Below are 113,860 nucleotides of genomic sequence, written 5' to 3'. Positions count from 1 at the left end.
CGGCCTCGATCGACCCGGTACGGAGCAGATCGAGGTCGGGCAGCACCCAGGTGGCCGCGTCCGGCAGCACCGGCGAGGTGGACGCACCCGGGTCCGGGGTCACGGCTGCGATCCGCGCGACTTCCGTTCCGCGGCCGCCCTCCTCCCCGGCGTCCACGTACAGGAGAAGCCGCCGCCGACCGCCCAGCCGCACGCTCACCGTTCCGCCCGGCCCCAGCCCCTCGGCACGGAGCAGGGTCGCCGCCTCCGCCGCCCACCGTTCGACGGCGCAACGGCGATCCGGCGGCACGACGCCCCATAGATTCGGGTCGACACCCCGGGCAGCAGGGCTGCTTGACGAGGCGTCAGCACCACAACGGGTCCGTAGCTCATCGACCCTGCGCGCATCCCACAGATGCCGGTGCAGGTCGAGACGGTAGCGGCGGTTCGGATGCGGATGGGGGTGACGGCGGGCGCCCGGTTCGGTGTGCGACCCGTCCCACAGCGCAAGACTGATCCGCTGCCCGGCGTCCGCCCAGGCGGGCGGGGTCCGGACGACCAGACGCAAGGGGCTCGGCCCGTCGCGCTCGGGTGGGTCGTAGCGGGCCAGCGCGATCGTCAGCCCCGGGCGCAGCAGCCCGTGCGGGGCGATCCTCGGCAGGTGCCAGCGCAGCAGGTCGGGGGCCAGATGGCGAAGGTCCGCCCGGATCCGGGCGGCGAGTTCCCGACCGTGGCTGCGCACCACGGAACGGAGGCGGAAGTCGATGTCGACGCCTGCTGCGGCGCACGCTCCTGCCCAGTCCCCGGCCTCACGGCGGGCGGTCGCAGTCTCGATCATCGTGGCCGGCACGGCGTACTCGCGTACGCGCGGCCAGAAGGACGGGAAGGATGGAAAGGATGGGTGGAAATCCCGATTCGCGGTCGAAGTGAGCATCAGCACTCACCTTGCGCGGACGGGTCCCCCAATCTGTTCATGGAGTGAGTCATCGCGGGAAGCGTAGCTCGCCCCGATGGGATGTGCCAGGAATTTTCCCGCGGCCCGAATTCCCCCACCCTGCCGCGCACTTCGCTTCGCACGGGTCGGGTCACCCCTCGGCGGGCGTGACCCATTCGACGAACTGGACGATCACGCCGTGGGGGTCGGTGACCTGGAAGAGCCGCTCGCCCCACGGCTCTTCGCGCAGCGGCGTGGTGATCTCGACGCCCTAGGCGCAGCAGGACGATGTCGACGGCGGCGTCCTCGCGGGCGAGCGAGGCGAAGTCCTCGGTGGCGGCCGCCTCCTGGTAGCCGAGGTGCTCGGTGAAGAACGTCTTGGAGGCGGCTACGTCGTCGACGTCGAGGGAGACGGTGGAGGTGGCGATGTGCACGGAGCTCCTTGCACATCTGACGCTCGCCGGGCGGACCGACGCGGAGATGGCCGCGGTCGTGGCGGCGGAGGCGGAGCGCTCCCTCGATCTGCTCGTGCCCTCGCTCGGCGACTACGCCGTGGCCGACTGAGCGGGGACGGGACGGCTGTGGAGCGGGGCCGGGAAGGGACGGCGGAGGGAGGAGGGCGGGCCACGTACCGCGTAGGGGGCGGCCCGCCCTCGTACCGGCGTCGGGTCAGTCGCTCAGAAGAAGACGCCGCACCGCAGCAGCACGTTCGCGTACGGCCGGGCCTCCCCTGTCCGTACGACCAGGCGGGCGGCCGGTGTCAGCGCCTTGAGGTCGTCGTGCGGGACCAGTTCCAGCCAGGGGAAGTGGCCGTCCAGGAGCGCTGCGGCCTCCGGGTTGGCCTCGCGGATCTCCTCGGCGGCCGTCGCTCCTTCCACGACCAGTTCGTCGAGCAGGCCGTCCAGTACCTCGGCGAACGACGGGGTCCCGGCGCGGAAGGCCAGGTCGACGACGCGGGGGCCCGGTGGGATCGGCATACCGGCGTCGCAGACCAGGACGGTGTCGCCGTGGCCGAGTTCTGCGATCGCGCCGGCCAGGTGGCGGTTGAGGATGCCCGACTTCTTCACAGCGCGTCGACCTCCTCCAGCGTCGGGAACGACTCCTGCGCCCCCCGTGCCGTGACCGCCGCCGCGCCCACCCGCACCGCGAAGGCCGCCGCCTCCCGCAGGTCGTCGCCACGGCCCAGCCGCCAGGCGAGGGCCGCCGTGAACGCGTCCCCGGCGCCGGTCGTGTCGACGGCCTCGACCTTCGGGCTGACCAGATGGTCCAGGGAGTCCGTACGGCTGTCGGCCACCAGGGCGCCGGCCGCGCCCAGGGTGACCACGACCGAGCGCGGGCCCAGCGCGAGGAGCGCCGGAACCCAGTCGTGCGGCGTCTCCCCCGCGTCCTCGCCCAGGATGTACCGCGCCTCGTGCTCGTTGACCACCAGCGGATCGCAGGCGGCGAGCACCTCCTCGGGGAGCGGGGCGGGCGGGGACGGGTTGAGGACGAGGCGGGTGTCCGGCCCCCGGCCGCGTACCGTCTCGGCCACCGTGTCCAACGGGATCTCCAGCTGTACGGAGATGACCCGGGCGGCAGCCAGCAGCGGGGCCGCCGCCCGGACGTCCTCGGGCGTGAGGCGTCCGTTGGCGCCGGGCGAGACCACGATGCTGTTGTCGCCCGAGGGGTCGACGGTGATCAGCGCGACGCCCGTGGGGGCCCCGCCCACCAGGACGCCGTCCGTGTCCACGCCGGCCGCGCGCTGGGTCTCCAGCAGCAGCCGTCCGTGGTCGTCGTCGCCGACCCGGGCGAGCAGGGCCGTCCTGGCGCCGAGGCGGGCGGCGGCCAGCGACTGGTTGGCGCCCTTGCCGCCGGGGTGGACGGCCAGGTCGGAGCCGAGGACCGTCTCGCCGGGCGCGGGGCGGCGCTCGACGCCGATCACCAGGTCGGCGTTGGCCGACCCGACGACCAGCAGGTCGTACCGGTCGTCGGGGTCGTTGTCGTGCATGTGCGTGCTTCCTGCTTTCGTCGGTCCGGGATCGCCGGAATCAACAGGCCGGTTCGCGGGGCGGGTTCAGGAGAACCGGTACGCGGCCCGGTTCAGGAGAAGTCGGCGACATTCTCGCGGGTGACGACCTTGACCGGCACCTTCACCGTGCTCTCGACCTTCTCGTCCTTCGCGGCCTTCACGGCGTTCTGCACCGCGATCTTGCCCAGTTCGGCGGGCTGTTGGGCCACCGACGCGTAGAGCGTGCCGGCCTCGACCGCCTTCAGGCCGTCCGGGGTGCCGTCGAAGCCGACGACCGAGACGGACTTTCCGGCCTTGCCGCCGAGCGCCTTGACCGCGCCGAGCGCCATCTCGTCGTTCTCGGCGAAGACGCCGGTGATGCCCGGGTGGGACTGGACCAGGTTGGTCATGACGTCCAGGCCCTTGGTGCGGTCGAAGTCCGCGGGCTGCTTGGCGACCACCTTGATGTCCGGGTACGCCTTGAGCCCCTCGGCGAAGCCCGCTCCGCGCTCGCGGCTGGCCGAAGTGCCCGCCGTGCCCTGGAGGATGACGATGCTGCCCTTACCCCCGAGCTTGTCGGCCAGCGCGTCGGCGGCGAGCTTGCCGCCCGCCACGTTGTCGGAGGCGACGAGCGTGGCGGTGTCCGCCTTGTTGACGCCCCGGTCGGCGGCGATCACGGGGATGCCGGCCTTGTTGGCGCTGCGGACACCCGGGCCCACGGCGTCGGAGTCCACCGGGTTGACGATGATGGACGAGACTCCCGAACTGGTGAAATTCTGGAGCTGGTTGGCCTGCTGGGAGGCGTCGTTCTGAGCGTCGGTGACGGTGAGGTCGACGCCCGCCTTCTTCGCCTCGGCCTGTGCGCCGTCCTTCATCTGCACGAAGAAGGGGTTGTTGAGTGTGGAGAGGGACATGCCGACCTTCGTCGTGCCGCCGGAGGAACCGGAGTTGAAGAAGGAGACCGCGCCGACGACGACGGCCACACAGAGCGCCGCCCCGCCCAGTTTGAGCGCGTTCCTGCGACCGGACCCGGGTGCGCCGGGCGCGGCGCCCGCCGAGGAGGCCGCTCCCGAACCGGCCTTGCGGCGCAGCGTGTCCAGCAGTACGGCGAGTGCGATGACGACGCCGATGACGACCTGCTGCCAGAACGCCGACACGGACAGCAGGTTGAGGCCGTTACGGAGGACGGCGAGGATGAGCGCGCCGATCAGGGTGCCGGACGCCTTGCCGACGCCACCGGCCAGGCTGGCGCCGCCGATGACGACGGCGGCGATGGCGTCGAGTTCGTACCCCTGGGCGGCCTGCGGCTGCGCGGAGACGAGGCGCGAGGCCAGGACGATGCCCGCGACGGCGGCGAAGAGGCCGGACAGGGCGTAGATGACGATCTTCTGGCGCTTGACGCGGAGTCCGGAGAGCCGGGCCGCCTCCTCGTTGCCGCCGATCGCGTACATCGAGCGGCCGATGAACGTACGGCCCAGGATGAGCGCGGTGATCAGGCCCATCGCGATCATCACGAGGACCGGTACGGGGAGCCAGCCGCCGAGCGTGTCGCCGAGCCGCGAGACGGACTCGGGGAAGGCGATCGGGCTGCCCTGCGAGATCACGAGGGAAAGGCCCCGGGCGATGGAGAGCATCGCCAACGTCGCGATGAACGGCGGGAGTTTGCCGTACGAGACGAGGGCTCCGTTCACGAAGCCGCAGGCGATGCCGGTGACGATCGCGAGCACGACCGCGAGGACGACGGGCACACCCGCAGACGTCGCCGACCAGGCGAGGACCGTCGCGGACAGGGCCGCCACCGAACCGACGGACAGGTCGATGCCCGCCGAGACGATGACGAAGGTGACGCCGAACGCGAGGATGGCGGTGACAGCGGCCTGGACGCCGACGTTCAGCAGGTTCTGGGTGGTCAGGAAGTCGCCGGAGAGCAGCGACATCGCCACCACCAGGACGACCAGGGCGCTCAGCGCGCCGTTGTCGAGCAGGACGCGGCGTATCACGGAGGTGCCCCCTGCGCCCGTGTCACTCTTGAGTGTCTCAGTGGCCACGGGGGCCCTCCTCTTCGTTCTTCGGTGCGGGGTGTTCGTGGGGCGCCGCGATGGAGACCGCGAGGGCCATCACCGCGTCCTGGGTGGCTTCTTCGGCGGAGAGTTCCCCGGCGATCCGGCCCTGGGCCATGACCAGCACCCGGTCGCTCATGCCGAGGACCTCCGGCAGATCGCTGGAGATCATCAGGACGGCGTGCCCGGAGGCGGTCAGCTCGTTGATGAGCTGGTAGATCTCGACCTTGGCGCCGACGTCGATGCCCCGGGTGGGTTCGTCGAGGATGAGCACCCGGGTGTCGGCCAGCAGCCACTTGCCGATGACGACCTTCTGCTGGTTGCCGCCGGAGAGGGTGCGGACGTGCTGGCCGAGGCCGGACATGCGGACGCCGAGCTGCTTCGCGATGCGGGCGGCGGCCGTGCGCTGCCCCTTGAGGTCCACGAGCCCGGAGCGGGTCGCGGAACGCAGGGTGACCAGGCCCAGGTTCTCCTGCACGGAGGCGTCGAGGACCAGGCCCTGGCCCTTGCGGTCCTCCGGCACGAGGCCTATCCCGGCGCCCATGGCCGCCGGGACGTCGTGCCGGGCGAGGCGCTCTCCGCGTACGTCGACGGTGCCGGCGTCGTACGGGTCGGCGCCGAAGACCGCGCGCGCCACCTCCGTACGCCCGGCGCCGACGAGTCCGGCGAGGCCGACGACCTCACCGGCGTGCACGTCGAAGCTGATGTCGTGGAAGACGCCGTCGCGGGTGAGTCCGCGCACGGACAGCAACGCCGCACCCGCGTCGGGGCGTTCGCGCGGGTACTGCTGCTCGATGCTGCGGCCGACCATGAGCTGGACGAGTTCGTCCTCGGGGGTCGACGCCGGGACCTGGTCGATGCTGCGGCCGTCGCGGAGGACGGTGACGCGGTCGCCGAGTGCGGCGATCTCTTCGAGATGGTGGGTGATGAAGACGATCCCGACGCCGTCCTCGCGGAGTTGGCGCACGATCGCGAAGAGCTTGTCGACCTCCTCGGAGGTGAGCACGGCGGTCGGCTCGTCCATGATCAGGACGCGGGCCTCAAGGCTGAGCGCCTTGGCGATCTCCACCATCTGGAGCCGGGCGATGCCCAGTTCACGGACCTTGGCGTCCGGGCGTACGTCGACGCCCACCCGGCGCAGCAGCGTCTCCGTGTCCTGGCGCATCCGTCGGTGGTCGACGAGCCCGAAGCGGCGCGGCTGGCGGCCCAGGAAGATGTTCTCGGCGACCGTGAGGTCGGGTACGAGGTTGAACTCCTGGTAGATGGTGGCGATCCCGAGCCGTTCGGCGTCCTGCGCGCCCTCGATGCGGACCTCGCGGCCCTCGGCCAGGATGCGACCGCGGTCGGGACGGTAGGCGCCGGAGAGCATCTTGATGAGGGTGCTCTTGCCCGCGCCGTTCTCGCCGAGCAGGACATGGACCTCGCCTCTGCGGAGGTCGAAGTCGACGTTGTCGAGCGCCACCACGCCGGGGAAGGTCTTGCGCAGACCTTCGATGCGCAGCAACTCGTCCGGTGCGGTCACCCGTTGCTTTTCCGGTGCGGTCACCGGTCGCTCCTCTGGTTCGTTGCGGACCCGCCGCACGAGCGGCGTGCGACGAGGCGGGCGGGCAGGGTGACGGACTGCGGGGTCCGTCCTTCGATCAGGTCGGCCAGCGCGCGCACGGCGGCCCGTGCCAGGTCCGCGGTCGGCTGGGCGATGGCGGTGATCGGCGGATCGGTGTGGACGAACCACGGGATGTCGTCGAAGGCGGCGAGCGCGATGTCGTCGGGGACGCGCAGGCCCCCGGCCCTGATGGCGTCCAGCGCGCCGAGCGCCATCAGGTTGTCGGCCGCGAACACGACCTCGGGCGGTTCGGCCAGCGCCAGAAACCTCTCGGTGGCCCGGCGGCCGCTGGCGGCCTGGAAGTCGCCCTGCCCGATATAGGCGTCGGGCAGGGCGAGCCCGAGCTCCCGCATCGCGTCCCGGAAGGCCTCGACGCGCTCGTTGCCGGTGGTGGTGGCAGCGGGCCCGGCGATAATGGCGAGCCTGCGGTGACCGAGTCCGTGCAGATGCGCGACGAGGTCCTTGACCGCGCCCGTACCGTCGGCCCGGACGACGGGAACGTCGACGCCGGGGATCCAACGGTCCACGAAGACCATCGGCGTACCGCTCAGCGAGACCTCCCGCAGCACCGGGGAACCACCGTCGGCGGGCGACACGAGAAGCCCGTCGATCCTGCGGTCGATGAGCGTGCGGATGTGGTGGTCCTGGAGCTCGGGCCGCTCGTCGGCGTTGCCGATGATGACGCTGTAGCCGAGCGCGCGGGCCTCCTCCTCGACGAAGCGGGCCAGCTCGGTGAAGTACGGGTTGAGCACATCGCTGATGACCAGGCCGAGGGTGCGGGTCTGGGCCGTGCGCAGCGAGCGGGCCACCGCGTTGGGCCGGTAGCCGAGCGCCTCGACGGCGGCGAGGACGCGGGTACGCGCCTCTTCGCTGACGGACGGATGGCTGTTCAGCACGCGCGAGACCGTCGCGACGGACACACCCGCCTCGGCCGCGACATCCTTGATGCCCGCCATGTCCGGACCACCTCCTTGTGGTTTCCGTACACCTCGAAACCTCAGGACGATCGGTGATGAACCGGTGAAACCGGCGGCACGACACCCTTGGAATCGATTACACGGATGATTGGAATCGATTACATGACTGAAAGCAAGACCCTGCTCCGCGTCCGAGACCTGATCGTGATGGGAGGGGGTGGGGGCGCGGGCCAGGCGGATCGCGCCGCCCCGCGCGTGCCGTCGCGCGAGTGGCGTCCTCGCCTGAGTGAGTACGGAGTCGCGCCCGGTTGAGTCATACGCCTCAGGCCCGGAAGGCGGGCGCCCGGCGAGGATCGGGGCATGAACCCCCGCGCGTACGACGCCCTCTACCGACCGACCCGGATCGCCCCTCCGCCTCGGCGCCCCGGCGTGGTGCTGCTGTCCGCGGTGCTGTGGCTGCTCACCTCGATCTCGGCCTCCTGGCTGTGCTTCCTGATCGGGATGACAGCGCTGTGGAGCGCGGCGGCGGGCGCGCCGGTCGGCGGCTTCCTGCTGTGCTGCGCCGCGGTCCTGTGCGCCGGCGCGGGCATGCTCGTCGCGGTCTGCCGGGCACCGGCGGTGCGGCGCATGTCCGGTGACGGACGCAGCCTCCTGCTGGGAGCTCTGGCCTGCCCGGTCCCCTTGGTCCTGGCGGTGACCGCGTGGTTCTCCGTCGGGTGACCGATTCCGCCGCGCGCCCTGCCCCGGCCCACGCCGCCGGCCCGCCCGGCAAAGCAAAAGACCCCACGTGAAGTGGGGTCTTGTTGGTGTCCGAGGGGGGACTTGAACCCCCACGCCCGATAAAGGGCACTAGCACCTCAAGCTAGCGCGTCTGCCATTCCGCCACCCGGACAAGGTGTCTGTCGTTCGCGGTGTGTTCCCCGCGGCGACATGGAAAACAATACCAGGGGTTCGGAGCACGTTTCACCTGCGTATCCGGTGCATATCTGGTGGTCAGTGCGGTGCGGCGTGCCGATGCGACCTCGGCCTCCCCGGTCCGTGGAGCTCCCGGGGCTACCTTCGCGTCCATGAGTGATCGCGGCTACCGCCGGCCCCGTCCGCTGTCCCCGCTGCGCGAGCATCTGCGTGACACGTTCTGGTTCGCCCCGACCATGGGGTTCGTCTGCGTGTTCGTCCTGTGGTTGATCGCCACCGAGCTGGACGACGCGATCGTCACGCTGTTCCGGCGGGAGGAGGCGTACGACGAGCTCGGTCAGCTCATCGCGTTCTCCCAGGACGCGAAGACGATCGTCACCACGATCAGCTCCGCGATGATGACCTTCATCGGCGTCGTGTTCAGCATCTCGCTGGTCGCGGTGCAGATGGCCAGCGGCCAGCTGACGCCCCGGGTGGTGCGGATCTTCGTCCGGAGCCGGATCAGCAAGCTCACGCTGACGGTGTTCCTGGCGACGTTCCTCTTCTCGCTGCTCGTCCTCTCCTCCTACGAGAGCGAGACCGACCCGCGCCTGGTGGTCTCGGTCCCGTTGGTGCAGAGCCTGCTCATCCTGGTGCTGCTCGGGCTGAGCCTCCTGCTCTTCGTCGTCTACGTGAGCGCGACGCTGCGGCTGATGCAGGTGGGGCCGGTCGTCGACAAGATCGCGCGCGACTCGTTCCGGGTGCTGGGCAGGATGCCGAGGGGGCCGCGCGGCGAGGACGATCCTGGGCCGGAGACCGCGCGGGTGACGCACGAGGGCCGGGCCGGGGTGCTGCGGGACGTGAACACCGCGCGGCTGGTCCGGGCCGCGCGACGGCAGGACGTCGTGCTGCGGCTCATCCCGCGGATCGGCGACTTCGTGGTGCCGGGGACTCCGGTGCTCGCCGTCCACGGCGGGACTGTGCCGCCCCGGCGCCGGCTCCGGTACTCGGTGTCTGTCTCGGTGGAGCGCACCCTGCACCAGGATCTGGCGTTCGGGCTGCGTCAGCTCACGGACATCGCGCTGCGGGCCCTGTCGACGTCCGTGAACGATCCGACCACCGCCGTGCAGTGCCTGGACCGGATCGTGCAGTTCCTCGCGGCCGTGGCGCATCTGCCGCTCGGCACCGTCCACCACCGGGACCGGGCCGGGCGGGTGCGTCTCGTGCAGGACGGTCCGGGGTGGGACGACCTGGTCGACCTCGCCTTCGAGGAGATCCGCTGGTGCGTCGCCGGGAGCCCCCAGGTGACGCGCCGGCTCATGGCCGGCCTCGACGACCTGCTGCTGCTCGCCCCTGAGGACCGGAAGAAGTCACTGGTCAGACATCGTGAGCTGCTGGTGCAGACGGTGGAGCGGAACGTTCCGGTGGCCGCCGACCGGGAGTTCGCGCTGCTTCCGGACCGGCAGGGCATCGGGTAGGGGCGGTGGCGCGGTGAGCAGGGCGGCGGCCGGGCCCGCCGGAGTGATTCCGGCGGGCCCGGCCGCGTACCTCGGTCGCCGCAGCGGCCCACGCGTCAGTCGCCGCAGCGGCCCTCGCGCAGGGAGTGCAGGTGCTCGCTCGACTTGCGGGCGAAGGCGAGCGACTCGACCGGGTTGTCGTGCTCGGTCTGCCAGTGGTGGTAGGTCCGGCCCTGATGGGTCCGGTGCGTGACCTTGGACAGGAACGTCTTGTAGTCGATGTCCCCGTCGCCGACGTCCGACATGCGGTAGCCGTCACGCGTCGTCTCGTCGCGGACGCCGTCCTTGACGTGGAACAGCGGATAGCGGTTCGGGTGCTTCAGGACGTACTTCAGCGGATCGAGCGGGGCCGGGCTGCCGTCCGCGCGCTTGCTGAAGCGGAACTGGGCGCAGAACGCCCAGTAGATGTCCATCTCCAGGTAGACGAGGTCCGGGTCGGTCTCTTCGAGCAGCACGTCGTAGAGGCGGACGCGCGGCTTGTCGGTCGCGAAGGAGAATTCCTCGGCGTGGTTGTGCTGGTAGAACTTCATGCCGCGCTTACGGGCGGCCGCCCCGTAGGTGTTGAAGTCCTCGGCCGCCCGCTTCCAGCCGTCCACCGTGTCGCCGTAGCGGAACGGGCCCGAGGCCGTGCCGATGTGCTTGAGGCCGAGCGCCTGGGCATCGTCCAGGACCTTCTCCAGGTTCTGGGCGAAGGTGTAGGCGCCGGGGTTGTTGTCGTCGTAGTAGCCGACGTGGCTGCCGATCGGGTTGAGGCCGTGGTCGCGGGCCAGCCGCTTGAGCTGGGCGAGCGTGATGGCGCCGGCCGAGCCCTGGGTGTAGCCGGCGAACTCGATCTCGTCGTAGCCGTACTTCTCCAGTTCGGCGAAGACGGGGGCGAAGCCCAGGGTGGAGACCTGGTCGCGGAGGCTGTAGAGCTGGATGCCGAGGCGGCCGGGCGGCAGGACGGGCTTGCCCTTGCCGTGGCCGTGCCCGTGGCCGTGGTCATGTCCGTGGCCGTGGCCCTTGCCGTGTCCCTGGCCGCGGTCGCGGCTGTCGGCCTGGGCGCTCGCCGTGCCGATGATCGTGGCGGCGGTGGCTCCGGCGGCGACACCGAGGATGTTGCGGCGGCTCAGTCTGCGGGCGAGTTCGGTGTCCTTGGAGGTGCGGCTCATGTTCGCGTGACTCCCTTGGTGACCTGACGGGGTGGGTTGCGGGGTGAGTGGTGCGGTGCCGGGTGCGTGACGGGGATTGTCAGTGCAGTCCGGCAAGCTGGAGGAGCAGGGACTTCACTTCGGTGGCCCTGACCCGTTCGGTGAACGCGTGGGGGGTGGAGCAGAGGATGAGCGGACCTTCGTCGTCGCTCTCGGGGAGGCGGCCGTGGCTGCCTCGAATAGGTGAGGGGTCCAGGGGGACGACCGCCATGCGGTAGCGCAGGCCGAGCTTCTTGCGGGCGACCGCCGAGACGGCCTTGACCCGGACGTAGGGGTCCTGGGGGTCCATGAAGAGCTCGACGGGGTCGTAGCCGGGCTTGCGGTGGATCTCGACGAGCTGGGCGAAGTCGGGGGCGTGTGCGTCGTCGAGCCAGTAGTAGTAGGTGAACCAGGCGTCCTTCTCCGCGACGGCGACCAGTTCGCCGGAGCGGGGGTGGTCCAGGTGGTGCGCCTTCTTGCCCTCGTCGTCGAGGAGCTGCTCGATGCCGGGCAGGTCCGCGAGGGCCGCCCGGGTCGCCTCCAGGTCCTCGGGACGGCGTACGTAGATGTGGGCGAGCTGGTGGTCGGCGACGGCGAAGGCGCGTGAGGCCATCGGGTCCAGGTATTCCATGCCGTCCTGGGTGTGGACCTCCAGCAGGCCCGCCCGGCGCAGGGCGCGGTTGATGTCGATCGGCCGGTCGACGCGGGTGATGCCGTATTCGGAGAGCGCGACGACGGTACGTCCCTCGGCGCGGGCGTCGGCCAGCAGCGGGGCCATGGCCCGGTCGAGGTCGGTGGCGGCCTGGTGGGAGCGGGGGTCGTCGGGGCCGTAGCGCTGGAGGTCGTAGTCCAGGTGGGGCAGGTAGCAGAGGGCGAGGTCGGGGGTGCGGGTGGCGATGATGTGCCGGGTGGCGTCGATGATCCACTGGGAGGAGACCAGGTCGGCGCCGGGGCCCCAGAAGTGGAAGAGGGGGAAGGTGCCGAGTTTGTCGGTCAGTTCGTCGTGCAGGGCGGGGGGCCTGGTGTAGCAGTCGGGTTCCTTGCGGCCGTCGGCGTAGTAGACGGGGCGTGGGGTGACCGTCCAGTCGGTGTCGGCGCCCATCGCGTACCACCAGCAGATGTTGGCGACGGTGTAGCCGGGGTGGGCGCGGCGGGCCGCGTCCCAGAGTTTGTCGCCCTCGACGAGCCCGTTGTGCTGGCGCCAGAGCAGGACGTCGCCGAGCTCGCGGAAGTACCAGCCGTTGGCGACGATGCCGTGTTCGGCGGGCATGGTGCCGGTGAGGAAGGTCGACTGGGCGGCGCAGGTGACGGCGGGCAGCACGGTGGAGAGCGGTGCCTGGGCGCCCTGCTCCCCCAGGGCCCGGAGGTTCGGCATATGGGCCAGCAGCTGGGGGGTGAGGCCGACGACGTCGAGGACGAGGAGCGGGGTGGGGCCGCCGGTCTCCTGTGCGGTTTCCGTGCCGGGTTCGGGCGTGCTCATGGCAGTTCCTTGAGGCCGAGGTCGACCAGGAGGTCGCGGGCGAGGGTGAGTTCGGCGGCGATGCCGTCGGCGAGCTGGGTGCGGGTGCGGGGCCGCAGTTCGGCGGGCAGCGCCTGCCAGGTGTACGTCTCGACCTCCAGGTGCCGGGTCAGGGGCGCGGGTCCGCCGACGAGCCGGGCGAGCGTGTCGCGCAGGACGGGCAGGGTCGAGGTCAGCGGGGGCGCCGGGGGTGCGTGCAGGGGTACGTGGAAGTGGGCGCGCCAGGGGGTGGAGTCGGGGAGCGCCCGACCGGTGACGGCCTCGTCGAGGTCATCGGTGCCACGCAGCCCGGCGGCGGTGCTGGTGCGGGTCTGGTGCAGGAAGCGTGGTTCGGCGAATTCCGCGAGCGCGGTGCGGACCTCGGGCAGGTGCGGGTGCTCGGCGTGCAGGGCGGCGGAGAGCTGGGACTTGACGACGCGGACGCCGGCGGCGGTCAGGGCGTCGAGTGCGGTGCCGGGGTCCTCGAAGGAGGTGGCGAGGTGGCAGGTGTCGACGCAGATGCCGATGCGGTCGTGGCCGACGTCGGTGAGCGGGGCGATGGCGTCGGCGGTGGTCTCCACCGTGCAGCCCGGTTCCGGTTCGAGGCCGATGCGGATGGACTTGCCGGTCAGTTCGGCCAGGGCGTCGAGGCGCTGGGCGAGCGTGGTGAGGGCGGCGCGTGCGGTGCGGGCGGCCTCGGGGTCGCCGTCGTAGGGGGTGCGCCAGGCGAGCGGCAGGGTGGAGATGGTGCCCTCGGTGACGTCGTCCGGGAGCAGGGCGGCCAGGAGGCGGGCGAGGTCGGTGGTGTGGGCGAGGCGGTCGGGTTCGGTCCAGTCCGGCCGGTAGACCCGGTATTTGACCTCGTCGGCGCCGAACCCCTCGTACGGGAAGCCGTTGAGGGTGACCACTTCGAGGCCGCGGCTGTCGAGTTCGGCGCGCAGGGCGCGGAGTTCGGCGGGGTCGTTGATCAGGGTGCGGGCGGCGTCGCGGGCGAGCCAGAGGCCGATGCCGAGCCGGTCCCGGCCGAGCCGGCGGCGGACGGGTTCGCAGTGGTCGCGGAGCTGGGCGCGGACGCCGTCCAGGGTTTCGGCGGGGTGGACGTTGGTGCAGTAGGCGAGGTGGACGGTGGAGCCGTCCGGGTGGCGGAAGCGCATGGCCGCCTCACTCCCCGCCGCGCAGGATGGAGTTGCCCTCGTGGAGTGGATCGGGGGCCGGGACGTCCAGCTGGAGGCGGCCGCTCTGGCCGTAGAAGGCGACGGGGTTGCGCCACAGGACCTGGTCGACGTCGTCCTCGGTGAAGCCGGCCTTCAGCATGGCGTCGGCGACCTTGCGGGTCTTGAGGGGGTCGCTCTTTCCCCAGTCGGCGGCCGAGTTGACGAGGATCTTCTCGGTGCCGTGGTTCTGGAGGATGGTGACCATCCGGTCCTCGTCCATCTTGGTGTCCGGGTAGATGGAGAACCCGGCCCAGCAGCCGCTGTCAGTGGCGGCCTTTACGGTTGTCTCATTGAGGTGGTCGAGCAGGACGAACTCCGGGGGGAGGTTCGATTCGCGGATGACGTCGATGGTGCGGTGCAGACCGGCGAGCTTGTCGCGGTGCGGGGTGTGGACGAGGGCGGGCAGCCCGTGGTCGGCGGCGAGCTGGAGTTGGGCGGCCAGCGCGTGGTCCTCGGCCGGGGTCATCGAGTCGTAGCCGATCTCGCCGACGGCGACGACGGAGTCCTTGACGAGATAGCGGGGCAGCGCGTCCAGGACGGGGGTGCAGCGGGGGTCGTTCGCCTCCTTGGGGTTGAGGGCGAGCGTGCAGTGGTGCGCGATGCCGTACTGCGAGGCGCGGAAGGGCTCCCAGCCGAGGAGTGCGTCGAAGTAGTCGAAGAAGCTGGCGGGCGAGGTGCGGGGCTGGCCGAGCCAGAAGGAGGGCTCGACGAGCGCGCGGACGCCCGCGTCGTACATCGCCTGATAGTCGTCGGTGGTGCGGGAGGTCATGTGGATGTGGGGGTCGAAGATGCGCATCAGGACTCCTCCGTGGGGGCGGGGGCTGCGGGAGCGGCTGCCGGTGGGGCGGGCTGGTTCCGCTCGTCGGCCGGGGCGGTGAGCGCGAGGACCGTGCGCAGGTCTTCGGGGACGGCGCGGCCGGCCGCGGTGCGTTCGGCGGCGAAGTCGCCGAGCATGCGGGCGAGTTCGGCGTCGCCCTCGGCCCGGTCGGCGAGCCGGGCGACGGCCGCGACCGGCACCTCGGTGAACAGGCACTTCAGTACGGCGTGCCGCCAGGCGTGGGCGTCGAGGTGGTCGGCGGCGTAGGGGCCGACGGCGGCGGCGACCAGCCGGGTGTCGTTGGCGCGCAGGGCGTCCTCGACGAGCGGGAGGGCGGTGTCGCCGAGGTCCAGCCGGTGCAGGGTGAGGAGGACGGCGCGGCGTTCGGCGGCGGTGCCCTGTTCGTAGAGCCGGGTGACGGAGGGCAGTGGGGCGCGGGCCTCGACGAGCAGGAGGGAGCGTACGGAGTCGGCGTGTTCCGGTCCGCAGTGCCGGCCTGCGGCGGCGTAGCGCAGCTCCCACGGTGGAGAGGCGTAGGGGCTTGCCTCCGGGCGGGGGGCGTCGGGGGTGGCTGCCGCACGGGCCGCGTCGTGGGCTGCCTCGGCGAGGGCCTCGTCCAGCCAGGCACGGGCGGCCCCGCCGAGTTCGGCGTCCAGTTCTTTGCGGGACTTCAGCACGGGGCGCCTCCCTTGGTCGCGGTACCGCGAGTCATGGCGTCGTGCAGGAAGTCGATGGACGCGCGGGCCAGTTCGGGGCCCGCGTGGGAGTGGCGGGGCAGTTCGACGACGGTGAGGCCGCGGTAGTCCGAGGCGGCCAGGGCGGCGAGCACGGGCGGGAAGTCGATCTCCCCGTCGCCGAACGGGAGGTGCTCGTGGACTCCGCGCCGCATGTCCTCGATCTGGACGTGCCGGAGCCAGGGGGCGGAGTCCTTGATGCACTCCACCGGCGAGGCGTCCTCCAGGCACTGGCAGTGGCCGATGTCGAGGGTGAGGCCGAGCGGTCCCGGGTCGCCGAGGAGGCCGCGCAGGTGGTGGAAGTCGGCGAGGGTGGCGAGGAGGTGACCGGGTTCGGGCTCGATGGCGAGAGGGATGCCGGACCGGTCGGCGGCTTCCAGGACCGGGGCGATCGCTTCGGTGAGCCGTTTCCACGCGGTGTCCGTCGAGGTGCCGGGCGGGGTGATGCCGCTGAAGCAGTGGACGGCGTGCGCGCCGAGTTCGGCGGCCACGTCGACGGCGCGGACGAGCAGCGCGGTACGGGCGGCGCGGGCGTCGGGGTCCGGGTCGAGGAGGGAGGGGCCGTGCTTGCGGCGCGGGTCGAGGACATAGCGGGCGCCGGTCTCCACGGTGACCCGGAGCCCGAGGGAGGTGAGCCTGCGCCGGACCTGGCGGGTGCGTTCGGCGAGGTCCGGGGCCATGGGGTCCAGGTGCATGTGGTCGAGGGTCAGGCCGACGCCCTCGTAGCCGAGGTCGGCGAGCAGGCCGAGGGCGTCGTCGAGGCGGAGGTCGGTGAGCCCGTTGGTGCCGTATCCGAGGTGGAGGGTCATGTGAGGCTCACCTTCCGGGAGAGGCTGCGGGCGAGGGGGACGAGCCCCATGACGGCGAGTCCGGTGACGGGCGCCCCGGCGCGGGCGGCGAGCGCGGCCTGGAGCGGGATCATGGCCCGGATGCCCCCGCCGACCGCCCGCTGGGTGAGCGGCGGTGACGGGTTCAGCGCTGCGTGCAGGAGGGGTGGTCCGGCGGTACGGAGGTAGGCGCCGGTGAGCGCGATCACCAGGAGCCGGAGGGGGTCGGTGGCCCAACCGGGGAGGGCTTGCCCGAGGGAGCCCACGGGTTGCGGGCTCGCGCCGAGGACGGCGGACCACCCGGGGAGGCCCGCGCCCTGAGGCCTCGGGCCGACGGCGGCCCGCCCGGTGCGGCTCGCGTCCCGCAGCCCTGCCCCGCCGTGGTCCGTGGTCGCACCGGGGCTGTCCGGGGCCCGTCCACGGGGCGCTCTCAGCACCGCTGCCGCGAGTGCCGTCGTCGTGGCCAGCACCGCGAGCGGTGTTCCGGTGGAGCCGCCCTGTGCCTCGTGGCGCGATACGGCGGTGACGCCGTAGGTGTGCGCCCCGAGCACCAGGGCTGCGGGCAGCGCGGGCAGGGATGCCGTCAGCGCGCCTGGCGTCGGCGCGGCCGCCGACGTCCCGGCAACGTTGTCGCGTGAACGGCTCCGGCCAGGTGCGCGGCGCACGCCCGTCGCCGTGGCCGTCGCCGTCGCGCCCAGCAGCAGGTCCAGCGAGCGGGCCGCGGCCATCGCCGCCGGGCCCGCCTTCGTGTGCTTCAGGTGGAGGTCGTAGGCCCAGACCGTGGCGGCCAGGCCCGTGGCCACGGTCAGCGCGGGGCGGCCGGCCCGGGCCGCCAGGGCGAGGCCCGTCGCGGTCAGTACCCCGGCCGCGCCCAGGGCCGCCGCCGGGCTGATGTGGCCCGAGGGGATCGGGCGGTGCGGGCGGTCCACGGCGTCCTCGTCGCGGTCGGCCCAGTCGTTGAGGGCCATCCCGGCCTCGTACAGGCACAGCGACGCACCGATCGCCAGTGCGGTGCCCCGGCCGGGCCGGCGGCCCACCGCCGCCGCGCCCGCCAGCGCGTCCCCGGGCACGGAGAACAGGGCGGAGACGCGGAGCAGTTCCGCCCAGGCCCGCAGACGTGCCCGGGGCGTGCCCCGGTCGGCGCCCGGGCCGGTAGCCCGGTCCGAGGCCCGGTCGGCGCTCTGCTCGGTGTCCCGTCCGGAAGCCGCGTGCGACCGGCTAGCGTCCGGGGCGTCAGCGCCCTGTTCTCCGTTCCGGCCCGTGGGGGGCGGTCCGGGCCTGTCCGGTGCGGGCGCAGTCCCACCCGCACCGGACAGGCTGTCATCGGTCACGGCGGACGGGCCGCCGTGTGCAAAACCGTTCCGCCGCCCGGTCGGGAGCACCGACAGGGCCGCCACCAGCGCGGTCTGGACGGCTCGCCTTCGCCGCCTCACGCCTGGGCCCGCAGCCGCTCGGCGAAGGAGAGCAAAGTGGCGTACTGCTCGGCGAGCGCCGCCGAGGTGCCGCCGTCCGGGTCCTTGAAGTAGAAGCCCAGCTCCGGCAGCGGGCCGCTGATCCCGGCCTCGTGGGCGCGGGCGAGCAGCCGTGCCAGGTCCAGGACCAGCGGGGCCGCGAGGGCCGAGTCGCAGCCCTGCCAGATGGTCTGGAGGATCATGCGGGAGCCGAGGAAGCCGTCGAAGGCGATGTGGTCCCAGGCGGTCTTCCAGTCGCCCATCGCGGGCACGTCGTCGATGTGCACCTCGCCCTCGGGGGCGGTGCCGAAGGTGTCGGCCAGGACGCGTTCCTTGCCGGCGTTCTTCGCGGCGGCGGCCGCCGGATCGGCCAGCGCCGCCCCGTCCCCGCCGCCCAGCAGGTTCGATCCGGACCACGCCCGTACGGCGAGGGCGCGCTGGAGGAACATCGGGGCGAGCACGGAACGGAGCAGCGTCTGGCCGGTCTTGCCGTCGCGTCCGGCGTGGGGAAGTCCGCTGGAGGCGACGGTGTCGGTGAGCGCGGGGGTGCGCAGTCCGGTGGAGGGGGTGAAGTTGGCGTAGGCACAGCCCGCGCGCAGGGCGGCGGCCGCGTAGAGCGAGCTGGCGGGCAGCCGGGTGTCGTCGGGGCCGGGCGCTGGTTCGGTGGAGGCGACGTTGACGACGACGGTGCGGGCCAGGTCGTGGCGGTGGGCGAAGTCGGTGAGGTCGGCGGCGAACGCGGCGATGAGTTCCTGGTCGCTGCGGGTGTCGCCGGGGAGCGGTCCGCCGGGGCGGATCTCGGCGTCGGCGGCGTCGAGTTCGGCGCGTACGGCGGAGGGAAGTCCGTGCGGCAGCACTCCGCCGTCGGCCAGCGCCTCGGCCCGCTTGGACAGCGGGCAGTCGAGGGTGTCGTGGCCGCCGAAGACCAGGTCGGTCAGGGCGGGCAGACCGCTGTCGGCGAAGGGAGGCGTCTCGGTGACCATGCCGGTCGGCGGGTGCAGGCCCGCGGCGATGGCGGCGCAGCCCGCGGTGGCGGTGGTCGCCACGGAGCCGCGCGCTCCGATGAACCAGACGCCGGTACGGCCCGCGACCTCCGAACGGTCCGCGGCGCCGGCCAGGCCCGCGATCTCCGTACGGCCCGTGGCACCCGTGGCGCCGGGGGCCTCCGAGTGGCTCGGGGCGTCGATGCGGCCTGGGGCGTCGGTTCGGCCTTCACGATCGGCGTGTGCGGTCACGGGCTGCCTCCCTGGGGGGATGTCGGGGGTGGTGGACGACGGGCGGGGGAAGGTGTGAGTGCTTCCCCCGCCCGTCGTCGGCAGAGGCGGCCGCCCTACTTCGAGGGCAGCTCCTTCAGTTGGATGTTGCGGAAGGACACCTGGTCGTCGGCTCCGTGGTTCTGGAGGCCGATGTAGCCGTCCTTCAGGCTGCGGGCCGGGTCGGTGTTGGTGAAGTCGTTGATCTTCGCTCCGTTGAGGAAGATCTGCAGACGTTCGCCCTGGACCTTGATCTCGTAGCTGTTCCACTGTCCCGGGGGCCGCAGGACGCGGTCACGGGCCTTGATGTTGGCGGACTTGAAGGTGTAGACGGCGCCGGTGGTGCGGTCGGCGGCGTCCGTGGCGTCGATCTGGATCTCGTACCCGTTGTTGACCGCCGACCAGGGGTCGTCGGACTCCGGGAAGCCCACGAAGACACCGGAGTTGTCGTCGCCGGCCATCTTCCAGTCGAGCTTGAGCGAGTACGACTTCAGTTCCTTGGCCTGGTAGGTGAGCAGACCCATGCCGCCCTCGGAGTGCAGGGCGCCGTCACTGACGGAGAACTTCCCCGGGCCGGCCTGCTTCCATCCCTCCAGCGTCTTGCCGTTGAAGATGGGCCGGTAGTCCTTGTCCGGCTTGCAGTCGGCCTTGACCTGACCGGTGGCGTAGCGCAGGCCGCCCAGTACGTGGCTGCGGAACTCCGGTTCGGCGTAGGACTCCTTGGTGTGGCCGAGGCCGGTGTAGAAGGAGCGGCCGCCCTCGTAGGTCTGGCACCAGGAGATCGGGTGATCGCCCTTCATGTTGCCGCCGGTGTAGGTGGTCTCGTCGAGGGTGGCCAACACCTTGGCCTTGTCCCGGGGGTTGGTGCGGTAGTTGTACCACTCGTCGGTGCGCTCCCACTCCTCGTCCAGGTGGGCGGTGGCCGGATGGTCGTGGTCCTCGACGCGGACGGTGGCGGGCTGGATCTGCGGGTGCGAGTCGAAGTAGGCGCCGACGAGGCCGCCGTAGAACTCCCAGTCGTACTCGGTGTCGGCGGCAGCGTGGATGCCGACGTAACCGCCGCCGGTGGCCACGTAGTTCTCGAACGCCTTCTGCTGCTCGGCGTTGAGGACATCACCGGTGGTGGAGAGGAACGCGACGGCGTCGTAGCGGGCCAGGTTGCTGGTGGTGAACTGGGCGGCGGACTCGGTGGAGTCGACCGTGATGTTGGTGTCCTTGCCAATCTCCTTCAGGGCGGCGATGCCGTCCGGGATGGAGTCGTGGCGGAAGCCGGCGGTCTTGGAGAAGACCAGGACGCGCTTGGCGGTCTTGTCGACCGGGGTGTTGGACAGTTCGAAGTCGTCGATGTCGTAGAGGGCTCCGTCGCCGCCCTTGAAGACGAGGAAGAGTTCGGTCTGCTTCTTGGGCGCTCCGCGCAGCGGGATGTCGATGTCCTGGAAGGTGTCCCAGCTGCCGGTCACCGGCACCGGGCCCGAGCCGAGGATCTTGCCGGTGGGCGATCCGGTGCGCACTTCGAGGAAGCCGCCGGAGCCGGCCGAGGAGATGCGGGCGGTGAGCTTGGTGGTGTTGCCGAGGACGTAGGTGTCGAAGGAGATCCAGTCGTCGTTGTGGATGTCCCCGACGGTCTTTCCGCCGTGTGCGCTGGACTTGCTCGGCGTGGTGACGCCGGAGGAGTCGTCGAAGTGCTCGGCCTGGCGGTGCCTGGGCTGGAGCCGGGAGGTGTCCTTGCCGGTCAGCTTGGCCTGGCCGCCACCGCCGTTGTCGGTGTACGAGGCCGAAATGCCGCCGTAGATGTTGGCGTTGGGGTCGTGGCCGCCTTCCATGGCGGTCTTGATGGTGCCCTCGCAGCCGTGCTCGGTGGTGATGTCGTGGCCGTGGCTGTCATGGCCCAGGGTGAACTTGACCTCGACCTTGGTGCAGTCGATGGTGCCGTCCTCCGGGTCGCTGACGTTCACCTTGAACGGCACGGAGTCACCGAACTCGAAGAGCTGCCCGTCCTCGGGGAGCACCAGCTCCACGGTCGGGGCGGTGTTGCCGACGGTGACGTGGACGCTGGCGGAGCCGGTGCGGCCGGTCGGGTCCTCGGCGGTGAGGGTGGCGGTGTAGGTTCCGTTCTTCTTGTACGTGTACGTGGGGTTGGCGGCGGTGGAGGTGCCGCCGTCACCGAAGTCCCAGGAGTAGGTCAGCGGGTCGTCGTCGCCGTCCGCCGTGCCGGCCGAGGAGAACTTCACCTTCAGCGGTGCGGTGCCCGAGGTCTTGTTCGCCGAGGCCTCGGCGATGGGCGAGCGGCCTCCGGTGGCGTTCTCGATGCGGTAGAGCGCGGAGTTCTCGTCGCCGCCGAACCAGGCGAGGCCGTAGTCCAGGACGTACAGCGCCCCGTCCGGGCCGAAGGCCATGTCCATGACCTGCGTACCGGACCACGGCACGTCGTTGATGGACTGGACGCCGCCGTCGGCGTCCTGCTCGATACGCTTGATCCACTGGCGGCCGAACTCACCGGCGAAGAAGTCGCCGTCGTAGGCCTCGGGGAACTTCACCGGGGAGTCCAGGTCCGCGTCGTAGCGGTAGACGGGTCCGCCCATCGGGGACTCGGAGCCGGTGCCGAACTCGGGCAGCGAACCGCCGTCGTACGGAATCCACGCGGCCTCGGCCGGCGGCAGGTCGACGAGTCCGGTGTTGTGCGGCGACTCGTTCTTCGGGGCGGCGCAGTCGAAGGCCGCGCCCGAGGTCTTGGTGGCGAAGTCGTAGTCGATGTAGGGCTCGTTGTCGCCGACGCAGAAGGGCCAGCCGAAGTTGGCGGCCTTCGTCACCCGGGCGAACTCGACCTTGCCGGCCGGTCCGCGCTTGGGGTCGGCCGCGCCCGCGTCGGGGCCGTAGTCGCCTACGTACACGGTGCCGGTGGCCTGGTCGACGGAGAAGCGGAAGGGGTTGCGGAAGCCCATCGCGTAGATCTCGGGGCGGGTCTTGTCCGTCCCGGGCTCGAAGAGGTTGCCCTCGGGGACGGTGTACGAGCCGTCCTCGGCGACCTTGATGCGCAGGATCTTGCCGCGCAGGTCGTTGGTGTTGCCCGAGGTGCGCCGGGCGTCGAACGCCGGGTTTCGGTCGGGGCGTTCGTCGATCGGCGTGAAGCCGTCGGAGGCGAAGGGGTTGGTGTCGTCGCCGGTGGAGAGGTAGAGGTTGCCCTCGGCGTCGAAGTCGATGTCACCGCCGACGTGGCAGCAGGTGCCGCGCGAGGTGGCGACGTCCAGGACCTTCTTCTCGCTGGCGTTGTCGAGCGTGCCGTCCTCGTTGAGGACGAAGCGGGAGAGCCGGTTGACACCTTCGAACTTCGCGAAGTCGGCGGCGGTGCCGGTCTCCGGGGCGTCGCCCGCGGGGGTGTCCAGCGGGGGTGCGTAGAAGAGGTAGATCGCCCGGTTCTCGGCGAAGTCCGGGTCGACGCCGACGCCTTGGAGGCCTTCCTCGTCGTGCGTGTACACGGGGAGGGTGCCGGAGATCCTGGTGTTGCCGGCGCTGTCGGTGATCCGCAGCTCGCCGCTGCGCGAGGTGTGCAGCACGCTGCGGTCGGGGAGGACGGCGAGCGACATGGGCTCGCCGGTCTCCTCCGCGCCCTTGGCCAGGGTGACTTGCTGGAAGTCCTCCGCCACGGGCTCGTCGTGGCCCGGGTGACCCGGGTGGGCGGTGGCGCCGGGAGCGGAGCCGAGGGTCAGGGTCGCGGCGGCGAGAAGCCCGCCGGTGAACAGCGCGAGCGTTTTACGGACGCGGGTCCGGGCCAGGAGCCGCTTTCTGGTTCTGTGCACGTTGGTCCTCCGGAGAGTGCCGGTTGTACGGGCGGGTGTAGCCGTGCCGTGCCGCGCGGGGACTGCCGCGCGTGCGTCACCGGGGTCGGGAGCGACCCCGGTGACGCGAGTCATGTCGTGTACACGTGGTGGACGGTAGACCTGTTCGTCCTCGACGGAAAGCCCTTGTGCAACAGGTAAGTCGAACTTCTGCTTCCGCCAGGACAAAGCGATTTCCGGGCAGGGCGAGGCAGCCCCGGGGGCTGGGGCCCGATGTACGGATCATGCCCCCGGGGCCCGGCAGAGCGTGCTACTCGCCGCCGCCGAAGGCCGCGTCGAAGGAGGCCGACGGCGGGTCGAAGTCGAACCGCTTGAGGCTGGCAAGCGCTTCCGGAGCGCCGTGCAGCCGGTCCATGCCGGCGTCCTCCCACTCCACGGAGACCGGGCCCTCGTAGCCGATGGACCGGAGCATCCGGAAGACGTCCTCCCAGGGCACGTCGCCGTGGCCGGCGGAGACGAAGTCCCAGCCGCGCCGGGGGTCGCCCCAGGGCAGATGCGAGCCGAGGCGGCCGTTGCGGCCGTCGAGGCGCTTGCGGGCCTCCTTGCAGTCCACGTGGTAGATCCGGTCGCGGAAGTCGTACAGGAAGCCGACCGGGTCGAGGTCCTGCCAGACGAAGTGGCTCGGGTCGAAGTTCAGCCCGAACGCGGGCCGGTGGTCCACCGCTTCGAGGGCGCGCTTGGTGGTCCAGTAGTCGTAGGCGATCTCGCTCGGGTGCACCTCGTGGGCGAAGCGCACCCCCTCGGCGTCGAAGACGTCCAGGATCGGGTTCCAGCGCTCGGCGAAGTCCTCGTAGCCCCGCTCGATCATGTGCGGCGGAACGGGCGGGAACATCGCGACGAGGTGCCAGATCGAGGAGCCGGTGAAGCCGATGACCGTGTCGACGCCGAAGGCGGCGGCGGCCCGGGCGGTGTCCGCGATCTCCGCGGCGGCCCGCTGCCGTACGCCTTCGGGCTCGCCGTCGCCCCAGATGCGGGCGGGCACGATGCCCTGGTGGCGTTCGTCGATCGGGTTGTCGCAGACCGCCTGGCCGACCAGGTGGTTGGAGATCGCGAAGCACTTCAGCCCGTACTTGTCGAGCAGTTGGTGCCTGCTGTCCAGGTAGCCGGGGTCGGCGAGCGCCTTGTCGACCTCGAAGTGGTCGCCCCAGCAGGCGAGTTCCAGTCCGTCGTAGCCGAAGTCGCGGGCGTGGCGGCAGACCTCCTCCAGCGGGAGGTCGGCCCACTGGCCGGTGAAGAGGGTGAAGGGGCGGGGCATGGGCGGCGACCTCCTAGGCGGGGACCGGAGTGTGGACGGAGTTCTTCGCGGCGCTCTCCTCGACGGCGGCGAGCACCCGCTGCACCTGGAGCCCGTCCGCGAACGAGGGCCGGGGCGCGATGCCTTCGGCGATCGTGTGGACCACGTCGCGGGCCTGGTGGACGAAGGTGTGCTCGTAGCCGAGGGCGTGGCCCGGCGGCCACCAGGCCTCCAGGTAGGGGTGCTCGGGTTCGGTGACGAGGATGCGCCGGAAGCCCGCGGTGGCGGCGAGTTCGGTGTGGTCGTGGAAGGACAGTTCGTTGAGCCGCTCCAGGTCGAAGGCGAGCGAGCCCAACTCCCCGTTGATCTCCAGGCGCAGAGCGTTCTTGCGCCCCGCCGCCATCCGGGTGGCCTCGAAGGAGGCCAGTGCGCCGGAGGCGAGGCGGCCGGTGAAGATCGCCGCGTCGTCCACGGTCACCTCGCCCCGCTCCACCGTGTCGGCGCTGCCGGAAAGCCCGGCCGAAGCCCCGGAGAACAGGGGCCTCTCCCGTACGAAGGTCTCCGAGACGGCGGACACCCCGGTGATCAGCTCGCCCGACAGGAACTGGGCGAGGTCGACGATGTGCGCGCCGAGGTCGCCGAGCGCGCCGGAGCCGGCGTGTTCGCGCTTGAGCCGCCAGGTGAGCGGGGACGCGGGGTCCACCAGCCAGTCCTGGAGATAGGTGGTCCGCACATGGCGCAGCGGGCCGAGCCGGCCGTCCGCGATGAGCCGACGGGCGTAGGAGATCGCGGGCACCTTGCGGTAGTTGAAGCCCACGATGGCCGTCTGCCCGCGGGCGGCGGCCGCTTCGGCGGCGCGGACCATCGCCTCGGCCTCGGCGACGTTGTTGGCGAGCGGCTTCTCGCACAGCACGTGCTTGCCCGCCTCCAGGGCGGCGATGGCGATCTCCGCGTGGCTGTCGCCCGGGGTGCAGATGTCGATCAGCTGGACGTCGTCCCGGGCGATCAGGGCCCGCCAGTCGGTCTCCGCCGCGGCCCAGCCGTGCCGGGCGGCGGCGGCGTCGACCGCCGCACGGTCGCGTCCGCAGATCGCGGCGAGAGCGGGCCGCAGGGGCAGGTCGAAGACGTGTCCGGCGGTGCGCCACCCCTGGGAGTGGGCGGCGCCCATGAACGCGTATCCGACCATGCCGACCCCGAGCGTTCCCGGTGACGCCTGCTGCGGCGACGGTGCTGGGGCTTGCGTTTCCGTCTCTTGACTACGGGCCATGCGGACTTCCTCCTCATCGGTGTGCGGTAACGGGCCGGGGGATGCGCTCTCCGCATCCCCCGGAGTCCCGGTCAGTTGAAGCCCGTCGGCAGGTACTGGTCGATGTTGTCCTTCGTCACGACCGCGGAGTACAGGGTCAGGGAGGTCGGGATCTCCATCTCGGAGAGGCCGCTGACGCCCTTGCTCTGGCCGAGCGCCCGCGCCAGGTCGATCGCGGACGCGGCCATGGTCGGCGGGTAGAGGACGGTCGCCTTGATGACCGAGTTGTCGGCCTTGATGGCGTCCATCGCGGACTTGGCGCCGGCGCCGCCGACCATGATGAACTCGTCGCGGCCCGCCTGCTGGATGGCGCGGAGCGCTCCGACGCCCTGGTCGTCGTCGTGGTTCCACAGGGCGTCGAACTGCTTCTGCGCCTGGAGGAGTTGGGCCATCTTGGCCTGGCCCGACTCGACGGTGAAGTCGGCCGCCTGACGGGCCACCAGCTTGATGTTGGAGTAGTTCTTGAGGGCGTCGGCGAAGCCCTGGCTGCGCTGCTTGGTCAGCTCCAGGTTGTCGATCCCGGCGAGCTCGACGACCTTGGCGTTCGGCTTGTCCTTGAGCTGCTCGCCGATGTAGTGCCCGGCGTTGAGGCCCATGCCGTAGTTGTCGCCGCCGACCCAGCAGCGGTAGGCCTGCGGGGAGGCGAAGATGCGGTCCAGGTTGACGACCGGGATGCCCGCCTTCATCGCTTCCAGGCCGACCTGGGTGAGCGCCTTGCCGTCGGCGGGGAGGACGACGAGGACGTCGACCTTCTTGTTGATGAGGGTCTTGACCTGGCCGATCTGGGCGGCGGTGTCGTTGGAGCCCTCGGTGATCTCCAGGGTGACGTCGGAGTACGTCTCCGCCCGGGACTTGGCGTTCACGTTGATCGCGTTGAGCCAGCCGTGGTCGGCCTGCGGTCCGGCGAAGCCGATGGTGACCGCCTTGCCCGGCTTGTCGTCGGCGGGGGCGCTGTTGCCGGCGGGCTCCGTCTTCTTGGGCTCGTTGCTGGTACAGGCGGTGAGGAGCGCGCCCGCGGAGACGGCGGCGGTTCCGAACAGCAGCCCTCTGCGGCTGGTTTCTGGCATGACGGTCTGACCCTTCATCCGGTGGGTGCTACGAGGTGCGGGTGCGGGGGGTTCGCTCAGGTGCCGGTGGTGTCCGGGGTGCTCAGGGCACTCGGGGTGCTCAGGTCTCCCCGCCGCGCAGGGTGCGGCGCTGGACCAGGACGGCGGCGACGATGATGGCGCCCTTGGCGATCTGCTGGACGTCGCTCTGGAGGTTGTTGAGCGCGAAGATGTTGGTGATCGTGGTGAAGATCAGGACGCCGAGGACGGAGCCGACGATGGTGCCCCGGCCGCCGCTGAGCAGGGTCCCGCCGATGATCGCGGCGGCGATGGCGTCGAGCTCGTACAGGTTGCCGTTGGTGTTCTGGCCGGAGCCGGCGAGCACGATCAGCATGAAGGCGGCGATGCCGCAGCACAGCCCCGACAGCAGGTAGAGGTACAGGCGCTGACGGCGGACGTCGATGCCGGCGAGCCGGGCGGCCTCCGCGTTGCCGCCGACGGCGACGGTGCGGCGGCCGAAGGTGGTCCGGTTGAGGATCAGCCAGCCGACGACGGTGACCACCGCGAACATGATGACCAGCGGCGGGATCCCGAGGATGTAGGAGTCGGGCAGACCGAGGTCCAGGACCGAGTCGACGGTGACGATCTGGGTCTTGCCGTCGGTGATCTGGAGGGCGAGTCCGCGGGCCGAGGCGAGCATGGCCAGCGTCGCGATGAACGGGACCATCCCCCCGTACGCGATGAGGACGCCGTTCACGAGTCCGGCGGCGAGGCCGACGATCACCGCGGTGAACGCGATGCCCGCGAAGCCGTACTCCTGGGTGGCCAGGGTCGTCGCCCATACCGAGGCGAGGGCGACCATCGCGCCGACGGAGAGGTCGATGCCGCCGCTGATGATGACGAAGGTCATGCCGACGGTGACGACACCGATGACGGAGGCCTGGGTCAGGATCAGCTGGAGGTTGCCGGTGTCCAGGAAGGCGTCCGGTTCGGTGATGCCGCCGACCAGGATCAGGGCGGCGAGGACGCCGAGCAGGGACAGGATCCGGACGTCGAGCCGCAGCCCGAGGGCCGGCCTGCCGCCGCCCGGCTTCGAGGGCGGTGCGTCGGAGGGGCCGGTGGGAGCCCCCTTGTCCGGCCCGTTGTGCTGCGCCGACGGGGCGGGCTGTGTCATGGCGTCGGGCTCCCTTCCATCACGAGGTCGAGTACGCGGTGCTCGTCGAGCTCCTGGGCGGGGGCCCGGTGGACCACTTCGCCCTCGCGGAGGACCAGCACCCGGTCGGCGAGGCCCAGGACTTCGGGCACTTCGCTGGAGACGAGCAGAACGGCGAGGCCTTCGTCGGCCAGCCGGCGGATCACGGCGTAGAGCTCGGCGCGTGCGCCGACGTCGACGCCACGGGTGGGTTCGTCCAGCAGCAGCACCCGGCAGCCGCGCAGCAGCCAGCGGGCGAGGACGGCTTTCTGCTGGTTGCCGCCGGAGAGCGTGCGGACGGCGGCGTCCGGGTTGTCGGGCCGCATCTGCAGTTCGCGGGTGGCGCTCCGCGCGGCCTTCCGCTCGCCGCCCCGGTCGATCCAGCCGATCCGGGCGAAGCGGGAGAGGGAGGAGACGGAGACGTTACGGGTGACCGACTCGGTCATCAGCAGGGCCTGCGCCTTGCGTTCCTCGGGGGCGAGGCCGATGCCCGCGGCGACGGCGGCGCGGACGCTGCCGGGGCGGAGCTGCTTGCCGGCGACGGTGACGGTCCCGGTGCTCGCCTTGCGGGCGCCGTAGATCGTCTCCAGGATCTCCGAGCGGCCCGAGCCGACGAGCCCGGCCAGGCCGACGATCTCGCCGGGCCGCAGTTCGAGGTCGACGGGGGCGAACTCGCCCTTGCGCGACAGGCCTTGGACCCGGAGCACGGGTTCCGCTGTGGCGGCGGCCGGCTCCTCGGGGCGCGGCGGGAAGACATAGGCGACGTCCCGGCCGGTCATCATGGCAACGATGTCGCGGGTGGGGGTGTCGGCGGCGGGCAGTCCGACGGCGACGGTCCGCCCGTCCTTGATGACGGTGACCCGGTCGCCGATGCGGCGGATCTCCTCCAGCCGGTGCGAGATGTAGACGACCGCCACCCCGTCGGCGGTGAGGCCGTCGACGATCCGGAAGAGGTTGTCGACCTCGTCGGGGTCCAGGGCGGCGGAGGGCTCGTCCATCACGATGAGCCGGACGTCGTGGGAGAGCGCCCGCGCCATGGAGACGATCTGCTGCTGGGCGGCGGAGAGGTCGCCGACCTGCCGGGCGGGGTCGATCTCCGGGTGACCGAGGCGGGCCAGGAGCGCCTTCGCCGCCGAACGCCCTTCTCCCGTACGGACGATGAAGCCCGCGCTGGTCGGCTCATGGCCGAGGAAGACGTTCTCGGCGACCGACAGGCCCTCGACCAGGTCGAGTTCCTGGTAGATGGTGGCGATGCCCAGGCGCATGGCGGCGATCGGCGACTTGAGCTGGACGGTTTCGCCGCGCCAGGTGATCTCGCCGTCGTTGGGCTGGTGGGCTCCGGCGAGCACCTTGATGAGGGTGGACTTGCCCGCACCGTTCTGGCCGAGGAGGCAGTGGACCTCGCCGGCCTGGACTTCCAGGTCGACGCCGTCCAGGGCGCGCACGCCCGGGAAGAGCTTGGTGATGCCTGACATGGTGAGCAGGGGTGGTTCTGGTGCCATGACGAATCCCCTCGGCGAATGGGGTCTCCCCTGCTCGGGCGGTGCCGAGGGGCCGGGGAGGGCCGGTGAGCGGACAGGGCGCAGGGCTGGAGGTGCCGTGGAGCCGGCGGCACCGCGAACGGCTGCTGACTAGTACCTGACGAGCTGATACCTGACGGGATCAGGGACCTGACGAGTACCTGACTGACGCTGTGGTGACGGTTGCGGTGGTGCGTACCGGCCCGTGGTCAGGCCGGTGAGAAGAGGTGGTCGCTGATGAGCCGGGCCGCGCCGATCACTCCGGCGGTGGGCCCCAACTCGCCCAGCACGATGGGGAGATTGCCGGTGGCCAGGGGCAGGGACTGCTTGTAGACCTGGGTACGGACACTGGCGAGGAGGTTGTGACCGAGGCCGGTGACCCCGCCGCCGATCACCACCAGACCGGGATTGAAGAAGCTGACCAGACTCGCGATGACCTGGCCGAGCCGGTTGCCGCCCTCACGGATCAGATCGAGCGCGGCGGAGTCGCCGGCAGCGGCGGCGGCCGCCACGTCGGCGGCGGTGAGGCGGCCCGCCGCCTCCAGCCGGACGGCGAGCTCGGGCGAGCGGCCCTCCCGGGCGGCGTCCTCCGCGTCCCGGGCGAGGGCGGCGCCGCTGAAGTGGGCCTCCAGGCAGCCCTTGTTGCCGCAGGCGCAGGACCGGCCGTCCGGGTCCACCTGGATGTGCCCGATGTCTCCGGCGCTGCCGGTCGTACCGCGGTAGACCTCGCCGCCGACGACGATGCCGCAGCCGATACCCGTACCGATCTTGACGCAGAGGAAGTCGCCCACGGAGCGGGCCACGCCCGCGTGCTGCTCTCCCATGGCCATGAGGTTCACGTCGTTGTCGACCATGACGGGGCAGCCCAGCTCCTGGCTGAGCGCCTCGCGGACCGGGAAACCGTCCCAGCCGGGCATGATCGGCGGCGCGACCGGCACGCCCTCGGGGAAGCGGACGGGGCCGGGGACCCCGATGCCCGCGCCGTCGAAGCCCTCGGCGAGCCCGGAGGCCCGCAGTTTGGCGGCCATCGACAGGACCTGCTCGAAGACGGCGACGGGCCCCTCCCGCACGTCCATCGGGTGGTTGAGGTGTCCCAGTACCTCCAACTCCGCGTTGGTGACGGCCACATCTATCGAGGTAGCACCGATGTCGACCCCGAGGAAACGCAGTTCGGGAGCGAGCCGGATGTTGTGCGAGCGGCGCCCGCCGCGCGATGCGGCGAGTCCGTCGGCCACCACCAGGCCGGTCTCCAGCAGCCGGTCCACCTCGACGGCGAGCTTCGAGCGCGAGAGCTCGACCTGATCACCCAGTTGCGCACGGGAGTTGGGGCCCCCGTCGCGCAGCAGTCGGAGCAGCCGCGCCTGATGCGCGTTCGCGGGTCGTGCCGTCATACGTCTCACGCGTCCCTCCCCGCCACATCGGCCAGTCCGTCGGGCTTTCGAGGGGAACGTAGCAGCGCTTTCCCGGAGTGGGAAGAAGTTGCGCAGGAATCGGCCCCAACTTTCTCCACACCCAGGACAAAGATGCGCGGGGAGCGGTCAGGGGCAGCGGATGACCTGGCCCGCGTAGGAGAGGTTTCCGCCGAATCCGAAGAGCAGGACGGGCGCCCCGGAGGCGACCTCGCCGCGCTCGACCAGCTTGGACAGGGCCATCGGGATGGAGGCGGCCGAGGTGTTGCCGGAGTCCACCACGTCCCGGGCGATGACGGCGTTGACCGCGCCGATCTTGCGGGCCACCGGCTCGATGATCCGCAGATTCGCCTGGTGCAGGACGACCGCGCCCAGGTCCTCCGGGGCGATGCCCGCCTTCTCACAGACCCGGCGGGCGATCGGCGGGAGCTGGGTGGTGGCCCAGCGGTAGACGGACTGGCCCTCCTGCGCGAAGCGCGGCGGCGTCCCCTCGATCCGGACCGCGTTGCCCATCTCCGGCACCGAGCCCCACAGCACCGGTCCGATGCCGGGCCCGTCCGGGGTGTCGGGTGCGGCCGGGTCGGCGGTGACGACCGCGGCGCCCGCGCCGTCGCCGAGCAGCACACAGGTGGAGCGGTCGGTCCAGTCCGCGATGTCGGCCATCTTGTCGGCGCCGATGACCAGCGCGCGGGTGGCCGCACCGGCCCGGATCGCGTGGTCGGCGGTGGCCAGCGCGTGCGTGAACCCGGAGCACACCACGTTGATGTCCATCACGGCGGGCGACCCCATGCCGAGCCGTGCCGCGACCCGCGCCGACATGCTCGGTGACCGGTCGATCGCGGTGGAGGTGGCGACGAGGACCAGGTCGATGTCCGAGGCCTGCAGACCCGCCGTGGCCAGCGCCTTGGCTCCCGCGTGCGCGGCCATCTCGTCCACCGGCTCGTCGGGGCCACCCACATGGCGGGTCTTGATGCCGACCCGGCTGGTGATCCACTCGTCGCTCGTGTCGACCATGGCGGCCAGGTCGTCGTTGGTGAGCACCTTGGCGGGCTGGTAGTGGCCGAGCGCCACGACACGTGAGCCGGTCATACGGGTTCCCATCGTCAGGTAGGGCAGGAAACATCCAGTCTTGGTCGCTACCGTCGGGTACGAGGGCACGTGATCCCACAGATATCCGGCCCACACGTTGGAGCATTGACAACAGCCTGGTCAGCGTGCTGAGCCGGCGGCTGCGACACGCCGGTGCGGGTGCCGGACAATGACGGGGTCAGGTTTCGGCTTCCGCCCACGGACGCGGAAGCCGCCGCACACGGACAGAATCGGGTTCACATCCATGGGACGGGTCACCGAACGCCGCCGCACCCTCCGCATCCGGGACGGTGCCGTCTCCTCCCGCGCAGACACCCTGGTGGCGGAGGAACCGCTGGAGATCCGTCTGAACGGCCGGCCGCTGGCCATCACCATGCGTACGCCGGGCGACGATTTCGCGCTGGCCGCGGGCTTCCTGGTCAGCGAGGGGGTGATCGCCGAGGGGGACGAGGTGCAGTCGATCGTCTACTGCGCCGGGGCGACGGCGGACGGCGTGAACAGCTACAACGTGGTGGACGTGAAGCTCGCGCCCGGGGTCGAGGTCCCCGACATCACGCTGGAGCGGAACGTCTACACCACCTCCTCGTGCGGGCTGTGCGGCAAGGCCAGCCTGGACGCGGTACGCACCACGACCCGGCACCCGGTGTCCGACGCTCCCCCGGTGCGGGTCACCCCGGAGCTGCTGTCCGCCCTCCCGGACCGGCTGCGGGCCAGGCAGCAGGTCTTCGACCGGACGGGCGGCCTGCATGCCGCCGCGCTGTTCTCCGAGGAGGGCGAGCTGCTGGACGTCCGCGAGGACGTGGGCCGGCACAACGCGGTCGACAAGCTGGTGGGCCGGGCGCTGACGGACCACCGGCTGCCCCTGTCACGGGCCGTTCTGCTGGTGTCGGGGCGGGCCTCGTTCGAGCTGGCGCAGAAGGCCGTGATGGCGGGGATCCCGGTGCTCGCGGCGGTCTCGGCGCCGTCCTCGCTGGCGGTGGACCTGGCGGCGGAGAGCGGGCTGACGCTGGTCGGCTTCCTGCGGGGCCCGTCGATGAACGTGTACGCCGGTGAGCACCGGATCGCGCTGGAGACGGCGGCGCCGCAGGTCCGACCCGCCTGAGGGACCGGGGCGGCCGCTCTCCGGTCACCGCCCCGGGTATCCGCCGTGCACCAGGCCGCCGCTCACTCCCCCGCGAAGGCCAGGCCTTCGGCGGCCAGCGCCTCGCGGAGGACCCCGATCGCCTTCGGGCCGACCCCGTGCAGCGCGAGCACCTCCGCGGCGGTCACGGTCGTGAGCTGGGCGAGGCGGGTGTAGCCCGCCGCCCGCAGAGCGCCGCGGGCCGGATTGCCCGCCCCGTGCGGGAAGTCGTCGGCGGGCGTACCGGGCTCGTCACTCATGGCATTCCCTCGCTGTCGGCTACCGGCTCACCGTAACCGGTGGGTCCGACAACGTCCCGGAGGCGGCGGCCGGGCCTCCGGGCGGTTCCGGGTCGCGGGAGCGGCGCTTGGCGATCACCGCGCAGACCATCAGCTGCGTCTGGTGGAAGAGCATCAGCGGCAGCACCGCCAGGCTCGCGTGCGCCCCGAAGATGACGCTCGCCATCGGCAGCCCGGCCGCCAGACTCTTCTTGGAACCGGCGAACTGGATGGCGATCCGGTCCTCCCGGTCGAACCCCAGCCGCCGTGCCCCGTACCAGCTCAGGGCGAGCATCAGCGCCAGCAGGACCACCTCGGCGGCGAGCAGACCGCCGAGCCGGGCCGGGGTGACCTGGTGCCAGACGCCGGCGACCATTCCCTGGCTGAACGCGGTGTAGACGACGAGCAGGATCGACCCCCGGTCGACCAGGCCGAGCACCTTCTTGTGCCGGGTGAGGAAGCCGCCGACCCAGCGGCGCAGCAGCTGTCCGGCCAGGAACGGGACCAGCAGCTGGAGCACGATCCGCAGCAGCGAGTCCGCCGAGAACCCGCCCCCGGTCGAGCCGAGGAGCAGGGCCGCGAGCAGCGGGGTCACGAAGATCCCGGCGAGGCTGGAGAAGGACCCGGCGCAGATCGCCGCGGGCACGTTGCCCCGGGCGATCGAGGTGAAGGCGATGGACGACTGGATCGTCGAGGGGACCAGGCACAGGAAGAGGAAGCCCGCCTGGAGCTCGGGCGTCAGCACGTACGGCACCAGGCCGCCGCTCGCCAGCCCCAGCAGCGGGAAGACGACGAAGGTGCAGGCCAGGACGGTGAGGTGGAGGCGCCAGTGCCTGAGTCCGTCGAGCGCCTCGGCCGTGGAGAGCCGCGCCCCGTAGAGGAAGAACAGCAGGGCGACCGCGCCGGTGGAGGCCCCGCCCGCCACATCGGCCGCGGTCCCCCGGGCGGGCAGCAGCGCCGCGAGGGCCACGGTCGCGGCCAGCGCCAGGATGTAGGCGTCGACCGGCAGCCAGGACGGCGGTCGCGGGATTCGGCGGGTCATGTGCGGGAGGCTCCGGCGGTAGGCGTTCCGTTTCGGCATCCATCCTGCTCCCGTACCGCGCCATCGGGAATCCTGTATTCCACTCTGACTGTCATCACGGAACCCGATAACGTGGCTCCATGGACGCCACGTACGACCCCGCCCAGCTGCGTACCTTCCTCGCCGTGGCCCAGACGCTCAGCTTCACCCAGGCCGCGCGCAGGCTCGGGGTCCGCCAGTCCACGGTCAGCCAGCATGTGCGGCGGCTGGAGGAGGCGACCGGGCGGCAGCTGTTCGCCCGGGACACCCATCGCGTCGACCTCACCGAGGACGGCGAGGCGATGCTCGGCTTCGCGGGGACGATCCTGTCGGCGCACGAGCGGGCCGCGGCGTTCTTCGCGGGCACCCGGCTGCGCGGCCGGCTGCGGTTCGGCGCCTCGGAGGACTTCGTGCTGACCCGGCTCCCCGAGATCCTGGAGTCCTTCCGCCGCGACCATCCGGAGGTCGAGCTCCAGCTCACCGTGGAGCTGTCCGGGACGCTGCACCGGCAGCTCGAGGCGGGCCGGCTGGATCTGGTGCTGGCCAAGCGGCGCACCGGTGACACGCACGGCGAACTGATGTGGCAGGACGCACTGGACTGGATCGGCGCACCGCAGCTCCGCCTCGATCCGGAGCGCCCCGTGCCGCTGGTCGTCTTCCCGCCACCTGCCATCACCCGGGCGCGCGCCCTGGAGGTGCTGGAGGAGCACGGGCGGGCCTGGCGGATCGCCTGCACGAGTACGAGCCTGAGCGGTCTGGTGGCGGCGGCGCGGGCGGGGCTGGGGGTGATGGCGCACTCGCGGGGGATGGTCCCGCCGGGCCTGGTGCCGGTTCCGGCCAGGACGGGGCTGCCGGAGCTCGGCAACGTCGACTTCGTCCTGCTGCACGGGAACCGGCGGGGCGCGGCCCAGGAGGCGGCCGACGCGCTGGCCTCGGCGATCCTGGCGGGCGGCGACCGGCTGCACCGCGGGACCGGCGGCTAGAGAAGCGACCCACGCTCTCCGCCCCCGGCGCGGGCCTCTCCGCCTCCGGCGCGGGCCGGCCGTGGTAGCAGCGGGCGGATTCGGTGGAGATTCCGGCGCGAGCCGCTTACCCCTCCGTCAGAACTGGACCGGGCGGACGCCCGAGCCTTGCCCATCTGGCCGGATTTCGACGGTTGACCTGTGCGGACGACTCGGTGTGCGGAGGCTCCGGGCCCCTCCCGCCGGGCCCCCGCTTGGGGTAGCGTCGCGGCGCTGTGCGGAGCGCCATTAGGAGCATGTCATTGCGCGATTTCACTGTCCCACCCCTGGCGGCGGCGCCTCAAGTAGGCGGTCTGGCCGATGTGGTGTTCGACTACGCGGAGGACGATCCGCACCGCGTCGCGCTCGGCCGCAAGGACGCCGAGGGCCAGTGGCGTGATGTGACCTCCGGGGAGTTCCGCGATTCCGTGCTGGCGCTGGCCAAAGGGCTGATCGCGCACGGGGTGCGGTTCGGCGACCGGGTCGCGCTGATGTCCCGTACGCGCTTCGAGTGGACGCTCTTCGACTTCGCGCTCTGGACGGTCGGGGCCCAGTCGGTGCCGATCTACCCGACGTCCTCCGCCGAGCAGGTCCTGTGGATGCTGCACGACGCCGAGGCGGTGGCGGTGATGGTCGAGCACGAGGACCACGCGATGACCGTCGGTTCGGTGATCGACCAGCTGCCGCATCTGAAGCGGCTGTGGCAGCTCGACGCCGGAGCGGTGGACGAGCTGCTCGTGGCGGGCGCGGGCATCGACGACGAGGTGGTGCAGCGGCACCGGCGCGCGGTGACGCCCGATTCCGTGGCGACCGTCATCTACACCTCGGGGACGACGGGCCGCCCCAAAGGGTGCGTGATCACTCACGCGAGCTTCATGTTCGAGAGCGACACGATGGTCACGCGCTGGGAGCCGGTGTTCCATTCCAGGCCCGGCGACGAGGCGGCCACGCTTCTCTTCCTGCCGCTGGCCCATGTCTTCGGGCGGATGGTCGAGATCGCGGCGGTCCGCGGCCGGGTCAAGCTCGGCCACCAGCCGGAGCTGTCGGCGAACGCGTTGATGCCGGACCTGATGACGTTCCGGCCGACGTTCATCCTGGCGGTGCCGTACATCTTCGAGAAGGTGTTCAACGGGGCCCGGCGCAAGGCCGAGGCGGAGGGCCGCGCCGGACCGTTCGACAAGGCCGTCGACATCGCGGTGAAGTACGCGGAAGCGCTGGAGCAGAAGGCGTTCGGCGACGGGCCCGGTCCTTCGGCCGGGCTGCGCGTGCAGCACCAGTTCTTCGACAAGGTCGTCTACAAGAAGGTCCGCGACGCGATGGGTGGCCGGGTGCGGCACGCGATGTCGGGCGGCTCGGGCATGGACCGCCGGCTCGGGCTGTTCTTCGCGGGCGCCGGGGTGACGGTCTTCGAGGGGTACGGGCTCACCGAGTCGACCGCGGCGGCGACGGCGAACCCCCCGGAGCGGACCCGGTACGGCACGGTCGGCCAGCCCATCCCCGGCACCTCGGTGCACATCGCGGACGACGGCGAGGTGTGGGTGCACGGACCGAACGTGTTCTCCGGCTATCTGGGCAACCCGGGGGCCACCCGGGCCGTGCTGCAGGACGGCTGGCTGGCGACCGGGGACATCGGTGCGCTGGACGAGGACGGCTATCTGACGATCACCGGGCGGAAGAAGGAGATCCTGGTGACGTCCGGCGGCAAGAGCGTCTCCCCGGCCGGTCTGGAGGAACGCGTACGGGCGCATCCGCTGGTGGCGCAGTGCATCGTCGTCGGCAACGACCGCCCGTACATCGCGGCGCTGGTCACCGTCGACCAGGAGGCCGTGGACCACTGGCTGTCGATGCAGGGCCGCACCCCGCTCGGCCCGGCCGACCTGGTGCGCGACCCGGACCTGGAGATGGAGGTCCGCCGGGCGGTGGTGGCCGCCAACACGGCCGTGTCGCAGGCCGAGTCGATCCGTACGTTCCGGATCCTGGCCCATCCGTTCACCGAGGAGCTGGGGCTGCTGACGCCCTCGCTGAAGCTGAAGCGCAAGGCGATCGAGACGGCGTACGCGGTCGAGGTCGACGCGCTCTACCACTGACCCGGCGGCGACGGGGCGGCGCGATCGAGGCCGCCGGAAGGGGGCGGGAATGCTGGGACCTGCCCGGTCGTTGTCGTGGGGAGTTACCAACCGACGACGTTAGGATCGATCGCTCGTGAGCCAGGTCCCCTCCATCACCCTCAACAACGGCCTCGACATGCCGCAGCTCGGTTTCGGTGTCTGGCAGGTGCCGGACGACGAGGCGGAGAAGGCGGTCGCCACGGCCATCGAGACCGGGTACCGGAGTATCGACACCGCCGCGATCTACGAGAACGAGACGGGCACCGGCAAGGCCATCGCGGCCTCCGGCGTCGCCCGTGACGAGCTCTTCGTCACCACGAAGCTGTGGAACAGCGAGCAGGGCCACGACAGCACGCTGCGCGCCTTCGACGCCTCGCTGGACAAGCTCGGCCTGGACTACGTCGACCTGTACCTGATCCACTGGCCGGTCCCGGCGAAGGACGCCTACACCGATACGTACAAGGCGTTCGAGAAGATCCTCGCCGACGGCCGCGCGAAGGCCATCGGCGTGTCGAACTTCCACCCCGAGCACCTCAAGCGGCTGCTCGCCGAGACCTCCGTGGTCCCGGCCGTCAACCAGATCGAGCTGCACCCGCAGCTCCAGCAGGCCGAGTCCCGCGCCTTCCACGCCGACCACGGCATCGCCACCGAGGCGTGGTCGCCGCTGGGCCAGGGCAAGGGCCTGCTGGAGGTGCCGACAGTCGTCGCCATCGCCCAGAAGCACGGCCGCACCCCCGCCCAGGCGGTGCTGCGCTGGCACCTCCAGACGGGCAACATCGTGATCCCGAAGTCCGTGACCCCGTCGCGGATCAAGGAGAACCTCGATGTGTTCGGCTTCGAGCTGGACGCCGACGACCTCGCCGCCTTCGCGGCCCTGGACGAGGGCAAGCGGCTCGGCCCCGACCCGGCGGAGTTCAACGTCGGCGCCTGAGCCGACGGCAGTCCGGCGCCCCCACCGCGATCGCGGTGGGGGCGCCGCCGTCGCCAGCCGCCTCGCAGCGGCAGCACACACGTCAACCGGGGAGACAGGAAACATGAGCGGCGAACTCGCGCCCGTCGTCGAGGCGGGCCCGTACCGTCTGCGCAACGTCGGCAGCCGGCTGCTGCTGGAGGTGTACGGCGCGGCCAAGGGCAGCGGGGCCCGGGTCCAGCAGGGCGAGGACGACGGGACGGCCGCGCAGGTGTGGCGGCTGTCCCCGGTGCACGAGGGCGCGGCCCTCTTCCACCTGGTCAACGAGCACAGCGGGAAGCGCCTGGACGTGGCCGACGCCGATACGTCGAACGGCACCCGCATCCAGCAGTGGAAGGCCAACAACTTCGGCGCCCAGGAGTGGCTGATCGAGCAGCATCCGGAGGCCCCCGGAACGGTGACGCTGGTGAGCTTCATCAGCGGGCTCGTCATGGAGGTCGCGGACCGTTCCACCGAGGACGGCGGCACGATTCAGCAGTGGGAGGACACCGACTCCCCCTTCCAGTGGTGGCAGTTGGAGCCGGTGACGTAGGACCGCGGAGGAGCCCGGGAGGGCGTCGCCGGTTCAGTCGTGGCGGCGGCGGCCCAGGTGCACCGTGCGGGCGGCCAGCAGATGGACGTCGGGGCGGTGGTGCAGGCCTTCGGGGTCCTCGGGGTCCAGCAGCCGCTCCAGTACGGCGCTGTCCTCGGCCGTCAGCAGATCGCCGAGCACCTCCCGTTCACGGGTGATGCTCGCGACGACATGGGCGCGGGCGGTCCTGGAGAGCGGGGCGGGCAGGTCGAGGAGGAAGCTGCGGGTGCCCTGCGGTTCGAGGCCGACCGCGGTGAAGAGGGCACTCCAGTCCTCGATCTCCCGCTTGGCGCCCGGGAGTTCGGATCGCATGCGCTCGAAGCGCGTGGCGGCGGCCGCGCCCATACGGGCCTCCAGGCCGGGCTGCCCGATGCCGATGTCGCGGGGCAGCCGCCGGGCGGGCAGTCCGCCCTCGACGAGCGCGACCGTGCCGCCGGGCCGCAGGAGCCCGGCGAATCCGGCCAGAGCGGCGCGCTGATCGCCCAGGTGATGCAGGGAGTTGCCCGCCCAGATCAGATCCGCCTCGCCCAACCGGCCCAGATCGTCGGGGAGTTCGGCCTCCAGGGTCCGGAAGCGGTCGATCACGCCGAGGCGTCGGGCACGGTTCTCCGCGCGTTCCAGCAGAGCGGGCGCGGCGTCCACGGCCACCACCTCGGCCTCCGGGAAGACCTCGGCCAGCAGACAGGAGACGACACCGGGACCGCTGCCGATGTCCAGGACCCGGCGGACCTTGGGCACGGTGGGCAGAGCGGCGATCCAGCGGGCCGCCTCCTCGTACTGCGCGCCGTTGAGTTCGGCCTCCTGCTCCAGCAGCGGACCCAGGACGTCCCAGTCGATGTCCGTCGCCGGATCGCCCCCTGATCCATGCGCATGGGCCTGGGCATGTGCATGTGCATGTGCATGGACGTGGGCCTGCGCGTGAGCATGGGCGTGTACGGGGGTGGCGGCGGGTGTGTGCGCGTCGTGGTGGCCGTGACCGGCGTGGCTGCTCATGGCGCCAGCGTCCCCGGACGGGATTCGCGCGGCAAGCTTCTTTGCCGGTCCGGCAAATCGAGGTGGTCCTCCGGCGGGCTGCCGCGGTACTCCTGCGGGCCGGCGCCCCTGACCCGCTTGAACGCGGCGCTGAAGGCGAAAGGGCTGCTGTAGCCGACCTTCCGGGCCACGGCCTCCACCGTGGCGTCGCTCTCGCGCAGCAGGTCGGCCGCGACGGCGAGCCGCCAGCCGGTGAGGTACGCCATCGGCGGCTCCCCGACCAGTTCGGTGAACCGCCGGGCCAGTCCGGCCCGGGACACCCCGGCGCGGGCGGCGAGCGAGGCGACGGTCCAGGGGTGCGCCGGGTCGTCCTGGAGCAGCCGCAGCGCCTTGCCCACGACCGGGTCGCCCATCGCGCGGTACCACGCGGGGGCGTCGGCGCCGGGCCGGGCGAACCAGGCGCGCAGCACGGCGATGAGCAGCAGGTCCAGCAGCCGGTCCAGGACGACGCGCTGCCCCGGCTCGTCCTGGGCGATCTCCGCGTCGAGCAGGTCCAGCAGCGGCCGGGTCCGCGCGTCGGCGGGGAGCGTGAGCAGCGGGGGCACGGCGTCCAGCAGCCGGCGGCTGATCTCGCCGTCCATCAGATAGGTGCCGACGAGGACCGCCGTGGCTCCGTCGGCCGCGTTGCCCCAGGTCCGTACGTTCAGCACCATGTCCTGCGAGAGCGGCCGGCCGTGCAGCGTGGTGCAGACGCCGCCGGGTCCGATCAGGGCGTGGGGCGTCGTTCCGGGTGCGTCGGCGACGGTGTACGGATCGGGGCCGCGGACCACCGCGATGTCCCCGGGGCCGAGCCGGACCGGTTCGCCTCCGCCGGGCGGCACGACGCAGGCCGTGCCGCGCCGGACCGACATCAGGCAGATCGGCGCCCGGTCCTCGATCCGTACCGCCCAGGGCGGCTCCATCACCATGCGGAGCAGAAACGCGCCCCGGGCCCGTGGTCCGTCCAGGAGTCCGGCGAGAGCGTCCATGGCCGCCAGCGTAGACGCGCCGATGCCTGGGCGCGTGCGCGCGTGGACGGAGGAGTAGGCGCCTGAGCCTTTGGAGCATGGTCGGCCGGTTGCGCGCCCGGGAGCCTGGAGCCATGACGGAGAACACGTACACGCGACGGAACGACGACAACGGCAACGGCACTGGCGCTGGCGCTGGCAACGGACGAGACGGAGGGCAGGCCGTGGGAACGGTTCTGGTGACGAGCGGCACGGGCAAGACCGGCCGTCGGGTGGTGGAGCGGCTGACGGCTCTCGGGGTGCCGGTCCGCTCGGGTTCACGCTCGGCCTCACGCACGGGCGAGGCGCCGTTCGACTGGCAGGACGACACGGGGTGGGCCACGGCGTTGCACGGCGCGGAGGCCGCCTATGTGGCGTACTACCCGGACCTGGCGGTGCCCGGGGCGGCCGAGGCGATGGCCGTGTTCGGGCGGACCGCGGCGGCGTGCGGGGTGCGCCGGGTGGTGCTGCTGTCGGGGCGCGGGGAGCCGCAGGCCGCCGTCGCCGAGGAAGCCCTCCGCGAGGCGGCCGGAACGGTGGAGGTCACGGTCGTCCGGTCCGCGTTCTTCGCGCAGAACTTCAGCGAGGGCGCGCTCCTGGACGGCGTGCTCGGCGGCGAGCTGGTATTCCCCGCGGGCACGACGGCGGAACCGTTCCTGGACCTCGACGACCTGGCCGACGTGGTGGTGGCCGCACTGACCGAGGAGGGGCACGCGGGGGCGGTGTACGAGCTGACGGGCCCCCGGGCCCTGACGTTCGCCCGGGCCGCCGAGGAACTGGGCCGGGCGGCGGGCCGGCCGGTGCGGTACGCGCCGGTGACGGGACCCGCGTACGCGTCGCTGCTGGAGCGGTTCGGGGTGCCGGGACCGGAGGCGGGCTTCCTGGCCGAGCTGTTCGCGACACTGTTGGACGGCCACAACGCGGCGACGACCGACGGGGTGAAGCGCGTGCTCGGGCGGGAGCCGAAGGACTTCACCGCCTTCGCCCGCGAGGCCGCCGCGGACGGCGTCTGGCACGGCTGAACCGGAACGCCGGTCCCCGCCGGGCCGACCCGGCGGAGTACGCCTCCTGTACACCGACCGAACGGTAGGCGGAGCACACATATTGCCGGGGTGACGGCGGGCCCATAACTTGCCCTTATGGAGCTGGAGTTGCGCCATCTGCGAACGGTCCGTGCCATAGCCGACACCGGCAGCCTCACCAAGGCCGCCGCCACGCTGGGGCTTGCCCAGCCCGCTCTCAGCGCTCAGCTGCGGCGGATCGAGAAGGCCCTGGGCGGCGCTCTCTTCGACCGCGACCACACCGGAGCGCGTGCCACCCCGCTCGGCGAACTGGTGCTGGAGCGGGCCCGGGTGGTCCTGCCCGCGGTCAGCGAACTGCAGGCGGAGGCCGTGCGGTTCGCCAATGCCACGGGGTCGCTGGACCGGTTCCGGCTGGGCGGCACGCACGGTCCGCTGCTCGGCGGTCTGGTGGACCGGATGGCCGCCGCGCACCCGTCGGTGCCGGTGTCGACGTACACCTCGTGGTCGGTGGCCGAGATCGCCTCGCTGGTGATCGACGGGCGGCTGGACTTCGCGCTGATCGGAACGTGCGGCGAGAGTCCGCCGCCGCTGGCGGACCGGCTGGTCTGGGAGGTCGTCGGGGTGGACCCGGTCTTCGTGATGCTGCCGGAGAATCACGCCCTGGCCGGCGAAGCGGAACTGGATCTGGCCGCGCTCGCGGACGAGTGCTGGGCGGACGTGCCGGGCGACGGCTGTTTCGCCGACTGCTTCACCGCGGCCTGTGCGCGGTCGGGCTTCACCCCGGTTTCGGTGTACGAGACGGACACCTCGTCCGTCGTCCATCTGGTGCAGGTGGGGCGGGCGATCGGGCTGTGCCGGGCGACGTTCCCGCCGGCGCCCGGACTGGTGACCAGACCGCTCGCCGGTGCGCCGCTCAGCTGGCGTCATCTGGTGGGCTGGCACCCGCACTCCCCCGCCGCGGACGCCGCGGCGGGGACGGTGGCCGGGGCGACCCGCGCGGCGTACGCGGAAGCGGTGTCGCGCAGCCCGAGCTACGCGCAGTGGCTCGGCGCGAATCCGAGGTTCGGCACGGTGGCCTGAGGCCTGAGCCGAATGCTTCAGGCCACTTCGGACCACTTCAGACCAAATGCCTCATGGTGCGCCGGGCTATTCGGCTCCGTGGGCCGGGGCGGCGGACGCCACCCGGGCGGCGAGCGCGAGGTCCTTCTCGGTGACCGCGCCTCCCGCGTCGTGCGTGTGGACGGAGAGCGCCACCGTGTTGTACCCGAGCGTCAGGTCGGAATGGTGGTTCAGCTCCTCCTGGATCCGCGCGATGTGGACCGTCAGCGCGGCGGCGGCGAAGTGGGAGGGCAGCCGGAAGGTCCGGGTGATCCGGTCCCCCTCCAGCGCCCAGCCGGGCAGGCTCTCCAGCCGGCGGTCGATCTCGGTCGGCGACAGCGGTTCGGCGCTCATGGAACGGCTCCCGTGGGTCTCGGTTGCGTACGTCTCGACGGGTCGGCGCATGCGTCACAGCGGGCCGGGGCGGCCCGTACCGGCCCCGGCCCGCCGGTGACGTTACGGTCTTGGCATGACGACTGTCTTGCCCGACACGGGAGTAGGGCCACTGCTGCGGGACTGGCGGGAACAGCGGCGCATCAGCCAGTTGGAGCTGGCCCTGCGCGCGGACTCCTCGGCCCGGCACATCTCCTTCATCGAGACGGGCCGCTCCCGGCCCAGCGAGGACATGGTCCTGCGGCTGGCCGAGCAGCTGGACATCCCGGTCCGTGAACGCAACGCGCTGCTCGTGGTGGCCGGTTACGCGCCCCGCTACGCGCAGACGCCGCTCGACGACCCCGCGATGGCCTCTCTGCGCGAGGGTCTCGACCGGCTGCTCGCGGCGTACGAGCCCTATCCGGCGCTCGTGGTGGACGGCGTCTACGGGGTGGTGGCGGCCAACCGGGGCATCGCGCTGCTGCTGGGCGGAGTGTCGGAGGAGCTGCTGACCCCGCCGGTGAACGCCATGCGGCTCACCCTCCACCCGGAGGGGCTCGCCCCGCGCATCGTGAACCTCCCCGAGTGGCGGGCGGACCTGCTGGCGCAGATGGACCGTCAGATCGCCCTCGTACGCTCGCCCGAGCTGCGCGAGCTGTACGACGAGGTGGCCGCCTACCCCGTACCCGCACGGGCGAACGACACGGACGGCACGGGGCCGGGGCCGGAGCGGGAGCCGGAGCGGCCCGCCGCGTTCGCGCTGCCGATGCTGCTCGAACACGGGGGCCGGGTCCTGTCGTTCGTGTCGTCGATCGCGACGTTCAACACGCCCATGGACGTGACGGTGGCCGAGCTGGCCATCGAGACGTTCCTTCCGGCCGACCGCGAGACCGCCGCCTATCTGCACGCCCACGTGCCGTCCTGACCCGGCCCTCTCCTGTCACCTCGGACACGGGCCCGTCACTCTCAGACGCGGGCTCCGTTGTCCAGCGGGTCGCGGCGCTTCGCACGGGCCTTTCCGCGCGGCGTGCCCTTCCCCTTCCCCGGTACGGGCGGCGGGGCCTTCGCGGTCCGCTCCAGGACGAGCGCGCCCGGTACGGCGGTGAACACCGAGGACCAGGTGCCGACGACGATGCCGATGAGCAGGGCGAGCGCGAAGTCGGCGAGCGAGTCGCCGCCCAGCACCGCGAGGGCGGTCAGGATGAACAGGGCGCCCATCCCGGTGTTCACCGTGCGCGGAACGGTCTGGAGGACGGCCCGGCGGGCGATGGTGTCCAGCGGTGTCTTCCGGCTGGCCCCCCACAGCTCCCGTACCCGGTCGAAGACCACCACCGAGTCGTTGACCGAGTAGCCGATGACGGTGAGCAGGGCTGCCAGGAAGATGCCGTCGACCGGCCGCCCCAGCCAAGCGAAGGCGCCCACCACGAGGATCACGTCGTGCACCATGGCCCCGACGGAGGCCACGGCGAACGTCCAGCGGAACCGGACGGCCAGATAGGCCAGTTGCACGGCCACCGCGACCGCCAGGGCGATGAGCGCGTTGCGCCGCAGTTCGTCGCCGAGGCTCGGGCCGATCAGCTCGTCCCGTACCTTCGTCGTCTCGCCGCCCTCCTCGGCGAGGGCGGCCCGCAGGGCGTGTTCGCCGTCGTTGTCGAGCTTCCCGGTGCGTACGGACAGGTCGCCGTCGCCCGCCGTGGTGACCTCCGCGTCGCCGAACCCGGCGGCGGTGAGCGTGTCCCGGGCGGTCTCCACGTCGACCGGCCGACTGGTGGAGTACTCGACCAGCCGGCCCCCGGTGAACTCGACGCCCAGGTCGATCCCGCGCACCACGATCCCGGCCACCGCGACGGCGACCAGGGCCGCCGAGACGACGAGCCAGCGGACCGGCTTCCGGAAGAGCCGCGGGTCCTTGCGGACCAGCCAGGTCCGTACGGCGCCGGGGCGGCCGATGCCGTTGACGCTCCGGTAGTCGCTGACGAAACGGGAGTTCGCGGCGATCTCGGTGAGCGCGCGGGCGATGACGAGCGCGGAGAACATCGAGGCGATGACGCCGATGGCGAGGGTGACGCCGAAGCCCTTGACCGGGCCCGAGCCCAGGAAGAAGAGCAGTCCGGCGGCGATCAGGGTGGTTACGTTGGAGTCGGCGATCGCGCTCCACGCCTGCTGGAACCCGGTGGTCAGCGCGGAGCGCAGGGAGCGTTTCGGCCGCTCCGCGCACTCCTCCCTGGCCCGTTCGAAGACCAGGACGTTCGCGTCGACCGCCATCCCGATCGCGAGGACGAATCCGGCGAGACCGGGGAGGGTCAGCGTGACGCCGAGGGCGACGAGCGCGGCGTAGGAGATCACCCCGTACGCGCCCAGCGCCACGGCGGCCAGGGCGCCGAACAGCCGGTAGACGAGGGTGATGAAGAGCGCGGTGGCGGCTGCTCCGATGAGGGCGGCCTGCGCGCTCGCGTCGATGGCCGCCGCGCCGAGCGTCGGGCCGACGGTCCGCTGCTCGACGATCTCGACGGGTACGGGCAGGGCCCCGCCCTTGATGAGCAGCGCCAGGTCACGTGCCTCGTCCGCGCCGAACGAGCCGCTGATCTGGGTGGCCCCCGACGGCAGTCCGGCCCGGCAGCCGACCGACGGGTCGACCTGCGGTGAGGAGATGACCTTCTCGTCGAGGACGATGGCGACCCTCCGCCGGTCGTCCCCGGCCGGATGGCAGGCGGCCTCGCCGGTCAGCCGGGTCCAGTCCTTTCCGGCGTCCTTCCGGAATTCGAGCGAGACGCTCCAGCCCGCTCCGCCCTGCGCGTCGAACGCGGCGGTGGCGTCCTCGACGCCCGCTCCGGAGAGCCGGGCGGGGCCGAGCGCGAGGATGCGGCCCTGCTCGTCGGGGAGGGTCAGCCGCTCGGGGTCGGGGTCCTTGGTCTTCCCGTCCGGCTCCTGGGCCGCCGGGCCCTCGACCGCGTGGAAGCTGAGCTGCGCCGTCCGGCCGATCACCTCGGCGGCCTGGCGCGGATCCTGGACATCGGGCAGTTCGACGATGATCCGGTCCTCGCCGGAACGGGTCAGGGTCGGTTCGGAGACGCCCAGCGAGTCGATCCGCTGCCGCAGCACCTCCAGGGTGCGGTCGGTGGTCTCCCGATCCGCCTGGACGGTGGCGGTGTCCCGGGCCTGGAGCACGATACGGGTGCCGCCCTGGAGGTCGAGGCCGAGTCTGGGCGACATGGTCAAGGTGATGAAGGCGGCGACGAGCAGCACGGCGACAGCCAGAACCGCCCGCACCACGGTGGCGCGAGTCATGGAAATCCTCCGGTGGGGCGTCGAGCGCCCTCACCTCAGTGAGGACGTGACGCCGATGCGGCAGAACAGGACGGATGACCGGTCGTGGGACCGGTGGTCGTCCTGCCCGGAGGCCCCCGGACATCGGGGAGCGCGCCCCTGCGGCTGCCGGGCGCGTCGAAGGATTCCGCGGCGCTCCGCCGTACGCCGGAGCGCGGCTCGGCAAGCCCCGGCGGAGCGGGCGTCAGTGCGTCGTGCGGTGGCGGCGGTGCGTGAAGGAGCAGGTACGGCCGGCCGCTGCCCGCCCGCGGAGCCTGCGCCGGATCGGCCGCCGCCCTGGGCTGCTCGTGCCCGGCCTGCGCCACCGCCCCGGTGCCCGTGCGCGCGTCGACCAGGCCCTCGCTCGGGCCTGCGTGCTCGGTCTGTGCCGGGTAGGTCTTCGGCGCGGCGGAGCCAGAGGGTACGGCGGTGGCAGAGCGTACGGCGGTAGCTGCGGCGGCAGAGCGTACGGCGGTGGCGGCGGCGGTGTGGGCGGCGCTCGCAGCCGTGACCGCGGGCGTGATGCCTCGGGCAGCCAGGGCGGGTGCCGCGCCGCTCGCCGTGGCGGCACCGCCGACCAGGGTGAGGACGGTGAGCAGCAGCGTGGTCAGCACAGACCGAACCCGGAACGCGTTCGCCCGGGTCCGTCCCGGGTTCGGCGTCACCTCGGTCGGCCGGAATGCTCGGGCGGCGCCGTCCGATGGCGGAGCACGGAGCTGAGGATCTGTCCGGCGCCCCGGACGACCGTGGTCGACGGGTCGTCGGCCAGGCGCACCCGGGTGCCGAGGCAGCGGGCGATGCGATCGGTGACGTCGGCCCGCAGCGCGCCGCCGCCCGCGAGCACCGGGCCCTTGCGCAGGGCTCCCCGGATCGCGCCGTGCCGGTCGTGCCGCCACATGGAGGTGATCATGTCGAGCACCGTGCGGACGAGGACGGCGGGCAGCGCCGCCGGATCGAGGCCGTCGAGGTCGTCGAGTCCGCTCTCGGCCTGGCGGGCGTCGGCGACCAGGCCGCCCACCAGGAGCGTGACCTCGGTCAGCTCGGCCCCCATGTCGACGACGAGAAGGGGGCCCGCCTCCCTCGGTCCGGCGTACGCGGCGGCGGCCCGGGCGCTGCTGAGGACCACGACGCGCGTCGTCCCGAGTCCGGCGAGCAACGCCCGCGCGGCGGTGCGGTGTTCGGCCCCGGCGAGCACCGGGTGGCTGAGGACGATCACGCTGTCGCTGCGGTCGGGGCCCAGGGCGGCGTCGGCGATCCGGCCGAGCAGCCGGCCGCAGGACTCGGGGTCGACGATGCGCCCGCGCCGGACCGGCCGTTCGGCGCCACCGTGGGGGCCGGAGTCCGGGAACGGGTCGAGAACCAGCCCCCGGCCGGGCACCCAGGCCCGGGTACGCGAGCTGCCGAGGTCCAGGGCCAGCCCCCGGGCGGCCGGGGTGGCACCCGATGCGCCCGGAGTAGCCGGAGCGCCCTCGTACCGGTGGTACGTCCGGAGGCCCGCGTGGGAACGCCCCGCCCCGAACGCCCCGGCACCGCTTCCGTCACGAAGCGGTCCGGGGCCCTTCCCCCATGGGCCCGCACCCGGGCGGAGCGGCCCTCGCCGCTCGCCGGGCGCGGAAGCGATCGGGACGCGCACAGTCGGTACCGGAGTGGTGGGAACAGTCGGTACGGGAATGGTGGGAGGAGTGGTCTCAAGAGCGGTGGCCGGGGCGGGGCCCGGCGACGGGGGGACGGCGCGACCCGGCCGCTGTCCGTCGTGCACAGAACGCATCGTCCCTCACCCCCGGCCGCCCGTCGCGGCCGTCCACGCACCCCGTCGGCCCGCTGATAGCGAGGCGCGACCGATCCCTCACTATGCAATACGGGGTGGTGGAACGCCACTTCCCCGCAGATTCACAGGCATGAACGTCATGTCCGCACGGCAGGCGCCATCGGCTCAGCCCTCCTCCTCCGTCGCCAGGAAGGCGCCGACCAGCTCCGCGAACTCCTCCGGCACCGCGATCCGGACCCCCAGGTCCTCCGCCTTGGTGCGCTTGGAACCGGCCTTCTCCCCGGCGACCAGCAGACTCGTGCGCTTGGAGACGCTGGAGGACGACTTGCCGCCCGCCCGCTCGATCAACTCGTTCATCTGGTTGCGCGTCAGCTTCTCCAGCACTCCGGACATCGCGCCCGTGACCACTACGGTCATCCCCGACAGCGGCAGCGCGGAGGCGGTTCCGCCGTCGGCACCGGCCTCCGCCCCCGCCTCGCCGGCGGCCTGCGCGTCCGCGTCGGCCGCCTCCTCCGCCCCGGGCTCCGGGGGCGGGGTGGCGCCCGGCTCCGTCATGTTCACCCCGGCCGCGACGAGCTTGCCGATCAGCGGGGCCAGCTCCGCCAGCTCGGCGACCACCGCGGCGGCCTTCTCCTTGCCGATGCCGTCGACCCGCTGGAGCGCCTCCACGTCGGCGGCGACGATCCGGTCCATCGTGGCGAAATACCGGGCGATGCGGCGTGACATGGAGCGCCCCGTGCCGCGTACGCCCAGGGCGCAGAAGACCCGGGAGAGCGGCCGGGTGCGGGCGGTTTCGATGGCCGCCAGGAGGTTGTCCGTAGAGGTCTCGCCCATCCGGTCGAGGGCGAGCAACCGCTCGCGCTCCAGGGTGAACAGGTCCGCGAAGTCGGCGACGAGGCCCGCGTCGACGAGTTGGACGACGCGTGTGGAGCCGAGGCCCTCGATGTCGAGCTGATCGCGCCCCGCCGCATACGAGACGGAGGCGACCAGGCGGCAGTCGCGGCCCCGGGTGCAGCGCCAGCGCTGCTCGCTCGCGTCGATGGCGGAGCCGCACTGCGGGCAGCTCTCGGGGAAGACGATGGGCGTCTCGTCGCCGGTGCGCAGGTGCACGACGGGGGCCTCGATGCGCGGGATGATGTCGCCGGCCTTGTAGACCATCACCTGGTCGCCCAGCCGCAGGTCGCGGCGGGTGATGTCGGCCGGGTTGTGCAGGGTGGCGTAACCGACGGTGGAGCCGTCGATCTCCACGGGCTCCAGGACGGCGCGCGGCGCGATGATGCCCGTGCGCCCGACGTTCCACTCGACGGCCAGCAGGCGGGTGATCTTCTCCACGGCGGGCAGCTTGTGGGCGATGGCCCAGCGGGGCGCGCGGGTGCCGGAGCCGGCTTCGCGCTGGTCGGCCGCCAGATCGGCCTTGATGACGATCCCGTCGATGCCGAACGGCAGCGAGGCGCGCAGGGAAGCCGTCTCGGCCACCCGTGCCTGGACCTCCTCGACGGTGGCGACCCGGACCGGCGCCACGTCGGTGCCCGCGGCCGTGTGCACGCCGAGGCCGGCGACGTACGCCAGAACCTCGCTGTGGGGCAGCTCGTCCAGGGTCTCGGCGAGCTCGCCGGAATCGGGCAGCGGCAGTGCGCCGTAGGCGAAGAAGGTCGTCTCCACCCGATAGGCCCGGTCCTTGGCGCGCAGGGTGCCCGCCGCCCCGTTGCGCGGGTTGGCGAAGGGGGCGCCGCCGTGCTCCGTACGGATCGCGTTGCCCTGCTCGAACTGCTCGTTCGTCATGAGGATCTCGCCGCGCACCTCGATGGTGACCGGTTCGGCCAGCCGCTCCGGCAGCCCGACGACCGCACCGGCCGCGTGCGAGACGTCCTCGCCCGCCGTGCCGTCGCCCCGGGTGATGAGGCGCTCGAACCGGCCGTTGCGATAGCGCGCGGCGACCGCCAGGCCGTCGAGCTTCGGCTCGACGCTCCACGCCGTCACCGGTCTGCCGATCCGGCGCTCCAGCGACGCGGTCCACGTCGCGAACTGCTCGGCCGAGAACACGTTGTCCAGCGACAGCATGGGCACCGTGTGCGGCACGTCGCCGACGGCCGCCCCGCCCGCGACCTTGCCCGTCGGCGAGGCGGCCAGCACCTCCTCCGGGTGCTCCGCCTCGTACGCGGCTATCCCGCGCGCCAGCCGGTCGTAGGCGTCGTCGTCCAGCGCGCTCTCGCCCGTGGCGTAGTACGCGGCGGCGGCGAGCGAGGCCTCTTCGACCGCGGCGGCATAGGCGGCGGCATCGGCGAGCACAGCAGCTGAGTTCGTCATGGCCACCATTCTTCCGCCCACCACTGACAACGCCCCCGACTTCTCCTCCGCCCCGATCTCGAGAGAGCGCTCTCCGACGCATGCGCCTCCAACTCGCTTGCGATCAGGCTCATTTCTTGGGTCTGCGCACTCTCTTGACATGCACAGAAGGCAATCCTACGTTCCTCCGAGAGAGCGCTCTCTCTCATGATCAAGGAATCCCCCCATCCCCCCACGTCCCGAAGGAGTGCCGTGCTCTTCCGTCATCGACGCAACCCCGACCACCGCCGCCAACGCTCCCTGCCGCCCTGGCGGTACAGAATCGCCGGGCTCGCCGCCGCGGCCCTCGCCCTCTCCTTCCTCCAGGCCAACGTGGGCAACGCGGCGGCCGACCGGGCCGCCGCGGAAGCCGCTCCGAAGGCCGCCGCGGATGTGGTGCGGGTGGCCGAGTTCCTCGCGGAATGCCCGTACACCCACCGGGCCCCCGACGACCCGATCGTCTTCCCCGGGCTGCCGGGCGCCTCCCACATGCACAGCTTCTTCGGCAACGACACCACGCACGCCGGTTCCGACCTGGCCTCGCTGGAGCAGGGCCGCACCTCGTGCTCCCCCGACACCGACCTGTCGTCGTACTGGGTGCCCACCCTCTACGACGGCGACCGGGAGGTGGAGCCCACCGGGACCACCTTCTACTACCTCGGCGAAGGGGTCAGCGACGACGTCATCCGGCAGATCCAGCCCTTCCCCCGGGGCCTGCGCATCGTGGCGGGCAACGCGAAGGCGACCGGCCCGCAGGACAACACGATCGCCCGCTGGTCGTGCCTGCACGCCGGTGAGGTCAACCCCTCGACGGACTTCGTGAACTGTCCGCCCGGCACGATGATGGAGTCCTACCTGGACTTCCCGCAGTGCTGGAACGGTACGGATCTCGACTCGGCCGACCACAAGAGCCACATGGCCTACCCGGTGGCCGGGGGCTGCCCGTCCAGCCACCCGGTGCCGGTGCCCAAGCTCCGGCAGGTGCTGCGCTACCCGGTGAACGGCGACCCGGCCCGCTTCCGGCTGGCGTCCGGGCCCGGCTACACCATGCACGGCGACTTCTTCAACGTATGGCCGGAGGAGGAGATGGCGCAGCGCGTCCGCGACTGCATCAACGCGATCGTCAAGTGCGGTTTCGACGGCAAACCCTGATCGTCCGTCAACTCCGTGCGCACCGCGTCCGCTCCGGGGCCCCGGCTCCGGGGCGGGCGCCCTCCCCCACCGTACGAGGACACCTCATGAACCGCATGAACCTCCCGCCGCTCCGCCACCGGGCCGCCGTCCTCGGCCTGCTGGGCGTGCTGGTCCTCACCGGCGCGGCCGGCTGCTCGTCGGCGGACTCCGCTCCCCGTACGGCGGCGGATTCCGCGCCCCGTCCAGCAGAGGTACGGAAGTCCACCCCGCCGTCCGCCACCGGGTCCGCCTCCCCCACCGACGTCGGCTGGGTCCAGCTGATGACGCCGATGAACCAGCAGGCGGTGAAGCTGCTGACGCTCGCCGCCGACCGCGCGACCGAACCCCGGCTACGCGCCTTCGCGGTCCGGCTGCGCACCGGACAGGAGGCCGAACTCGATCGCCTCAGGCCCCTGTTGACCCGGATGGGGCTGCCCCTGACCGATGTGCACGCGGGGCACGACATGCCCGGCATGGTGACCGAGCGGGACCTGGCGGCGGCCCGCGCCGCCGAGGGGCCCGCGTTCGACCGGCTCGTCCTCGCCCGGATCGGGGACCATCTGCGCCAGTCCGCGCAGGTGTCGCGTTCCGAGATCACCGCGGGCGGCCGGGCCGACGCCCGCGAGCTGGCCCGCGCCCTCGTGACGGCGCGCGAGACCTTCCTCGCCGAGCTGGCACGACTGCCGGGCGCGGAGCGGGCCCTCGGCTGAACGGGGCGGCCGGCCTGCGGGTATAAAGGGCTCCATGACAGCCGAAGTGCCGCAGCCCGTACGCCCCGCGACCTTGGAGGACGTGGCGGCCGTGGCCGGTGTGTCACGGGCGACGGTGTCCCGGGTGATCAACGGGGCGACCACGGTGGACCCCGCCCTGCGCACCGTGGTCGAGGAGGCGGTGGCGACCACCGGCTATGTGCCGAACCGGGCGGCGCGCTCGCTGGTGACCCGGCGGACGGACTCGGTGGCCCTGGTGGTCTCCGAGCGGGAACGGCGGCCGCTGTCCGAGCCGTTCGTCGGCCGGATGTTCTCCGACCCGTACTTCGGGCGGGTCGTCAGCGGGCTGCTGGAGGTGCTGCGCCCGGCCGGGATCCAGATGGTCGTGATGCTGGCCGACGACGAGGCCTCCCGGACCCAGCTGCTCTCCTATCTGCGCCACGGCCATGTCGACGGGGTCGTGCTGATCACCACGCACGCCGACGATCCGCTGCCCGGGCTGCTCCAGGAGACCCGGATGCCCGCCGTCCTCGCGGGCCGTCCGCACAAGCCGTCCCCGCTGGCCTATGTGGAGGTGGACCAGCACGCCGGGGCGCGGCTGGCGGCCGACCATCTGGCCGCGCTGGGTCGGCGGCGCATCGGCACCATCTCGGGTCCGCAGGACATGCCCGCCGGGCAGGTCCGGCTGACCGGTTTCCTGGAGGCCGTCGCCGCGCACGGCATCGAGGACGTGGCCTGCGCCGAGGGCGACTTCACGCATCTGGGCGGGGCCGCGGCCATGCGCAGGCTGCTGGCGGACCGCCCCGACCTGGACGGGGTGTTCATCGCCTCCGACCTGATGGCGCTGGGCGCGCTCCCGGTGCTGCTCCGGGCCGGGCGCGATGTGCCGTCCGATGTGGCGGTGGTCGGCTTCGACGACAGCAGCGCGGCGGCCGCCTGCGACCCGCCGCTGACCACAGTCCGGCAGCCGGTGGAGGAGATGGCCGCGGAGATGGCCCGGCTGCTGCTGAAGCAGATCGGCGAGCCGAGCGGCCCCTCGCCCTCCGTGCTCTTCCCGCCGACGCTCGTACGGCGGCAGTCGGCCTGAGTCAGGCCTCCGGCTCCGGCGCGTCCGGAACAGGGGCCTCCGGAACGGGAGTCCTCGGCACCGGAGCCCTGGCCGGGAACGGCTCGTCCGCCAGGTCGGCCCCGGCGAAGCCCTCGGCCCGGACCGGCACCTGGGGGCCGGAGGACTCCTGGAGCCAGCGGGTCAGCACCCGGTGCACCGCCTCGGCCCCCACCAGCCCGCCGCCCGGCGGCTCGGGCGCGCCCTCCGCGGTCTCGGCGGCCACGATGTCGAGCGGGTCGGTCAGTCCGCGCGGCCAGAGCAGGAACGGCCGGGACTGTTCGCCGCCGAGGCCGCCGTGCGAACCGATCTGCTCCTCGAAGGCGTGCACGGTGCCGGTGGCCGGGTCGTACATGGAGTTGACCATGACGTCGGCGACGTGCGGGAAGGTGTCGGTGCGCCGTACGGCGGCGGCCGCCCCGACGCCGAAGTCCGCAAGCGGGCCCTCGCCGTCCGCCAGTTCGGTGACGGGAACCTCGGCCCCGCCGGGCCCGAGCACCACGGAACCGTGGTCCTCACTGCGTACGAGGAGGAAGCCGATGCCCGGGTGGTTGGCGAGCGTGGAGAGCAGCGCCGGGTGGCGGCGCTCGATCTGTTCGCGGGAGGCGCGGCCCTCGATGTCGGGGAAGGAGATCAGCCCGAGGTTGCCGGAGGCCAGCACGATCGGGTCGGAGAGCTTGGCCGGGTGCTCGGCCTCCTGGTCCTCGACCGGGCGGTGCAGGGCGATCCGCACCGCGTCGCGGGCCTCGGATGCGCTGCGGGTGCGCTGGGCGCGGCGCGGCACGGGCAGCCCGCAGCCCGCCCGGACGAGGTCCTTGAGCGTGAGCCCGTACTTCCCCGCGAACGTCTCCCCGGGGCTCTGGCCGTGGTCGGACAGCAGCACGATCCGGTAGGCGCGCGGGGTGTGGTCGGCGATCTTGGCGATCAGGGCGAGCGAGCGGTCGAGGCGTTCGAGGACCTTCTCCGCGTCGCGGCTGTGCGGGCCGGAGTGGTGGGCGACCTCGTCGTAGGCGACGAGGTCGGCGTAGACGACGGTGCGTCCGGCGAACATGTCGCCGAGGACGGCGGCGGCGACCACGTCGCGCTCCACGACGGTGGCGAACGCGCGGATGAAGGGGTAGAGCCCGCCGCGCTTGATCCGCGGTGTGACCTTCCGGGCGCGGGCCCGGGTCGACTGGCCGATCTCGCGGAGGACCTCGGCGACGAAGGAGAGAGCGGTACGGGTGGCGTTGGCCGGGTCGGAGAAGTAGGCGAAGTATCCGGCGCGGGAGCGGCGGCCCTTGCCGCGCCGGGCGGCCATGGAGAGGACCAGGGCGAGCTGTCCGGCGCCGCCGCTGAAGAGGTTGCCGCGGCTCGCGCCGTCGACGGTGAGCAGCCCTCCGTCGTGGGTGTGCGCGATGGCCCGGCGCTGCATTTCGAGGGCGCTCGCGGGACGGCTGGAGACCATGACCGTACGGGTCTCCTTCTCGTACCAGCGGAACGCGGGCACGTCGTGGTTGCTGCCGTGCAGGATGCCGAGCTGGCTGGCGCCGGTCTGGCTGGACCAGTCGGTGCGCCAGGGGGTGAGGCGGTGTCCGGAGGAGTCGGCGAGCCAGCCGGCGACGGTCGGCATCAGCCCGTCGGCGGCGGCCTTCACCAGGACATCGTGGCCGACGCCGTCGAGCTGGAGGAAGACGGTGCCGGGCGGTCCGTCGCGACCGGGCTCCGGCGGGCGCGGGGAGCGGCCGCGTCTGCGGCGCCGGTCGGCGAGCCGGGACAGCCGGCGGCGGTAGGCCTCGTCGTCGCGGACGGCGAGCGCGGTGGAGGTGGCGGAGGCCACGGCGGACATCACGGCGGCGACGACGACGGCGGTCTCCGGTGCGGCGTCGCCGCGTCCGTCCGGGATGAGTCGCAGCGCTATCAGCAGCAGCGAACCGTTGAGGAAGAAGACCAGCGCGCCGAGGACGAGCGCCGGCACGATGAGCAGGGACCGTACGAGGACGGGCCAGACCAGTGCGGAGAGCAGGCCGAACGCGCCCGCGCCCCAGGCCGCGGTGAAGGCGGTCTTGGTGATGGTGTCGCCGTCGTCGGACTGGAGCTGGAAGTCGGGCAGGATGCCGGCGAGCGCGAGCATGGTGAGGGTGGACACCGCCCAGACCGCGATCACCCGCATCAGGGCTCTGCCCGCCGTACGCCACTTCCCGTCACCCACGCCGGTCCACCTCACGCCCTCTCCGCCCCGGCCCCGGTCGTCCGGAGCCCGCTCTTCAGCTTTTCACAGCGTCGGTCCCGGTCAGCGGCTTCCGGGCGGTCCGGCCGAGGGGCGGCGGGACGGTACGGGGGGCGCATAGGCTCGTAGCGGCAGCGCACCCGGGCACGGGTGGCGCGGGCCGCGCCGGGACACGGGGTCACGGCGTCCCGGGGAGCCAGGTCCATGGGGCCGCGGGGTCGAGCGAGGAGGCGGACGTGCCGGTGGAGGTCACCTGGTGGGGTCATGCCACCTGCACGATCGAGGACTCGGGGGTGCGGGTGCTGACCGATCCCCTGTTCGTACGGCGCTTCGCGCATCTGCGCCGCCGCCGGGGCGAGGTGCCGCCGCCGCAGGCCGCCGAGGCCGAGGTGGTGCTGGTCTCCCATCTCCACTCCGACCATCTGCATCTGCCGTCGCTGGCGCGGCTGGCTCCCGGCAGCCGGCTGATCGTGCCGAGCGGCGCGGTGGCGGCCGTGCCGGGGCTGCGGATGCTCCGGCGGATGCGGCAGCTGCGGATCACCGAGGTGAGGCCGGGCGACACGGTGCGGGTCGGCGAGGTGCGGGTGCGGGCGGTGCCCGCGCTGCACGACGGGCGGCGGCTGCCGGTCGGGCCGCACCGCGCGCCCGCGCTCGGTTACGTGGTCGAGGGCGAGGCCCGGACGTACTTCGCCGGGGACACCGGGCTCTTCGACGGGATGGCCGACGCGGTGGGGCCGGTGGACGTGGCGCTGCTGCCGGTGGGCGGCTGGGGGCCCTACCTGGGGCACAGCCATCTCGACCCGGCCCGCGCCGCCGAGGCGCTGACCCGGCTCGCGCCGCGCTCCGCGGTGCCGGTGCACTACGGCACGTACTGGCCGATCGGTCTGGACGGGGTGCGTCCGCACGAGTTCCACGCGCCGGGCGACGAGTTCGTGCGGCACGCGGCGAAGCGCGCGCCCGAGGTGACGGTGCACCTGCTGGGGCACGGCGAACGGGTCGGTCCGGAGGTCGGCCGGTGATCCAGGAGATCCAGCAGGTGGTGCGGGAGCTGCCCACCGAGTCGACCCAGCAGGCGGTCGGGTACCCGACGCTGTTCGCCCTGGTGGCGCTGGGGTCCTTGGTGCCCGTGGTGCCGACAGGGGCGCTGGTGAGTACGGCGGCGGTGGTGGCGTTCCACCAGACGTCGCCGTTCGCCCTGCTCTTCGTGTTCGTGGTGGCGTCGGCCGCCGCGTTCCTCGGCGACGTCTGCCTGTACTGGCTGGGGCAGCGCGGCGTCCGGTCGAAGAACGGCTCGAAGTGGCTGGAGGCGATCACCCGCCGGGCCGCGCCGGAGCGGCTGGCCCAGGCGCAGGCGAAGCTGGACGAGCGCGGCGGGACGGTGCTGGTGCTGTCCCGGCTGGTGCCGGCCGGGCGGATCCCGGTGATGCTGGCGTGTCTGCTGGGCCGGATGCCGTTGCGACGGTTCGCCCGGGGCGATGTTCCGGCGTGTCTGGCCTGGGCGGCGACGTACCAGTTGATCGGGATCCTGGGCGGTTCGCTGTTCCCGGAGCCGTGGCAGGGGGTGGTCGCGGCGGTGGCTCTGACGCTGCTGATCAGCGGGGCTCCGGCGCTGTGGCGCAGGCTGCGGTCGCGGTTCGGCCCCGCGTCCACGTAGCCGCGCCGACCGGCTGCGCTCACCGGCCGCGCTGTCCCGGCCGTGCTGTCCCGGCCGTGCTGTCCCGGCCGTGCTGTCCCGGACGCGCTGTCCCGGCCCTGCTGTCCCGGGCGTGCTGTCCCGGGCGCGCACGGCGGCCGTGCTCCGGCCCGGCCGGGCTCCGGCCCGGCCGGGCTCAGCGCAGCGCGCCGAAGACCGCCGCGAAGCCGTCCAGCGCCTGCGCCACATGCGGGAGCTCCAGGGGTTTCGCCGCGGTGAGGGACTCCGTCTGCTGCTGCGGTGTGGCCCCCAGCAGCGGACCGGTGCCCAGGCGTACGCGCAGGGCGCCCAGTTCGTCCCCGAAGCGGTGGCCGCCCGGGGTCGGTGCGCCGAGCCGGTCGGTGAGGTACTCCTCCAGCTCCATGGAGTCCGTGACGCCCAGGTCCGCCAGCCGGGAGCGCAGCGGGCCGAGGTCGGCGTAGAGGTGGCGGCCCGCCTGCGGGGGGCGGGCCAGCGCGCCGGAGCCGAGGACGGCGCGGTGGGCGGCGGCGGCGACCTCGGCCTGGAGCGCCGCGGCCCGCCGGATCCGCTCGCGTACGGAATCCGGCTCCCCCAGCGCGTGGGCGGCCGCGTGGGCGATCGGACCGGCGACGAGTGCGCCGAGTGCGGTCAGGATGTCCAGGGTGCGGGCGTGCCGGACGGCGGCCCGGGCGGTGTCCGGGAAGCGGGCGACGGCGACCGGCCAGGCGGCGGGCGCGAGGGCTCCGGCCAGGTCGGTGATCACCGTGACATCGTCGGGGCACATCTCGGCGGGGCTGAGCAGGACGGTGTCGCGGGGCCGGTGCACGGTGTCGCGCCAGGTCTCGTCGCTGATGATGTGCAGCCCTTCGCCGACCGCCGCCTCGCAGGCCTCGCGGACCAGCTCGGGCGGGGCGACGGTGGCGGTGGGGTCGTCCACGACGCACAGCAGCAGCAGCTTCGGCCTGCCGCCCTCGGCACGGACCCGGCGGACGGTCTCCAGCAGGGCGTACGGGTCGGGCACGCCGCCGCACTCGGCCGGGGTCGGCACATGGTAGGCGGGCCGCCCCAGCAGCCGGGCCTGCGGCATCCAGGTGGCCGGGCAGGGCCGCGGCATCAGCACGTCGCCACCGTGCGCGCCGATCAGGGCCAGGAGGAGCGGCTGGGCGCCGGGGGCGGCGGCGATACCGCCCGCCGTACCGTGCAGCCCGCGCCGGTCCCAGTAACCGCGGGCCGCCTCGCGCAGGACCGGGCCGCCGCCGGGAGGCTCCGGGCGGGTCCGGGCGGAGGCGGCGGCGAGCACGGCGGCCAGTTCGGGGAGGACCGGGAGGCCGGGATCGGGGGCGGGCGGCCCGTAGCGGACGGGGCCGTGGTCCTCGTGGGCGTGGCCGGCCCGGTCTCCCGGCCGACGGGCCGGGTCCTGCGCATGGGCGGCCTCCTCACCCGACCGACGGACCCGGTCCTGCCCGTGAGCGGCCTCCTCACCCGACCGACGGACCCGGTCCTGCCCGTGAGCGGCCTCCTCACCCGACCGACGGACCCGGTCCTGCCCGTGAGCCCCGTCCTGCCCGTGAGCCGGGTCCTCCGCGTGGGCCCGGTTCCCGGGCCGGCCGGTGTCCTCGGTCCCGCGCATCAGGGCCTCCTCCGCCGCTCGTCGCTCCGCGTCTGCGCCCACGGCCGCCAGCCCGGCCACCGGGGCCGGGGCCGCGTCCGGCTCCGGCCCCGGGCCGACGGCGTCTGCATGACGGCCTCTCTGGCTTCTTTATACGGAGGTTCCGGGCGGCCCGCCCGCTCACATCGCGCACCCGGGCCGGGGCCGTCACCGCGTGGGCCGTTCCGCCGGTCGGTGGCTCCACGTGGCCAGGGTCTCAGCGCGCCTGCTGGTTCAGCCCGGCCCGGCCGGGTATTCGCTGAGCCATGTCCACACCGAGAACCTCATCCGCCGCCCCCGCCGCCGCCCGAGTGCGCGGCTGGCTGCAAGGGCGGGACCTGGCCGTCTTCCGGAGCGTCGCGGACCGGCACTGGCCGGGCGCCGATCCCCTGCTGCCCAGGCTGAGCCGGAGCGCCAACCACGGGCTGCTCTGGTTCGGGGCGGCGGCCGGGATCGCGGCGCTCGGCAGCAGTGCGCGCTCCCGGCGGGCGGCACTGCGCGGAGTGGCGTCCCTCGCCGTGGCCTCGGCGGCGATCAACACGGTCGGCAAGGGCGCGGTGCGCCGCGAGCGGCCGATAGTGGACCTGGTGCCGGTGGTGCGGCAGCTCAAGCGGCAGCCGGTCACCACCTCCTTCCCGTCCGGTCACGCCGCGTCGGCCGCCGCCTTCGCCACCGGGGTGGCCCTGGAGTCCAGGGGCTGGGGCGCGGTCGTGGCCCCGGTCGCGGTGGCCGTGGCCGCCTCCCGGGTCTACACCGGCGTCCACTATCCGAGCGATGTGCTGGCGGGTGCGGCGCTCGGCGTGGGCGCCGCGTTCGCCCTGCGTGGGGTCGTGCCCACCCGGGGCCAGCTGCCCGCGCCCGGCCGCCCGCCCGGTGAGGCCCCGGCGCTGCCCGCCGGGAAGGACCTCGTCGTGGTGGTGAACCAGGAGTCGGGCACGGCCACCGCGACCGCCTCGCTGGTGCGCGAGGCGCTGCCCGCGGCGGAGGTGGTGGAGGTGCCGCCCGAGGAGCTGTCGGCCGCGCTGGAGAAGGCGGCGGGCCGGGGCCGCGCGCTGGGCGTCTGCGGCGGCGACGGCACGGTCAACCTGGCGGCCTCCGTGGCCGCGACGCACGGGATGCCGCTGGCGGTCTTCCCCGGCGGCACGCTCAACCACTTCGCCTACGACGTGGGCATCGAGACCGTCCACGACACCGCCGCCGCCCTCACCGCGGGCGATGCGATCCGGGTGGACCTCGGCCGCTTCCGGCCGGGCCCCAAGGGTGCGGACGGGGCGGACGGCTACTTCCTCAACGCCTTCTCGCTGGGCGTCTATCCGGACCTCGTGCGCACCCGGGAACACTGGTCGCCCCGGATCGGCGGCTGGCCGGCGGGGGTGCTCGCGGCGTTCCACGTGCTGCGCGGACAGCGACCGTTGGAGGCCGAACTACAGGGCCGCAGGCGTCCGTTGTGGCTGCTCTTCGTCGGCAACGGGCTCTTCCAGCGGGTGGGCCCCGCCCCGGGCCGCCGGCACAACCTGGCGGACGGGCTGCTGGACGTCCGGGTGGTGCACGGCGGCCGGGGGCCCGCGCTGCGCCTGCTGGCGGCGGCCGTGGCGGGACCGCTGACCCGCTCCCCCGCCCATGCGGCGGTGCGCCGGCGCCGGGTGCGGATCGGCGGCCTCGCACCGGGGACGCCGTACGCGTACGACGGTGAAGTGGCCCACTCCGGAACGGAGTTGCTGATCGACAAGCTGCCGGAGGCGCTGACCGTCTACTGCCCGATGCCGGTCTGACCCACCAGAAGCGATCGTCCGCATAGCAAGACGCCTATCTCATCATCCGACATGACGACGTACGGTGGTTCCTGTCGCCGTGCCCATCGGCGCGAGGTTTCGGGAGAGGACGTACGCCATGCCGAAGGAGACCGCCGTGTACACGCACGGCCACCACGAGTCGGTCCTGCGCTCGCACCGCTGGCGGACCGCCGCCAACTCGGCGGCGTATCTCCTCGGCGAACTCGGCCCCGGCCTGACGGTGCTGGACGTCGGCTGCGGTCCCGGAACCATCACCGCCGATCTGGCCACACTGGTCGCGCCGGGCCGGGTCACCGCGGTGGACACCAGCACCGACATCCTCGGCCAGGCCGCCGCGGTGGCGGCCGAACGAGGGCTGGAGAACGTCGAGTTCGCGGTGGCCGACGTCCACGCGCTGGACTTCCCGGACGACTCGTTCGACGTGGTCCACGCCCATCAGGTGCTCCAGCATGTGGGCGACCCGGTCCAGGCGCTGCGCGAGATGCGCCGCGTCTGCCGGCCCGGCGGTGTGGTCGCGGTGCGCGACAGCGACTACGCGGCGATGACCTGGTATCCGGAGGCGCCCGGTCTCGAGGAGTGGCAGGAGGTGTACGGCCGGGTGGCCCGCGGCAACGGCGGCGAGCCCGACGCCGGCCGCAGGCTCCTGTCGTGGGCGCGGCGGGCCGGGTTCACCGACATCACCCCGACCGCGGGCGCCTGGTGTTTCGCCACCCCGGAGAGCCGCGCCTGGTGGAGCGGCCTGTGGGCGGACCGTACGACGGACTCGGTCTACGCCGAACTGGCCGTACGCGGTGGCCATGCGAGCACCGAGCAGCTCACGGCCATCGCCGGGGCGTGGCGCTCCTGGGGCGAGGAGGGCGACGGCTGGTTCCTGGTCCCGCACGGCGAGGTGCTGTGCCGGGCGTGAGGTGACGAGGGATGCGGGAGGAAGAGGGGCCCGGCCCGACCGGAATCGATCACACCGGTGGCGGCCGCCAACTACCCTCGTACGCATGGAGATCCTCGGAACCACGCTGCGTATCTGCGTCGACGACCTGGAGGCCTCGGTGGCCTTCTACGAGGGGCTGACGGGCACGTCGGCCCTGCGCTTCGAGCGCGGTGGGGTGTCGGTGGCCGCGATCGGCTGCTTCCTGTTGATGAGCGGGCCGGAGTCGGAGCTGGAGGTGCTGCGCAAGGTGGGCGCGACCATCGCTGTCAAGGACGTCGACGAGGCGAACGCGGCGCTGACCCGGGCGGGCGCGCGGGTCATCGCGGGACCGGTGCCGACCCCGGCCGGCCGTAACCTCATCGCGCTGCACCCGGACGGCTCGGTCTTCGAGTACGTGGACCGCAACGTCACCGTCTGACCGGCCGCCCGGGGCGCGTCGATCACTCCTGGGGCGGGCGCATCCGGAAGTCGTAGGCGTCCGGCAGCGGCTCGTCGCTGACGGACGCCCACAACTCGCCCAGGATTGCGGCCCCTTCGCTCAGGTCGGCGACCTCGAATCCGGCGTCGAAGATCGCGCGGGCCGCCCCGGTGTCGCCCTCGGCAACCAGGATCCGGGCGTCGAGCAGCCGGAAGCGTCCGCGGTCGCGGATCTCCTCCGGAAGTCCGGCCAGCAGGGTCCGGGCCGCACCGGGCCGGCCGGCGGACAGCTGTGCCTCGACGGTCTCGCGGGCCAGGGCGGCGAGGAGGGCGACGCCCTCCGGCGACGCCGTGAGGTCGCCCGTTCCCGGAGCGCCGAGGTCCGCGAAGGCCTCGGTGTACAGCTCGGCGGCGTGGTCCGGCCTGCCGCTCTCCTCGGCGGCGACGGCGAGGCAGCGCAGCAGCGGCCAGCGGGGCGCCGGTTCGCACTCCAGGCCGCGTTCCCAGCTGCGGACGGCCTGGGCCCGGTCGTCGGCGTGCCACTGTGCGATGCCCAGGTGGTACTCGGTGTGCGGGCCGGCGTCGGCGGTCTCCAGCATGTCGCGCCAGGGCGGCGAGACCGGTGTCGGTCCGGGTATGCCGTCGGGGCCCGGCTGCGGCAGGGTGCCGTGCTCCAGCAGTTCACGCCAAGGGGCCTGCGGTGTACCGATGGTGGAGAGCGGGAACGGCGTGCCGGGCAGCCGGTGGCCGGCCCGCAGCACCTCCAGCGCGCCCCAGCCGGAGCCGGCGGCGAGCATCTCGCCCGGTTCTGCGTCGGCGTACGGCAGCCACGCCGCGTACGCCTGCTCCACCGTGCCGCGCGGGAGCGCCTGTTCCAACCGCGCCGCGGCCTCACCGGTGGCGGCGGCCCAGTCGCCGCCGTGCACGGTGGCCGGGTCGGCGGACAGCGGACCGTAGGACTCCAGCCAGCTGAACGCGGCTCCCGGTTCGAGCGGGACGTGCTCCAGCTGGGTACGGGCGAGACCGGCCTGGATCTCCGCGTAGCCGCCGCCCTCGGGCCCGCTCAGCCACTCCTGCCAGCGGCGGCCGCCCTTCCCGTGGCCCCAGCGGAACAGTTTGCGGCCGCGCAGCAGGTCGGTGGAGGTCTGGGCGAGTCCGTGGCCGTCCGCGTCGAGCGCGGCGATCCAGCGGCGGGCCTCCTCGGGCAGCTCGTAGAAGTGGTCGGCGGGGTACTCGGAGCGCAGCGGATAGGTGTGGTCGAGGCCGTCCGTCTCCGGGACGCCGACCCGGGTGAGGGTGTGGTCGTAGCCGAAGTGCCAGGCCTCCTCGGCCGGGACCAGCACCCGGGTGCCCGAGGTCTCCGGGACGGCGATGTTGGACCACCAGTAGACCGGTGCGGGCTGCTCGTGCGGGTTGCGTATCCGTACGCCGACGTGCAGGAAGTCGGAGTCGTCCGGGAGCCAGAGGTCCACCTGGAAGGGCAGGTCGCGCAGCCGCTCCCACTCCCAGAGCCGGACCATCGTGCCCCCGTCGGGTGCGGGCACGAGCGCGGCGTGCAGGGGTGCGCAGGACAGGGTGGTGTGGCCGGTGGCGCCGATGTTCCACTCGATCCCGCCGGCGAACCAGGCCCCGTTGAGGGCGAAGGCGGCGGGTTGGAGGACCGGGTTGCGGTGGAGCAGTTCGCGGCCGGTGGGCTTGTGGTGCAGGGAGTGGATCCGGCCGCCGAGTCCGGGCAGCACGGTGACGCGCAGCCGGTCGTTCTCGATGACGACGGCGTCGACGCCGGTGGGCGTGCGCTCACGCCCGTACCCGTCGAGCAGCCGGGCGGGCAGGACGGTGCGCAGGGGCCGGTGGCCCAGTTGCCGGGCCATGTCGCGGGGCAGGCCCACCCGTTCGCGGGGGTCGAGCGTGGGCGGTGGCGCGGGCGTGCGCAGCGGTGGGAGCGGGTTCTCCGGTCCGAGCGGTGCTGCGGGCAGGTTCAGTACGGCACGTCGTACGGTCGTGGCCAAAGCACCCTCGTTCCCTCGCGGCGGGCCGCCGCAGGTCCGGGCGCCCCCGGTGACCATGGAACACGCAGGTGGCCGCGGGGACCAGAGCCCCGTCGGCCGGATTTCGCGCGCTCGGGGCCCGCCCGGAGCTCCGTACGGTCGGGGCCGGCTCGTCAGGCGTCCGCGAGGGCTTCGACGACGAGGTCGGTGAGCAGTGCGCCCGCGGTGCCGTCCGGGTCGAGATCGGGGTCGTAGATGGTGACGTTGAGCCCGACGCAGCGCGGCGAGGAGACGAGCGTGCGCAGCAGCGGGGCGAGTTCGTGCGGGAGGAGGCCGCCGTCGTCGGGGCTGTCGACGGCGGGCATGACGCCCGGGTCGAGGACGTCGGCGTCCAGATGGACCCAGTAGCCGTCGAGAGCGGGTGTCTCCAGGCTCTCCACGGCGGCCCGCGCCAGGACGTCCGGGCCCCACTCGCGGATCTGGCCGACGGTCGCGTGAGGGATCCTCAGGGCGGTCAGCTCCGCCCGGTCCTCGTCCTCGTCCCGCATGCCGAAGAGGCGGACGTCCTCGTCCTTGAGGTAGGGGCCGAGCCCTTCGAGGTCGCTGAGGTCCGGCTGCCCCCGGCCGGTGGCGATGGCCAGCTCCTCGCCGCCCGCCGCGCCGATCCGGTCGCTGTTTCCGGCGTGCCGGAAGTCCGCGGACCCGTCGACGGCGGCGAGCCCGTACCGGCCGAGGCGGCGCAGGGCGAGCGCGGCGCCGAGCTGGATGGAGCAGTCCCCGCCGAGGACCAGGGCGAACTCCCCGGCCCGCACGTGTCCTTCGATACGGTCGGCGAGGGTGCGGGTGTACCGGGCGATGGCGGCGGCGTTGAACACCCCGTCGCCCTCCTGCCAGTCGCCCAGGTCGTAGCGCGGCGGGACGACGACACCGCCCTCCAGAGCCCCGAGCCGCCGCAGGATCCCCTGTTCGCGCAGGGCGCCGGCCAGCTTGTAGACGCCCGGCACGGTGCCGGGGGCCGGGGGCCGCAGTCCGAGGTTGGACGGGGCGTCGAGGACCACGACCGTACGCATGCGGCCCATTCTCGCCGCACCGGCCCGCGGTCCTCAAGCGGATTCGCGGGAGTCCCCGAGGCCGGGGCGCGGGGTCGTCGTCACTTGCCCCGGCGGCGGAAGAGGTAGCCGCCACAGCCCAGGCCGATGAGGAACATCGCCAGCAGGGCGAACCAGAGGGGCATCGTCACCTCGGGGATCAGCACCCGGATGGTGACCTTGTTCGTGTTCACGCAGACGAACACGATGACGAGCACGATCAGCACGGCGACCACGATGCGCCCCGGAGTGAGCCACCCCGTGCCGCGCCCGCTGCCGCTCGATACGCCCTTGGGGCTCATGGTCCGGCCCTTCCGCTCGCTTCTCGCCGTCCGGCCCGCCGTCGTGCACGCGACCGCCCCCCGGGGTCCCAGCATGTCCGGCTGCCGGGGTCGGGGGGCGGTGCTGTACGGCCGTTCGGGTGAAACGGGGGTGCCGGGCGTCAGCCGGCCGGGACCACCGGGAGCTCCAGGACGCCGGTGTCCTCGGGGGCGTGGACGACGGTGACGGGCTTGACGCCGCGGTTGCCGAAGTACGCGGTGTCGCTGGCGGCGATCACGAACTCCAGACGGTGCCCCTTCTCGTACCGGTGGACGATGCCGGGCAGCTCCACCGTGAAGGGCCGGGTGACGTCGGGGACGCGGACCGGCGAGACGAGCCGGTTCACCAGCGTCCGGCTGCCGTCGGGCGCGATGTCGTAGACCTTGGCGAACAGGACGAGCTTGTCGGAGGCGTCGCCGCTGTTCTGGACCCGCTCCGCCTTCGGTGAGACGACCTTCAGGGTGGCCTTCGGCGCGCCGACGACGTCGAGGGGCGCGGTGAGGGGTTCGCTGCGCCAGCCGAGGTAGGTGCCCTTGATGTCGTACGGCTTCGGGTCGGGCAGTCCGATCAGCGGGGCGATGGAGCTCTCGGAGTGGCTGGTGGGCACGAGCCAGTTGGTGTACTGGCGGCTGCCGCGCGCCACCTTGGAGCGATTGTCGACGAGTTTGCCGTCGCCGGAGAGGTACAGGGACTGCGAGAGGGCGGGGACGTCGGCGGCCGAGCCGTAGCCGCTCCGCCAGTCGCGGTAGTAGGAGAAGGCGGGTCCGGTGTCGGTGTCCGTCTTCTTCTGGAGGTAGCGGTCGAACCAGGCCAGGACCCGCTGTCCGACGTGGCTGGTCTCCAGATTGCCCTGGCTCAGGTCGAGTTCGCCGGGCACCTGGCCGCCGCTGTGCCCCCAGGACTGCCAGATCATCTTCGTCTCGGTGCCCTGCGCCTTGAGCGTGCGGTAGGTGGCGGTGGCCTCGTTGAGGTTGAACAGGCTGTCGGCCTGGCCCTGGACGATGAGGGTGGGGGCCTTGACCCGGTCGAGGTAGGAGACGGGCGAGACGCTGCGTGCGTAGGCGAGCATGTCCGCGGCCTTGTCGGCGGGGTAGCGGCCGGAGTTGAGTAGCCGGATGGTCTCGCAGGCGCGGGTGGCGAAGTGCAGGCAGTCCAGCCGGTTGATCCGGGACGGGTCCAGGCTCGGGTTGAGGAGCGGCTGGCCTTCACCGATCAGGTAGAAGCCGTTGGTCCACTGCCACTTGAAGACGCCGGGGGTGTCGGAGGTGACGCCGGTGCGGGCCCCGGTGTTGTTGGGGGCGAGCGCGTAGCCGAGGTCGTTCCAGGTGATCAGTGGGACGAGGGCGTCGACGCGGGGGTCGACGGCGGCGGTCGCCAGCTGGATCGCGCCGCCGTAGGAGCCGCCGATCATGCCGACGCGCGGGTCGCCGTCGGCGTCCTGGGTGACGTAGTCGGCCTTGGTCCCGTCGTCGGCCGCGCGAACTCCCCCGAGGAAGTCGAGGAGTTCGGTCGCGGCCTTTCCGTCGATCCCGGGGTCGTCGAGGGTGATCAGGCAGCCGGACTTGCCGAAGCCGAGGCCGGAGTAGACGAGTCCGACGTAGCCGCGTTCGGCGAAGGCCTTGCCGATGGCGTCGGTGGAGCCGTCGGACTTGCTGCCGCCGAAGCCGTTGGTGGCGAGGACGGCGGGGGCGGGGCGGTCCGCGTCGACTCCGGCGGGCCGGTAGAGATCGGCGTCCACCGTGCAGGTGCGGTCGCCCGCCTCGACGGTGAACGTCAGCGGGGTGACGGTGTACGGGTCGGCCTCGGCATGGGCCGGGCCGGCGAGGACGAGGGGGGCGACGAGGGCCGCCCCGGCGACCGCCACGAGCGGGCCGCGCACTCTGGAAACAGCACCTGACACGAAGACCTCCACACCGAGGACACCTTACCGACCGGTAAGTATTGGGCCGCGCTCATGCTGTGACACAGCTCATAGCCGTGTCAACGCATCGGACAGCGGTTCTTGACGGAAGTTCACGTTCCGCGCGCGAATGCACACATCCGGATGCCCGCGCGGACAGTCGTACGGGCACACCCGTGGTGGCGGATTCGGGTGGGGCGGCCGAGGAGAGGGGCGCTCAGCGCAGGGCGGGCGCCTCGACGGTGAGCGTGCAACGCCCGCCGTCCGCCGGTGCGTCGAGCACCGCGGACACGCCCAGCGGAATCGTCAGCGCGGTCGGGCCGTGGCCGAAGCCCAGCTCCTCGACCACGGGTATGCCCAGCGGGCCCAGCCGGTCGACGAGCACGGCGCGGATCTTCTCGTACGGTCCGCACTCCTGCCAGGAGCCGCAGGCCACTCCGGCGACCGCGTCCAGGGCTCCGGACCGCAGCAGCCGGGTGAGGATGCCGTCGAGCCGGTAGGGCTCCTCCCCCGTGTCCTCGATCACCAGCAGCCCGCCCCGGCCGTGAGTCCGGCCTCCGGGGGTGCCGTTGTCGGCGGCGAGCAGGCTGACGCATCCGCCGTACAGGACGCCCCGCGCCCGGCCGGGGACCAGCGTTCCGGCCGTTTCCAGGCCGAGGGTGCGGACCGTCTCCGGCGCGAAGAGCGTGGCGCGCAGGTGCTCGCGGGTCGGCGCGTCCTTGAGGAACGTCTCGGTGGCGACCATCGGCCCGTGCAGGGTCGAGAACCCGGCCCGCAGGGCGAACGCCTCGTGCAGCACGGTGATGTCGCTGTAGCCGACGAACGCCTTGGGCCCGGCGGCCCGGATCGCCGCCCAGTCGACCAGGTCGACCATCCGGTGCGCGCCGTAGCCGCCCCGGGCGCACAGCACGGCGTCCACGGACGGGTCACACCACGCCTCCTGGAGGTCCGCCGCACGGTCCGCGTCCAACCCGGCGAGGTGGTCCAACTCCGGGTGTGTGTCCCGGGCATGGGCGCCGACGACGGGTTCGAGGCCCCAGTCGCGCAGGACGGCGAGACCCTCCTCCAGCCGGTCGGCCGGAACGGGGCCGCTGGGCGCGACGACGGCGACCCGGGAGCCGGGGCGCAGCCGGGGCGGCCGGGCGAGGGGGGTCGCCGGGCTGTGGTCCTCGGCCGCCGGGGCCCGGTCTCCACGGGTCACGTGGTCAGCTCCAGGGGCTCGACGTCGGGCCGGTCGATACCGAACGTCTGCGCGTAGAGGGAGAGTTCCGCTTCCAATGCGCGGACCAGGGTGTCCGCGCGCCGGAAGCCGTGACTCTCGCCCGCGAAGGCGATATAGGCGTGGGCGACGTCCCGGCCGGCGACGGCGGCGAGGAACCGCTCGCTCTGGGCGGGCGGGCAGATCACGTCGTCCAGGCCCTGGAGCAGCACGAACGGGGTGTTGAGCCGGTCGGTGCGGTGGAGCGGGGAGCGTTCGCGGTAGCGCTCGGGCACCTCGGCGAACGGGCCGACGAGCGACTCCAGATACCGCGACTCGAAGTCGTGGGTCTCGTCCGTGGCCCACCCTTCGAGGTCCAGGATCGGGTAGAGGATCGCCCCGCAGGCGTACAGGTCGGTGGAGGTCAGCGAGGCGGCCGTGGTCCAGCCGCCCGCGCTGCCGCCCCGGATCGCGAGCCGGTCCGGGTCGGCTGCGCCCTCCTCGACCAGGGCCGAGGCGACGGCCGCGCAGTCGGCCACGTCGACCACGCCCCACTGGCCGCGCAGCCGTTCGCGGTAGCCCCGGCCGTAGCCGGTGGAGCCGCCGTAGTTGACCTCGGCCACACCGATGCCGCGCGAGGTGAAGTAGGCGATCTCCAGGTCGAGGACGAGCGGCGCGTGGCCGGTGGGCCCGCCGTGCGCCCGGACGACGTACGGCGGCTTCTCGCCCTCGGGGCCGGTGCGGTCGGGGCTGTGCGGCGGGTAGATGTGGGCGTGGATCTCACGGCCGTCGGGGCCGGTGAAGGTGCGGTCCTCGGGCACCGGGTAGTAGGCCGGGTCGACGGCGTCGTGGTGGGGTGCGCCGATGGTGCGGGCGCGCCCGGTCGCGGTGTCCAGCTCGACCACCTCGGGGCCGCTGCGAGGGCTCGCGGCGATGCCGACGACCCGGCTGCCGTGGACGGCGAGCGTGTCGGACCAGGAGGTCCAGGGGCCCGGGGCGTCGGCGAGTTCGCCGGTCTCCGGGTCGAGGATGCCGAGCCGTTTGCCGCCCTTGCCGTGCAGGACGGCGATCAGTCCGTTGTCCAGCGGATGGAACCAGCGCAGCCCGATCTTCCACAGCGGCCCGCCGAACTCCTCGCCCCGGGGCGGCAGAAGACGGCTGCTGGGCACCACGCCGCCGGCCACCGCGTCGGGGCGGATGCGCTGGAGCTCCCACCAGTCGGCGAGGTCGGAGACGAACAGCAGGCTGCCGTCGCGGTCCCACTCCACCTGGCAGACCGATTCGTCGAGGTCGCCGACGAGGGGCCGTACGCCGGTGAACGCGCCCGTGTCGGTGATGTCGGCCAGCATGACCACCGTGCCGTCCCACGGCATCCGGGGGTGGTCCCAGGCGATCCAGGCCGCCCGCCGCCCGTCGTGGGAGACCCGGGGGCCGGTGACGAACCGGTGCCGGTCGTCGGAGAGTTCACGGATCGCCGAACGGTCCTCGGCCGCCGAGCCGTCCAGCGGTACGGCGGCGACGACCCGCCGTACGTCGGTGGGCGCGGGCCCGGTGAACTCCTCCAGCACACACCACACTTCGCCCGCCGCCCCGTGCTCCGGGCGCACCTGCGGGTCCACCCAGCGCAGCCCGCCGCCGACGTCCGAGACGGGGGTGAGCGGCCACGGCTCGTCCGGCCCGTCGGGGGTATGGGCGTACAGCCGCTGATCGGTGAAGTTGACGAACACCACGAGGAGTTCGCCGTTCTCGCGCGCCGTACCGGCCCAGGGCTGTCCGCCGTACTCGATCACCCGGCTGCGGGCGTTCCAGGGGGCGGGCAGAACGGGGGCGGTGGTGCCGTCGGCGCGGCGGCGCATCAGGGCGCGCCGGCCGCCCTCGGCGGGGCGCGGCTCGGTCCACCACACCTCGTCCCCGACGGTGCCGAGGTGGTCGGGGCGGCCGTCGTGCGAGGCGGCGAGCGCCGCGTCGATCGGCGACGGCCAACTTCCGTACGGCGCTGCTGGCACGGTGTTCACGTAGGTCGGTCCCCCCGGGGCGCGGATCGGTCGGCAGGCGGTCGGACGGTCGGGTGGTCAGGCGGTGCGCAGGTAGTGGTCGAGGACGCGGACGCCGAAGTGGAGGGCGTCGACGGGGACGCGCTCGTCGACGCCGTGGAAGAGCCGCTGGTAGTCGAAGCCGACGGGCAGCTTCAGCGGGGTGAAGCCGTAGCCGGTGATGCCGAGGCGGGAGAACTGCTTGGCGTCGGTGCCGCCGGACATGCAGTACGGGACGGTGTGCGCGTCCGGGTCGAACCGCTCGACGGCGGCGCGCAGCTTGGCGTACGTCGGTGAGTCGACGGGGGCCGTCAGGGCCGTCTCGCGGTGGTAGAACTCCCAGGAGACGGAAGGGCCGGTGAGCCGGTCCAGGGTCGCGCGGAACTCGTCGTCGCCGCCGGGGACCGTGCGCCCGTCGATGAAGGCGGCGGCGTGGCCGGGGATGACGTTGACCTTGTAACCGGCGTCCAGCATCGTCGGGTTGCTGCTGTTGCGGACGGTGTTCTCGACCAGCGAAGCGGCCGGGCCGAGCTTGCCGAGGAGCTGGGCGATGTCGAAGCCGGGGTCGTCGAGGTCGGCGGTGATGCCGTGCAGGGCGGCGATCTCGGTGATCGCGGCCCGGACGGTCGGGGTGAGGCGGATGGGCCACTCGTGCTCGCCGATCCGGGCGACGGCGGCGGCCAGAGTGCTCACCGCGTTCTCCCGGTTGACCTTGGAGCCGTGCCCGGCCCGGCCCTCGGCGGTCAGCTTCAGCCAGCCGGTGCCGCGCTCGCCCGCCGCGATCGGGTAGAGCGAGAGGCCGTCGCCCGCGTGGAAGGTGAAGGCCCCGGACTCGCTGATGCCCTCCGTACAGCCCTCGAAGAGCTCGGCGTGCCGCTCGGCGAGGAAGCCGGAGCCGTCGGCGGCGCTGTCCTCCTCGTCGGCGGTGTAGGCGATGACGATGTCGCGCCGGGGCCGGAAGCCCTCGCGGGCCCAGCCCCGTACGACGGAGAGGACCATCGCGTCCATGTTCTTCATGTCGACGGCGCCCCTCCCCCACACGACGCCGTCGCTGACCTCGCCCGAGAAGGGGTGCACGGTCCAGTCGGCGGGCTCGGCGGGCACCACGTCGAGGTGGCCGTGGACGAGCAGCGCGTCGGCCGACGGGTCGGTGCCGGGGATCCGGGCGACCACGTTGGTACGGCCGGGGGTCCGCTCCAGCAGCGTCGGTTCGATTCCGGCGTCGGCGAGCCGCTGGGCGACGTACTCGGCGGCCGGGCGCTCCCGGCAGTCGCCGCCGCCCCGGTTGGTGGTGTCGATGCGGATGAGTTCGGAGGTGAACGTCACCACTTCGTCGAGCGCCTGCCGGTCGACGGGTCCGAGCAGGTCGGGGGCCTCAGCCATACTGTTCCTCCACAGCGGCCGACACGATCGTCGTCACCGCCTTGAACGTGCGAATTCCTTCGTACATCGTCGCGCTGGTGTACGCGACGCGCCTCTCGCCGCTCGCCGCCACGCCGGGGACCACCGTGGCCGCGGCCGCCAGATGCTCGGCGTCGAACTCCAGCTCCACGGTGAACGCGGTGCCGGTGACGGGCTCCAGCCGGCCCGCGAGCACGGTGGCCGCTTTCGCCGCCGCCCTGATGTCGGCGGCGGTACGGGCGGGGGTGCGGCACACCGCCGCGTAACGCGAGACGTAGTCCTTGACGGCGACCTTCCGGGCGTCGGGTGCGTATCCCTCGGCGTCCACGCAGGTCAGGTCGTCGCCGGTGACGAGGACGACGGGCACGCCGTACTCGGCGGCGACATGTGCGTTGAGCAGGCCCTCGCTGGCACGGATGCCGTTGAGCCAGACGCCGGTGATGGAGTTGGCGAGGTAGGTGTGGGCGAGGACGCCCTCCGTGCCGGCCCCGGTGTGGTAGCCGACGAAGGCCACCGCGTCCACGTCGCCGTGCTGGATGCCCTCCACCATGGACAGCGACTTGTGCTTGCCGGTCAGCATCTGAACGCGTTCGTCCATATTCTCCAGCAGCAGATTGCGCATCGACCAGTGGGCCTCGTTGACCAGCACCTCATCCGCGCCGCCGTCGTAGAAGCCGAGCGCCGCCGCGTTCACGTCCGAGGTGAACATCGACCGGCAGCGCTCCCACTGCGGAGTCCCCGGCAGCACGTCGGCCGGCCAGGTCACTCCGGTGGCGCCTTCCATGTCCGCGCTGATGAGGATCTTCATGCCGCCACACCGTACGCGCCGTGAGCGGCGCGGGCCAGGGAGGGGCGGCCCGCCAGAGGTCCAGTCCGCGGAAGGTCCCTCCGGTGGTCCCGCCCGTGGCTCTCTTCGGGGCACCCGGAGCGAACACTATGAACGCAATGTGCGCGGGGGTTCTCCCCCGGCCGCGGCGCTTCCTAGCATCCGGGCAATCCCGGCGCACACCGCGCCGGGCGGACAGCCAGGAGCCGCCCCCGTGAACTCCCCCCACCCGACCGCCCGTGTCCGGCCGATGTACCGCCGCCACCGGTTCCGCTCCGCCGCGCTGGCCGCCACGATCACGGCCCTGCTGCTCGGGACGGCCGGCAAGGCCCCGGCAGCGCCCGTACCCGCGGGAAGCCCCGCCGGGGGGCCGATCGCCGCCGGCTGTCCGGCCCCGCTGGCCGGAAAGGCCCGGTGCTACACGGGGCTGGACGGGAACGGGGCGCACTACGCGCTCGCCGTGCCGACCCGCTGGAACGGCTCGCTGGTGGTGCACGCGCACGGCGGGCCCGACCTGGGCGACGCCTCGGACCCGGCCCGCTCCACCGAGGACCTGGAGCGCTGGGCCGTCATGGTCGAGGAGGGGTACGCCTGGGCCGGCTCCTCCTACCGGCGCGGCGGCTACGGGACCCGGATGGCGGCGGCCGACACCGAGAGCGTGCGCCGGGTGTTCCTCGACCGGTTCGGGAGGCCGGAGCGGACCTTCGTGCACGGCCAGTCCTGGGGCGGGAACGTGGCCGCCAAGGTGGCGGAGACGTACGGCACGAAGCCGGGGGCGTACGACGGGGTGCTGCTGACCAACGGCGTCCTGGGCGGCGGTTCGCGCGGCTACGACTACCGCGTGGACCTGCGCGTGGTCTACCAGTACTACTGCGGCAACCACCCACGCCCCACCGAGCCGCGGTACCCGCTGTGGCAGGGGCTGCGCCCGGACTCCACGATGACGGCCGCCGGGCTGCGCGCGCGGCTGCGCGAGTGCACCGGCTTCGACGCCGACCCGGCCGCCCGGACCGCGCTCCAGCAGCGCAACCTCGACGACATCCTGGCCGTCACCAAGGTTCCGGAGCGGTCGCTGGAGTCGCATCTGCGGTTCGCGACGTTCACCTTCCGCGACATCGTCTCGACCCGGCTGGAGGGCCGTAACCCGTTCTCCAACCGGGGTGTGCGGTACGCCGGTTCGCACGACGACCGGGCGCTGAACGCGGGCGTGGAACGGTTCTCGGCGGACCCCGCCGCGCGCCGGGACCTCTCGTGGGACAGCGACCTCACCGGGCGGGTGTCGCTGCCCGTCCTGACCCTGCACGCGATCGACGACCCCACGGCGTTCGTCGAGCACGAGTCCGCCTACCGGGCCACGCTGCGGGGCGCGGGGCGCGAGCACCGGCTCGTGCAGAGCTTCACCCGGGAGAGCGAGCACAGCGGGCTGAGCAACGCGGAGTACGCCAACTCCATCGCCGCGCTGGACCGTTGGGCCCGCACCGGCCGCAAGCCCACCGCGCGCTCGCTGGCCGGCTCCTGCGCCGCCTTCGACCGGACCTACGGCACGGGCTGCTTCTACGATCCGGCGTTCCGGCCGTCCTCGTACGCCTCCCGGGTGCTGCCCCGGCCGGGCGGGCTCGGCTGGCCCGCCATGACCGCGGCGCAGGAGCGGGTCTGGGGCCGGATCGACGGGGTGGGCATCGCTCCCTGAGGCACGGGCATGAAGCCGCGGCCGTCCCGCACCCTCTGACGCCCCGTTGGTATACCGTAACGCCGCCTTCACACCGGCCGTACGCGCGGGAAACGGCGACTGCCTAGCGTCGCCCGCCATGGATACCCGCACGCAACTCGCCGAACCGAGCCCACCGGACCCCGCACCGCCCGCCGCCCCGGACGGCCCCCAGGCGGTGCGGGAGACGCTGGAGGATTACACCCTCCGCTTCGCACCGCGCAGTTACCGCCGCTGGACCCCGATGGTCGTGGCGACCACCGCGCTGGGCGGTATCGCGTACATGGCCGACTTCTCCATCGGCGCCGGGATCGCGATGGCCCACGGCACCGGCAACGCCCTGGTCGCGATCACCGTCGCGGCGGCGCTCATCTTCATCACCGGCTTCCCGCTCGCCTACTACGCGGCCCGCTACAACATCGACCTGGACCTGATCACCCGGGGCTCCGGCTTCGGCTACTACGGCTCGGTCCTCACCGCCGTCATCTTCGCCAGCTTCACCGTGATCTTCTTCGCCCTGGAAGGCGCGATCATGGCCCAGGGCCTCAAGCTCGGCTTCGGGCTGCCACTGTGGCTGGGCTACGCCGTCTCCACGCTCATGGTCATCCCGCTCGTCATCTACGGGATGAAGGCGCTCAGCAAGCTCCAGGTGTGGACCACGCCGGTCTGGCTGCTGCTGATGGTCGGTCCGCTGGTCTATCTCGTCGCCACCGACCCGGGCACCGTCGACACCTTCCTCGCCTACGCGGGCACCGACGGCGAGGGCAGCCTGAACACGGCGTCCGTGCTGCTCGGCGCGGGCGTCTGCCTCTCGCTCATCGCCCAGATCGGTGAGCAGATCGACTACCTGCGGTTCATGCCGCCGAAGACCGAGGCGAACAAGCGCGGTTGGTGGACGGCGATGGTCATGGCCGGTCCCGGCTGGGTGGTGCTCGGCGCGATCAAGCAGGCCATCGGCGTCTTCCTCGCCGTCTACATCCTCTCCGAGGTGGGACCGGCCGCGGCGACCGAGCCGATCCAGCAGTTCCGCGGGGCGTTCGACGCGATGATGCCGTCCTGGCTGGTGGTCCCGCTGGCCGTGGTCCTGGTGGTGATCAGCCAGATCAAGATCAATGTGACGAACGCGTACTCCGGCTCGCTGGCGTGGACGAACTCCTTCACCCGCGTCACCAAGCACTACCCGGGCCGCATGATCTTCGTCCTGGTCAACCTGGCCTTCGCGCTGATCCTGATGGAGGCCGACATGTTCAGCTTCCTCAACAGCATCCTGGGCTTCTACTCCAACTGCGCCATCGCCTGGGTGGTGACCGTCGCCACCGACATCGGGGTCAACAAGTACCTGCTGAAGCTCTCCCCGCACGCCCCGGAGTTCCGCCGCGGCATGCTCTACGCGGTCAACCCGGTCGGCGTGACCGCGTTCACCGCCGCCTCCGGGCTGTCCATCGCGATGTACTTCCACGCCTTCGGCGACACGATCCAGCCGTACTCCCCGGTCGCCGCCGTCGTGATCGCCTTCGTCCTCACCCCGGTCATGGCGATCGTCACCCGGGGCAGGTACTACCTGCGCCGCAGCGACGACGGCATCCCGGTGCCGCTGCTGGACACCGAGGGCAACCCGAGCGCGGACGCGTACGACTGCCATGTCTGCCGGCAGTCCTTCGAGCGCCCCGACCTGGCCGCCTGCGCCACGCACGACGCCGTGGTCTGCTCGCTGTGCCTGAGCACGGACAAGGCGGGCGACCATGTGCTGCCGGCCGCCCCGCCCGTACCGCTCTCCGGCGCCTGACCGTCTGTACGTTCCGTAGGCGCCTGACCGGCGTCAGCCCGTCTTCGCGTCCCGCAGCAGCTCCTCGATCCGGGACAGCTCGTCCTCGGTGAACTCCAGGTTCCGGGCGGCCTCGACGCTGTTCTCCAGCTGGGCGACGCTGCTCGCGCCGACCACGGCGGAGGTGAGCCGGCCGCCGCGCAGCACCCACGCCAGGGCCAGCTGCGCGAGCGACTGGCCACGCTCCTTCGCCAGGGCGTCCAGCGCGCGCAGCCGCTCCACCAGCTGCGGGGTGACGGCGTCGGCGGACAGGAAAGGGCTCGCGCCCGCCGCCCGGGACCCGGCCGGAACGCCGTTCAGATAGCGGTCGGTGAGGATGCCCTGCTCCAGCGGCGAGTAGGCGATGGACCCGGCGCCCAGCTCGTCGAGGACGTCCGGCAGCCCGTCGTCCTCGATGCGGCGGTCGAGCATCGAGTAGCGGGGCTGGTGGATGAGCAGCGGGGTGCCGAGGTCCTTGAGGATCGCGGCGGCCTCGCGGGTCTGCGCGGCGGAGTAGTTGGAGAGGCCGACATAGAGGGCCTTGCCCTGCCGTACGGCGGAGTCGAGCGCACCCATCGTCTCTTCGAGCGGGGTGTCCGGGTCCGGGCGGTGGGAGTAGAAGATGTCGACGTACTCCACGCCCAGGCGCTTCAGGCTCTGGTCGAGCGAGGAGCGCAGGTACTTCCGCGAGCCCCACTCCCCGTACGGCCCCTCCCACATGTGGTAGCCCGCCTTGGTGGAGATGACGAGCTCGTCGCGCAGGTGGGCGAAGTCGGTGGCCAGGGCGCGGCCCAGGGTCTCTTCGGCGGAGCCGGGCGGCGGGCCGTAGTTGTTGGCCAGGTCGAAGTGGGTGATGCCGAGGTCGAAGGCTCGGCGCAGGATCGCGCCCTGCGTCTCGGGCGTCCTGTCGCCCCCGAAGTTGTGCCAGAGGCCGAGGGAGAGCGCGGGCAGCAGCAGACCGCTGCGGCCGGTGCGCCGGTAGGGCATGGCGGAGTAGCGGTCGGCGGACGGCAGGTACATACGGAAGCTCCGCGAGGGGTACGGGGGTGGCGCGCCGGGACCGGCGCGGTGCGGCCTCCAGGCTTCCGCAGATGGATCCAGCAGTCCAACAGGAGATTCCGCTCGGATTCATCGCCTAGATTGCTCAATCATGGAATTGCGTCAGCTGGAGCACTTCGTCGCCGTGGCGGAGGAGCAGCACTTCACCCGCGCCGCCGAGCGCCTCGCCGTCTCGCAGTCCGGGCTCTCCGCCTCCGTACGGGCGCTGGAGCAGGAGCTGCGGACCCCGTTGTTCAGCCGCACCACGCGCACGGTCCGGCTCACCGAGGCCGGGCGGGCGCTGCTGGTGGAGGCGGAGCGCACGCTGGCGGGCGCCCGGGCGGCGCGGGACGCGGTCGATGCCGTACGGGGGCTGCTGCGCGGGACGCTGACGGTGGGGGTCGAGCAGTGCGTGGCGGGGGTGAGCCCGGCGCGGCTGCTGGCGGCGTTCCACCGGGAGCATCCGCAGATGGAGCTGAGGCTGCGGCAGGAGGGCACCAGCAGCCTGCTGGACGGGGTGGCGGGCGGCCGACTCGACCTGGCGTTCGCGGCGACGGTCAGCCCGGCGGAGTGGCGCGGCGAGCTGGTGCCGCTGGCCCGGGAGCCGATGGTGCTGCTGTGCACGGCCGGGCACGCGTTCGCCGGGCGGCCGGAGGTGGGGTGGGAGGAGCTGCCGGGGGCGTCGTTCATCGACTTCCACCCGGACTGGGGGCCCCGGCGGGCCGCCGACGAGGCGTTCGCGGCGGCCGGAGTGCGGCGGACCGTGGGCCTTGAGGTCAACGATGTGCACAGCCTGCTGGAGCTGGTGCAGGAGGGGCTGGGGATCGCGGTGGTGCCGCACCACTTCTCCCGCAAGCCGGAGGCGGCCCGGCTGGTCACGGTGGAGCTGGCGGGCGGGCGCCGGCCGGTGTACGAGAGCGTGGCGGTGCTGCCGGCGGCGCGGGGCCTGAGCCCGGGGGCGCGGGCGCTGATGCGGCTGGTGCGGGAGGCGGCGGAGGTGCGCTGAGCCCGCGCGGGCCCGGCGCACCTCCGTGGCGGTCGGGCTCGGCGCACCTTCGTGGTCGTCGGGCCCGGCGCACCTTCGTGGCGGTCGGGCTCGGCGCACCTTCGTGGTCGTCGGGCCCGGCGCACCTTCGTGGCGGTCGGGCTCGGCGCACCTTCGTGGTCGTCGGGTCTCAGTCCTCGTGGCCGAGCTGGAGGTCGCGTTCGGTGCGGCCGCCGCCCGCGACCTGGAGGACGGTGGCGACGGGCGGGTAGCCGGCCGCGATCACCGTGTACTCGCCGGACGACAGATCGACGAACCGGAACGAGCCGTCGGGCCCGGTGGTGAGCGTGTCCACCACATTGCCCGCCGCGTCGAGCAGCGTGACCCGGGCGTCCTCGACGGGGCGTCCGCCGGTGGCCCGGACGACGCCGCGCAGGACGGCTCCGCCCGCCAGCTCGATGTCCTGCCGGGTCTCGCGGGCGGCCTGCACGCTGACCGGGAGGGCGGCGGGGCGGAAGGCGGGGGCGCTGGCGGCCAGCGTGTACTCGCCGGCGACCAGTTCGCCGATGACATAGCCGCCCTCGCGCCCGGTACGGGTGGAGGCGACGACCTCGCCGCGTACGTCGGTGAGGGTGACGGCCGCGTCGCGTACGGGGGCGCCGTCGGGGGTGAGGACGGATCCGGCGAGGCGTCCGGCGCCGCCGAGCACCACGTCCAGCTCGACGGGGCGCTCGCCCACGGTGACGCTGACGGCCTGCGGCTGGTGTCCGCCCGCCGCCGCGATCAGGACGTACGAGCCGGCGCCGGGCACGCTCAGCGCGTACCGCCCGTCCTCGCCGCTGGCCCCGCGCCCGACCTGCTGCCCCTGGACGTCGATGAGGGTGAGGGCGGCCCGGGGGACGGTGGTGCCGTCGGAGTGCTGGACGCTGCCGTGGACCGGGACCCCGGAGAGGTGACCGGCGGCCGGGCGGCCGGAGTCGGCGCGGGCGGCGGGGATCTGGGTGGTCGTGGGCTCGGCGGCGGCTTCGGGGCTGTGGTGGGACACCAGCGGTTTCTCCTTGAGGAAGAAGGCGAGGATCAGGCCGAGCACGAGCACCGGCACGAGGTAGAGGAAGATGCGCGGCATCGCGTCGACGTACGCCTGGATGTAGGCGTCGCGCAGCGCGGGTTCCATCGCGTGGACGATCTGCGGGGTGATCGACTCGGGGTCGGGCAGCTCCGCGCCGACGGGCAGGCGTACGCCGAGGGCGTCGGAGAGCCGCCCGGCGAACAGCGTGCCGAAGATCGCCGCGCCGACGCTGCCGCCGATCTGCCGGAAGTAGTTGTTGGCGCTGGTGGCGGTGCCGAGGTCCGAGGGGCGCACGGAGTTCTGCACGGCGAGCACCAGGACGGACATGACCAGTCCGATGCCGACGCCGAGGACGGCCTGGTAGAAGCTGTACGCCAGCGGGGAGGTGTCCGCCTCCAGCAGGGACAGCAGCCACATGCCGACCACCGAGACGGCGCTGCCGACGATCGGGTAGATCCGGTAGCGGCCGGTGCGGGTGATGAGCTGGCCGGAGACGACGGAGCCGCCGACGATGCCCATCATCATCGGGAGCATCAGCAGCCCGGATTCGGTGGCGCTGGCCCCGTCGACCATCTGGAGATAGGTGGGAAGGTAGCTGGCGGCCCCGAAGAGCGCGATGCCGACGACCGCGCCGACCAGGCCGGTGACGTTGAAGACGGAGTCGCGGAACAGCCGCAGCGGAATGATCGGTTCTGCGGCCCGGTGTTCGGCGGCGACGAAGAGCGCCGTCGTGAGGACCGCGCCCGCCGAGAGGGCCAGGATGGTGCGCGAGCCCCAGGCGTACTCGGTGCCGCCCCAGCTGGTGACCAGCACCAGGCAGGTGGAGGCGACGGCCAGGAGCACCGCGCCCAGGACGTCGAGGCGGGGCCGGACGGCGGGCCGCGGCAGCTTGAGGACGACCGCGATGACGGCCAACGTGACCAGGCCGAAGGGGACGTTGATGTAGAAGCACCAGCGCCAGGAGGCGTGGTCGGTGAAGAACCCGCCGAGCAGCGGTCCGGCGACCGAGGCGAGGCCGAAGACGGCGCCGATGAGGCCCATGTAGCGGCCGCGCTCCCGGGCCGGGACGATGTCCGCGATGATCGCCTGGACGCCGATCATGAGGCCGCCGCCGCCGACGCCCTGGATGGCGCGGAAGGCGATCAGCTCGTCCATGGTGCGCGACCAGCCGGCCAGCGCGGAGCCGATGATGAAGACCACGATGGCGAACTGGAAGACGCCCTTGCGGCCGAAGAGGTCGCCGAGCTTGCCGTAGAGCGGCAGGACGATGGTGGAGGCGAGGAGGTAGGCGGTGACCGCCCAGGACATCTTCTCCAGGCCGTGCAGCTCACCGACGATCTTCGGCAGGGCGGTGGCGACGATCATCTGGTCGAGCGCCGCGAGCAGCAGGGTGAGCATCAGCCCGAGGAAGACCATGCGGACCTTGCGGGGGCTGATCTCCGCCGCGGCCCCGCCGGGTCCGGGTCCGGCCGGAGGGGGTGGCGGGGGCGGTACGGCGGTTTCGACGGTCGCCGCCGTGCCGTCCGGTGCCGGGCCGTCGGGCCCCGTGCCGTCCGGCTCGTCCTTCACCAGCGTGATACCACCCACCACGTAACGCTCCCCTCGTCGCACCTGCGCCGCCCATTTCTCGCATCGCGCGGCAAGGCGGGGCAAACGTGACGAGGGGCGTACGCGGCGCGTACGGAGGGCTTATGCGCCGGTGGGAGCCACTACGGCGCACAACCGGCCGCCCCGGAAAACCACCCGTTCCGGTGAGGCCGGTTCTGCGTGCGCTCCTACTTCTCGACCTCGGTGGCGAGGTTCTGGAGGAGCTCGTCGTAGATCCGGCCGAGGCCCTTGGGCGCGAAGGTCCGCTCGAAGAACCCGCCGATGCCGCCCGCGCCGTCCCAGACCGTGGTCACCACGGCCTTGGACTTGCCCTCACCGGCCGGGGTGACGGTCCAGGTGGTGACCATGGAGGAGTTGCGGTCCTTCTCGACGAGCTGTCCGTCGGTCGGCTCGCTGACCTCCAGCAGGCAGTCGCGGACGCGCTTGCTGGTCGCCTGGAGCTTCCAGTGCACGAGGGTGCCCTCGCCATCGCCGCCCTCCCGGACCTCGTACTCGCTGAAGTGCCCGGTCAGCACCTTGCCGCGGACGTCCTTGTAGTCGGCCAGCGCGTCGAACACCGCCTCTGCGTCCGCCGCGATGATCCGCTCCGTGGTGGCCTCGACCTGCGCCATGGCTGTTCCTCCAGCAATCGGTGAATCGGGGGGTGGGCTGAGCCAACCACCTAGGGTGCGGCCGCTCAAAATCGGGGCCGGACGGGGTCAGGGGCAGCGGGTCGCGAGGACGCAGAACTCGTTGCCCTCCGGGTCGGCGAGGACGACCCAGGGCGCGTCGCCCTGACCGACGTCGGCGCGGCGGGCGCCGAGCGCGAGCAGCCGCTCGACCTCCTCGCCCTGCTCCCGGTCGGTGGGGTTGACGTCGATGTGGAGCCGGTTCTTGACGGTCTTGCCCTCGGGCACCCGCGCGAAGGTCAACGCGGGTGGCACGGGGCCGGAGCGGTTCTTGCCCTCGGGCACCTCGGGCGAGCCGATGATGACCACGCCGTCGTCCTCGTCCTCGTCCTGCACCTCGTAGCCGAGGACCGCGCACCAGAAGCGGGCGAGGCCGACGGGGTCGGCGCAGTCGATCGCGAGCTCGGTGAACTTGCTGGCCATGGTCGGGACCTCCCGGTCACGTAGCGGTTCCTCCAGGGTCCACACGGTAGTCGCGGGGCCTGCCTCGCACGATCAAGGGAACAAGTGTTCTATTCTGCGGTCAGTGCTACCGAGGAGGCGTCCATGCGCTGGGACCATCTGGTCGAGAAGAACCCCACGACCGGGGACAGCGCGCTCTTCGCCGCGGACGCGGTGACCACGCGCACGTTCGACACACCTGAATTCCGGGGAATCACCTTCCACGAGATCCGGGCCCGTTCGATCCTGAACCGGGTGCCCGGCGCCTCACGGATGCCGTTCGAATGGACGGTGAATCCGTACCGGGGCTGCACGCACGCCTGTGTGTACTGCTTCGCCCGCAAGACCCACAGCTATCTGGACCTGGACACCGGCATCGGCTTCGACTCGCAGATCGTCGTCAAGGTCAACGCCGCCGAGCTGCTCCAGCGGGAGCTGGCCTCCCGGCACTGGCGCGGCGAGCACGTCGCGATGGGCACCAACGTCGACTGCTACCAGCGGGCCGAGGGCCGCTACCGGCTCATGCCCGGCATCATCACCGCCCTGCGCGACCGGGCGAACCCCTTCTCGATCCTGACCAAGGGCACGCTGATCCTGCGGGACCTGGAGCTGCTGCGGCAGGCCGCGGAGGTCGCCGAGATCGGCGTCTCGGTCTCCGTCGGCTTCACCGACCGGGAGCTGTGGCGGACGGTCGAGCCGGGCACGCCCTCGCCCGAACGCCGGCTGGACGTGGTGCGCGCGCTCACCGACGCGGGCATCGGCTGCTCGGTCCTGATGGCCCCGGTCATCCCGTTCCTCGGCGACCGCCCGGAGCAGTTGCGCGCCACCGTCGCCGCCGTCGCGGACGCGGGCGCGGGCGCCGCCTCGGTGACCCCGCTGGTGCTGCATCTGCGCCCCGGCGCGCGCGAGTGGTACATGCACTGGCTGGGGCAGCACCATCCGCAGCTGGTGGAGCGCTACGAGCGGATGTACGCGGACGGGGCGTACGCCCCCACCTGGTACCAGCGCCGGATCACCCGTCAGGTGCACGAGCTGGCGGACGAGTTCGGGATCGGCCCGGCGCACCGGGGCGCGGCCCGGCGGATCGAACCGATGCCCGCCGCCGCACCGGAGCCCGGCCCCACCCAGCTGACCCTGCTGTGAGGACCGTGGGGCCTCCGGTGGGGCCGATGGCGTGACCGTACGGGTCGACTCCGCGCGGAACGGGCCCTTCCGCCGGGGAATTCGGGGAGCATGCGGCGGGGACCGGTGATCCGGCGCCGCGTCCCGCCACTCCGGGAGGCCCCATGACGAAACGTGCAGGAATTCTGGTCGCCGTCGGTGCGACCGTCGCCGGTCTGCTGACCGCCGCGCCCGGCCCGGCCGCCGCCACCCCGGCGAGCACGCCGCCCGCCCCGAAGCTGAAGTGGACCGACTGTCCGACCGAGAGCTACCCGACGCTCCAGTGCGCGAAGGTCCGCGCCCCGCTGGACCACCGCCGCCCGTCGGGCCGTCAGGTCACGCTCGCGCTGTCCCGCGTCCCGCACACCGCGAAGACCTTCCAGGGCCCGCTGCTGGTCAACCCGGGCGGTCCGGGCGGCAGCGGTCTGTCGATGGCCGGGTTCGTGGCGTCCTCGCTGCCGAAGAAGGTCGCCGCGCAGTACGACGTGATCGGCTTCGACCCGCGCGGCGTCGGCAAGAGCACCCCGGCGCTGAACTGCCTGCCCGGGCACTTCGATCCGGTGCGACCGGACTCGGTGCCGGACTCCTACCGCGCGGAGCGGATCAACCGCGACCGGGCGGAGTCCTTCGCCCGGGCCTGCGGCGAGAAGCACGGCGATGTGCTGCCGTACATGGACACGGTCAGCGCGGCCAAGGACCTCGACGTGATCCGCCGGGCGCTGGGCTCCCGGCAGATCAACTACTTCGGCTACTCCTACGGCACCTACCTCGGCGCGGTCTACGCCAAGCTCCACCCGGAGCGCGTGCGCCGCCTGGTCCTGGACTCGGTCGTCGACCCGGACGACGTCTGGTACGAGGGCAACCTCGGCCAGGACTACGCCTTCGACGACCGCCACAAGGCCTTCGCCGCCTGGGTCGCGAAGCACGACGCCGCGTACGGCCTGGGCACCGACCCGGCGGCGGTCGAGGCCGCCTGGTACCGGATGCGGGCGGACGTGGCGCGGGAGCCGGCGGGCGGCACGGTCGGCGCGAGCGAGCTGGAGGACACCTTCCTGCCCGGCGGGTACTACAACGGCTACTGGCCCTACCTCGCCGAGGCGTTCGCCGCGTACGTGAAGAACCGGGACGCCGAGGCGCTGGTCGAGGTGTACGAGAATTTCGGCGCGGTCGACGCGAGCGGCGACAACGGCTACTCGGTCTACACCGCCGTCCAGTGCCGCGACGCCGGCTGGCCGGAGCACTGGAGCACCTGGCGCAACGACAGCCGCCGGATCCACAAGAAGGCGCCGTTCATGACCTGGAACAACACCTGGTACAACGCGCCGTGCGCGAACTGGCCGGTGGCGCCGTTGCAGCCGCTCCCGGTGAACAACCGTCAGCTGCCCCCGGCGCTCATCCTCCAGGCCACCGACGACGCGGCGACCCCGTACGGCGGCGCGGTCAGCATGCACCGCAAGCTCAAGGGCTCCAGCCTCGTCGTGGAGGAGGGCGGCGGCAACCACGGCATCACGCTGAGCGGCAACGACTGTCTGGACGAGCATCTGACGGCCTATCTGACCGACGGCACGGTGCCGCGCGGCCGGGGCGAGGCGGACGCGGTCTGCGCCGCCCTCCCGGACCCGAAGCCGCTGCCCGCCGAGAAGGCGGCGGCGCAGTCGGTGGACAACAGCAAGGGCAGCCGACTGCACGGCCTGCTCGGCTTCCGCCGCTGAGCGCTTCACCAGCGCCCCGACGGTCCCGGCGAAAACAGCGGGCGGGATGCGAGGGGGTGGGCGAGGATGGCCCGGCATGAGGCACTCCACCACTCCCCCGCACCCGCCCGGCGCCACGGTCCGTGACATGCGGATCGAGGACTGCGAGGCGGTCGCCACGATCCGGGTGCGCGGCTGGCAGCACGCCTACCGGGGCCTGCTGCCGCAGCCGTATCTGGACCGGATGGACATCGCCGAGGAGACCGGGCTGCGGCGCACGTACTTCGCCGAACGCGGCGAGTCCGTCAACGTGGTGGCCGAGCGGCCGGACGGCGCGGTGATCGGCTGGGCCTGCACCGGCCCGTACCGCGCGGAGGGCCGCCCGCTCCCCGGATGCGAGCTGTACGCGATCTACGTACTGCCCGAGCACATCGGGACCGGGACCGGCCGCGCGCTGCTGGCCGAGCTGACGGCCCGTGCCGTCGCCGCCGGCCACCCGGAGATGGCGCTGTGGGTGCTCCGCGACAACGTGGCGGCGCGCGGGTTCTACGAGCGGGCCGGGTTCCGGCCGGACGGAACCGAGGACACGTTCACGGCGGGCGGGGCCCTCGTGACCGAGGTGCGCTACGTCCGCCCGCTCACTCCCCCGGCAGCCGGCTGAGCGCGTCCGCCGCGGCCGTGCCCAGGCGCGGGTGTGGCAGGGCCGCCGTGAGGACCGGCCGGGCGCGGTCGTCGGCGAGGCGGCCGAGCCCCTCGACGCAGGCCAGGGCGACGCGCCAGTGCGGTTCGCCGGGGGCCAGCAGGCGTTGGAGGGTGGCGACCAGGGCGGGGACCGACTCGGGGGCCCGCAGGTCGGTCAGCAGGCGCACCGGGTGCAGGGCGTAGGCGGTGCGCAGCGCGTTGGTGGCGAGGGCGGCGGCGGCCCTCGGGGTGCGGGGGTCGTTCAGGCGGGCCAGGGCGTGGGCGGCGGAGACGCAGCGTTCGGGGTCGCGGTGGTTGAGCAGGAGCACCAGCGCCTCGAAGGCCCGCCGGTCGCCCGCGCAGCCGAGCCGGAAGGCGGCCAGCTCGCGGGCCCACAGGGGGCGGTGCGGCTCCACGAGGACCAGGGCCAGCTCCTCCGGGTCCTCGGCGGCGACGAGCCGGGCGTACTGCGGCGATCCGGCCGCCTCGGGCTCCAGCCGGTCCATGAGTGAACGGAACTCCTCATCCATGACGCTCAGCGTATCGACGGACACGCTCCGTACGGGCCGTCATCGAGGAGTTCATGTGGTCCAGGCCACAAGGATCCAGGGGTGGCGCGCTCGTTACTCGCCGGTTAGTCTCATCTGAGCGGGGCACACTCCCCGCAGGCTCCGGTGGCCTGGTGACGCAGCCTCCGGAGTGCTTGTCGGTTCGGCTTTTCCGTGCGACGCGACTCCGGGACAGAGTCCGTCACCTTCCGACCAGGCGCGCTCAAGCGGCCCTGCGTCGAGTACCACGACACTCAACCTCCGCATGCCCCGCGCCGCCCTCCCCTCATGGTCGCGCGTGCCGTGCTCCACAGTCGTCACTCACCCTGGAGTCCCGTGATGGACACCCCTCTCTCCACCATCGCCGTCGTCGGCCTCGGCACCATGGGCACCGGCATCGCCGAGGTCCTGGCCCTGGCGGGCCGCGAGGTCATCGGCATCGACATCAGCGAGGCCGCCGCCCTGGGGGCCGTCGCCTCCCTCGAAGCGTCCACCGCACGGGCCGTGGGCCGTGGACGGATCACCGAGCAGGAGCGCGGCGACGCCCTCGCCCGGTTCCGCACCTCCGACGACCTGGGCACCGCCGCCGAGGCCGAGCTGGTCATCGAGGTGGTGCCGGAGACGTACGAGATCAAGCAGCAGGTGTTCCGGGAGCTCGACGCGATCGTCTCCCCGACCGCGATCCTGGCGACCGGCACCAACGCCCTGTCGGTGACCCGGCTGGCCGCCGAGTCCCAGCACCCCGAGCGCGTTCTCGGCCTGCACTTCTTCAACCCGGCGCCCGCGATGAAGCTGGTCGAGGTGGTCTCCTCGGTGCTGACCGCGCCGCCCGCCGTCGAGGCCGTCACCACGCTGGCCCGGGAGCTCGGCAAGGAGCCCGTGGCGGTCGGCGACCGACCCGGGTTCGTCGCGGACGGGCTGCTCTTCGGCTATCTCAACCAGGCCGCCGCGATGTACGAGGCGAACTACGCCTCCCGCGAGGACATCGACGCCGCGATGAAGCTGGGCTGCGGGCTGCCGATGGGCCCGCTCGCCCTGCTGGACCTGATCGGCATCGACACCGCCCGTACGGTTCTGGAGGCCATGTACGCCGAGTCCCACGACCGGCTGCACGCCCCGGCCCCCGTCCTCGGGCAGCTCAGCAGCGCGGGCCTGACCGGCCGCAAGGCCGGGCGCGGCTTCTACACGTACGACGCCCCGGGCGGCCAGACCGTGGTGCCCGACGCGCTGACCCCGGCGGCCGGCGCCGAGGCCGGTGCGGGCCGCGAGGTGGCGTCGGTGGGCGTCGCGGGCTCCGGGACGATGGCGTCCGGGATCGCGGAGGTCTTCGCGAAGGCCGGTTACGACGTGGTGCTGGCGGCCAGGACCCTGGAGAAGGCGGATGTCGCCAAGGGCCGGATCGCGAAGTCGCTGGAGCGCTCGGTGGCCAAGGGGCGGCTGACCGCCGAGGCCCGGGACGAGACGCTGGCCCGGATCACGTCGGCCGGTTCGCTGGACGCGTTCGCCGAGGTCGACCTCGCCGTCGAGGCGGTCGCCGAGGATCTGGAGATCAAACGGCAGCTGTTCGCGACGCTGGACAAGGTCTGCCGGCCGGGCGCGGTGCTCGCCACCACCACCTCCTCGCTGCCGGTCGTCGCCATCGCCCGGGCGACCGCGCGCCCCGAGGACGTGATCGGGATGCACTTCTTCAACCCGGCGCCCGCGATGAAGCTGGTCGAGGTCGTCCGCACGGTCCTGACCGCCGACGATGTGCACGCCACGGTCCGCGCGGTGTGCGCCAGGATCCGCAAGCACCCGGTGGACTGCGGGGACCGGGCCGGGTTCATCGTGAACGCGCTGCTGTTCCCGTACCTCAACAACGCGATCAAGATGGTCGAGGAGCACTACGCCTCGCTGGACGACATCGACGCGGCGATGAAGCTGGGCGGCGGTTACCCGATGGGCCCGTTCGAACTGCTCGACGTGGTCGGCCTGGACGTCTCGCTGGCCATCGAGAAGGTGCTGCACAAGGAGTTCCGCGACCCGGGCCTGGCGCCCGCGCCGCTGCTGGAGCACCTGGTCGCCGCGGGCTGCCTCGGCCGCAAGACGGGGCGCGGCTTCCGCGAATATGCCCGTCGCTGACCCGGGAGCCGGGTGGGGCGGGCTGCTGGGACCCTCCGGCGGCCCGCCCCCGCAGGCGCGCTCTCCTGCATCGATGCGTTACGTTCATGCCATGTCCCAGCCCGCCAAGTCACCCCGTGCCACCGCCGCGACCGACGCCCCGGAGACCACCGCGGGGACGCGCGCGGCCGCCCAACGGCTCAAGATGCGCCGCGAACTGGCCGCCGCCGCGATGGAGCTCTTCGCCACGAAGGGCTACGAGGCGACCACCGTCGACGAGATCGCGGGCGCCGCGGGCGTCGCCCGGCGGACCTTCTTCCGGCACTTCCGCTCCAAGGAAGAGGCCATCTTCCCGGACCACGACGACACCCTCGTCAGGGCCGAGGCCGTCCTCAACGCCGCCCCCGCGCACGAGCATCCGCTCGACACCGTCTGCCGCGGCATCAAGGAAGTCATGAAGATGTACGCGGCCAAGCCCGCCGTCTCCGTGGCCCGCTACAAACTGACCCGTGAGGTACCGACCCTCCGGGAGGCCGAGATCGCGTCGGTGGCCCGTTACGAGCGGCTGTTCACCCGCTATCTCCTGGGCCACTTCGACGAGCGCGACCACCATGTGGGCAACGACGACCCGCTGCTCGCGGAGGTCGCCGCGTCCGCCGTGGTCACCGCGCACAACCATGTGCTGCGCCGCTGGCTGCGGGCGGGCGGCCAGGGCGACGTGGAGGCCCAGCTCGACCGGGCCTTCGCGATCGTGCGCGACACCTTCGGCACGGGCATCGGAGCGGGCCGGACCGCGGGGGCCGAGCCCGAGCGGGCCCCGGCCGCGACGGTCGCGACGGAGGGCGAGGTCCTCGTCGCGGTGGCGCGTACCGACGCCCCGCTGGACGAGGTCATGCGGACGATCCAGCAGGCTCTCAAGGAGCGCTGAGCAGGCTCCGGAGGACCGCTGAGGCCTCGCCGCCCGCCCGTAAACCCGTTCGCGGCGGCCCGGCGCCCGTGGTTCGGTTCGCCCATGCGAACCGACGACGTACGCGACCTGTACGACCGCACGATGCGCGAGCACGCCCGCCCCGACGGGCCGGGCGTGCGGGTCGAGCGCGCCGGGCCCGTCGTACGCCAGGTGGGCGGGCCCGACGACTGGAACGGCGTCGTCTGGTCGGACCCGGAGCTGGACGCCGCCGGGGCCGACGCGGCGATCACGGCCCAGATCGAGCACTGCGCCGCGCTCGGCCACGAGGAGTTCGAGTGGAAGCTCTACTCCCATGACCGGCCCGCCGACCTGGGCGAGCGGCTGCGGGCGGCCGGATTCGTACCGGATCCGCCGGAAACTTTGCTGGTCGCGCCCACGGAGCTGCTGACCGGGCCGGTCGTCCTCCCCGAAGGCGTCACGCTGCGCCCGGTGACGGACGCGGCGGGTGCGGAGCTGATGGCGCAGGCCCATGAGCGGGCGTTCGGCACGGACGGGACCCGTCTCCTGCACCAGGTCGTGAAGCGGCTGGAGGAGGCCCCGGACGACTTCATGGCGCTCGTGGCGCTGGCCGACGGGGAGCCGGTCAGCTCGGCCCGGATGGAGCTGTACCCGGGCACGGGCTTCGCGGGGCTCTGGGGCGGCGGCACGGTCGCGGAATGGCGGGGCAGGGGCGTCTACCGGGCGCTGGTCACGTATCGGGCACGGATCGCCGCCGAGCGCGGCTACCGCTACCTCCAGGTCGACGCGAGCGACATGTCGGCCCCGATCCTGGCCCGGCTCGGCTTCACGGCGCTCGGCACGACGACGCCGTATGTGTACCGCGCGGCCCGATAGCCGCCAGCCAGCAGGACAGAACGTCCCGTAACACCCATCGTGTTGCTCATGCGTGCCCACGGGATGACAAGTGAGAGAAATTGTTGGCACTGGGTGCCTTGTCAGGTGTCACGGAGTGCCATACGTTGAAGGTGTCCGGGCGGCCGGCGTGCTGAGACCTCACACGTACGCCGGCTGTCCCCGCAACCACCGCGCTGCGCGCCCGGACGCCTGCGTCACAGGCACCCTTCTTGCTCCACCGGGCAAAGCCGAGCTCCACCCGCCGAACCGACGGCAAACACCTCCACACCGCACTCCCCTGCCAGCAGGGCCCCTCAAGCGTTCCCTCGACGCCGCATCACCGGAGGCAACACCGTGAAGGAAATCCTGGACGCGATCCAATCGCAGGACAGCACCGCCGCGGACTTCGCGGCCCTGTCCCTCCCCGAGTCCTACCGCGCGATCACCGTGCACAAGGACGAGGCGGAAATGTTCGCGGGTCTCGAAACCCGTGACAAGGACCCCCGCAAGTCGATCCACCTGGACGACGTCCCGGTGCCCGAACTCGGCCCCGGCGAGGCCCTCGTCGCCGTGATGGCCAGTTCGGTGAACTACAACTCCGTCTGGACGTCGATCTTCGAGCCGGTGTCGACGTTCAGCTTCCTGGAGCGCTACGGAAAGCTCAGCGAGCTGACCAAGCGTCACGACCTGCCGTACCACGTCATCGGGTCCGACCTGGCGGGCGTCGTGTTGCGTACCGGGCCCGGTGTGAATGCCTGGAACCCGGGCGACGAGGTCGTCGCGCACTGCCTGTCGGTCGAGCTGGAGTCCTCCGACGGTCACAACGACACGATGCTCGACCCCGAGCAGCGGATCTGGGGCTTCGAGACGAACTTCGGCGGGCTCGCCGAGATCGCCCTGGTGAAGTCCAACCAGCTGATGCCCAAGCCCCAGCACCTCAGCTGGGAGGAGGCCGCCTCCCCGGGTCTGGTCAACTCCACCGCGTACCGCCAGCTCGTCTCGCGCAACGGCGCGGGGATGAAGCAGGGCGACAATGTGCTGATCTGGGGCGCCAGCGGCGGACTCGGCTCCTACGCCACCCAGTTCGCCCTGGCCGGCGGCGCCAACCCGATCTGCGTCGTCTCCAGCCCGGAGAAGGCCGACATCTGCCGCGCCATGGGCGCGGACGCGGTCATCGACCGCAACGCCGAGGGCTACAGGTTCTGGAAGGACGAGCACACCCAGGACCCCAAGGAGTGGAAGCGGCTCGGCAAGCGCATCCGCGAGCTGACCGGCGGCGAGGACGTCGACATCGTCTTCGAGCACCCCGGCCGTGAGACCTTCGGCGCGAGCGTCTACGTCACCCGCAAGGGCGGCACGATCGTCACCTGCGCCTCCACCTCCGGCTACACCCACGAGTACGACAACCGCTACCTGTGGATGTCGCTCAAGCGCATCATCGGCTCCCACTTCGCCAACTACCGCGAGGCCTGGGAGGCCAACCGCCTCATCGCCAAGGGCAAGATCCACCCCACCCTCTCCAAGGTCTACTCCTTGGAGGACACCGGCCAGGCCGCCTACGACGTCCACCGCAACCTCCACCAGGGCAAGGTCGGCGTCCTCGCCCTGGCCCCCCGCGAGGGTCTGGGCGTGCGCGACCAGGAAATGCGCGAGCAGCACATCGACGCCATCAACCGCTTCCGCAACGTCTGAGGTTCTCCGATGAACGAACGTCAGAAGGACCGGCCCTGGCTCATGCGGACGTACGCCGGTCACTCGACCGCCGAGGCGTCCAACGAGCTGTACCGCCGCAACCTCGCCAAGGGCCAGACGGGTCTCTCGGTCGCCTTCGATCTGCCGACGCAGACCGGATACGACCCGGACCACATTCTCGCCCGCGGCGAGGTGGGCCGCGTCGGTGTTCCCGTCTCGCACCTCGGAGACATGCGCCGGCTGTTCCAGGACATCCCCCTGGAGCAGATGAACACCTCGATGACGATCAACGCGACCGCCATGTGGCTGCTGGCGCTCTACCAGGTGGTCGCGGAGGAGCAGGGGGCCGACCCCGACAAGCTCCAGGGGACCACGCAGAACGACATCGTGAAGGAGTACCTCTCGCGCGGGACGCACGTCTTCCCGCCGGTGCCCTCGCTGCGGCTGACCACCGACATGATCACGTACACGGTCAACCGCATCCCCAAGTGGAACCCGATCAACATCTGCAGCTACCACCTCCAGGAGGCGGGGGCCACCCCGGTCCAGGAGATCGCGTACGCCATGTCGACCGCCATCGCGGTGCTCGACGCGGTCCGCGACTCGGGCCAGGTGCCCGAGGAGAAGTTCGGTGACGTGGTCGCCCGGATCTCGTTCTTCGTGAACGCGGGCGTCCGCTTCATCGAGGAGATGTGCAAGATGCGCGCCTTCGGCCGTATCTGGGACCGCGTCACCCGCGAGCGGTACGGCATCGCCAACCCCAAGCAGCGCCGCTTCCGCTACGGCGTCCAGGTCAACTCCCTCGGGCTGACCGAGGCGCAGCCGGAGAACAACGTCCAGCGCATCGTCCTGGAGATGCTCGCCGTCACCCTCTCCAAGGACGCCCGCGCCCGCGCCGTACAGCTGCCGGCCTGGAACGAGGCGCTGGGCCTGCCCCGGCCCTGGGACCAGCAGTGGTCGCTGCGGATCCAGCAGGTGCTGGCGCACGAGAGCGATCTGCTGGAGTACGAGGACATCTTCGCCGGTTCGCACGTCATCGAGGCCAAGGTGGACTCGCTGGTCGAGGAGTCGCTGGCGGAGATCGACCGGATCCAGCAGATGGGCGGCGCGATGGCGGCCGTCGAGTCCGGCTACCTCAAGTCCGAGCTGGTCTCCTCGCACGCGGCCCGGCGGGCCCGGATCGAGGGCGGCGAGGAGAAGATCGTCGGCGTCAACATCTACGAGACGACCGAGCCCAACCCGCTCACCTCCGACCTCGACGGCGCGATCATGACGGTCGATCCCGAGAACGAGGCCCGGGTCGTCGCCGCCCTGCACGAGTGGCGGGACAACCGCGACGAGGCGCGGGCGTCCGAGGCGCTGGCCGCGCTGAAGAAGGCCGCGGCGGGCACCGAGAACATGATGGAGGCCACCGTCGAGTGCGCCCGCGCGGGCGTCACCACCGGCGAGTGGTCCTGGGCGCTGCGGGACGTCTTCGGCGAGTTCCGCGCGCCGACCGGGGTCTCCTCGGCCCCGGTCGCGGTCACCGCGGAGCCGGGGAGCACGCTCGCCCTGGTCCGCGAGAAGGTCACCCGTACCGCCGCCGACCTGGGTGTGGGACGGCTGCGCCTGCTGGTCGGCAAGCCGGGCCTGGACGGGCACTCCAACGGCGCCGAGCAGATCGCCGTACGGGCCAGGGACGCCGGGTTCGAGGTGGTCTACCAGGGCATCCGGCTGACGCCCGAGCAGATCACCGACGCGGCGCTGGCCGAGGATGTGCACTGCGTGGGGCTCTCCATCCTCTCCGGCTCGCACGCGGAGCTGGTGCCCGACGTGCTGCACCGGCTGCGCGAGGCCGGGGCGCCGGACATCCCGGTGATCGCGGGCGGCATCATCCCGCCGGCCGACGCCGCGGCGCTCATCGAAGCCGGTGTGGCCGCCGTCTTCACCCCGAAGGACTTCGGTATCACGGAGATCATCGGCCGTATCGTCGACGAGATCCGGAAAGCGAACAAGCTCGACCCTCTGGAGGTCTCCGCATGACCACGCCCACCACCCCCGTGAACCGGCTGCGCCCCCGGCGTTCGTGTCTGGCTGTGCCGGGTTCCAACCCGCGCTTCCTGGAGAAGGCCCAGGGCCTCCCGGCGGACCAGGTCTTCCTGGACCTGGAGGACGCCTGCGCGCCGCTCGCCAAGGAGGGCGCCCGCCACCACATCGTGGACGCGCTGAACAACGGTGACTGGAGCGGCAAGACCCGGGTCGTGCGGGTCAACGACTGGACGACGCACTGGACGTACCGGGACGTCATCACGGTCGTCGAGGGCGCGGGCCCGAACCTCGACTGCATCATGCTGCCGAAGGTCCAGGACGCCCAGCAGGTCGTGGCGCTGGACCTGCTGCTGACCCAGATCGAGAAGACGATGGGCTTCGAGATCGGGAAGATCGGCATCGAGGCGCAGATCGAGAACGCCAAGGGCCTGGTGAACATCGACGAGATCGCCGCCGCCTCGCCCCGGCTGGAGACGCTGATCTTCGGCCCGGCCGACTTCATGGCCTCGATCAACATGAAGACCCTGGTCGTCGGCCAGCAGCCGCCCGGTTACCCGGCGGACGCCTACCACTACATCCTGATGCGCATCCTGATGGCGGCCCGTACGCACGATCTCCAGGCGATCGACGGCCCGTTCCTCCAGATCCGTGACGTGGACGCCTACCGCGAGGTGGCCGGCCGTGCCGCCGCTCTCGGCTTCGACGGCAAGTGGGTGCTGCACCCGGGTCAGGTCGACGCGGCCAACGAGGTGTTCTCGCCCTCGCAGGAGGACTACGACCACGCCGAGCTGATCCTCGACGCCTATGACTGGTGCACCTCCGAGGAGGGCGGCAAGAAGGGCTCCGCGATGCTCGGCGACGAGATGATCGACGAGGCCAGCCGCAAGATGGCCCTGGTCATCGCGGGCAAGGGCCGGGCCGCCGGAATGCAGCGCACCTCCAAGTTCGAAGCCCCGGAGGCCTGATCATGCAGTTCGGACGCACTTTTGAGGAGTTCGAGGTCGGTGCCGTCTACAAGCACTGGCCCGGAAAGACGGTCACCGAGTACGACGACCACCTCTTCTGCCTGCTGACCATGAATCACCATCCGCTGCACATGGACAGCAATTACGCGGAGAAGACGACCGACTTCGGCAAGAACGTGGTCGTCGGCAACTACATCTACTCGCTGCTGCTCGGCATGTCGGTGCCGGACGTCTCCGGAAAGGCCATCGCCAATCTGGAGGTCGAGTCGCTCAAGCACATCGCGCCGACGTTCCACGGCGACACCATCTACGGCGAGACGACCGTGCTGGACAAGACCCCGTCGAAGTCCAAGAACGACCGCGGCATCGTGTACGTGGAGACCAAGGGCTACAAGCAGGACGGCACCGTGGTCTGCGTGTTCCGGCGCAAGGTGATGGTCCCCACCGAGACGTACATCAAGGAGCGCGGCGGGGAGCAGCCCGGCCGCCCTACGCCCGCCAAGTAACTGTGTGAAGCCTTAAGGCCATCCGCGTGAAGCCACAGGAGAAGCAGCCATGACGCGACTCGCCCAGACCGCCGGTCTGAACGACATCCAGCGGGAAATCCTTGCCACGGTCCGGGATTTCGTCGACAAGGAGATCATTCCGGTCGCGACCCAGCTGGAGCACCGCGACGAGTACCCCACGGAAATCGTCGAGGGGCTCAAGGAACTCGGCCTGTTCGGGCTGATGATCCCCGAGGAGTACGGGGGTCTGGGCGAGTCGCTGCTCACCTACGCGCTGTGCGTGGAGGAGATCGCGCGCGGCTGGATGAGCGTGTCGGGCATCATCAACACGCATTTCATCGTGGCCTACATGCTCAAGCAGCACGGCACCCAGGAGCAGAAGGACACGTTCCTGCCGCGGATGGCGCTCGGCGAGGTGCGGGGCGCGTTCTCGATGTCCGAGCCGGCGCTCGGCTCGGACGTCTCGGCGATCTCGTCGAAGGGCGTCCGGGACGGCGAGGAGTATGTTCTCAACGGCCAGAAGATGTGGCTGACGAACGGCGGAACCTCGAATCTGGTGGCCGTTCTCTGCCGAAGTGACGAAGGCCACCCCGAGGGGACCGCGCCGCACAAGTCGATGACGACCTTCCTGGTGGAGAAGGAGCCCGGTTTCGGAGAGGTCCGGCCCGGCCTGACCATCCCCGGGAAGATCGACAAGATGGGCTACAAGGGCGTCGACACGACCGAGCTCATCATGGACGACCTGCGCATTCCGGCCAATCGCGTCCTCGGGGGCACGACCGGCCGAGGGTTTTACCAAATGATGGACGGCGTCGAGGTCGGGCGCGTCAATGTCGCCGCGCGTGGCTGCGGCGTCGCACAGCGTGCATTCGAACTGGGCGTTTCGTACGCACAGCAGCGCCACACCTTCGGCAAACCGATCGCCCAGCACCAGGCGATCCAGTTCAAACTGGCCGAAATGGCCACCAAGGTCGAAGCCGCTCATGCGATGATGGTGAATGCGGCACGCAAAAAGGACTCCGGGGAACGAAACGACCTGGAGGCAGGGATGGCGAAGTACCTCGCCTCCGAGTACTGCAAGGAAGTCGTCGAGGACGCCTTCCGTATCCACGGCGGTTACGGCTTCTCCAAGGAGTACGAGATCGAGCGCCTCTACCGCGAGGCGCCGATGCTGCTGATCGGTGAAGGTACCGCCGAGATCCAGAAAATGATCATTGGCCGGCGCCTCTTGGAGGAGTACCGATTCCAGGGCTGATTGTCCCTTTCGAGGTGATTTGGTGGCGAAGAACATCACACCGGGTCATCCTCGGCGGGTGCCTTTCCGCCGTCCGACTCGGCTGCTGGCTTGCCCAGTTGCGCCCGGCAACCGATAGCATCGCCGGAAAGCCGCCGTCCCCCGTTGCCAGCGCGGCATCATCCGCTACGAAGGTCATCCATGCCCGACAGCCCTATCTCTGCACCCCGCGGCGGGGTCCGCATCGCCCGCGGAGCATCGCCGTGGCTCCTGCCGACCGTCGCCACCGCAGCCCTCAGCCTGGCCCGCGCCCGCAAGTCGGGGCGCTGGGCGGCAGTGGCTGTGCCCACCACCGCGCTCGCGGCGGGCATGCTGTGGTTCTTCCGTGACCCCGAGCGCGAGATCACTGACGGCCGGGTCATTTCCCCGGCCGACGGTGTGGTGCAGAGCATCATGCCGTGGAAGGACGGGCGCACCCGCGTCGCGATCTTCATGAGCCCGCTCAACGTCCACGTCAACCGCGCGCCGCTGGCGGGCACCGTGACGTCGGTCGAGCACATCCCGGGTGGGTTCGTTCCGGCTTTCAACAAGGAGAGCGAGAACAACGAGCGCGTTGTCTGGCACTTCGACACCGAGCTCGGCGACATCGAGATGGTGCAGATCGCGGGAGCGGTCGCCCGTCGGATCGTGCCGTACCTCCCCCAGGGCACGAAGGTGGAGCAGGGCGAGCGCATCGGCCTGATCCGCTTCGGCTCGCGCGTGGACATCTACCTCCCGGAGGGTATCGATGTCGCGGTCGAGGTCGGTCAGGCCACCACCGCGGGGGTGACTCGAATTGACCGTGATTGATCCTGATACCAAGGCCGGCTGGCTGCCGGAGGCGGACGAGGCGAACGACGCCGACGGCGCGGAGGACATGCCGCTGTCGATGCGGCTGTCGATAGCGGACACGCTCACGCTCGGTAACGCGACGTGCGGGTTCATGGCGGTGTACTTCACCACCACGGGCATTCTGATCCCGCACCTCACGGGCAGCGACGAGACGGGCATGGCCCGGCACTCGGCCGCCACCGCCGTGATCCTCATGCTGATGGCCGCGATCTTCGACCTGTTCGACGGACTCGTGGCGCGCAAGCTGCGCTCCTCGCCGATGGGCGCCGAGCTGGACAACCTCTCGGACCTCATCAGCTTCGGGCTCGCGCCGGCCTACTTCGTGCTCGTGTACGGCATGGTCGCCGACGACGCCCATCAGCGGGTGTCGGCGCTGGCGGCGATCGTCGTGTTGCTGGCGGTGGTGCTCAGGCTTGCCAGATTCTCCTGTGTGACGTTGAAGGACGGCATGTTCCAGGGCATGCCGAGCCCCTTCGGAGCGCTGACGGTCGTCTCGATCGTGCTCCTGGAGCTGCCCTTCATCCCGACGCTGCTCGCGATCGTCGGCGTGGCATGGCTGATGGTGAGCCGGGTGGAGTACCCCAAGCCGCGGGGCATCCTCGCGGTGGCGATGCTCGGCTGGATCGTGGCCGCGATGGGCCTGCTCGCCGCATGGGCGTTCGACGCGCCCGGCGGTCAGCTGCTGCTCCAGACGGGCTGCGCGCTCCAGGTGGTGCTCGGCGCGGTGATCCCGCTGTTCGCCACGGCGCGACGGGTGAACACGTTCCGTGACAACCGGCGCGAGGCGCGGGCGGCACAGCTGCCGTAGCGGCAGACAGCGAAACAGGGCGAGGGCCCGGATGCTCCCCGGCATCCGGGCCCTCGTGCGTTCGCGCCCGGTCAGGAGGGCCCGCTCGGCGCCGCCTACCACCGCGCGCGGCGGGCCGCCAGAGGCGAAGCCCTCCCGGTGGCTGAGAAGTTTCGGCAGCGAGGTGAGTACGGGGTTCCCGTCACCGTGGCGCTATCCGCTTCTAGAATCACCTCGCAACCGACGCCCGGCCCCTTCCGGCCGGGGCGCGGCGCAGGGGATCAGGGGGGTCCGAGATGAAGCTGATGCTGGTGGGGACACGCGTGGCGGCGGTCGCGGCGGCGGGGGTGCTGTTGGCCGGATGTGGTGGGTCGGGGTCGAAGGGCGAGAACCGGCCCGACCCGAAGCCGAGCGGATCGGCGAAGCAGGGCGGCCCGGCGACCGACGGCGAGAAGACCGGGGCGACCGGGAAGCCGGACCCGAAGCAGTCCACGCTGCCGGGGGCGCTGCCCAGCGCCTACGACTTCACGCCGGACCCGGAGCGGGTGCCGAAGACCGCGGCCCAGGCCCGGAAGCTGACGCGGAACGCCGCGCTCGGTGAGACGGACTGGACGGCCGGCATGGTCCGGCACACACCGTACGAGAGCGCCGGCAGCTGGACCGTGCTCCCGGACTCCTGCGTCTGGACCCGCTCCGCGCTGCCCTCCGGCGTGCTGGACAGCTTCACGCGGCGGCTCGACATCCCGGCGCAGGACGGCAAGGGCCGGGTCCAGGGGGCGGTGACCGTGACCGTGCACCGGAGCGAGGCGGGCGCCGACAAGGAGATCAAGGACACCGTCCAGGAGAGCTTCCGCTGCCCGCAGCAGGAGCTGGGCGGCGGGCAGCGCCTCAGCGGTCTGATGTCGCTCCAGTTCGACCAGAAGGACGTGCGCAACGCGGACGCCTCGCTCTTCGAGGCGGGGAAGTACACCGGCCCCGGATCCGGCGGGGTCCAGGACTATGTGTGGACCAAGTCCCGGATCGGCCCGGTGACGACCGCCGTGTCCGTGAAGGGCGCGAAGGGCTACCAGAACAGCGATCTGCTGCGGATCGCCGCCGAGGGCGGCGCCAAGGTGCTCTACCGCGTCGAGCTGGAACTGAAGTGACCGCGGGCCCGGACGAAAGGCACTGACCCCTGATGGAACCGCTCCGTTCCGCCGACCCGGCACGCATCGCCGGGTACCGCATCCTCGGCCGGCTCGGCGCCGGCGGCATGGGTGTGGTGCTGCTCGGCCGGTCGCCCGGCGGCGCGCTGGTGGCGATCAAGCTGATCCGCGCGGAGTACGCCGACGACACCGCCTTCCGGGCCCGCTTCCGGCGGGAGGTGGCGATCGCCCGGCAGGTGCGCAACCGGTGGGCGGTGCCGGTGGTCGACGCCGACACCGAGGCGCCGGCCCCGTGGCTGGCCACCGAGTTCGTGCCGGGGCCCGCCCTGAGCGAGGCGGTCGGCGGCGGAGGGCCGCTGCCGGAACGCGGAGTGCGGGCGCTGGGCTCGATGCTCGCGGAAGCGCTGGAGGCCGTCCACGCGGCGGGGCTCGTGCACCGGGACGTCAAGCCCGGCAATGTGCTGCTGGGGCTCGACGGGCCCCGGCTGATCGACTTCGGGATCGCGCGGGCCCTGGACGACACCGTCCTCACGGCGACGGACGTCATCGTCGGCTCCCCCGGCTTCCTCTCGCCCGAGCAGGCGCAGGGCCGACGGATCGGCCCGGCGAGCGACGTCTTCTCGCTGGGCTGCGTCCTGGTGTACGCGGCCACCGGCGGGCGGCCGTTCGGCACCGGTCCGGTGGAGGCGATGCTGTTCCGCACCGTGCACGACCCGGCGGAGCTGGGCGCGCTGCCGCCCGGGCTGCGCCCGGTCGTCGAAGCGTGCCTGTCCAAGGCCCCCGAGGACCGTCCGACGGCCGCGGACATCCGGCAGGCGTTCGCCGAGGACCTGTCGGGCGGCAGCTGGCTGCCCGGTCCGGTCACCCATCTGATCGCCGAGCGCTCGGCGCGGATGCTCGCGCTGCCCGACATCGACGCGACGAGCCTGGACGCCGGATCCGGCAGCGGCCCGGACGGCGGCCCGGACACGGGCACCGGGACGGGGGCCGGTGGGCGGGACACCACCGCCGTGCCGGCCCCGGTCGGCCGTCGCCGCTTCCTCTCGTACGTCGCCGGGGGCGCGGCCCTCGCGGCGACGGGCGGCACCGCCGCGTGGCTGGTCTCCTCCGGCGACGACAAGGACCCGGGCGGCGAGGGCGAGAAGGACGGGAAGGCCGCCCGCCCGGAGCTGCACATCGGGCTCCAGGCGGATCTCAGCGGCCCGTCGGCGGCCGTCGGCAAGGGGCAGGACCGGGCGGCGCGGCTCGCCGTGGCGGAGCACAACGCCCGGGGCGACGCGCCGTTCACACTGCGGCTGACCACGGTCGACGACGGGGGCGACGAGGAGCGGGCGAAGGCGGCGGTGCGCCGGTTCGCCGAGGACCCGCTCCTGGTGGCCGCGATCGGCGCGACCGGCACGGACGCGGCCCGGGAGGCGCTGGTCGCGTACGACGAGGCGGCGCTGCCGCTGCTCAGCGTGGTCGACGGCGACATCCGGCACCTGAACCGGATCTTCCTGTGCGCCCGGCCGCGCAACGACATGCAGATGCTGCCGGTGGCCCAGTTCCTCGGGGCGTACGAGATCGACCGGGTCGCGCTGGTCGACGACGGCACCGAGTACGGCCGGCAGACCACCCGCTTCCTGGACACGGGGCTGCGCGGCAACGGTCGCACCGTGCTCGCGGAGACCGTACGGGAGGGCTCACGGGACCTGGACGCCGAGGCCGAGCGGATCGCCGCGAAGCGGCCGGGGGCGGTGGTGTACGGGGGCGGCTGGCGGGACGCCGGACGGTTCGCGAAGTCGCTGACCAGGGCCGGGTTCCTGGGCCCGAAGATCGGCACCCAGGCCGTGCACGACCCGCGGTTCCTGGCGGAGGCGGGCGAGGCCGCGGCGGGCTGGCTGGTCGTCTCGACGGCCGCGGACCCCGCTTCCGTACCCTCGGTGCATCCGTTCGCCGCCGCCTACCGGGGGCGCTTCGACGGCGCGCCGCCGCTGTTCGCCGCGGAGGCGTACGACGCGGTCGGGCTGATCGCCGCCTGCGCCGAGGGGCTGGGCCGGGAGACGGTGAGCCGCCAGGACCTGCTGCCCGCGCTGCGGACGACCTCGTACAAGGGCGTGTCCAAGAGCTACGCCTTCGAGTCCGCCAACGGGATGTACACCGGGACCGGGGTCTTCATCTACCGCGTGGAGCGGGGCCGCTTCCGGTACATCGGGATGGACGGCCGGGAGGTCTGACCGGGCGGCCCCGGTCAGACCTCCGTCAGACATGTCCGGGCTCAGGAACCGACGGTGAAGGACTCGGCCGCCGCGGCGACCTCGGCCGGCCGGACCACCTTCAGACCGCCGGAGACGCCCGCGTCCGGCTTCATGATGACGCTCTCCCGGGTGGACGGCGCCTTCGGGTCCGAGAAGTCGTGCGACACCCCGAACTCGGTCCCGTACTCCTTGATCGTGAGCAGCGCCTTGTCGATGCCCTCGCGGGTGAGGTCCTTGTCGTCGCACGCCTTCGACAGCGCCTCGCCGAACACGGAGGCCGATGTGTAACCGGCGACGACGCCGTTGTCGAGGACGTCCTTCGGGTACTGGGCGGCGTACTCCTTGGCGAGCTTGGCGGGGCCGTCGCCCGGGTCGCCGATGGGCAGTGTGGAGGAGGCGACGTAATAGTCCTTGAGCAGGGCGGGGCCCGCCTGGGTCTTCAACAGCTGTGGCGCGAAGGCCGAGTTGTTGCCGACGACCGGGACGTCGAAGCCGGTGGCCGCCGCGACGCCGACGAGCGAGGCCGCCTGGCGCGGACCGGCGCTGACGATCACGGCCTTGACCCCGGCCTGCTTGAGCGCGGCGACCTGGGCCGTCATGTCGTTGTCGGTCGGCTTGATCTTCTGCTCGACGACGGTGAGACCGGCCTCCTTCGCCGCGTGCTTCGAGCCGACGAGCGCGTTCTCGCCGTAGTCGCCCTCGAAGTAGACATGACCGATCTTGTCGCCCTTCGCGATGCGCTTCTCGGCGAGGAGGTAGTCGATCAGGTTGATCGTCTCGACGTCGTAGGTGGCGCCGATGACCCGGATGTACGGGGAGCCCAGCAGGTTCGCCGACCAGGCCTGCGGCAGCACGAGACCCTTGTCCTGGCCGTCGATGCGCTGCTCCACGGCGGCGACGAACGGGGAGCCGATGAACTGGGCGAAGCCGAGCACCTTCGGCTCCAGTTCGGTGTACGCGGCGATCGCCTTCTGCGGGTCGTATCCGTGGTCGCGGACCGTCAGTTCGATCTTCCGGCCGCAGATGCCGCCCTCGTCGTTGGTCTGCTTGACCCACAGCTGCTGCGCCTGGGTGACGCTCTTGCCGAGCGAGGCGTAGACGCCGGTCATGTCGGTCAGCACACCGAGGGAGATCGTCGAGGAGGAGACCCCGGGTCCGGTCTTGACGCCGCCCTCGCCCTCCTCGTTCGCCTTGGAGTCGGTCGCCTTGCCACTGCACCCGACGAGGGTGACGGCGAGGGTCGCGACCACGGCCGTGAGCACTCTCAGTTTCATGACTTCTCCCCTGGATTCTTCGGAGCCGCTGGTTGCTTCGGAACAGCCGGATTCTTCGGAGCCTTCGGCTTCTTCGTACGGGCGAGGCCGAGGCGGGCGAGGCCGCCGGGCAGGAACAGGACCACCGCGACCACCGCGGCGCCGTACAGATAGCGGGACGCCTCACCAGGTGCCAGACCGCCCGTACCGGGGGCGGAGACCAGCGGCAGGGAGTCGCTGTAGTGCGTGAACACCTGCGGGAGCAGCGAGACGAAGGCGGCGCCGATCACGGCGCCCGCGACGCTGCCGAGCCCGCCGATGACGATCATGGCGAGGTATTCGAGGGACAGGATCATGCCGAAGTACTCGGGCACGGTCCGCTGGAAGACCAGGGCGAGCAGAACGCCCGCGAGGCCCGCGTACATCGAGGACAGGACGAAGACGCCGGCCCGGTAGCGGGCCACCGGCACGCCCATCACCCCGGCGGCGATCCGGTGGTCGCGGATGGCGTTCATGGCCCGTCCTGGCCGGCCGCGCAGCACTCCCCGGGCGAACAGCGCGCTCAGCAGGAGCGCGGCCAGGCCCGCGTACCAGAGTTTCTCCGAGGAGCCGAACGGCACGGCGGCGACGACGAGTTCGCTGTCGTCGAAGGTGAAGCCGAACAGCGACAGCGGCGGTACGGCCCGGCCGTTGTAACCGCCGGTCAGCGAGCCCGCGTTGAACAGGACGTGCTGCCCGATGAAGATCAGCGCGAGCGTCGCGATACCGAGGTACGCGCCGCGCAGCCGGCCGGCGATGGGGCTGAAAAGCCCGCCCGCCGCTCCGGCGAGCAGCACGGCGAGGATCGCGGCCAGCCAGGTGGGCAGCCCGAGTCCGGTCAGCGTGTGCCCGTTCTCGGTGCTGCTCTCCCCCGCCAGGACGCAGTAGCCGTACGCGCCGACGGCGAGGAAGAACGCGTGCCCCATGGAGAGCTGGCCGGTGGCGCCGGTGAGCATGTTGAGCCCGATGGCGCCGATCGCCGCCGCCATCGCGAACAGTCCGGCCTGGAGCCAGAAGCGGTCCAGGTAGAACGGGAGGACGAGGAGCAGGAGTGAGCCGGCGAGGACGGCGTACGTACGGGGCCGGCGCAGCCGTTCGGTGAGGCTGTCCGCGCGGTCGCCGCGTGCGGCGGCGGGTGCGGTGGGGGCTTCGGGGGCGGCTTCGGCGGTGGTGTCAGACACGGGCCAGCTCCTTCGTGCCGAAGAGTCCCGCGGGCCGGATCAGCAGGACCGCCACCATCACCAGGTAGGGCGCCAGGTCGCCGATGCCCCGGCCGAGGAAGGAGAGGTCGCTCTGGTAGCCGGTGGCGAGCGACTCGGTGACGCCGACGATCAGTCCGCCGGCAAGCGCCCCGGTGGTGGAGTCGAGTCCGCCGAGGATCGCGGCGGGGAACGCCTTGAGCGCGGCGAGCGAGGTGGCGCGCTCCAGGCCGGGGGTCGGGAAGACGGTGAGGAAGAGGGCGGCGACGGCGGCGAGGGCTCCGGCGACCGCCCAGGCGGCGAGCGACACCCGCCCCAGCTTGATGCCCATGAGCGCCGCCGTCTGCGGGTTCTCGGCGGCGGCCCGCATCGACACCCCCCACGAGGTGTAGCGGAAGGCGAGCAGGAACACGGTGATCAGCAGCCCGGCGGCGAGGAAGGCCGCGATACGGGTCTGGGCGAGGGTGACGCCGCCGATATGGACGACCTCGTTGCCCCAGGGGTCTCCGAGGGCGAGCACGTCCGTCCCCATCCGGCGGGTGAGTTCGGTGATCAGGAGGATGTCGACGCCGATGGTGACGATGGCCAGGACGCTGTGGTCGCTGCCCCGGTAGCGGCGCATCACGAGGAACTCGATGGCCGCCCCGACGGACGCGGCCCCCGCGATCCCGACGAGCAGCGCGGGCCAGAACCCGATGTCGTCGTGGAGTACGGCGGTGACATAGCCGCCCGCCAACAGCAGGGAGGCGTGGGCGAAGTTGACGACCTCGGTGGCCTTGAAGATGACGACGAAGCCGAGCGCGATGAGTGCGTAGACCGAGCCGATCGACAGGCCGCCGAGGAGGAGTTCGACGAACGTGGTCATTGAGGTGCTCCCAAGTAGGCCTGGACGACGGCCGGGTCGTTCTGGACCTCGGCGGGTGTGCCGCCCGCGATCCTGCGTCCGAAGTCGAGTACGGTCACCGCGTCCGCGAGCCGCATCACCACCCCCATGTCGTGCTCGACCAGCACGATGGAGATGCCGAGGCTGTCGCGTACGTCGGCCACGACGGCGGCGGTACGGCGGCGCTCGTCCGCGGTCATGCCGGCGATCGGCTCGTCCAGCAGCAAGACCTTCGGCTCCATGCACAGAGCGCGGCCGAGCTCGACGAGCTTCTGCTGCCCGTACGGCAGCGATCCGGCAGGCCGCTCCAACTCCCCCGCCAGTCCGATGAATTCGGCGATCTCTCGGACCCGGTCGCGGTGGCGTCGTTCCTCCCGGGCGGCGGAGGGCAGCCGCAGGCCGGTGGCGAGGAACCCGGCGCGGGTCAGCCGGTGGCGGCCGAGGAGGAGGCTGTCGGCGACGGTCGCGTGCGGGGGCAGCGCCAGGTTCTGGAAGGTGCGGGCGACCCCGAGGTCCGCGATGGCGTGCGGCGGGAGCCCGGTCAGTTCGGTGTCGCCGAGGCGGACGTGTCCGGAGGTGGCGCGGTAGACGCCGGACAGGACGTTGAAGCAGGTGGACTTGCCCGCGCCGTTGGGCCCGATGACGGCGTGCACACTGCCGGGTTCGACGGTGAAGGAGACGCCGTCCAGGGCGGTCAGTCCGGAGAAGCGGACGGTGACGTCCTCGACGGCGAGAGCGGCCGTGGTGCTGTGCGCGGAGGCCGTGGCGGTGGTGGTCACGCGGACCACCTGCTCAGGGTGCGGCGGGTCCGGGCGGTCGGGTCGGCGTCCGCCGCCGCGTCCTCGTCGACGACGCCGAGGTAGCGGCGGCGGACCTCGTCGGAGGCGGCGAGTTCGTCGGCGGGCCCGGACAGGGCGACCTCGCCGACGTCGAGGACGTACGCCGTGGAGGCGAGCCGCAGCGCGATGGCCGCGTTCTGCTCGACGAGCATGACGGAGGTGCCGCTCGCGTTGATCTCCTGCACGGTCTCGGCGATCCTGGCCGCCATCAGCGGGGCGAGGCCGAGCGAGGGTTCGTCCAGCAGGAGCAGCCGGGGGCCCGCCATCAGGGCGCGGCCCATCGCCAGCATCTGCTGCTCGCCGCCGGACAGCAGTCCGGCCCGCTGGTGCGCGCGGTCGGCGAGGACCGGGAACAGCTCGTGGACGCGGGCCAGTGCGGCGCCCGTCTCCTTGCGTCCGCCGCGCGCCCCGAGGGCACCCGCCCGCAGGTTGTCGGCCACCGTCATCCGGGCGAAGACCTGCCGGCCCTCCGGTACCTGGACCACTCCGGCGGCCACCACCTGGGCGGGCCGCAGCCCTTCCAGGGGGCGGCCGTCGAACCGGATCGTGCCGGTGCCCGTCCCGCGGTGGAAGCCGAGGGTCCGCGACACGGCCCGCAGCAGCGTGGTCTTGCCCGCGCCGTTGCCGCCGAGTACGGCGGTGATCCCGCCGTCCGGCACATCGACGGAGATGTCGCGCAGCGCCCGGACCGGGCCGTAGCCGACGGACAGCCCGCGGATCTCTAGCGTTGCCATGCGTCCTCCTCCTTCCGCCTTGTCGTCCCGTGTTCACCTGTGGTGCTGATCGGTGCGGGTCTGTCGTCATGTGTGGTGCCACAGACCAGCACCGGGCGGGACGTGCGTCCACGGCGCGGGACCGACTCGATGCGGGCGACCAGCGAACGCGGGGCCTCGTTGTGCACGCGCACAGACGCGGTGACGGGCGGGCGCCCGCCCGTCCGGCCGGTGGCATCCTCATCGGTCATCAGGTGCGCCCGGACCCGGGGACGGAGCGGCGGATGCGGCGTGGAACGCGGTACGGGGCGCTGCTCGGCCCGCTGCTGGCGGGCGGGGCGCGGCCGGACCTGGTGGAGCGTGCGGCGCGCGGACTCGGGCTGCCGGAACGCGGGCGTTACGCGGTGGTGGTGCTGGGCGCACCCGTGCCGGAGGCCGCGGTGGCGGCGGGGCCGGACGTGGTGGGCCCGGGCGCGGTAGGCCCGGACGCGGAGGACCCGGAGGCGGACGGCCCGGACGCTGGCGGCTCGGACGCGGACGGGACGCGCTGGTGCTGGTGCGGCTCCGGGGGCGCGGGCGGGGGCGGCGACTGCGACGGTGCCGGGGATGTCGTGGTGGTGCTGCTGGGGGCGGAAGGCCCGGCCGGGGCGGTGGCGCGGCTCGGGGAGCTCGGGGCGGGCCCGGGAGGCATGAGTCCGGTGGTCGGCTCGTTGGCGGAGCTGGGCACGGCACGGCGGCTCGCGGGCACGGCGCTGCTGACCTGTGCGCCCGGCACCCGGGAGGTCGTACGGCTGGACGAACGGCTGCCGACGGCCCTGCTGGTGAGCCGGCCGGAGCTGTCGGCCCGGCTCCTCGCGGAGGTGTTCGGTCCGCTGCTGACGCTGGTCCCCGCGGAGCGCGCGGTGCTGGTGGGGACGCTGGAGGCGTGGCTGGAGTGCGGGGGTTCGGTGGGGCGGGCGGCGGTACGGCTGCGCTGCCACCGCAACACGGTGTTCAACCGGCTGCGCCGGCTGGAGCGGCTGACCGCGCGCTCGCTGTCCCGGCCGCGCGAGCTGGTCGACCTGGTGCTGGCGCTGGACGTCCTGAGGCTGTCGTCCGGGCCGGCGTGAGCGCCGGACGGACACGGAGAACGGGAACGAGGAGCGGGAACGGGAAACGGGGAGCGGGGAGAGGGGAGCGGGGAGCGGGAACGGGAAACGGGAGGGGCCCGGCGTCTGTCCCCGGGCCCCTCCCGCCGTTCACTCCGTACGGCGCTCCGCCTCAGCTCCGCAGCAGGAAGTCCCGGGCGATCGACTCCGCCGCCCGCTCCAGCAGCGGCCCGGCCTGGGCCATGGACACCGCCGGGTCCGGTTCCAGCTCGGCCAGGGCGTAGGCGCGGCGGATGCCCGCCTTCTCCAGGGCCTCGGTGGGCAGGGCGAGCCGGCCGCAGACCGCGACGACCTCGATCCCGGCCGCGCGGGCGGCGGCGGCGACCCCGGCCGGGGCCTTGCCGTGCAGCGTCTGCTCGTCCAGCGAGCCCTCGCCCGTGATGACCAGCGTGGCCCGGGCGAGCGCCGGGGCGAAGCCCAGCACGTCGAGCATGACCTCGATGCCGGGGCGGAAGCGGGCACCGAGGGCGACGAGCGCCCCGTAACCGATGCCTCCGGCCGCGCCCGCGCCGGGCAGGGCGGCCGTCTCCGGGCCCAGGACCGAGGCGAAGTGCGTCAGGGCCGCGTCGAGGAGCGCGATGTCCTCCTCGCTCGCGCCCTTCTGCCGTCCGTACACCTCGGGGGCGCCCTTGGGCCCGGTCAGCGGGTTGTCCACATCGCTGGCCAGGACCAGGTCGACGTCCGCCAGGCGCGGGTCGAGCCCGGACAGGTCGGCCTCGGCCAGCTCGGCGAGCGGTCCGCCGCCGGGGCCGACGGGCTTGCCGTCCGCGTCCAGGAAACGGGCGCCGAGGGCGGCGAGCATGCCCGCGCCGCCGTCCGTGGTGGCGCTGCCGCCGACCCCGAACACGATCGTCGTGGCCCCCGCCTCCAGGGCGGCCCGCAGGAGTTCGCCCGAGCCGTACGTGGTGGCCGTGAGCGGGGCGAACACCCCGTCGGGCAGGAGCTGGAGGCCCGAGGCCTCGGCCATCTCCACCACGGCGGTGGACCCGCGCAGCGCGTACGCCGCCGTCACCGGGTCCCCGAGGGGGCCGGTCACCCGCGCCTCGCGGCGCTCGAATCCGGCGGCCACCGCCGCCGCGACCGTACCGTCGCCGCCGTCCGCGACCGGCAGGGTCTCCACCCGCACGCCGGGGACGACGCGCCGCAGCCCGGCCGTCACCCGCTCCGCGACCTGTACGGCCGTGAGCGAGCCCTTGAACTTGTCCGCCGCGACGAGCACGCGCGCGGTCTCCACATCTGCTCCGTCCGTCACCTTGCATCCCTTGCTTTCGAACAGGCAGTCGCGCCGCCCCGACCCTATCCGCACGACCCCTGATCTGCCCATGGCCGTCCACGGCCGTGCGGTCCGGACCGGGCCACTACGCTGTCGGCCGTGACGACTCCCGATGCCGACTACGCCGCGTACATCGCCGGGCTCCCCCGGGTCCTGGCCGGTGCCGCCGCCCTCTTCCGTGACGTGGACGGGCGGATCCTGCTCGTCGAGCCGAACTACCGCGAGGGCTGGGCGCTGCCCGGCGGGACGGTCGAGTCGGACACTGGCGAGAGCCCCCGGCAGGGTGCCCGGCGCGAGACGGCGGAGGAGATCGGCCTCGACGTGGCCCCGGGACGGCTGCTCGCCGTGGACTGGGTGCGGGGCGTGGGCCGGCCGCCGATCGTGGCGTACGTGTACGACGGCGGGGTGCTCACCGCCGCCCAGCTGGCGGCGATCCGGCTTCAGGAGGAGGAACTGCTGTCCTGGCGGCTGGTGGCGCCCGCCGATCTGGACGGCTTTCTGCTCGGCGCGCTCCGCCACCGGGTACGGGCGGCGCTGGCGGTCCTGGCCTCCGGCGGCGGGCCGGTGGAGCTGGAGGACGGCGAGCCGGTCGCGTAGTCGCGCGAAGGTCGCGAGAAAGGGGCTGCGGGCGGTCAGCCCTGCTGCGCCTCGGGTTTGATCTCCACCTCGCGCGCCGCACCCTCGCGCTCGGCGACCACGGCCTCGGTGCGGTGGCCGCGCGCGATGTAGTCGCGCACCACGAGTTCGACGGCGTCCTGAGGGTTCCCGACCCCCGCGAGCACCATGACTTCGACGACGAGTTCGGCGTCCAGACTGACGGTCACCTTGGCCATGCGCGGACCCTACCCCGGCACGTTCCGCGCGCGGGCCGCATTCCCCGAAGAGCACGCGCCGGACGGTCGGGACCACCATCGTGTCCGGCGCCGATGTGTGGCCGGCCGCCATCGCCGGGCCGTCGCGGGTTCCTGGTCTCCTCGCAGCCGATGCGGCGAGAGGGGTACGGATGAGCAGGGACAAGGTGGTCGCCGACGCGGCGGACGCGGTCGCGGGCGTGGCGCGCGGGGCGTCGCTTGCGGTGGGCGGTTTCGGGCTGTGCGGCATACCCGGTGTGCTGATCCACGCTCTGCTGGAGCGGGGCACAGGCGGGCTGAGGGTGGTGTCCGACAACTGCGGGGTGGACGACTGGGGCCTGGGCCTCCTGCTGCGGGCGGGACTGATCGCGCGCGGATGACCAGCTCCGCCGAGCGGCCGGCCGAGGTCCGCGAGGCCGCCGGAGGGCACCTCCCCCGCCGAGCTGCTCGCCCGCTGCCCCTGGACCGGTGAGCCGGTAGCCGCAGCCGGCTTCACGCGCCCCCCTGACGGGGCCCTCCACTTCGGAGAGCCCCGTTCCGTCCTGTTCGTCGTGGTGAGCCTCCCGTGGCCCCTGGTGCCCCGGGCGTCACCCACGGTTCGGCGGGTGGCGATGTCCGCCACTTCCCGCCCGCCCACTGTGGAGATCCACGCCATGGGATGCCCGGCGGAGCGTCTCTAGCCTTTCCGGCCATGACGAGGCGATTTCACGCAGCGCCCGGTTCCCCGGCGCCGGACGCCGGGGCCGTGGACCTCAGGGGGCGTACCGCCCTCGTCACCGCCGCACGCTGGAGATCCAGCTGGCCCTGCGCCTCCACCGGCTGGCCCAGGGCCTGTGACGGCGGGCGGGTGGGCCGCTGGACCGTTCCGGGCCTCAGCCGTCCAGGCCCGCCGAGATCCGGCGCGAGGGCTTGAAGACGTACAGGTCGAGGATGTCCGGGGCGTCCGCGAGGCCCGGGCCGCCGGCCGCCGCCCAGGTCACGATGTCCTGCTCGGCGTGCTCGTCGTTGACCAGGCCCAGCCAGACCGGCCGGCCCCCGGCGCGCCGGCCGTCGGCGGAGGGCTGCACGACGATCACGTTGCCCTGCTCGCAGGCGTCCAGGCACTCGACCGCCCGTACGGTGGCGGCGCCCTCCAGGCCGGAGCGGAGCCGGGCCAGCTGGGCCGCGTGGTCGACGCCGGGGATCTTCTCGGTGCCGCAGCAGCAGCCCCGGCAGACGCTGACGGTGGGCCGGGGGACGCTCTGGGCGGGCACGTCCTTGCGGGGGCGGCGGCTCATGGGGGCACTTCCCGTCGCGGTGGGTGATGTGGAGTGGACCACCGGTGGCACGGGTGATCATCACGACTCTACCGAGGCGCCCACGGATCGAACACCAGCGCCCTCGCCCGGCCGGGTGGGGTAGTGTTGACGGCTGCGAAGGGGAGTAGCCCCGCAAACCGGTCGTCGACATACTGGAGCCCTCGGGTTCCCGGTGGCCGGGCTCGTGAGTCCTGTCGAAGGGCTCCACGGGCGGGCGAGACCTTCGGTCCTGTATGACACGTCCACGTCCTGTGGGCGCTGCCGTCATGCCGGGCCGAGTGGTCCTCCGAAAGAGCCCGAGCGGCGCTTCGCGAAGATCCGGGGCCCGGCTCGAACAGAAAGCCACCCGGAATGCACCTCGACCCCCTGGCGATCATCACCGCCTTCGGGCTGATCTTCCTCGCGGAGCTCCCCGACAAGACGATGTTCGCGTCGCTGGCCATGGGCACGCGGATGCGGCCGCTCTATGTGTGGTTCGGCACCTCGTCCGCGTTCATCGTGCACGTCGCCATCGCCGTGGGTGCGGGCGGCCTCATCGGCCTGCTGCCCGACTGGATCGTCAAGCTGGTCTCGGCCTCGCTCTTCGCGCTCGGCGCGTTCCTCCTGCTGCGCGGCAGCGGCGGGGACGACGAGGAGACCGAGGTGAAGACCGTGACCGGTTTCTGGCCGGTCTACTCGACCGCGTTCATGGCGGTCTTCATCAGCGAGTGGGGCGACCTGACGCAGATCACCACGGCCAACCTCGCGGCGAGCAACGGCGCCTGGTCCACGGCGCTCGGCTCGGCCGCCGCCCTGATGTCGGTGTCGGCGCTGGCGCTGCTCGCGGGGAAGTTCATCGCCAAGCGCGTACCGCTGAAGACCGTGCAGCGCATCGGCGGGATCTGCATGCTGGGCCTCGCCGTCTGGACGGCTGTGGAGATCTTCACCGGCTGAGGCCGGTGCGCGGGCGCGCGGAGAGCGCGCGGAGAGACGGGGGCGTACCGGCTTCGGTACGCCCCCGCCCGCGTCCGGCCCGGGACCGCGTCCGGGACCGCTCCCCCGCCCGCGCTCAGAACAGGGCCTGCGCCCCGTCCCCCGTACCGCCGCTCTCGAACGCGAGCAGCCGCTGCTTGCGGTCCAGGCCGCCGCCGTATCCGGTGAGGCTCCCGGAGGCTCCGATCACCCGGTGGCACGGCACGATGATCCCGACCGGATTCTTGCCGTTTGCCAGGCCGACGGCCCGTGAGGCGCCCGGTTTGCCCAGTTCCTCGGCCAGTTCGCCGTACGTACGGGTCTCGCCGTACGGGATCTTCAGCAGCTCCGCCCAGACGCTCCGCTGGAACGGGGTGCCCGCGAGGTTCAACGGCAGGTCGAAGGCGGTGCGGTCTCCGGCGAAGTACTCCGTGAGCTGCCGGATCACCTCGGCGAAGGGCTCCGGGTCGGGTACGCCGAAGGTCTCCTCGGGCGGGCGGTGGCGCTGGTCGGTCATGTAGAGGGCGGAGAGGACGCCGTCGGTGGCGACGAGCGTCAGCGGGCCGTAGGGGCTGTCGAGAACCGTGTGCTGCTTGGTCGCGGCGACGGGGGTCGTGGCGGGGGTCAGGGCGGTCATGGGGGTCTCCTTCAGGCGGGCAGGTGGTTGATGGGGTGGTCGTCCACCGTCCAGAGGTACTGCACGGCGTACGCCCGCCAGGGGCGCCAGTCGGCGGCCCGTGCGGTGAGGGCGGCGGGGGTGGCCGGCAGCCCGAGGCGCTCGGCGGCCCGGCGGATGCCCAGGTCGGTGGGGAGGAAGGCGTCGGGGTCGCCGAGGGCCCGCATGGCGATGGACTCGACCGTCCAGGGGCCGAAGCCGGGCAGCGCGGCCAGCTCGGTGCGGGCCCGCTCCCAGTCGGTGTCGGTGTCGAGCCGCAGCCGGTCCTCGGCGAGGGCGGCGACGAGCGTGGTGAGGGTGGTGCGCCGGGTGCGCGGCAGGGCCAGGGCCTCCGGATCGAGGCCCGCCAGGGCCTCCGGCGTCGGGAAGAGGTGGGTCAGGCCGCCCTCGGGGTCCTCGACCGGCACTCCGTGGGCGGTAACCAGGCGGGCCGCGTGGGTGCGGGCGGCGGCGGTGGAGACCTGCTGGCCGAGCACCGCGCGTACCGCGAACTCCGCGCCGTCCACCGTACGGGGCACCCGGCGGCCCGGGCCCGCGTCGACCAGCGGGGCGAGCAGCGGGTCGGTGCGCAGCTGGGCGTCCACGGCGACCGGGTCCGCGTCCAGGTCGAGGAGCCAGCGGCACCGGCTGATGGCCCGGGTGAGGTCGCGGGGGTCGGTGAGCGAGAGCCGGCAGGCGATGTGGTCGGGGGCCGGGGCGAGGGCGACGACGCCGTGTCCGTACGGGAGGGTGAGGGTGCGGCGGTACGCGCCGTCGCGCCACTCCTCCACGCCGGGGACGGCGGTCGCGGCGAGGTGACCGAAGAGGTTGCTCGGGTTGAGCGGAGCCCGGTACGGCAGGCGGAGGGCGATGACGCCCGGTACGGCGGTGGCCCGCGGGCCCCGGGCGGCGCGGGTGCGCAGTTCGCCGGGGGCCAGGCCGAAGACCTCGCGGACCGTCTCGTTGAAGGTGCGGATCGAGGAGAAGCCCGCGGCGAACGCCACCTGGGCCATGGGCAGTTCGGTCGTCTCGATGAGGAGGCGGGCGGTCTGCGCGCGCTGGGCGCGGGCCA

General features: G+C 72.4%; 96 protein-coding genes, 1 tRNA gene and 2 pseudogenes (2 of these 99 running past the window's edge). 41 read left to right on the top strand and 58 right to left on the bottom strand.

Annotation, left to right across the window (positions count from 1 at the left end):
* Positions 1 to 913, bottom strand: the 5' portion of a protein-coding gene (locus G3I54_RS34935) for a hypothetical protein (RefSeq protein ID WP_164620892.1). It extends 542 nt beyond the left edge of the window; only the first 913 of its 1,455 coding nucleotides appear in the window; the start codon lies at positions 911 to 913; its stop codon lies beyond the left edge, outside the window.
* A gap of 151 nt (positions 914 to 1,064) precedes the next feature.
* Positions 1,065 to 1,347: pseudogene (locus G3I54_RS39880) on the bottom strand (glyoxalase).
* On the opposite strand from G3I54_RS39880, the gene G3I54_RS34930 reads away from it, so the two are divergent.
* On the top strand, positions 1,280 to 1,477 hold the full coding sequence (locus G3I54_RS34930) for a hypothetical protein (RefSeq protein ID WP_164620889.1): 198 nt from the start codon (positions 1,280 to 1,282) through the stop codon (positions 1,475 to 1,477). The pseudogene G3I54_RS39880 and the gene G3I54_RS34930 overlap by 68 nt on opposite strands.
* Positions 1,478 to 1,590: 113 nt before the next feature.
* Here G3I54_RS34930 and rbsD read toward each other — a convergent pair whose 3' ends face one another.
* The 5 genes from rbsD to G3I54_RS34905 form a co-directional block, all read right to left on the bottom strand.
* Positions 1,591 to 1,980 carry a D-ribose pyranase gene (gene rbsD, locus G3I54_RS34925; protein WP_164620887.1) on the bottom strand — a complete coding sequence of 130 codons (390 nt, stop codon included), beginning with the start codon at positions 1,978 to 1,980 and terminating at the stop codon, positions 1,591 to 1,593.
* Entirely contained in the window at positions 1,977 to 2,900 is a 924-nt protein-coding gene (locus G3I54_RS34920) for a ribokinase (protein ID WP_164620879.1), read from the bottom strand. Before G3I54_RS34920 ends, rbsD begins: the two co-directional genes overlap by 4 nt.
* 92 nt (positions 2,901 to 2,992) lie before the next feature.
* Positions 2,993 to 4,948: a substrate-binding domain-containing protein gene (locus G3I54_RS34915; RefSeq protein ID WP_164620877.1), complete on the bottom strand. Its 1,956-nt coding sequence runs from the start codon at positions 4,946 to 4,948 to the stop codon at positions 2,993 to 2,995.
* Positions 4,938 to 6,506, bottom strand: a complete 1,569-nt coding sequence (locus G3I54_RS34910) for a sugar ABC transporter ATP-binding protein (RefSeq protein ID WP_164620874.1) — start codon at positions 6,504 to 6,506, stop codon at positions 4,938 to 4,940. Before G3I54_RS34910 ends, G3I54_RS34915 begins: the two co-directional genes overlap by 11 nt.
* On the bottom strand, positions 6,503 to 7,519 hold the full coding sequence (locus G3I54_RS34905; protein WP_164620872.1) for a LacI family DNA-binding transcriptional regulator: 1,017 nt from the start codon (positions 7,517 to 7,519) through the stop codon (positions 6,503 to 6,505). The genes G3I54_RS34910 and G3I54_RS34905 overlap by 4 nt, the downstream gene beginning before the upstream one ends.
* 321 nt (positions 7,520 to 7,840) lie before the next feature.
* Here G3I54_RS34905 and G3I54_RS34900 point away from each other — a divergent pair, with 321 nt between their 5' ends.
* On the top strand, positions 7,841 to 8,200 hold the full coding sequence (locus tag G3I54_RS34900) for a hypothetical protein (protein ID WP_164620870.1): 360 nt from the start codon (positions 7,841 to 7,843) through the stop codon (positions 8,198 to 8,200).
* A gap of 84 nt (positions 8,201 to 8,284) precedes the next feature.
* Here G3I54_RS34900 and G3I54_RS34895 read toward each other — a convergent pair.
* Positions 8,285 to 8,372: transfer RNA gene (locus tag G3I54_RS34895), tRNA-Leu, on the bottom strand.
* 175 nt (positions 8,373 to 8,547) lie between these two features.
* On the opposite strand from G3I54_RS34895, the gene G3I54_RS34890 reads away from it, so the two are divergent.
* A complete protein-coding gene (locus tag G3I54_RS34890; protein ID WP_164620868.1) occupies positions 8,548 to 9,852 on the top strand; it encodes a DUF2254 domain-containing protein in 1,305 nt (434 codons plus the stop codon).
* Positions 9,853 to 9,947: 95 nt separating this feature from the next.
* Here G3I54_RS34890 and G3I54_RS34885 read toward each other — a convergent pair whose 3' ends face one another.
* The 16 genes from G3I54_RS34885 to G3I54_RS34810 all read right to left on the bottom strand — a co-directional run bounded on the left by G3I54_RS34885 (position 9,948) and on the right by G3I54_RS34810 (position 31,486).
* The gene (locus G3I54_RS34885; RefSeq protein ID WP_030076100.1) at positions 9,948 to 11,042 is read right to left on the bottom strand and encodes a sugar phosphate isomerase/epimerase; all 1,095 of its coding nucleotides are present in this window, start codon (positions 11,040 to 11,042) and stop codon (positions 9,948 to 9,950) included.
* A 79-nt stretch (positions 11,043 to 11,121) separates the two neighbouring features.
* Positions 11,122 to 12,540 (bottom strand): nucleotide pyrophosphatase/phosphodiesterase family protein, encoded by a 1,419-nt coding sequence (locus tag G3I54_RS34880; RefSeq protein WP_164620866.1) that lies wholly within the window; start codon positions 12,538 to 12,540, stop codon positions 11,122 to 11,124.
* On the bottom strand, positions 12,537 to 13,712 hold the full coding sequence (gene eboE / locus G3I54_RS34875) for a metabolite traffic protein EboE (protein ID WP_164620863.1): 1,176 nt from the start codon (positions 13,710 to 13,712) through the stop codon (positions 12,537 to 12,539). Before eboE ends, G3I54_RS34880 begins: the two co-directional genes overlap by 4 nt.
* Positions 13,713 to 13,719: 7 nt before the next feature.
* A complete protein-coding gene (locus G3I54_RS34870) occupies positions 13,720 to 14,568 on the bottom strand; it encodes a TatD family hydrolase (RefSeq protein WP_137228871.1) in 849 nt (282 codons plus the stop codon).
* Positions 14,568 to 15,266, bottom strand: coding sequence for an EboA domain-containing protein (locus tag G3I54_RS34865; RefSeq protein WP_164620852.1), 699 nt, complete (start codon positions 15,264 to 15,266; stop codon positions 14,568 to 14,570). Before G3I54_RS34865 ends, G3I54_RS34870 begins: the two co-directional genes overlap by 1 nt.
* Positions 15,260 to 16,132 (bottom strand): sugar phosphate isomerase/epimerase family protein, encoded by an 873-nt coding sequence (locus G3I54_RS34860; protein ID WP_164620850.1) that lies wholly within the window; start codon positions 16,130 to 16,132, stop codon positions 15,260 to 15,262. The genes G3I54_RS34865 and G3I54_RS34860 overlap by 7 nt, the downstream gene beginning before the upstream one ends.
* Positions 16,129 to 17,583, bottom strand: a complete 1,455-nt coding sequence (locus G3I54_RS34855) for an SCO3242 family prenyltransferase (protein ID WP_343240503.1) — start codon at positions 17,581 to 17,583, stop codon at positions 16,129 to 16,131. Before G3I54_RS34855 ends, G3I54_RS34860 begins: the two co-directional genes overlap by 4 nt.
* Complete coding sequence (locus G3I54_RS34850; protein WP_343240502.1) at positions 17,580 to 18,836, bottom strand: inositol-3-phosphate synthase; 1,257 nt, start codon at positions 18,834 to 18,836, stop codon at positions 17,580 to 17,582. The genes G3I54_RS34855 and G3I54_RS34850 overlap by 4 nt, the downstream gene beginning before the upstream one ends.
* A 95-nt stretch (positions 18,837 to 18,931) precedes the next feature.
* Entirely contained in the window at positions 18,932 to 22,651 is a 3,720-nt protein-coding gene (locus tag G3I54_RS34845) for a ThuA domain-containing protein (protein WP_164620848.1), read from the bottom strand.
* Positions 22,652 to 22,940: 289 nt separating this feature from the next.
* A complete protein-coding gene (locus tag G3I54_RS34840) occupies positions 22,941 to 23,945 on the bottom strand; it encodes a sugar phosphate isomerase/epimerase family protein (protein WP_164620846.1) in 1,005 nt (334 codons plus the stop codon).
* A 13-nt stretch (positions 23,946 to 23,958) separates the two neighbouring features.
* Positions 23,959 to 25,191 (bottom strand): Gfo/Idh/MocA family oxidoreductase, encoded by a 1,233-nt coding sequence (locus tag G3I54_RS34835; protein WP_164620844.1) that lies wholly within the window; start codon positions 25,189 to 25,191, stop codon positions 23,959 to 23,961.
* 71 nt (positions 25,192 to 25,262) lie between these two features.
* Complete coding sequence (locus G3I54_RS34830; protein WP_164620842.1) at positions 25,263 to 26,297, bottom strand: substrate-binding domain-containing protein; 1,035 nt, start codon at positions 26,295 to 26,297, stop codon at positions 25,263 to 25,265.
* A gap of 100 nt (positions 26,298 to 26,397) precedes the next feature.
* On the bottom strand, positions 26,398 to 27,450 hold the full coding sequence (locus G3I54_RS34825; protein WP_164620840.1) for an ABC transporter permease: 1,053 nt from the start codon (positions 27,448 to 27,450) through the stop codon (positions 26,398 to 26,400).
* Positions 27,447 to 28,970, bottom strand: a complete 1,524-nt coding sequence (locus tag G3I54_RS34820) for a sugar ABC transporter ATP-binding protein (RefSeq protein WP_164620838.1) — start codon at positions 28,968 to 28,970, stop codon at positions 27,447 to 27,449. The genes G3I54_RS34825 and G3I54_RS34820 overlap by 4 nt, the downstream gene beginning before the upstream one ends.
* 227 nt (positions 28,971 to 29,197) lie before the next feature.
* On the bottom strand, positions 29,198 to 30,379 hold the full coding sequence (locus G3I54_RS34815; protein WP_164620836.1) for an ROK family transcriptional regulator: 1,182 nt from the start codon (positions 30,377 to 30,379) through the stop codon (positions 29,198 to 29,200).
* Positions 30,380 to 30,526: 147 nt separating this feature from the next.
* On the bottom strand, positions 30,527 to 31,486 hold the full coding sequence (locus G3I54_RS34810) for a beta-ketoacyl-ACP synthase III (protein ID WP_164620834.1): 960 nt from the start codon (positions 31,484 to 31,486) through the stop codon (positions 30,527 to 30,529).
* A 244-nt stretch (positions 31,487 to 31,730) separates the two neighbouring features.
* Here G3I54_RS34810 and fdhD point away from each other — a divergent pair, with 244 nt between their 5' ends.
* Positions 31,731 to 32,588 (top strand): formate dehydrogenase accessory sulfurtransferase FdhD, encoded by an 858-nt coding sequence (gene fdhD, locus G3I54_RS34805; protein ID WP_164620832.1) that lies wholly within the window; start codon positions 31,731 to 31,733, stop codon positions 32,586 to 32,588.
* Positions 32,589 to 32,650: 62 nt separating this feature from the next.
* Here the strand turns inward: fdhD and G3I54_RS34800 are convergent, their stop codons facing one another.
* Positions 32,651 to 32,866 (bottom strand): DNA-binding protein, encoded by a 216-nt coding sequence (locus G3I54_RS34800; protein WP_030623563.1) that lies wholly within the window; start codon positions 32,864 to 32,866, stop codon positions 32,651 to 32,653.
* 19 nt (positions 32,867 to 32,885) lie between these two features.
* Entirely contained in the window at positions 32,886 to 33,926 is a 1,041-nt protein-coding gene (locus G3I54_RS34795) for a bile acid:sodium symporter family protein (protein ID WP_164620830.1), read from the bottom strand.
* Positions 33,927 to 34,045: 119 nt separating this feature from the next.
* Here G3I54_RS34795 and G3I54_RS34790 point away from each other — a divergent pair, with 119 nt between their 5' ends.
* From G3I54_RS34790 to G3I54_RS34775, 4 genes are all read left to right on the top strand, one after another.
* Entirely contained in the window at positions 34,046 to 34,927 is an 882-nt protein-coding gene (locus tag G3I54_RS34790; RefSeq protein ID WP_164620828.1) for a LysR substrate-binding domain-containing protein, read from the top strand.
* 305 nt (positions 34,928 to 35,232) lie between these two features.
* Positions 35,233 to 37,032, top strand: a complete 1,800-nt coding sequence (locus G3I54_RS34785; protein WP_164620928.1) for an AMP-dependent synthetase/ligase — start codon at positions 35,233 to 35,235, stop codon at positions 37,030 to 37,032.
* 115 nt (positions 37,033 to 37,147) lie between these two features.
* Positions 37,148 to 37,984, top strand: a complete 837-nt coding sequence (locus G3I54_RS34780; RefSeq protein ID WP_007446191.1) for an aldo/keto reductase — start codon at positions 37,148 to 37,150, stop codon at positions 37,982 to 37,984.
* A gap of 103 nt (positions 37,985 to 38,087) precedes the next feature.
* The gene (locus tag G3I54_RS34775) at positions 38,088 to 38,555 is read left to right on the top strand and encodes an RICIN domain-containing protein (RefSeq protein ID WP_164620826.1); all 468 of its coding nucleotides are present in this window, start codon (positions 38,088 to 38,090) and stop codon (positions 38,553 to 38,555) included.
* Between the two features lie 33 nt (positions 38,556 to 38,588).
* Here the strand turns inward: G3I54_RS34775 and G3I54_RS34770 are convergent, their stop codons facing one another.
* Both G3I54_RS34770 and G3I54_RS34765 read right to left on the bottom strand, forming a co-directional pair.
* Positions 38,589 to 39,587, bottom strand: a complete 999-nt coding sequence (locus tag G3I54_RS34770) for a class I SAM-dependent methyltransferase (RefSeq protein WP_203687639.1) — start codon at positions 39,585 to 39,587, stop codon at positions 38,589 to 38,591.
* Positions 39,584 to 40,594, bottom strand: coding sequence for an AraC family transcriptional regulator (locus G3I54_RS34765; protein ID WP_164620824.1), 1,011 nt, complete (start codon positions 40,592 to 40,594; stop codon positions 39,584 to 39,586). The genes G3I54_RS34770 and G3I54_RS34765 overlap by 4 nt, the downstream gene beginning before the upstream one ends.
* Positions 40,595 to 40,707: 113 nt before the next feature.
* Between G3I54_RS34765 and G3I54_RS34760 the strand changes: the two genes are divergently transcribed.
* Together G3I54_RS34760 and G3I54_RS34755 are read left to right on the top strand one after the other, a co-directional pair.
* Positions 40,708 to 41,634 (top strand): NmrA family transcriptional regulator, encoded by a 927-nt coding sequence (locus G3I54_RS34760; RefSeq protein WP_164620822.1) that lies wholly within the window; start codon positions 40,708 to 40,710, stop codon positions 41,632 to 41,634.
* Between the two features lie 117 nt (positions 41,635 to 41,751).
* The gene (locus tag G3I54_RS34755; RefSeq protein ID WP_164620820.1) at positions 41,752 to 42,714 is read left to right on the top strand and encodes a LysR family transcriptional regulator; all 963 of its coding nucleotides are present in this window, start codon (positions 41,752 to 41,754) and stop codon (positions 42,712 to 42,714) included.
* A 66-nt stretch (positions 42,715 to 42,780) separates the two neighbouring features.
* On the opposite strand, the gene G3I54_RS34750 is transcribed toward G3I54_RS34755, so the two are convergent.
* Positions 42,781 to 43,086: a 4a-hydroxytetrahydrobiopterin dehydratase gene (locus tag G3I54_RS34750; protein WP_164620818.1), complete on the bottom strand. Its 306-nt coding sequence runs from the start codon at positions 43,084 to 43,086 to the stop codon at positions 42,781 to 42,783.
* 115 nt (positions 43,087 to 43,201) lie between these two features.
* Between G3I54_RS34750 and G3I54_RS34745 the strand changes: the two genes are divergently transcribed.
* Positions 43,202 to 44,029, top strand: a complete 828-nt coding sequence (locus tag G3I54_RS34745; RefSeq protein ID WP_164620816.1) for a helix-turn-helix transcriptional regulator — start codon at positions 43,202 to 43,204, stop codon at positions 44,027 to 44,029.
* A gap of 41 nt (positions 44,030 to 44,070) precedes the next feature.
* Here G3I54_RS34745 and secD read toward each other — a convergent pair whose 3' ends face one another.
* From secD to ligA, 4 genes are all read right to left on the bottom strand, one after another.
* Positions 44,071 to 46,392, bottom strand: coding sequence for a protein translocase subunit SecD (gene secD, locus G3I54_RS34740; protein ID WP_164620814.1), 2,322 nt, complete (start codon positions 46,390 to 46,392; stop codon positions 44,071 to 44,073).
* Between the two features lie 35 nt (positions 46,393 to 46,427).
* Entirely contained in the window at positions 46,428 to 47,024 is a 597-nt protein-coding gene (locus G3I54_RS34735; RefSeq protein ID WP_343240501.1) for a hypothetical protein, read from the bottom strand.
* Between the two features lie 47 nt (positions 47,025 to 47,071).
* Positions 47,072 to 47,788: a rod shape-determining protein gene (locus G3I54_RS34730; RefSeq protein ID WP_164620810.1), complete on the bottom strand. Its 717-nt coding sequence runs from the start codon at positions 47,786 to 47,788 to the stop codon at positions 47,072 to 47,074.
* Between the two features lie 555 nt (positions 47,789 to 48,343).
* Entirely contained in the window at positions 48,344 to 50,494 is a 2,151-nt protein-coding gene (ligA, locus tag G3I54_RS34725; RefSeq protein WP_164620808.1) for an NAD-dependent DNA ligase LigA, read from the bottom strand.
* Positions 50,495 to 50,716: 222 nt separating this feature from the next.
* Here ligA and G3I54_RS34720 point away from each other — a divergent pair, with 222 nt between their 5' ends.
* The 3 genes from G3I54_RS34720 to G3I54_RS34710 all read left to right on the top strand — a co-directional run bounded on the left by G3I54_RS34720 (position 50,717) and on the right by G3I54_RS34710 (position 53,473).
* Positions 50,717 to 51,655, top strand: coding sequence for a DUF1996 domain-containing protein (locus tag G3I54_RS34720; protein ID WP_164620806.1), 939 nt, complete (start codon positions 50,717 to 50,719; stop codon positions 51,653 to 51,655).
* A gap of 86 nt (positions 51,656 to 51,741) precedes the next feature.
* Complete coding sequence (locus G3I54_RS34715) at positions 51,742 to 52,386, top strand: DUF305 domain-containing protein (protein WP_164620804.1); 645 nt, start codon at positions 51,742 to 51,744, stop codon at positions 52,384 to 52,386.
* Positions 52,387 to 52,420: 34 nt separating this feature from the next.
* Entirely contained in the window at positions 52,421 to 53,473 is a 1,053-nt protein-coding gene (locus G3I54_RS34710; RefSeq protein WP_164620803.1) for a LacI family DNA-binding transcriptional regulator, read from the top strand.
* 1 nt (position 53,474) lies between these two features.
* Here the strand turns inward: G3I54_RS34710 and G3I54_RS34705 are convergent, their stop codons facing one another.
* On the bottom strand, positions 53,475 to 55,682 hold the full coding sequence (locus tag G3I54_RS34705) for a phage holin family protein (RefSeq protein WP_164620801.1): 2,208 nt from the start codon (positions 55,680 to 55,682) through the stop codon (positions 53,475 to 53,477).
* Between the two features lie 254 nt (positions 55,683 to 55,936).
* On the opposite strand from G3I54_RS34705, the gene G3I54_RS34700 reads away from it, so the two are divergent.
* Entirely contained in the window at positions 55,937 to 56,719 is a 783-nt protein-coding gene (locus G3I54_RS34700) for an MBL fold metallo-hydrolase (protein WP_164620799.1), read from the top strand.
* Positions 56,716 to 57,354 carry a VTT domain-containing protein gene (locus G3I54_RS34695; protein WP_164620797.1) on the top strand — a complete coding sequence of 213 codons (639 nt, stop codon included), beginning with the start codon at positions 56,716 to 56,718 and terminating at the stop codon, positions 57,352 to 57,354. The genes G3I54_RS34700 and G3I54_RS34695 overlap by 4 nt, the downstream gene beginning before the upstream one ends.
* 175 nt (positions 57,355 to 57,529) lie before the next feature.
* On the opposite strand, the gene G3I54_RS34690 is transcribed toward G3I54_RS34695, so the two are convergent.
* Positions 57,530 to 58,984, bottom strand: a complete 1,455-nt coding sequence (locus tag G3I54_RS34690; protein WP_239144721.1) for an aminotransferase class I/II-fold pyridoxal phosphate-dependent enzyme — start codon at positions 58,982 to 58,984, stop codon at positions 57,530 to 57,532.
* Positions 58,985 to 59,268: 284 nt separating this feature from the next.
* Between G3I54_RS34690 and G3I54_RS34685 the strand changes: the two genes are divergently transcribed.
* From G3I54_RS34685 to G3I54_RS34675, 3 genes are all read left to right on the top strand, one after another.
* Complete coding sequence (locus tag G3I54_RS34685; protein ID WP_164620795.1) at positions 59,269 to 60,774, top strand: bifunctional phosphatase PAP2/diacylglycerol kinase family protein; 1,506 nt, start codon at positions 59,269 to 59,271, stop codon at positions 60,772 to 60,774.
* 118 nt (positions 60,775 to 60,892) lie between these two features.
* Complete coding sequence (locus G3I54_RS34680) at positions 60,893 to 61,702, top strand: methyltransferase domain-containing protein (protein ID WP_164620793.1); 810 nt, start codon at positions 60,893 to 60,895, stop codon at positions 61,700 to 61,702.
* Positions 61,703 to 61,787: 85 nt separating this feature from the next.
* Positions 61,788 to 62,141 (top strand): VOC family protein, encoded by a 354-nt coding sequence (locus G3I54_RS34675; protein WP_030588922.1) that lies wholly within the window; start codon positions 61,788 to 61,790, stop codon positions 62,139 to 62,141.
* A gap of 22 nt (positions 62,142 to 62,163) precedes the next feature.
* Here G3I54_RS34675 and G3I54_RS34670 read toward each other — a convergent pair whose 3' ends face one another.
* The 8 genes from G3I54_RS34670 to G3I54_RS34635 all read right to left on the bottom strand — a co-directional run bounded on the left by G3I54_RS34670 (position 62,164) and on the right by G3I54_RS34635 (position 72,877).
* Entirely contained in the window at positions 62,164 to 64,149 is a 1,986-nt protein-coding gene (locus G3I54_RS34670; protein WP_164620791.1) for a DUF5107 domain-containing protein, read from the bottom strand.
* Positions 64,150 to 64,301: 152 nt separating this feature from the next.
* Complete coding sequence (locus G3I54_RS34665; RefSeq protein WP_164620790.1) at positions 64,302 to 65,198, bottom strand: arginase family protein; 897 nt, start codon at positions 65,196 to 65,198, stop codon at positions 64,302 to 64,304.
* Positions 65,199 to 65,278: 80 nt separating this feature from the next.
* Positions 65,279 to 65,518 (bottom strand): LapA family protein, encoded by a 240-nt coding sequence (locus tag G3I54_RS34660; RefSeq protein ID WP_164620788.1) that lies wholly within the window; start codon positions 65,516 to 65,518, stop codon positions 65,279 to 65,281.
* A 140-nt stretch (positions 65,519 to 65,658) separates the two neighbouring features.
* Positions 65,659 to 67,416: a CocE/NonD family hydrolase gene (locus tag G3I54_RS34655; protein ID WP_164620786.1), complete on the bottom strand. Its 1,758-nt coding sequence runs from the start codon at positions 67,414 to 67,416 to the stop codon at positions 65,659 to 65,661.
* 238 nt (positions 67,417 to 67,654) lie between these two features.
* Positions 67,655 to 68,638, bottom strand: coding sequence for an LD-carboxypeptidase (locus G3I54_RS34650; RefSeq protein WP_164620784.1), 984 nt, complete (start codon positions 68,636 to 68,638; stop codon positions 67,655 to 67,657).
* A complete protein-coding gene (locus G3I54_RS34645; RefSeq protein ID WP_164620782.1) occupies positions 68,635 to 70,650 on the bottom strand; it encodes a prolyl oligopeptidase family serine peptidase in 2,016 nt (671 codons plus the stop codon). Before G3I54_RS34645 ends, G3I54_RS34650 begins: the two co-directional genes overlap by 4 nt.
* A 57-nt stretch (positions 70,651 to 70,707) precedes the next feature.
* On the bottom strand, positions 70,708 to 72,051 hold the full coding sequence (locus G3I54_RS34640) for a M20/M25/M40 family metallo-hydrolase (RefSeq protein WP_164620780.1): 1,344 nt from the start codon (positions 72,049 to 72,051) through the stop codon (positions 70,708 to 70,710).
* Positions 72,044 to 72,877 carry a M55 family metallopeptidase gene (locus G3I54_RS34635; RefSeq protein ID WP_164620778.1) on the bottom strand — a complete coding sequence of 278 codons (834 nt, stop codon included), beginning with the start codon at positions 72,875 to 72,877 and terminating at the stop codon, positions 72,044 to 72,046. Before G3I54_RS34635 ends, G3I54_RS34640 begins: the two co-directional genes overlap by 8 nt.
* Positions 72,878 to 73,145: 268 nt before the next feature.
* Between G3I54_RS34635 and G3I54_RS34630 the strand changes: the two genes are divergently transcribed.
* Together G3I54_RS34630 and G3I54_RS34625 are read left to right on the top strand one after the other, a co-directional pair.
* Positions 73,146 to 74,585: a hypothetical protein gene (locus tag G3I54_RS34630; protein WP_164620922.1), complete on the top strand. Its 1,440-nt coding sequence runs from the start codon at positions 73,146 to 73,148 to the stop codon at positions 74,583 to 74,585.
* Positions 74,586 to 74,703: 118 nt separating this feature from the next.
* Positions 74,704 to 76,389 carry an allantoin permease gene (locus G3I54_RS34625; RefSeq protein ID WP_164620776.1) on the top strand — a complete coding sequence of 562 codons (1,686 nt, stop codon included), beginning with the start codon at positions 74,704 to 74,706 and terminating at the stop codon, positions 76,387 to 76,389.
* A gap of 33 nt (positions 76,390 to 76,422) precedes the next feature.
* Here the strand turns inward: G3I54_RS34625 and G3I54_RS34620 are convergent, their stop codons facing one another.
* The gene (locus G3I54_RS34620) at positions 76,423 to 77,427 is read right to left on the bottom strand and encodes an aldo/keto reductase (protein WP_164620774.1); all 1,005 of its coding nucleotides are present in this window, start codon (positions 77,425 to 77,427) and stop codon (positions 76,423 to 76,425) included.
* Between the two features lie 130 nt (positions 77,428 to 77,557).
* Here G3I54_RS34620 and G3I54_RS34615 point away from each other — a divergent pair, with 130 nt between their 5' ends.
* Positions 77,558 to 78,451, top strand: coding sequence for a LysR family transcriptional regulator (locus G3I54_RS34615; protein WP_164620772.1), 894 nt, complete (start codon positions 77,558 to 77,560; stop codon positions 78,449 to 78,451).
* 169 nt (positions 78,452 to 78,620) lie between these two features.
* Here G3I54_RS34615 and G3I54_RS34610 read toward each other — a convergent pair whose 3' ends face one another.
* From G3I54_RS34610 to G3I54_RS34600, 3 genes are all read right to left on the bottom strand, one after another.
* Entirely contained in the window at positions 78,621 to 81,089 is a 2,469-nt protein-coding gene (locus G3I54_RS34610; RefSeq protein WP_164620770.1) for an MFS transporter, read from the bottom strand.
* Between the two features lie 185 nt (positions 81,090 to 81,274).
* Complete coding sequence (locus G3I54_RS34605; protein WP_030588950.1) at positions 81,275 to 81,718, bottom strand: SRPBCC family protein; 444 nt, start codon at positions 81,716 to 81,718, stop codon at positions 81,275 to 81,277.
* Positions 81,719 to 81,805: 87 nt separating this feature from the next.
* Positions 81,806 to 82,198 (bottom strand): VOC family protein, encoded by a 393-nt coding sequence (locus G3I54_RS34600; RefSeq protein ID WP_164620768.1) that lies wholly within the window; start codon positions 82,196 to 82,198, stop codon positions 81,806 to 81,808.
* A gap of 123 nt (positions 82,199 to 82,321) precedes the next feature.
* On the opposite strand from G3I54_RS34600, the gene G3I54_RS34595 reads away from it, so the two are divergent.
* The 3 genes from G3I54_RS34595 to G3I54_RS34585 all read left to right on the top strand — a co-directional run bounded on the left by G3I54_RS34595 (position 82,322) and on the right by G3I54_RS34585 (position 85,729).
* Positions 82,322 to 83,359, top strand: coding sequence for an Rv2578c family radical SAM protein (locus G3I54_RS34595; RefSeq protein WP_164620766.1), 1,038 nt, complete (start codon positions 82,322 to 82,324; stop codon positions 83,357 to 83,359).
* Between the two features lie 143 nt (positions 83,360 to 83,502).
* Positions 83,503 to 85,089 carry an alpha/beta hydrolase gene (locus tag G3I54_RS34590; protein ID WP_164620764.1) on the top strand — a complete coding sequence of 529 codons (1,587 nt, stop codon included), beginning with the start codon at positions 83,503 to 83,505 and terminating at the stop codon, positions 85,087 to 85,089.
* Positions 85,090 to 85,165: 76 nt separating this feature from the next.
* The gene (locus tag G3I54_RS34585; RefSeq protein ID WP_164620762.1) at positions 85,166 to 85,729 is read left to right on the top strand and encodes a GNAT family N-acetyltransferase; all 564 of its coding nucleotides are present in this window, start codon (positions 85,166 to 85,168) and stop codon (positions 85,727 to 85,729) included.
* On the opposite strand, the gene G3I54_RS34580 is transcribed toward G3I54_RS34585, so the two are convergent.
* Positions 85,707 to 86,303, bottom strand: coding sequence for an adenylosuccinate lyase (locus G3I54_RS34580; protein WP_164620760.1), 597 nt, complete (start codon positions 86,301 to 86,303; stop codon positions 85,707 to 85,709). The genes G3I54_RS34585 and G3I54_RS34580 overlap by 23 nt on opposite strands.
* A 333-nt stretch (positions 86,304 to 86,636) precedes the next feature.
* Here G3I54_RS34580 and G3I54_RS34575 point away from each other — a divergent pair, with 333 nt between their 5' ends.
* The 12 genes from G3I54_RS34575 (at position 86,637) to G3I54_RS34520 (ending at position 101,665) form a co-directional block, all read left to right on the top strand.
* Positions 86,637 to 88,418 carry a 3-hydroxyacyl-CoA dehydrogenase gene (locus G3I54_RS34575; protein ID WP_164620757.1) on the top strand — a complete coding sequence of 594 codons (1,782 nt, stop codon included), beginning with the start codon at positions 86,637 to 86,639 and terminating at the stop codon, positions 88,416 to 88,418.
* 91 nt (positions 88,419 to 88,509) lie between these two features.
* Positions 88,510 to 89,325, top strand: coding sequence for a TetR family transcriptional regulator (locus tag G3I54_RS34570; protein WP_164620755.1), 816 nt, complete (start codon positions 88,510 to 88,512; stop codon positions 89,323 to 89,325).
* An 84-nt stretch (positions 89,326 to 89,409) separates the two neighbouring features.
* Entirely contained in the window at positions 89,410 to 90,201 is a 792-nt protein-coding gene (locus G3I54_RS34565; RefSeq protein WP_164620753.1) for a GNAT family N-acetyltransferase, read from the top strand.
* Positions 90,202 to 90,555: 354 nt separating this feature from the next.
* A complete protein-coding gene (gene ccrA / locus G3I54_RS34560; RefSeq protein WP_164620751.1) occupies positions 90,556 to 91,893 on the top strand; it encodes a crotonyl-CoA carboxylase/reductase in 1,338 nt (445 codons plus the stop codon).
* A 9-nt stretch (positions 91,894 to 91,902) separates the two neighbouring features.
* Entirely contained in the window at positions 91,903 to 93,915 is a 2,013-nt protein-coding gene (locus G3I54_RS34555; protein WP_164620741.1) for a protein meaA, read from the top strand.
* Positions 93,912 to 94,886, top strand: coding sequence for a CoA ester lyase (locus G3I54_RS34550; RefSeq protein WP_164620739.1), 975 nt, complete (start codon positions 93,912 to 93,914; stop codon positions 94,884 to 94,886). Before G3I54_RS34555 ends, G3I54_RS34550 begins: the two co-directional genes overlap by 4 nt.
* A 2-nt stretch (positions 94,887 to 94,888) precedes the next feature.
* A complete protein-coding gene (locus G3I54_RS34545) occupies positions 94,889 to 95,392 on the top strand; it encodes a MaoC family dehydratase (protein ID WP_010058362.1) in 504 nt (167 codons plus the stop codon).
* 49 nt (positions 95,393 to 95,441) lie between these two features.
* Positions 95,442 to 96,647, top strand: coding sequence for an acyl-CoA dehydrogenase family protein (locus G3I54_RS34540; protein ID WP_164620737.1), 1,206 nt, complete (start codon positions 95,442 to 95,444; stop codon positions 96,645 to 96,647).
* A gap of 180 nt (positions 96,648 to 96,827) precedes the next feature.
* Positions 96,828 to 97,475: a phosphatidylserine decarboxylase gene (locus G3I54_RS34535; RefSeq protein WP_164620735.1), complete on the top strand. Its 648-nt coding sequence runs from the start codon at positions 96,828 to 96,830 to the stop codon at positions 97,473 to 97,475.
* A 22-nt stretch (positions 97,476 to 97,497) separates the two neighbouring features.
* The gene (gene pssA, locus G3I54_RS34530; protein WP_170994412.1) at positions 97,498 to 98,325 is read left to right on the top strand and encodes a CDP-diacylglycerol--serine O-phosphatidyltransferase; all 828 of its coding nucleotides are present in this window, start codon (positions 97,498 to 97,500) and stop codon (positions 98,323 to 98,325) included.
* Between the two features lie 275 nt (positions 98,326 to 98,600).
* Complete coding sequence (locus G3I54_RS34525) at positions 98,601 to 99,449, top strand: hypothetical protein (protein WP_164620731.1); 849 nt, start codon at positions 98,601 to 98,603, stop codon at positions 99,447 to 99,449.
* 32 nt (positions 99,450 to 99,481) lie between these two features.
* Positions 99,482 to 101,665, top strand: a complete 2,184-nt coding sequence (locus G3I54_RS34520) for a bifunctional serine/threonine-protein kinase/ABC transporter substrate-binding protein (RefSeq protein WP_164620729.1) — start codon at positions 99,482 to 99,484, stop codon at positions 101,663 to 101,665.
* 41 nt (positions 101,666 to 101,706) lie between these two features.
* Here the strand turns inward: G3I54_RS34520 and G3I54_RS34515 are convergent, their stop codons facing one another.
* The 5 genes from G3I54_RS34515 to G3I54_RS34495 are packed head-to-tail and all read right to left on the bottom strand — an operon-like array spanning position 101,707 to position 106,633.
* Positions 101,707 to 102,960, bottom strand: a complete 1,254-nt coding sequence (locus G3I54_RS34515) for an ABC transporter substrate-binding protein (protein WP_164620727.1) — start codon at positions 102,958 to 102,960, stop codon at positions 101,707 to 101,709.
* Entirely contained in the window at positions 102,957 to 104,159 is a 1,203-nt protein-coding gene (locus tag G3I54_RS34510) for a branched-chain amino acid ABC transporter permease (RefSeq protein ID WP_164620725.1), read from the bottom strand. The genes G3I54_RS34515 and G3I54_RS34510 overlap by 4 nt, the downstream gene beginning before the upstream one ends.
* The gene (locus G3I54_RS34505; RefSeq protein WP_164620723.1) at positions 104,152 to 105,042 is read right to left on the bottom strand and encodes a branched-chain amino acid ABC transporter permease; all 891 of its coding nucleotides are present in this window, start codon (positions 105,040 to 105,042) and stop codon (positions 104,152 to 104,154) included. The genes G3I54_RS34510 and G3I54_RS34505 overlap by 8 nt, the downstream gene beginning before the upstream one ends.
* Complete coding sequence (locus G3I54_RS34500; protein WP_164620721.1) at positions 105,039 to 105,839, bottom strand: ABC transporter ATP-binding protein; 801 nt, start codon at positions 105,837 to 105,839, stop codon at positions 105,039 to 105,041. The genes G3I54_RS34505 and G3I54_RS34500 overlap by 4 nt, the downstream gene beginning before the upstream one ends.
* A complete protein-coding gene (locus G3I54_RS34495; protein ID WP_164620719.1) occupies positions 105,836 to 106,633 on the bottom strand; it encodes an ABC transporter ATP-binding protein in 798 nt (265 codons plus the stop codon). Before G3I54_RS34495 ends, G3I54_RS34500 begins: the two co-directional genes overlap by 4 nt.
* 263 nt (positions 106,634 to 106,896) lie before the next feature.
* Between G3I54_RS34495 and G3I54_RS34490 the strand changes: the two genes are divergently transcribed.
* Complete coding sequence (locus G3I54_RS34490) at positions 106,897 to 107,721, top strand: PucR family transcriptional regulator (protein WP_164620717.1); 825 nt, start codon at positions 106,897 to 106,899, stop codon at positions 107,719 to 107,721.
* Positions 107,722 to 107,872: 151 nt separating this feature from the next.
* Here G3I54_RS34490 and G3I54_RS34485 read toward each other — a convergent pair whose 3' ends face one another.
* Entirely contained in the window at positions 107,873 to 108,994 is a 1,122-nt protein-coding gene (locus tag G3I54_RS34485; RefSeq protein WP_164620920.1) for a glycerate kinase, read from the bottom strand.
* 138 nt (positions 108,995 to 109,132) lie between these two features.
* On the opposite strand from G3I54_RS34485, the gene G3I54_RS34480 reads away from it, so the two are divergent.
* Positions 109,133 to 109,630 carry an NUDIX hydrolase gene (locus G3I54_RS34480; RefSeq protein ID WP_164620715.1) on the top strand — a complete coding sequence of 166 codons (498 nt, stop codon included), beginning with the start codon at positions 109,133 to 109,135 and terminating at the stop codon, positions 109,628 to 109,630.
* Positions 109,631 to 109,665: 35 nt separating this feature from the next.
* Here G3I54_RS34480 and G3I54_RS34475 read toward each other — a convergent pair whose 3' ends face one another.
* Positions 109,666 to 109,866, bottom strand: a complete 201-nt coding sequence (locus G3I54_RS34475) for a type II toxin-antitoxin system VapB family antitoxin (protein ID WP_065476793.1) — start codon at positions 109,864 to 109,866, stop codon at positions 109,666 to 109,668.
* Between the two features lie 170 nt (positions 109,867 to 110,036).
* On the opposite strand from G3I54_RS34475, the pseudogene G3I54_RS34470 reads away from it, so the two are divergent.
* Positions 110,037 to 110,258, top strand: a pseudogene (locus tag G3I54_RS34470) (CoA-transferase); the annotation flags it as partial.
* 498 nt (positions 110,259 to 110,756) lie between these two features.
* On the opposite strand, the gene G3I54_RS34465 reads toward G3I54_RS34470, so the two are convergent.
* A complete protein-coding gene (locus tag G3I54_RS34465) occupies positions 110,757 to 111,161 on the bottom strand; it encodes a (2Fe-2S) ferredoxin domain-containing protein (protein WP_164620713.1) in 405 nt (134 codons plus the stop codon).
* Positions 111,162 to 111,533: 372 nt separating this feature from the next.
* Here G3I54_RS34465 and G3I54_RS34460 point away from each other — a divergent pair, with 372 nt between their 5' ends.
* Positions 111,534 to 112,115: a TMEM165/GDT1 family protein gene (locus tag G3I54_RS34460; RefSeq protein WP_164620711.1), complete on the top strand. Its 582-nt coding sequence runs from the start codon at positions 111,534 to 111,536 to the stop codon at positions 112,113 to 112,115.
* 115 nt (positions 112,116 to 112,230) lie between these two features.
* On the opposite strand, the gene G3I54_RS34455 is transcribed toward G3I54_RS34460, so the two are convergent.
* Complete coding sequence (locus G3I54_RS34455) at positions 112,231 to 112,770, bottom strand: methylated-DNA--[protein]-cysteine S-methyltransferase (RefSeq protein ID WP_164620709.1); 540 nt, start codon at positions 112,768 to 112,770, stop codon at positions 112,231 to 112,233.
* 11 nt (positions 112,771 to 112,781) lie between these two features.
* Positions 112,782 to 113,860, bottom strand: partial view of an AlkA N-terminal domain-containing protein gene (locus G3I54_RS34450; RefSeq protein ID WP_164620707.1) — the 3' portion only. 394 nt of this gene lie beyond the right edge of the window; only the last 1,079 of its 1,473 coding nucleotides appear in the window; the start codon falls outside the window, past its right edge — the gene reads right to left on this strand; it ends in the stop codon at positions 112,782 to 112,784.

This window comes from Streptomyces sp. SID14515 (assembly GCF_010548505.1).
Taxonomy (GTDB): Bacteria; Actinomycetota; Actinomycetes; order Streptomycetales; family Streptomycetaceae; genus Streptomyces; species Streptomyces caviscabies.
Note: the sequence above shows the minus strand (reverse complement) of the source record. Positions and strands in the feature narration are given on the sequence as shown.

What these genes read in the sequence shown, in the direction of transcription:
- G3I54_RS34490 (WP_164620717.1), top strand. Translation starts at nt 106,897, where the DNA reads ATGCGGCGTGGAACGCGGTACGGGGCGCTGCTCGGCCCGCTGCTGGCG.
- G3I54_RS34820 (WP_164620838.1), bottom strand. Translation starts at nt 28,970, where the DNA reads ATGGCACCAGAACCACCCCTGCTCACCATGTCAGGCATCACCAAGCTC.
- G3I54_RS34715 (WP_164620804.1), top strand. Translation starts at nt 51,742, where the DNA reads ATGAACCGCATGAACCTCCCGCCGCTCCGCCACCGGGCCGCCGTCCTC.
- G3I54_RS34660 (WP_164620788.1), bottom strand. Translation starts at nt 65,518, where the DNA reads ATGAGCCCCAAGGGCGTATCGAGCGGCAGCGGGCGCGGCACGGGGTGG.
- G3I54_RS34590 (WP_164620764.1), top strand. Translation starts at nt 83,503, where the DNA reads ATGACGAAACGTGCAGGAATTCTGGTCGCCGTCGGTGCGACCGTCGCC.
- G3I54_RS34830 (WP_164620842.1), bottom strand. Translation starts at nt 26,297, where the DNA reads ATGCCAGAAACCAGCCGCAGAGGGCTGCTGTTCGGAACCGCCGCCGTC.
- eboE (WP_164620863.1), bottom strand. Translation starts at nt 13,712, where the DNA reads ATGCGCTTCCGCCACCCGGACGGCTCCACCGTCCACCTCGCCTACTGC.
- G3I54_RS34880 (WP_164620866.1), bottom strand. Translation starts at nt 12,540, where the DNA reads ATGAGCACGCCCGAACCCGGCACGGAAACCGCACAGGAGACCGGCGGC.
- G3I54_RS34630 (WP_164620922.1), top strand. Translation starts at nt 73,146, where the DNA reads ATGTACCGCCGCCACCGGTTCCGCTCCGCCGCGCTGGCCGCCACGATC.
- G3I54_RS34520 (WP_164620729.1), top strand. Translation starts at nt 99,482, where the DNA reads ATGGAACCGCTCCGTTCCGCCGACCCGGCACGCATCGCCGGGTACCGC.
- G3I54_RS34760 (WP_164620822.1), top strand. Translation starts at nt 40,708, where the DNA reads ATGACGGAGAACACGTACACGCGACGGAACGACGACAACGGCAACGGC.
- G3I54_RS34795 (WP_164620830.1), bottom strand. Translation starts at nt 33,926, where the DNA reads ATGACCCGCCGAATCCCGCGACCGCCGTCCTGGCTGCCGGTCGACGCC.
- G3I54_RS34790 (WP_164620828.1), top strand. Translation starts at nt 34,046, where the DNA reads ATGGACGCCACGTACGACCCCGCCCAGCTGCGTACCTTCCTCGCCGTG.
- G3I54_RS34665 (WP_164620790.1), bottom strand. Translation starts at nt 65,198, where the DNA reads ATGCGTACGGTCGTGGTCCTCGACGCCCCGTCCAACCTCGGACTGCGG.
- G3I54_RS34550 (WP_164620739.1), top strand. Translation starts at nt 93,912, where the DNA reads ATGACCACGCCCACCACCCCCGTGAACCGGCTGCGCCCCCGGCGTTCG.
- G3I54_RS34625 (WP_164620776.1), top strand. Translation starts at nt 74,704, where the DNA reads ATGGATACCCGCACGCAACTCGCCGAACCGAGCCCACCGGACCCCGCA.
- G3I54_RS34620 (WP_164620774.1), bottom strand. Translation starts at nt 77,427, where the DNA reads ATGTACCTGCCGTCCGCCGACCGCTACTCCGCCATGCCCTACCGGCGC.
- G3I54_RS34870 (WP_137228871.1), bottom strand. Translation starts at nt 14,568, where the DNA reads ATGCGCATCTTCGACCCCCACATCCACATGACCTCCCGCACCACCGAC.
- G3I54_RS34905 (WP_164620872.1), bottom strand. Translation starts at nt 7,519, where the DNA reads ATGGCGGGCATCAAGGATGTCGCGGCCGAGGCGGGTGTGTCCGTCGCG.
- G3I54_RS34555 (WP_164620741.1), top strand. Translation starts at nt 91,903, where the DNA reads ATGAACGAACGTCAGAAGGACCGGCCCTGGCTCATGCGGACGTACGCC.
- G3I54_RS34690 (WP_239144721.1), bottom strand. Translation starts at nt 58,984, where the DNA reads ATGCGCGGGACCGAGGACACCGGCCGGCCCGGGAACCGGGCCCACGCG.
- G3I54_RS34750 (WP_164620818.1), bottom strand. Translation starts at nt 43,086, where the DNA reads ATGAGCGCCGAACCGCTGTCGCCGACCGAGATCGACCGCCGGCTGGAG.
- G3I54_RS34640 (WP_164620780.1), bottom strand. Translation starts at nt 72,051, where the DNA reads ATGGCTGAGGCCCCCGACCTGCTCGGACCCGTCGACCGGCAGGCGCTC.
- G3I54_RS34540 (WP_164620737.1), top strand. Translation starts at nt 95,442, where the DNA reads ATGACGCGACTCGCCCAGACCGCCGGTCTGAACGACATCCAGCGGGAA.
- G3I54_RS34890 (WP_164620868.1), top strand. Translation starts at nt 8,548, where the DNA reads ATGAGTGATCGCGGCTACCGCCGGCCCCGTCCGCTGTCCCCGCTGCGC.
- G3I54_RS34595 (WP_164620766.1), top strand. Translation starts at nt 82,322, where the DNA reads ATGCGCTGGGACCATCTGGTCGAGAAGAACCCCACGACCGGGGACAGC.
- G3I54_RS34460 (WP_164620711.1), top strand. Translation starts at nt 111,534, where the DNA reads ATGCACCTCGACCCCCTGGCGATCATCACCGCCTTCGGGCTGATCTTC.
- G3I54_RS34565 (WP_164620753.1), top strand. Translation starts at nt 89,410, where the DNA reads ATGCGAACCGACGACGTACGCGACCTGTACGACCGCACGATGCGCGAG.
- G3I54_RS34770 (WP_203687639.1), bottom strand. Translation starts at nt 39,587, where the DNA reads ATGAGCAGCCACGCCGGTCACGGCCACCACGACGCGCACACACCCGCC.
- G3I54_RS34525 (WP_164620731.1), top strand. Translation starts at nt 98,601, where the DNA reads ATGAAGCTGATGCTGGTGGGGACACGCGTGGCGGCGGTCGCGGCGGCG.
- G3I54_RS34685 (WP_164620795.1), top strand. Translation starts at nt 59,269, where the DNA reads ATGTCCACACCGAGAACCTCATCCGCCGCCCCCGCCGCCGCCCGAGTG.
- G3I54_RS34765 (WP_164620824.1), bottom strand. Translation starts at nt 40,594, where the DNA reads ATGGACGCTCTCGCCGGACTCCTGGACGGACCACGGGCCCGGGGCGCG.
- G3I54_RS34775 (WP_164620826.1), top strand. Translation starts at nt 38,088, where the DNA reads ATGAGCGGCGAACTCGCGCCCGTCGTCGAGGCGGGCCCGTACCGTCTG.
- G3I54_RS34455 (WP_164620709.1), bottom strand. Translation starts at nt 112,770, where the DNA reads ATGACCGCCCTGACCCCCGCCACGACCCCCGTCGCCGCGACCAAGCAG.
- G3I54_RS34755 (WP_164620820.1), top strand. Translation starts at nt 41,752, where the DNA reads ATGGAGCTGGAGTTGCGCCATCTGCGAACGGTCCGTGCCATAGCCGAC.
- G3I54_RS34860 (WP_164620850.1), bottom strand. Translation starts at nt 16,132, where the DNA reads ATGACCCTCCACCTCGGATACGGCACCAACGGGCTCACCGACCTCCGC.
- G3I54_RS34710 (WP_164620803.1), top strand. Translation starts at nt 52,421, where the DNA reads ATGACAGCCGAAGTGCCGCAGCCCGTACGCCCCGCGACCTTGGAGGAC.
- G3I54_RS34810 (WP_164620834.1), bottom strand. Translation starts at nt 31,486, where the DNA reads ATGACCGGCTCACGTGTCGTGGCGCTCGGCCACTACCAGCCCGCCAAG.
- G3I54_RS34475 (WP_065476793.1), bottom strand. Translation starts at nt 109,866, where the DNA reads ATGGCCAAGGTGACCGTCAGTCTGGACGCCGAACTCGTCGTCGAAGTC.
- G3I54_RS34465 (WP_164620713.1), bottom strand. Translation starts at nt 111,161, where the DNA reads ATGAGCCGCCGCCCCCGCAAGGACGTGCCCGCCCAGAGCGTCCCCCGG.
- G3I54_RS34680 (WP_164620793.1), top strand. Translation starts at nt 60,893, where the DNA reads ATGCCGAAGGAGACCGCCGTGTACACGCACGGCCACCACGAGTCGGTC.
- ligA (WP_164620808.1), bottom strand. Translation starts at nt 50,494, where the DNA reads ATGGTGGCCATGACGAACTCAGCTGCTGTGCTCGCCGATGCCGCCGCC.
- G3I54_RS34815 (WP_164620836.1), bottom strand. Translation starts at nt 30,379, where the DNA reads ATGACGGCACGACCCGCGAACGCGCATCAGGCGCGGCTGCTCCGACTG.
- secD (WP_164620814.1), bottom strand. Translation starts at nt 46,392, where the DNA reads ATGACTCGCGCCACCGTGGTGCGGGCGGTTCTGGCTGTCGCCGTGCTG.
- G3I54_RS34600 (WP_164620768.1), bottom strand. Translation starts at nt 82,198, where the DNA reads ATGGCCAGCAAGTTCACCGAGCTCGCGATCGACTGCGCCGACCCCGTC.
- G3I54_RS34515 (WP_164620727.1), bottom strand. Translation starts at nt 102,960, where the DNA reads ATGAAACTGAGAGTGCTCACGGCCGTGGTCGCGACCCTCGCCGTCACC.
- G3I54_RS34920 (WP_164620879.1), bottom strand. Translation starts at nt 2,900, where the DNA reads ATGCACGACAACGACCCCGACGACCGGTACGACCTGCTGGTCGTCGGG.
- G3I54_RS34585 (WP_164620762.1), top strand. Translation starts at nt 85,166, where the DNA reads ATGAGGCACTCCACCACTCCCCCGCACCCGCCCGGCGCCACGGTCCGT.
- G3I54_RS34675 (WP_030588922.1), top strand. Translation starts at nt 61,788, where the DNA reads ATGGAGATCCTCGGAACCACGCTGCGTATCTGCGTCGACGACCTGGAG.
- G3I54_RS34575 (WP_164620757.1), top strand. Translation starts at nt 86,637, where the DNA reads ATGGACACCCCTCTCTCCACCATCGCCGTCGTCGGCCTCGGCACCATG.
- G3I54_RS34840 (WP_164620846.1), bottom strand. Translation starts at nt 23,945, where the DNA reads ATGCCCCGCCCCTTCACCCTCTTCACCGGCCAGTGGGCCGACCTCCCG.
- G3I54_RS34505 (WP_164620723.1), bottom strand. Translation starts at nt 105,042, where the DNA reads ATGACCACGTTCGTCGAACTCCTCCTCGGCGGCCTGTCGATCGGCTCG.
- G3I54_RS34745 (WP_164620816.1), top strand. Translation starts at nt 43,202, where the DNA reads ATGACGACTGTCTTGCCCGACACGGGAGTAGGGCCACTGCTGCGGGAC.
- G3I54_RS34570 (WP_164620755.1), top strand. Translation starts at nt 88,510, where the DNA reads ATGTCCCAGCCCGCCAAGTCACCCCGTGCCACCGCCGCGACCGACGCC.
- G3I54_RS34615 (WP_164620772.1), top strand. Translation starts at nt 77,558, where the DNA reads ATGGAATTGCGTCAGCTGGAGCACTTCGTCGCCGTGGCGGAGGAGCAG.
- G3I54_RS34825 (WP_164620840.1), bottom strand. Translation starts at nt 27,450, where the DNA reads ATGACACAGCCCGCCCCGTCGGCGCAGCACAACGGGCCGGACAAGGGG.
- G3I54_RS34495 (WP_164620719.1), bottom strand. Translation starts at nt 106,633, where the DNA reads ATGGCAACGCTAGAGATCCGCGGGCTGTCCGTCGGCTACGGCCCGGTC.
- fdhD (WP_164620832.1), top strand. Translation starts at nt 31,731, where the DNA reads ATGGGACGGGTCACCGAACGCCGCCGCACCCTCCGCATCCGGGACGGT.
- G3I54_RS34535 (WP_164620735.1), top strand. Translation starts at nt 96,828, where the DNA reads ATGCCCGACAGCCCTATCTCTGCACCCCGCGGCGGGGTCCGCATCGCC.
- G3I54_RS34885 (WP_030076100.1), bottom strand. Translation starts at nt 11,042, where the DNA reads ATGAGCCGCACCTCCAAGGACACCGAACTCGCCCGCAGACTGAGCCGC.
- G3I54_RS34545 (WP_010058362.1), top strand. Translation starts at nt 94,889, where the DNA reads ATGCAGTTCGGACGCACTTTTGAGGAGTTCGAGGTCGGTGCCGTCTAC.
- G3I54_RS34900 (WP_164620870.1), top strand. Translation starts at nt 7,841, where the DNA reads ATGAACCCCCGCGCGTACGACGCCCTCTACCGACCGACCCGGATCGCC.
- G3I54_RS34800 (WP_030623563.1), bottom strand. Translation starts at nt 32,866, where the DNA reads ATGAGTGACGAGCCCGGTACGCCCGCCGACGACTTCCCGCACGGGGCG.
- G3I54_RS34635 (WP_164620778.1), bottom strand. Translation starts at nt 72,877, where the DNA reads ATGAAGATCCTCATCAGCGCGGACATGGAAGGCGCCACCGGAGTGACC.
- G3I54_RS34605 (WP_030588950.1), bottom strand. Translation starts at nt 81,718, where the DNA reads ATGGCGCAGGTCGAGGCCACCACGGAGCGGATCATCGCGGCGGACGCA.
- G3I54_RS34835 (WP_164620844.1), bottom strand. Translation starts at nt 25,191, where the DNA reads ATGGCCCGTAGTCAAGAGACGGAAACGCAAGCCCCAGCACCGTCGCCG.